The 115,343-nt window shown below is 30.1% G+C and carries 111 protein-coding genes, 1 CRISPR repeat array and 1 other annotated feature (2 of these 113 cut by a window edge); of the genes, 26 read left to right on the forward strand and 85 right to left on the reverse strand.

The genetic code is table 11. The annotated features are described in order from the left end of the window. The 3 genes from ilvN to CJ192_RS06530 form a co-directional block, all read right to left on the reverse strand. Positions 1–380, reverse strand: the 5' portion of a protein-coding gene (gene ilvN / locus CJ192_RS06520; RefSeq protein ID WP_102198212.1) for an acetolactate synthase small subunit. Its footprint begins 100 nt before the window's first position; the window shows 380 of its 480 coding nt (coding positions 1–380); its start codon is at positions 378–380; its stop codon lies beyond the left edge, outside the window. Positions 381–383: 3 nt separating this feature from the next. Next, the gene (gene ilvB / locus CJ192_RS06525; protein WP_102198213.1) at positions 384–2,045 is read right to left on the reverse strand and encodes a biosynthetic-type acetolactate synthase large subunit; all 1,662 of its coding nucleotides are present in this window, start codon (positions 2,043–2,045) and stop codon (positions 384–386) included. Positions 2,046–2,136: 91 nt separating this feature from the next. Next, positions 2,137–2,372: a binding site (T-box leader), on the reverse strand. A gap of 194 nt (positions 2,373–2,566) precedes the next feature. Further along, on the reverse strand, positions 2,567–3,079 hold the full coding sequence (locus tag CJ192_RS06530) for an AI-2E family transporter (protein ID WP_102198214.1): 513 nt from the start codon (positions 3,077–3,079) through the stop codon (positions 2,567–2,569). Between the two features lie 87 nt (positions 3,080–3,166). On the opposite strand from CJ192_RS06530, the gene CJ192_RS06535 reads away from it, so the two are divergent. After that, positions 3,167–4,213 carry an endonuclease/exonuclease/phosphatase family protein gene (locus CJ192_RS06535; RefSeq protein ID WP_102198215.1) on the forward strand — a complete coding sequence of 349 codons (1,047 nt, stop codon included), beginning with the start codon at positions 3,167–3,169 and terminating at the stop codon, positions 4,211–4,213. Positions 4,214–4,261: 48 nt separating this feature from the next. Here CJ192_RS06535 and CJ192_RS06540 read toward each other — a convergent pair whose 3' ends face one another. From CJ192_RS06540 to CJ192_RS06595, 12 genes are all read right to left on the reverse strand, one after another. Further along, positions 4,262–5,041, reverse strand: coding sequence for a Cof-type HAD-IIB family hydrolase (locus CJ192_RS06540; protein WP_102198216.1), 780 nt, complete (start codon positions 5,039–5,041; stop codon positions 4,262–4,264). A 146-nt stretch (positions 5,042–5,187) separates the two neighbouring features. Beyond that, positions 5,188–5,700: a nitroreductase family protein gene (locus CJ192_RS06545; protein WP_102198217.1), complete on the reverse strand. Its 513-nt coding sequence runs from the start codon at positions 5,698–5,700 to the stop codon at positions 5,188–5,190. Between the two features lie 153 nt (positions 5,701–5,853). Next, a CRISPR array of direct repeats spans positions 5,854–6,839; the repeat unit is 32 nt; unit sequence ATTTCAATCCACACTCCCGCGAAGGGAGTGAC. Positions 6,840–6,960: 121 nt separating this feature from the next. Then, complete coding sequence (gene cas2, locus CJ192_RS06550; RefSeq protein ID WP_040398781.1) at positions 6,961–7,254, reverse strand: CRISPR-associated endonuclease Cas2; 294 nt, start codon at positions 7,252–7,254, stop codon at positions 6,961–6,963. Positions 7,255–7,257: 3 nt separating this feature from the next. Beyond that, positions 7,258–8,286, reverse strand: a complete 1,029-nt coding sequence (gene cas1c, locus CJ192_RS06555; protein WP_102198218.1) for a type I-C CRISPR-associated endonuclease Cas1c — start codon at positions 8,284–8,286, stop codon at positions 7,258–7,260. Next, positions 8,283–8,936: a CRISPR-associated protein Cas4 gene (cas4, locus tag CJ192_RS06560; RefSeq protein ID WP_102198219.1), complete on the reverse strand. Its 654-nt coding sequence runs from the start codon at positions 8,934–8,936 to the stop codon at positions 8,283–8,285. The genes cas1c and cas4 overlap by 4 nt, the downstream gene beginning before the upstream one ends. Further along, the gene (gene cas7c, locus CJ192_RS06565) at positions 8,937–9,800 is read right to left on the reverse strand and encodes a type I-C CRISPR-associated protein Cas7/Csd2 (RefSeq protein WP_102198220.1); all 864 of its coding nucleotides are present in this window, start codon (positions 9,798–9,800) and stop codon (positions 8,937–8,939) included. Continuing rightward, entirely contained in the window at positions 9,790–11,682 is a 1,893-nt protein-coding gene (cas8c, locus tag CJ192_RS06570) for a type I-C CRISPR-associated protein Cas8c/Csd1 (RefSeq protein ID WP_102198221.1), read from the reverse strand. The genes cas7c and cas8c overlap by 11 nt, the downstream gene beginning before the upstream one ends. Then, positions 11,679–12,395, reverse strand: a complete 717-nt coding sequence (cas5c, locus tag CJ192_RS06575) for a type I-C CRISPR-associated protein Cas5c (protein ID WP_102198222.1) — start codon at positions 12,393–12,395, stop codon at positions 11,679–11,681. Before cas5c ends, cas8c begins: the two co-directional genes overlap by 4 nt. 161 nt (positions 12,396–12,556) lie before the next feature. Further along, positions 12,557–15,076 carry a CRISPR-associated helicase/endonuclease Cas3 gene (locus CJ192_RS06580; RefSeq protein WP_102198223.1) on the reverse strand — a complete coding sequence of 840 codons (2,520 nt, stop codon included), beginning with the start codon at positions 15,074–15,076 and terminating at the stop codon, positions 12,557–12,559. 123 nt (positions 15,077–15,199) lie between these two features. Continuing rightward, the gene (locus tag CJ192_RS06585; RefSeq protein ID WP_102198224.1) at positions 15,200–16,933 is read right to left on the reverse strand and encodes an NADH-dependent [FeFe] hydrogenase, group A6; all 1,734 of its coding nucleotides are present in this window, start codon (positions 16,931–16,933) and stop codon (positions 15,200–15,202) included. Between the two features lie 9 nt (positions 16,934–16,942). Further along, the gene (locus CJ192_RS06590; protein ID WP_102198225.1) at positions 16,943–18,523 is read right to left on the reverse strand and encodes an NADH-ubiquinone oxidoreductase-F iron-sulfur binding region domain-containing protein; all 1,581 of its coding nucleotides are present in this window, start codon (positions 18,521–18,523) and stop codon (positions 16,943–16,945) included. Next, positions 18,510–19,013 carry an NADH-quinone oxidoreductase subunit NuoE family protein gene (locus tag CJ192_RS06595; protein WP_102198226.1) on the reverse strand — a complete coding sequence of 168 codons (504 nt, stop codon included), beginning with the start codon at positions 19,011–19,013 and terminating at the stop codon, positions 18,510–18,512. Before CJ192_RS06595 ends, CJ192_RS06590 begins: the two co-directional genes overlap by 14 nt. 424 nt (positions 19,014–19,437) lie before the next feature. Here CJ192_RS06595 and panD point away from each other — a divergent pair, with 424 nt between their 5' ends. From panD to CJ192_RS06610, 3 genes are read left to right on the forward strand one after another with little or no spacing between them, the layout of a single operon-like run. After that, positions 19,438–19,821: an aspartate 1-decarboxylase gene (gene panD / locus CJ192_RS06600; protein WP_102198227.1), complete on the forward strand. Its 384-nt coding sequence runs from the start codon at positions 19,438–19,440 to the stop codon at positions 19,819–19,821. Positions 19,822–19,879: 58 nt separating this feature from the next. Continuing rightward, entirely contained in the window at positions 19,880–20,719 is an 840-nt protein-coding gene (panC, locus tag CJ192_RS06605; RefSeq protein WP_102198228.1) for a pantoate--beta-alanine ligase, read from the forward strand. Positions 20,720–20,721: 2 nt separating this feature from the next. Further along, on the forward strand, positions 20,722–21,678 hold the full coding sequence (locus CJ192_RS06610; RefSeq protein ID WP_102198229.1) for a bile acid:sodium symporter family protein: 957 nt from the start codon (positions 20,722–20,724) through the stop codon (positions 21,676–21,678). Positions 21,679–21,761: 83 nt separating this feature from the next. Here the strand turns inward: CJ192_RS06610 and dsdA are convergent, their stop codons facing one another. Beyond that, positions 21,762–23,081: a D-serine ammonia-lyase gene (gene dsdA, locus CJ192_RS06615; RefSeq protein ID WP_102198230.1), complete on the reverse strand. Its 1,320-nt coding sequence runs from the start codon at positions 23,079–23,081 to the stop codon at positions 21,762–21,764. Positions 23,082–23,243: 162 nt separating this feature from the next. Between dsdA and CJ192_RS06620 the strand changes: the two genes are divergently transcribed. Further along, the gene (locus CJ192_RS06620; protein WP_102198231.1) at positions 23,244–23,801 is read left to right on the forward strand and encodes a helix-turn-helix domain-containing protein; all 558 of its coding nucleotides are present in this window, start codon (positions 23,244–23,246) and stop codon (positions 23,799–23,801) included. A 44-nt stretch (positions 23,802–23,845) separates the two neighbouring features. Here CJ192_RS06620 and CJ192_RS06625 read toward each other — a convergent pair whose 3' ends face one another. The 16 genes from CJ192_RS06625 to CJ192_RS06700 all read right to left on the reverse strand — a co-directional run bounded on the left by CJ192_RS06625 (position 23,846) and on the right by CJ192_RS06700 (position 38,568). Next, entirely contained in the window at positions 23,846–25,210 is a 1,365-nt protein-coding gene (locus tag CJ192_RS06625) for a DUF438 domain-containing protein (protein WP_102198232.1), read from the reverse strand. 87 nt (positions 25,211–25,297) lie between these two features. Then, positions 25,298–26,152 carry a fumarylacetoacetate hydrolase family protein gene (locus tag CJ192_RS06630; protein WP_102198233.1) on the reverse strand — a complete coding sequence of 285 codons (855 nt, stop codon included), beginning with the start codon at positions 26,150–26,152 and terminating at the stop codon, positions 25,298–25,300. Continuing rightward, positions 26,152–26,940 (reverse strand): IclR family transcriptional regulator, encoded by a 789-nt coding sequence (locus CJ192_RS06635; RefSeq protein WP_102198234.1) that lies wholly within the window; start codon positions 26,938–26,940, stop codon positions 26,152–26,154. Before CJ192_RS06635 ends, CJ192_RS06630 begins: the two co-directional genes overlap by 1 nt. A 35-nt stretch (positions 26,941–26,975) precedes the next feature. Further along, the gene (locus CJ192_RS06640) at positions 26,976–27,875 is read right to left on the reverse strand and encodes a dihydrodipicolinate synthase family protein (protein WP_102198235.1); all 900 of its coding nucleotides are present in this window, start codon (positions 27,873–27,875) and stop codon (positions 26,976–26,978) included. A gap of 43 nt (positions 27,876–27,918) precedes the next feature. Next, complete coding sequence (locus CJ192_RS06645; RefSeq protein ID WP_102198236.1) at positions 27,919–29,091, reverse strand: UxaA family hydrolase; 1,173 nt, start codon at positions 29,089–29,091, stop codon at positions 27,919–27,921. A 13-nt stretch (positions 29,092–29,104) separates the two neighbouring features. Then, a complete protein-coding gene (locus CJ192_RS06650) occupies positions 29,105–29,398 on the reverse strand; it encodes a UxaA family hydrolase (protein WP_102198237.1) in 294 nt (97 codons plus the stop codon). A gap of 15 nt (positions 29,399–29,413) precedes the next feature. Then, positions 29,414–30,400, reverse strand: a complete 987-nt coding sequence (locus CJ192_RS06655) for a 2-keto-3-deoxygluconate permease (protein ID WP_058989631.1) — start codon at positions 30,398–30,400, stop codon at positions 29,414–29,416. A gap of 476 nt (positions 30,401–30,876) precedes the next feature. Then, on the reverse strand, positions 30,877–31,737 hold the full coding sequence (locus CJ192_RS06660; RefSeq protein ID WP_102198238.1) for a DegV family protein: 861 nt from the start codon (positions 31,735–31,737) through the stop codon (positions 30,877–30,879). A 76-nt stretch (positions 31,738–31,813) separates the two neighbouring features. Beyond that, entirely contained in the window at positions 31,814–32,503 is a 690-nt protein-coding gene (gpmA, locus tag CJ192_RS06665) for a 2,3-diphosphoglycerate-dependent phosphoglycerate mutase (RefSeq protein ID WP_102198239.1), read from the reverse strand. Beyond that, positions 32,503–33,552 (reverse strand): rod shape-determining protein, encoded by a 1,050-nt coding sequence (gene mreB, locus CJ192_RS06670; protein WP_004814873.1) that lies wholly within the window; start codon positions 33,550–33,552, stop codon positions 32,503–32,505. Before mreB ends, gpmA begins: the two co-directional genes overlap by 1 nt. Before the next feature lie 8 nt (positions 33,553–33,560). Then, a complete protein-coding gene (metK, locus tag CJ192_RS06675) occupies positions 33,561–34,730 on the reverse strand; it encodes a methionine adenosyltransferase (RefSeq protein WP_004814875.1) in 1,170 nt (389 codons plus the stop codon). Positions 34,731–34,779: 49 nt separating this feature from the next. Beyond that, positions 34,780–35,256, reverse strand: coding sequence for a 2-C-methyl-D-erythritol 2,4-cyclodiphosphate synthase (gene ispF / locus CJ192_RS06680; protein ID WP_102198240.1), 477 nt, complete (start codon positions 35,254–35,256; stop codon positions 34,780–34,782). Next, on the reverse strand, positions 35,257–35,946 hold the full coding sequence (gene ispD, locus CJ192_RS06685; protein WP_102198241.1) for a 2-C-methyl-D-erythritol 4-phosphate cytidylyltransferase: 690 nt from the start codon (positions 35,944–35,946) through the stop codon (positions 35,257–35,259). 1 nt (position 35,947) lies between these two features. Next, on the reverse strand, positions 35,948–37,048 hold the full coding sequence (locus tag CJ192_RS06690) for a PIN/TRAM domain-containing protein (RefSeq protein WP_102198242.1): 1,101 nt from the start codon (positions 37,046–37,048) through the stop codon (positions 35,948–35,950). A gap of 20 nt (positions 37,049–37,068) precedes the next feature. Continuing rightward, positions 37,069–37,548, reverse strand: coding sequence for a CarD family transcriptional regulator (locus tag CJ192_RS06695; RefSeq protein WP_004814883.1), 480 nt, complete (start codon positions 37,546–37,548; stop codon positions 37,069–37,071). 81 nt (positions 37,549–37,629) lie between these two features. Further along, positions 37,630–38,568: a diacylglycerol/lipid kinase family protein gene (locus CJ192_RS06700; RefSeq protein ID WP_102198243.1), complete on the reverse strand. Its 939-nt coding sequence runs from the start codon at positions 38,566–38,568 to the stop codon at positions 37,630–37,632. Between the two features lie 157 nt (positions 38,569–38,725). Between CJ192_RS06700 and CJ192_RS06705 the strand changes: the two genes are divergently transcribed. After that, positions 38,726–39,274: an energy-coupled thiamine transporter ThiT gene (locus tag CJ192_RS06705; protein WP_102198244.1), complete on the forward strand. Its 549-nt coding sequence runs from the start codon at positions 38,726–38,728 to the stop codon at positions 39,272–39,274. 37 nt (positions 39,275–39,311) lie between these two features. On the opposite strand, the gene CJ192_RS06710 is transcribed toward CJ192_RS06705, so the two are convergent. The 10 genes from CJ192_RS06710 to CJ192_RS06755 all read right to left on the reverse strand — a co-directional run bounded on the left by CJ192_RS06710 (position 39,312) and on the right by CJ192_RS06755 (position 47,556). Beyond that, positions 39,312–40,238, reverse strand: a complete 927-nt coding sequence (locus tag CJ192_RS06710; protein WP_102198245.1) for a type I phosphomannose isomerase catalytic subunit — start codon at positions 40,236–40,238, stop codon at positions 39,312–39,314. 66 nt (positions 40,239–40,304) lie between these two features. Beyond that, positions 40,305–41,117, reverse strand: a complete 813-nt coding sequence (locus tag CJ192_RS06715; RefSeq protein WP_102198246.1) for a hypothetical protein — start codon at positions 41,115–41,117, stop codon at positions 40,305–40,307. Beyond that, positions 41,110–41,799 carry an ABC transporter ATP-binding protein gene (locus CJ192_RS06720; RefSeq protein ID WP_102198247.1) on the reverse strand — a complete coding sequence of 230 codons (690 nt, stop codon included), beginning with the start codon at positions 41,797–41,799 and terminating at the stop codon, positions 41,110–41,112. The genes CJ192_RS06715 and CJ192_RS06720 overlap by 8 nt, the downstream gene beginning before the upstream one ends. Next, a complete protein-coding gene (locus tag CJ192_RS06725) occupies positions 41,799–42,158 on the reverse strand; it encodes a GntR family transcriptional regulator (protein WP_004816143.1) in 360 nt (119 codons plus the stop codon). Before CJ192_RS06725 ends, CJ192_RS06720 begins: the two co-directional genes overlap by 1 nt. Then, positions 42,159–42,413, reverse strand: coding sequence for a glycine zipper domain-containing protein (locus tag CJ192_RS06730; RefSeq protein WP_102198248.1), 255 nt, complete (start codon positions 42,411–42,413; stop codon positions 42,159–42,161). Positions 42,414–43,117: 704 nt separating this feature from the next. After that, a complete protein-coding gene (locus CJ192_RS06735) occupies positions 43,118–44,191 on the reverse strand; it encodes a DUF4097 family beta strand repeat-containing protein (RefSeq protein ID WP_004816102.1) in 1,074 nt (357 codons plus the stop codon). Further along, positions 44,184–44,540 carry a DUF2089 domain-containing protein gene (locus tag CJ192_RS06740; RefSeq protein ID WP_004816192.1) on the reverse strand — a complete coding sequence of 119 codons (357 nt, stop codon included), beginning with the start codon at positions 44,538–44,540 and terminating at the stop codon, positions 44,184–44,186. Before CJ192_RS06740 ends, CJ192_RS06735 begins: the two co-directional genes overlap by 8 nt. 183 nt (positions 44,541–44,723) lie before the next feature. Then, positions 44,724–45,416: a hypothetical protein gene (locus CJ192_RS06745; RefSeq protein ID WP_102198249.1), complete on the reverse strand. Its 693-nt coding sequence runs from the start codon at positions 45,414–45,416 to the stop codon at positions 44,724–44,726. Further along, positions 45,413–46,420, reverse strand: a complete 1,008-nt coding sequence (locus tag CJ192_RS06750) for an LTA glycolipid anchor biosynthesis glycosyltransferase, IagA/BgsA family (RefSeq protein WP_102198250.1) — start codon at positions 46,418–46,420, stop codon at positions 45,413–45,415. Before CJ192_RS06750 ends, CJ192_RS06745 begins: the two co-directional genes overlap by 4 nt. Next, positions 46,417–47,556 carry a glycosyltransferase gene (locus CJ192_RS06755; RefSeq protein ID WP_102198251.1) on the reverse strand — a complete coding sequence of 380 codons (1,140 nt, stop codon included), beginning with the start codon at positions 47,554–47,556 and terminating at the stop codon, positions 46,417–46,419. Before CJ192_RS06755 ends, CJ192_RS06750 begins: the two co-directional genes overlap by 4 nt. 134 nt (positions 47,557–47,690) lie before the next feature. Here CJ192_RS06755 and CJ192_RS06760 point away from each other — a divergent pair, with 134 nt between their 5' ends. Further along, a complete protein-coding gene (locus tag CJ192_RS06760) occupies positions 47,691–48,062 on the forward strand; it encodes a hypothetical protein (RefSeq protein WP_102198252.1) in 372 nt (123 codons plus the stop codon). 34 nt (positions 48,063–48,096) lie between these two features. On the opposite strand, the gene CJ192_RS06765 is transcribed toward CJ192_RS06760, so the two are convergent. From CJ192_RS06765 to CJ192_RS06780, 4 genes are all read right to left on the reverse strand, one after another. Beyond that, positions 48,097–48,546 carry a PTS sugar transporter subunit IIB gene (locus tag CJ192_RS06765; RefSeq protein WP_102198253.1) on the reverse strand — a complete coding sequence of 150 codons (450 nt, stop codon included), beginning with the start codon at positions 48,544–48,546 and terminating at the stop codon, positions 48,097–48,099. A gap of 104 nt (positions 48,547–48,650) precedes the next feature. Then, the gene (gene sdaAA, locus CJ192_RS06770) at positions 48,651–49,532 is read right to left on the reverse strand and encodes an L-serine ammonia-lyase, iron-sulfur-dependent, subunit alpha (RefSeq protein ID WP_102198254.1); all 882 of its coding nucleotides are present in this window, start codon (positions 49,530–49,532) and stop codon (positions 48,651–48,653) included. Positions 49,533–49,535: 3 nt separating this feature from the next. Beyond that, positions 49,536–50,192 (reverse strand): L-serine ammonia-lyase, iron-sulfur-dependent subunit beta, encoded by a 657-nt coding sequence (gene sdaAB, locus CJ192_RS06775; RefSeq protein ID WP_004812704.1) that lies wholly within the window; start codon positions 50,190–50,192, stop codon positions 49,536–49,538. Then, positions 50,192–50,839 carry an HAD family hydrolase gene (locus CJ192_RS06780; RefSeq protein WP_102198255.1) on the reverse strand — a complete coding sequence of 216 codons (648 nt, stop codon included), beginning with the start codon at positions 50,837–50,839 and terminating at the stop codon, positions 50,192–50,194. The genes sdaAB and CJ192_RS06780 overlap by 1 nt, the downstream gene beginning before the upstream one ends. Positions 50,840–50,957: 118 nt before the next feature. Between CJ192_RS06780 and CJ192_RS06785 the strand changes: the two genes are divergently transcribed. Together CJ192_RS06785 and CJ192_RS06790 are read left to right on the forward strand one after the other, a co-directional pair. Beyond that, complete coding sequence (locus tag CJ192_RS06785) at positions 50,958–52,400, forward strand: nicotinate phosphoribosyltransferase (RefSeq protein WP_102198256.1); 1,443 nt, start codon at positions 50,958–50,960, stop codon at positions 52,398–52,400. Further along, positions 52,400–53,143, forward strand: a complete 744-nt coding sequence (locus CJ192_RS06790; RefSeq protein WP_102198257.1) for an SDR family NAD(P)-dependent oxidoreductase — start codon at positions 52,400–52,402, stop codon at positions 53,141–53,143. The genes CJ192_RS06785 and CJ192_RS06790 overlap by 1 nt, the downstream gene beginning before the upstream one ends. Positions 53,144–53,241: 98 nt before the next feature. Here the strand turns inward: CJ192_RS06790 and CJ192_RS06795 are convergent, their stop codons facing one another. From CJ192_RS06795 to CJ192_RS06830, 8 genes are all read right to left on the reverse strand, one after another. Further along, positions 53,242–54,177, reverse strand: a complete 936-nt coding sequence (locus CJ192_RS06795; RefSeq protein WP_102198258.1) for a D-ribose ABC transporter substrate-binding protein — start codon at positions 54,175–54,177, stop codon at positions 53,242–53,244. 9 nt (positions 54,178–54,186) lie between these two features. Continuing rightward, a complete protein-coding gene (locus CJ192_RS06800) occupies positions 54,187–55,131 on the reverse strand; it encodes an ABC transporter permease (protein WP_004816177.1) in 945 nt (314 codons plus the stop codon). After that, a complete protein-coding gene (locus CJ192_RS06805; protein ID WP_102198259.1) occupies positions 55,128–56,609 on the reverse strand; it encodes a sugar ABC transporter ATP-binding protein in 1,482 nt (493 codons plus the stop codon). Before CJ192_RS06805 ends, CJ192_RS06800 begins: the two co-directional genes overlap by 4 nt. 9 nt (positions 56,610–56,618) lie before the next feature. Beyond that, entirely contained in the window at positions 56,619–57,011 is a 393-nt protein-coding gene (gene rbsD / locus CJ192_RS06810) for a D-ribose pyranase (protein ID WP_102198260.1), read from the reverse strand. Continuing rightward, positions 57,008–57,901, reverse strand: coding sequence for a ribokinase (locus CJ192_RS06815; protein WP_102198261.1), 894 nt, complete (start codon positions 57,899–57,901; stop codon positions 57,008–57,010). Before CJ192_RS06815 ends, rbsD begins: the two co-directional genes overlap by 4 nt. Next, positions 57,888–58,889 carry a LacI family DNA-binding transcriptional regulator gene (locus CJ192_RS06820; RefSeq protein ID WP_102198262.1) on the reverse strand — a complete coding sequence of 334 codons (1,002 nt, stop codon included), beginning with the start codon at positions 58,887–58,889 and terminating at the stop codon, positions 57,888–57,890. The genes CJ192_RS06815 and CJ192_RS06820 overlap by 14 nt, the downstream gene beginning before the upstream one ends. 338 nt (positions 58,890–59,227) lie before the next feature. Continuing rightward, on the reverse strand, positions 59,228–60,601 hold the full coding sequence (radA, locus tag CJ192_RS06825) for a DNA repair protein RadA (protein ID WP_004816066.1): 1,374 nt from the start codon (positions 60,599–60,601) through the stop codon (positions 59,228–59,230). Beyond that, positions 60,588–61,904 (reverse strand): glutamate-cysteine ligase family protein, encoded by a 1,317-nt coding sequence (locus tag CJ192_RS06830; protein ID WP_102198263.1) that lies wholly within the window; start codon positions 61,902–61,904, stop codon positions 60,588–60,590. Before CJ192_RS06830 ends, radA begins: the two co-directional genes overlap by 14 nt. Positions 61,905–62,066: 162 nt before the next feature. On the opposite strand from CJ192_RS06830, the gene CJ192_RS06835 reads away from it, so the two are divergent. Next, positions 62,067–62,738: a hypothetical protein gene (locus tag CJ192_RS06835; protein ID WP_244897297.1), complete on the forward strand. Its 672-nt coding sequence runs from the start codon at positions 62,067–62,069 to the stop codon at positions 62,736–62,738. Positions 62,739–62,750: 12 nt separating this feature from the next. Continuing rightward, positions 62,751–63,470 (forward strand): hypothetical protein, encoded by a 720-nt coding sequence (locus CJ192_RS06840; RefSeq protein WP_102198265.1) that lies wholly within the window; start codon positions 62,751–62,753, stop codon positions 63,468–63,470. Between the two features lie 26 nt (positions 63,471–63,496). Here CJ192_RS06840 and CJ192_RS06845 read toward each other — a convergent pair whose 3' ends face one another. The 3 genes from CJ192_RS06845 to CJ192_RS06855 are packed head-to-tail and all read right to left on the reverse strand — an operon-like array spanning position 63,497 to position 65,903. Then, a complete protein-coding gene (locus CJ192_RS06845) occupies positions 63,497–63,943 on the reverse strand; it encodes a hypothetical protein (protein ID WP_004816074.1) in 447 nt (148 codons plus the stop codon). A 2-nt stretch (positions 63,944–63,945) separates the two neighbouring features. Next, the gene (locus CJ192_RS06850) at positions 63,946–64,713 is read right to left on the reverse strand and encodes a DUF3100 domain-containing protein (RefSeq protein WP_102198266.1); all 768 of its coding nucleotides are present in this window, start codon (positions 64,711–64,713) and stop codon (positions 63,946–63,948) included. Further along, a complete protein-coding gene (locus CJ192_RS06855) occupies positions 64,710–65,903 on the reverse strand; it encodes a M20 metallopeptidase family protein (RefSeq protein ID WP_102198267.1) in 1,194 nt (397 codons plus the stop codon). Before CJ192_RS06855 ends, CJ192_RS06850 begins: the two co-directional genes overlap by 4 nt. A gap of 133 nt (positions 65,904–66,036) precedes the next feature. On the opposite strand from CJ192_RS06855, the gene CJ192_RS06860 reads away from it, so the two are divergent. Next, positions 66,037–67,041 (forward strand): hypothetical protein, encoded by a 1,005-nt coding sequence (locus tag CJ192_RS06860; protein ID WP_102198268.1) that lies wholly within the window; start codon positions 66,037–66,039, stop codon positions 67,039–67,041. Beyond that, positions 67,041–67,484, forward strand: a complete 444-nt coding sequence (locus CJ192_RS06865) for a methylated-DNA--[protein]-cysteine S-methyltransferase (RefSeq protein ID WP_102198269.1) — start codon at positions 67,041–67,043, stop codon at positions 67,482–67,484. Before CJ192_RS06860 ends, CJ192_RS06865 begins: the two co-directional genes overlap by 1 nt. Before the next feature lie 186 nt (positions 67,485–67,670). Here CJ192_RS06865 and CJ192_RS06870 read toward each other — a convergent pair whose 3' ends face one another. From CJ192_RS06870 to CJ192_RS06880, 3 genes are read right to left on the reverse strand one after another with little or no spacing between them, the layout of a single operon-like run. Beyond that, on the reverse strand, positions 67,671–68,759 hold the full coding sequence (locus tag CJ192_RS06870) for a CAMP factor family pore-forming toxin (protein ID WP_102198270.1): 1,089 nt from the start codon (positions 68,757–68,759) through the stop codon (positions 67,671–67,673). 10 nt (positions 68,760–68,769) lie between these two features. Then, positions 68,770–70,017 carry a CAMP factor family pore-forming toxin gene (locus CJ192_RS06875; RefSeq protein WP_102198271.1) on the reverse strand — a complete coding sequence of 416 codons (1,248 nt, stop codon included), beginning with the start codon at positions 70,015–70,017 and terminating at the stop codon, positions 68,770–68,772. A 60-nt stretch (positions 70,018–70,077) separates the two neighbouring features. Continuing rightward, positions 70,078–72,864 (reverse strand): lectin like domain-containing protein, encoded by a 2,787-nt coding sequence (locus CJ192_RS06880; protein ID WP_180960895.1) that lies wholly within the window; start codon positions 72,862–72,864, stop codon positions 70,078–70,080. 286 nt (positions 72,865–73,150) lie between these two features. On the opposite strand from CJ192_RS06880, the gene CJ192_RS06885 reads away from it, so the two are divergent. Next, the gene (locus CJ192_RS06885; protein ID WP_102198273.1) at positions 73,151–75,910 is read left to right on the forward strand and encodes a lectin like domain-containing protein; all 2,760 of its coding nucleotides are present in this window, start codon (positions 73,151–73,153) and stop codon (positions 75,908–75,910) included. A gap of 76 nt (positions 75,911–75,986) precedes the next feature. On the opposite strand, the gene CJ192_RS06890 is transcribed toward CJ192_RS06885, so the two are convergent. Continuing rightward, on the reverse strand, positions 75,987–76,985 hold the full coding sequence (locus CJ192_RS06890; protein WP_102198274.1) for a Gfo/Idh/MocA family protein: 999 nt from the start codon (positions 76,983–76,985) through the stop codon (positions 75,987–75,989). Further along, positions 76,978–77,604: a hypothetical protein gene (locus tag CJ192_RS06895; RefSeq protein WP_004816140.1), complete on the reverse strand. Its 627-nt coding sequence runs from the start codon at positions 77,602–77,604 to the stop codon at positions 76,978–76,980. The genes CJ192_RS06890 and CJ192_RS06895 overlap by 8 nt, the downstream gene beginning before the upstream one ends. 57 nt (positions 77,605–77,661) lie before the next feature. On the opposite strand from CJ192_RS06895, the gene CJ192_RS06900 reads away from it, so the two are divergent. The 7 genes from CJ192_RS06900 to CJ192_RS06930 all read left to right on the forward strand — a co-directional run bounded on the left by CJ192_RS06900 (position 77,662) and on the right by CJ192_RS06930 (position 84,122). After that, complete coding sequence (locus CJ192_RS06900) at positions 77,662–78,108, forward strand: hypothetical protein (RefSeq protein WP_004816033.1); 447 nt, start codon at positions 77,662–77,664, stop codon at positions 78,106–78,108. Between the two features lie 572 nt (positions 78,109–78,680). Further along, positions 78,681–79,385, forward strand: a complete 705-nt coding sequence (locus tag CJ192_RS06905) for a ZinT/AdcA family metal-binding protein (RefSeq protein ID WP_004816123.1) — start codon at positions 78,681–78,683, stop codon at positions 79,383–79,385. Between the two features lie 45 nt (positions 79,386–79,430). Beyond that, the gene (locus CJ192_RS06910) at positions 79,431–80,771 is read left to right on the forward strand and encodes a metal ABC transporter solute-binding protein, Zn/Mn family (protein WP_004816174.1); all 1,341 of its coding nucleotides are present in this window, start codon (positions 79,431–79,433) and stop codon (positions 80,769–80,771) included. Beyond that, on the forward strand, positions 80,749–81,420 hold the full coding sequence (locus tag CJ192_RS06915; protein ID WP_102198275.1) for a metal ABC transporter ATP-binding protein: 672 nt from the start codon (positions 80,749–80,751) through the stop codon (positions 81,418–81,420). The genes CJ192_RS06910 and CJ192_RS06915 overlap by 23 nt, the downstream gene beginning before the upstream one ends. Continuing rightward, positions 81,414–82,214, forward strand: a complete 801-nt coding sequence (locus CJ192_RS06920; protein WP_004816083.1) for a metal ABC transporter permease — start codon at positions 81,414–81,416, stop codon at positions 82,212–82,214. The genes CJ192_RS06915 and CJ192_RS06920 overlap by 7 nt, the downstream gene beginning before the upstream one ends. Before the next feature lie 200 nt (positions 82,215–82,414). Continuing rightward, a complete protein-coding gene (locus tag CJ192_RS06925) occupies positions 82,415–83,329 on the forward strand; it encodes a hypothetical protein (protein WP_244897298.1) in 915 nt (304 codons plus the stop codon). A gap of 70 nt (positions 83,330–83,399) precedes the next feature. Further along, positions 83,400–84,122: a hypothetical protein gene (locus tag CJ192_RS06930; protein ID WP_004816135.1), complete on the forward strand. Its 723-nt coding sequence runs from the start codon at positions 83,400–83,402 to the stop codon at positions 84,120–84,122. 75 nt (positions 84,123–84,197) lie between these two features. On the opposite strand, the gene arsA is transcribed toward CJ192_RS06930, so the two are convergent. From arsA to CJ192_RS06980, 10 genes are all read right to left on the reverse strand, one after another. Further along, on the reverse strand, positions 84,198–85,940 hold the full coding sequence (gene arsA, locus CJ192_RS06935; protein ID WP_004816068.1) for an arsenical pump-driving ATPase: 1,743 nt from the start codon (positions 85,938–85,940) through the stop codon (positions 84,198–84,200). Between the two features lie 18 nt (positions 85,941–85,958). Further along, complete coding sequence (gene arsD / locus CJ192_RS06940) at positions 85,959–86,327, reverse strand: arsenite efflux transporter metallochaperone ArsD (protein WP_102198276.1); 369 nt, start codon at positions 86,325–86,327, stop codon at positions 85,959–85,961. 84 nt (positions 86,328–86,411) lie between these two features. After that, positions 86,412–86,726, reverse strand: coding sequence for an ArsR/SmtB family transcription factor (locus CJ192_RS06945; protein WP_004816047.1), 315 nt, complete (start codon positions 86,724–86,726; stop codon positions 86,412–86,414). A 329-nt stretch (positions 86,727–87,055) separates the two neighbouring features. Continuing rightward, the gene (locus CJ192_RS06950; RefSeq protein WP_102198277.1) at positions 87,056–89,467 is read right to left on the reverse strand and encodes an ATP-dependent Clp protease ATP-binding subunit; all 2,412 of its coding nucleotides are present in this window, start codon (positions 89,465–89,467) and stop codon (positions 87,056–87,058) included. Beyond that, entirely contained in the window at positions 89,467–90,435 is a 969-nt protein-coding gene (locus CJ192_RS06955; protein ID WP_102198278.1) for an ATP--guanido phosphotransferase, read from the reverse strand. Before CJ192_RS06955 ends, CJ192_RS06950 begins: the two co-directional genes overlap by 1 nt. Beyond that, the gene (locus CJ192_RS06960; RefSeq protein WP_004815966.1) at positions 90,432–91,007 is read right to left on the reverse strand and encodes a transcriptional regulator; all 576 of its coding nucleotides are present in this window, start codon (positions 91,005–91,007) and stop codon (positions 90,432–90,434) included. The genes CJ192_RS06955 and CJ192_RS06960 overlap by 4 nt, the downstream gene beginning before the upstream one ends. 4 nt (positions 91,008–91,011) lie before the next feature. Further along, a complete protein-coding gene (locus tag CJ192_RS06965) occupies positions 91,012–91,476 on the reverse strand; it encodes a CtsR family transcriptional regulator (protein ID WP_004815965.1) in 465 nt (154 codons plus the stop codon). 342 nt (positions 91,477–91,818) lie between these two features. Further along, complete coding sequence (locus CJ192_RS06970) at positions 91,819–92,505, reverse strand: zinc metallopeptidase (RefSeq protein ID WP_004814374.1); 687 nt, start codon at positions 92,503–92,505, stop codon at positions 91,819–91,821. 794 nt (positions 92,506–93,299) lie between these two features. After that, a complete protein-coding gene (locus tag CJ192_RS06975) occupies positions 93,300–93,965 on the reverse strand; it encodes a potassium channel family protein (RefSeq protein ID WP_102198279.1) in 666 nt (221 codons plus the stop codon). A 9-nt stretch (positions 93,966–93,974) separates the two neighbouring features. Then, positions 93,975–95,342 carry a TrkH family potassium uptake protein gene (locus tag CJ192_RS06980; RefSeq protein ID WP_102198280.1) on the reverse strand — a complete coding sequence of 456 codons (1,368 nt, stop codon included), beginning with the start codon at positions 95,340–95,342 and terminating at the stop codon, positions 93,975–93,977. A 155-nt stretch (positions 95,343–95,497) separates the two neighbouring features. Here CJ192_RS06980 and CJ192_RS06985 point away from each other — a divergent pair, with 155 nt between their 5' ends. The 3 genes from CJ192_RS06985 to CJ192_RS06995 all read left to right on the forward strand — a co-directional run bounded on the left by CJ192_RS06985 (position 95,498) and on the right by CJ192_RS06995 (position 99,360). Next, entirely contained in the window at positions 95,498–96,001 is a 504-nt protein-coding gene (locus CJ192_RS06985) for an LURP-one-related/scramblase family protein (RefSeq protein ID WP_102198281.1), read from the forward strand. A gap of 176 nt (positions 96,002–96,177) precedes the next feature. Beyond that, positions 96,178–98,853 carry a cation-translocating P-type ATPase gene (locus CJ192_RS06990; protein WP_102198282.1) on the forward strand — a complete coding sequence of 892 codons (2,676 nt, stop codon included), beginning with the start codon at positions 96,178–96,180 and terminating at the stop codon, positions 98,851–98,853. Between the two features lie 216 nt (positions 98,854–99,069). Next, entirely contained in the window at positions 99,070–99,360 is a 291-nt protein-coding gene (locus CJ192_RS06995) for a hypothetical protein (RefSeq protein WP_102198283.1), read from the forward strand. A 320-nt stretch (positions 99,361–99,680) separates the two neighbouring features. Here CJ192_RS06995 and CJ192_RS07000 read toward each other — a convergent pair whose 3' ends face one another. Further along, the gene (locus tag CJ192_RS07000; RefSeq protein ID WP_102198284.1) at positions 99,681–100,241 is read right to left on the reverse strand and encodes a chromate transporter; all 561 of its coding nucleotides are present in this window, start codon (positions 100,239–100,241) and stop codon (positions 99,681–99,683) included. After that, a complete protein-coding gene (locus tag CJ192_RS07005; protein ID WP_102198285.1) occupies positions 100,234–100,767 on the reverse strand; it encodes a chromate transporter in 534 nt (177 codons plus the stop codon). The genes CJ192_RS07000 and CJ192_RS07005 overlap by 8 nt, the downstream gene beginning before the upstream one ends. A 114-nt stretch (positions 100,768–100,881) precedes the next feature. Between CJ192_RS07005 and CJ192_RS07010 the strand changes: the two genes are divergently transcribed. Both CJ192_RS07010 and CJ192_RS07015 read left to right on the forward strand, forming a co-directional pair. Next, the gene (locus tag CJ192_RS07010; protein WP_102198286.1) at positions 100,882–101,421 is read left to right on the forward strand and encodes a GNAT family N-acetyltransferase; all 540 of its coding nucleotides are present in this window, start codon (positions 100,882–100,884) and stop codon (positions 101,419–101,421) included. Between the two features lie 16 nt (positions 101,422–101,437). Beyond that, the gene (locus CJ192_RS07015) at positions 101,438–102,091 is read left to right on the forward strand and encodes an HAD family hydrolase (protein ID WP_102198287.1); all 654 of its coding nucleotides are present in this window, start codon (positions 101,438–101,440) and stop codon (positions 102,089–102,091) included. Positions 102,092–102,141: 50 nt separating this feature from the next. Here the strand turns inward: CJ192_RS07015 and CJ192_RS07020 are convergent, their stop codons facing one another. The 11 genes from CJ192_RS07020 to CJ192_RS07070 all read right to left on the reverse strand — a co-directional run. Then, positions 102,142–103,503 carry an MATE family efflux transporter gene (locus CJ192_RS07020; RefSeq protein WP_102198288.1) on the reverse strand — a complete coding sequence of 454 codons (1,362 nt, stop codon included), beginning with the start codon at positions 103,501–103,503 and terminating at the stop codon, positions 102,142–102,144. 509 nt (positions 103,504–104,012) lie between these two features. Next, on the reverse strand, positions 104,013–105,392 hold the full coding sequence (locus CJ192_RS07025; protein WP_102198289.1) for a GntP family permease: 1,380 nt from the start codon (positions 105,390–105,392) through the stop codon (positions 104,013–104,015). A 10-nt stretch (positions 105,393–105,402) separates the two neighbouring features. After that, positions 105,403–106,395: a 4-hydroxythreonine-4-phosphate dehydrogenase PdxA gene (gene pdxA / locus CJ192_RS07030; protein WP_004814388.1), complete on the reverse strand. Its 993-nt coding sequence runs from the start codon at positions 106,393–106,395 to the stop codon at positions 105,403–105,405. 2 nt (positions 106,396–106,397) lie between these two features. Next, positions 106,398–107,678, reverse strand: a complete 1,281-nt coding sequence (locus CJ192_RS07035; RefSeq protein WP_004816136.1) for a four-carbon acid sugar kinase family protein — start codon at positions 107,676–107,678, stop codon at positions 106,398–106,400. Positions 107,679–107,696: 18 nt separating this feature from the next. Then, positions 107,697–108,425, reverse strand: coding sequence for a DeoR/GlpR family DNA-binding transcription regulator (locus tag CJ192_RS07040; RefSeq protein WP_180960896.1), 729 nt, complete (start codon positions 108,423–108,425; stop codon positions 107,697–107,699). Positions 108,426–108,550: 125 nt separating this feature from the next. Further along, complete coding sequence (locus CJ192_RS09490; RefSeq protein ID WP_004818244.1) at positions 108,551–108,697, reverse strand: hypothetical protein; 147 nt, start codon at positions 108,695–108,697, stop codon at positions 108,551–108,553. Between the two features lie 57 nt (positions 108,698–108,754). Next, positions 108,755–111,049: a glycogen/starch/alpha-glucan phosphorylase gene (locus tag CJ192_RS07050; RefSeq protein WP_102198291.1), complete on the reverse strand. Its 2,295-nt coding sequence runs from the start codon at positions 111,047–111,049 to the stop codon at positions 108,755–108,757. A 24-nt stretch (positions 111,050–111,073) separates the two neighbouring features. Then, positions 111,074–112,186 (reverse strand): ABC transporter ATP-binding protein, encoded by a 1,113-nt coding sequence (locus tag CJ192_RS07055; RefSeq protein WP_102198292.1) that lies wholly within the window; start codon positions 112,184–112,186, stop codon positions 111,074–111,076. Positions 112,187–112,244: 58 nt separating this feature from the next. After that, a complete protein-coding gene (malQ, locus tag CJ192_RS07060) occupies positions 112,245–113,705 on the reverse strand; it encodes a 4-alpha-glucanotransferase (RefSeq protein WP_102198293.1) in 1,461 nt (486 codons plus the stop codon). A gap of 1 nt (position 113,706) precedes the next feature. Continuing rightward, entirely contained in the window at positions 113,707–114,738 is a 1,032-nt protein-coding gene (locus tag CJ192_RS07065) for a LacI family DNA-binding transcriptional regulator (RefSeq protein ID WP_102198294.1), read from the reverse strand. 4 nt (positions 114,739–114,742) lie between these two features. Continuing rightward, positions 114,743–115,343 carry the 3' portion of a carbohydrate ABC transporter permease gene (locus tag CJ192_RS07070; protein WP_004814397.1) on the reverse strand. The gene runs 236 nt beyond the window's last position, so the window shows 601 of its 837 coding nt (coding positions 237–837); its start codon lies off the right edge, out of view; it ends in the stop codon at positions 114,743–114,745.

The following is a 115,343-nucleotide window of genomic DNA, read 5'->3' on the forward strand; positions in this document are numbered from 1 at the left end:
GTTAATTCTATAAACAAATCTTCTGATGAATAATCAATAATATTTGCCTTGTAAAGATTGGTTAGGGCATTTATTTCCAAATAATCCTTGCTATGAATTTTAAGTCTTACAATTAACATCTCTCTTGATATGAAAGATTCTTGATCCATAATTTCCAAATTTATAACATCTTCAAGTTTTTCAATTTGATTTATAACCTGCCTTACCAAACTTTCTTCTTCAGAAATTGTGGCAATTATTCTGGTTTGATTTTCATTCCCATTTACTGCAGCATTTATGCTTTCGATATTATAGCCTCTTCTTGAAAAAACCTGGGAAATTCTTGTAAGAATTCCTGCATTATTTTCAACCAAAATATTTAATGTACTTATCCTTTTCATATATCACTCCATTATCACATCTTCCACACTTCCTCCAGCTGGTATCATTGGTAAAACTAATTCATTTGTGTCTATTTGAACTTCAATTATTGATGATTTTTTTAAAGATACAGCTTCTTTGAAGGCTTCTTTAAATTCACTTAAAGTCTTGCAAGAAAAACCACAAGCTCCTAAGGATTTTGAAAGATTTATGTAATCAATATTTTCCTCCATATTAGTTCCCGAAAACCTATCATTATATAAAAGATGTTGCCATTGTCTTACCATGCCCAAGGTTTTGTTGTTCATAACAACGGTGATAACTTTTATATTGTTATTTACTGCTGTAATAATTTCATTGAAATTCATATTAAAAGACCCATCTCCCGTTATCAAAACAACATTTCTGTCAGGGTTTCCAACTTTAGCTCCCATGGCTGCCCCATAACCAAATCCCATTGTTCCAAGTCCACCACTTGTCAAAAAAGACCTAGGTTTTGTTCTTCCACAATATTGGGCTGTCCACATTTGGTGCTGGCCAACATCTGTTACAAAAATCATATCCTCTCCCAAAGTTTTGGAAATATATTTTATAACTTGGTGGGGTTTTATCTTATCCTCGCTATCTTCTGGCCTATAATCTTCTTTTCTAAGCTCATTTATATGATCAAGCCAGTCACGCCTTTCTTTTTTTTCAATTTTTGGTAAAAGAGCATTCAAAACTTCCTTAACATCTCCAACAAGTTTATAGTCTACGTAAATATTTTTATCAATTTCAGACTTATCTATGTCTATATGGATTATTTTTGCATTTTTTGCAAATTTTTTGGTATTTAAGGCAACCCTATCAGAAAACCTAACTCCACAAGCTATCAATAAATCACATTCAGCAATGGCGTTGTTGGTGGAATATTTCCCATGCATTCCAAGCATGCCAAGATTTAATTCATCCTCATATCCCAAAACTCCAATTCCCATAATTGTGTTACAGGCAGGAATATTTGAAAGCTTGATTAATTTTCTTAACTCCTTAAAACTTTCTGATGCAGTAACTCCCCCACCTGAATAAATGATTGGTTTTTTTGAAGAATTTATACATTTTGCAATTTCTAAAATCTCATCTTCATTGACTTGGTCTTTTTTTTCTTCTTTCAAACTTTCCTTTTTTTCATAGTTACAAAGCTCTGCCATTATATCACTTGGGATATCAATCAAAACCGGCCCCTTTCTTCCAGAATTTGCAATCATAAAGGCCCTTCTTATAGTATCTTGGAGAAAATTTACATCCCTTACTATAAAATTATGTTTGGTAATTGGCATTGTTATTCCCATTATGTCAATTTCTTGGAAAGAATCCTTGCCCAAAAGTTTTCTTCCAGCATTTCCAGTTATACAAACCAGGGGAATTGGATCCATAAAGGCTGTTGCAATTCCTGTTACAATATTTGTAGCTCCAGGCCCTGATGTTGCCAAAACTAGGCCAACTTTTCCAGTTGATCTTGCATAGCCATCAGCTGCGTGGGCTGCCCCTTGCTCGTGGCTGGTCCTTACAAGTTTTAACTTATCTTTATAATCATAAAGAGCATCAAAAACTTGGATAACAGAGCCACCAGGATAGCCAAAAATTGTATCAACACCTTCATCAATCAAGGTTTTTACTATTATTTCTGCCCCTCGTATTTTCATAAAAGCTATTCCTTTCTAAAATTTCTAACACATTTGTAAAACTAACTTATCCCTTTTAAAAAACTCAATAAAAAAAGTCCCTTGTCTAATGACAAAGGACGAATTATCGCGGTACCACCTTTTTTCTTATTTTTTTGTATAAAAATAAGCTCTCAAACATCTAACAATGCAGGGTCATGATAACGCCAACCACGGCGGCAAATCTTACTTTAAGTTCAGATTAACATAAGAAAAAGGATTTTCAAGCTCATTTTAAATATAGGTTTCCACCAACCACCTACTCTCTGTGATTCTCCATGACTTTACTCTTTTTTTCTAATAATTTAATAATGTTTTAAAATGTTAATAATATGATAGACTCTTTTTAAAATTTTGTCAAATCTTTTTTGAAATTTTTACGAATATTTTCTATAATTATTGAAAATTAGAATTATAAAATACAAAATAATAGGTAAAATTAAAATCCTCATGAAAAAAAGATAGAAAAAATTTAATTCTAAATTTTCATGAGGATTTATAGATTAAGATTTTTTATCTTCTATTTTTTCATCCTGATTTTTTTCAAATTCAAAAGCCTTCCTAACTTCCAAAAAAGTTCCGATCATCATTGAAACTATTGGTCCCACAAGAGCTCCAAGGCCCGGAGATAGGAAAATCATAAAAGATACGCTTATTAAAATTGTTAAAAATGGATTAAGACCGATTGACCTTCCTAAAATTATTGGTTCTATAACTTGTTTTATTATAAAGGTTAGGGCAAATAAAATCCCAAGAGAAAATCCAAGTTTCATATTTCCCATAAAAATTTCTATAATAGCCCAGGGGATCATAACCATGCCTGCTCCCAAAACTGGAAGTAGGTCCACAAGGGCTATCAAAAGAGCGATTAATATAAAATATTTTATTTTTAAAATCCCAAGTCCAATAGCCAAAACCACAAAATTTATTATAGATGAAATTACAAGAGCCCTTAATAAGTCTTTTAGGCCAAGACCAGCCTCCTTTAAATATTTTTTCAAAAATTCTTTTTTCATATTATATCCTTTCAAATACTCCAAATTGGGTATTTATATTATACTAATAATAAAAATTTGAACAATTTATTCAAAAAAGAGGTGTGTATGAAAAAAATTTTGAAAATTTCCCTAAGCCTAGTAGGAATTTTCTTATTAGGATTTTTGATTCTTTTATCCTATCTTTGGATTAGAGAATATAGGCCAGAAAAAATTGAAGATGTGAAAGTATATGGTAAGGGAGAAAAGATTCCTGAAATCGGCAAAAATTATAGGGTTATGACTTGGAATATAGGCTATGGAGGCCTTGATAAGGATACGGACTTTTTTATGGATGGGGGTCAAATGGTTTTTCCCATAAATAAAAATCACGTAGAAAAATCAATCGACCATATAATTTCTACCAGCAAAAATATAAATGCTGACATAAAATTATTTCAAGAAGTAGACTATGATTCTAAAAGGTCTTTTCACATAAATCAAGTGGAAAAATTTAGGGAAAATCTCTTGGGCTCATCAACTTTTGCCCTAAACTTCAAAACAGATTTTATCCCCTACCCAATTCCACCAATGGGGAAGGTCCAATCGGGCATAATGACTCAAAGTGATTTTGAAATAAAAAAATCGAAAAGATACCAACAAGAAATCCCCCACAAATTTCCAACAAGACTTGTAAACTTAAAAAGAGCCTTTAATCCATCCTACATTGACATCAAAAACTCGGACAAGAAACTTATAATAGTAAATGTCCACCTTGATGCCTACGAATCAGGAAATAAGGGAAGAGTTGCCCAAACAAAAGAAATAATAGATTTTATAAACAAAGAATATAAAAAAGGAAATTATGTTTTAGTTGGAGGAGACTTTAACCAAGAACTTTCAGGAAAATTCAAAAAACTCCCAGAAGGAATTTGGAACCCAAGTCCCTTCCCAAAAGAAATGTTAACAAAAAATATAAAACTATACTATGACAAAAATGGAAAAACATCTGTAGTAAATGACAAACCCTACACAGGAAAAGACGCCTACCTTTCAACTATAGATGGATTTTTGGCAACAGATAATATCAAAATAAAAACCATAAAAACCCAAACAAAAGAAAATTTCCAATACTCCGACCACAACCCAGTTGTGATGGAATTTGTTTTGAAATAAAAGATAATATAAAAGCCTTGATAATCTCTATCAAGGTTTTTTAAAATTCTAAATTATCCCCTTATCTTTCAAATAATAATATATCCCATCATCATCAACGCTTTTGCAAACATCATAGGAAACTTTTTTCAAATCCCTTGACCCATTTTCCATGCAAATTCCATATCCAACAGCCTCAAACATCTCCAAATCATTATTACCATCACCAAAAGCAAGGCACTCATCCTTTTTAATATTATAATAAGATAAAATCTCCTCAACGCCCTTGCCCTTTCCACCATTTTTTGGAATCAAATCAACAGCCCTATCCCACCAAGCTGTAATTTTTGTAGAAGAAATATTTTTCATTGCCCTCTCATATTCATTTGCCATAATAGGCAAAACTGCTTGAAAAACATCATCATTTTCAATAATATCTTCAAAATCATCATAAACTTCAGGCTGACTTCCACCAAAAGAAAAATACTCCTCTAAATCAAAATTTGTCCCATTGCAGGCATAAAGATCCCTAGTAGCAATCGCCATAGGCTTATCCATAGCCTTGGCATTTTCCATCAAGGTGAAAATATCATCTTTAGAAAGAGGATTTTTAAAAATATCTTCCTTATCATTAAAAATCAAAGACCCGTTAAAACTCAAATAGGCATCAAAAGAAATTCCAGAAAAATCAGGAAGTTGGATAGGAGACCTGCCCGTAGCCACACAAATTTTTATCCCATTTTCCTTAAGTTTTCTCAAAGAAAGGGCAGTTTTTTCAGAAATCCCCTCCTTATCCAAAGAAATCATAGTCCCATCAATATCAAAAAATACCATCTTTATTTTTTTCATTATTTCTCCTAACTTTTTTAAAATAAAAATACACCCAAAATATTTATTATATTAAAATTTCAAAAATCAAAATATGGTCTAAACACCTATATAATAACATATAAAAAAAGACATAGGTTACAAATCCTACATCTTCAAATAAAAAATTAAATAAACTTAACAGTTTCATCAAGATCTTTTCTCTTAAAATGTTTTTCCAAAGGCCCTACTCCATCATTTGCATATCCCAAATCAATCATAGCAAGGACTTTTTCATTTTCAGGCAAAGAAAATTTCTCACTTGCCTTATCAGGATCAAAAAAATTAACCCAACAAGAATCCACCCCAAGACTTGCTGCAGCCAAAATCATATGACTTGCAACAATAGAAGCATCCTCAGCCCCAGAATTATATTTTCTACCAGGATAAACAAAAGCCTCACTCTCATCATAGGCAACAAGAAGAACAAGAGGAGCCTTGTACCTACATGGAGTTAAATCATCGACCTTTAAAAGTGCCTCATCAGATTTACAAACATAAATTCTTTGAATTTGATTATTCTTAGCAGTAGGAGCCAACCTCCCAGCCTGAAGAATAAGATCAAGCTTCTCATCTTCCACCTTTTTATCAGAAAAATTTTTACAAGAAAAACGATTCTTAACAAGTTCAATAAATTCCATAATACCCCTTTCTTATAATTACATTAATATCAAAAATTTAAGATTCAAACTAATCTTATATTTTTATATTTTCTAATACTAAAACAACTTAAACAACTAATCTAATGAAATGAGTAAGCTAATCAAAAATTTCACCTAAAGACAAAGATTTCGATTTCAATCTACACTCCCGCAAAGAGAGTGGCATAATTTTTGATGGGCTTATTTCTCCTCTAAATACCATTTCAATCCACACTCCCGCGAAGGGAGTGACAGGCGCCGGGGGCGAAGCGGGCGGCTATTAACAAACATTTCAATCCACACTCCCGCGAAGGGAGTGACATATAAGCCTTATCAAGTCGGAAAAAATTATGAAATTTCAATCCACACTCCCGCGAAGGGAGTGACAAGAAACGGAAGATGACAATACCTTTGATAGATTAAATTTCAATCCACACTCCCGCGAAGGGAGTGACATATACAAATCTAAGATAAATACAAATACTTTTAGCCCAATTTCAATCCACACTCCCGCGAAGGGAGTGACCAGCCAGCGATTTATTACCGGCATAAACAATCCTTTATTTCAATCCACACTCCCGCGAAGGGAGTGACTAAATACGAGTGGTCAAAATATGTTGGAGATGATGATTTCAATCCACACTCCCGCGAAGGGAGTGACAGGTTGGGAAGTGGGCCACTCATTGGCAAACTGGAATTTCAATCCACACTCCCGCGAAGGGAGTGACACGAAGGTGGATATAAAGTTTTTTTGAAGAAAGATAATTTCAATCCACACTCCCGCGAAGGGAGTGACACGAAGGTGGATATAAAGTTTTTTTGAAGAAAGATAATTTCAATCCACACTCCCGCGAAGGGAGTGACACAAATATGAAGGACAAGAAGTTACAGAAGAAGAATTTATTTCAATCCACACTCCCGCGAAGGGAGTGACAAACAGCGGCGTCTTGGCCTGATTCACAATCGGGTTATTTCAATCCACACTCCCGCGAAGGGAGTGACTATTGATCAATTAGTTTTGTTACGACAGACTAAGACAATTTCAATCCACACTCCCGCGAAGGGAGTGACACGAATTAAAACAATTTGCTTTTATATTTACAACAAATTTCAATCCACACTCCCGCGAAGGGAGTGACTGCAAATTTTGAGTCTTTGCAAGACTTTTTTAAAAATTATACTTATATTTTTACGAATTTTTATCTAATTTTTATCAAATATATGAGATAGGTAAACTTATTGTATGTTCAAACAGGTATCTCAAATAATTAATAAATCTTTTTCAGGGTTGTATGTTTCATCTTTACCTAATGATTCTACCCTTCTCTCCCAATTTTTCCCTAAATTATATATTCTTATGCTATCCTCTTCTAAATCTATAACTTTTTTTAATTGAGATTTTATTTTAACTAAATCCGAAGGATATATATTCAATTCAAAAACCGAATTTTGTACTCTTTGTCCATAATTCGTGCATATTTTTGCTACTTGCCTCAATCTTTTATTTCCTGTTTTACTTGATGTCTTTACATCATAGGTGATTAATACTTGCATTTATCACTTCCTTAGATATGGTGGGTAGGATTCTATATCTTCTCTTAAATAACTATTTAAAAGCTGTGCTTGGATATGTGGTAAAAGTCCTATTGGTATTTTTTCTTCAATAAAGGGATGATATATTTCTTCGTGGCACTTATCGTTCCAGTAATTTAAAACTATATTTCTACCTTTATCATTTAATAGGGTGGCATTATTTTCTTTTACTTCAAATTTGTTTTTATCTAGTCTATTTAAATTTATAAGACTGAGGACAAATTTATCTACTATTGGAGCTCTCATTTCCTCAATAATGTCTAATGCCATACTAACTCTTCCCGGTCTATCGGTATGAAAAAATCCTGCATACGAATCTATCCCCACCCCTTCTAATGCTTGAGCTATATTATTTGCTAAAATGCTATACATAAACGACAATAAGGCATTAACCCTGTCAAGTGGAGGTCTTTTGTTTCTTCCGTTAAAATAAAAATCTTCTCTTTGTTTTACAATAAGTTCATCGAATACAGAAAAATATTCTGATGCTATTTTTCCCTCTATTCCTCTAAGTTCATCTTTAGATTTTGATTTTGGAATTTCTAGCATTAAGTTTTTTATTCTATATATTGCTTTTTCCATTTTCTCTAAGTTTATTTTATCTTTATGATCTAGTTTTCCTCTTATTAATAATTTTCTAGAATTATATGCCTTTGCGTAAATTATATTTTTTGAAAAATCCAAAGATTTATCACTTTCACTGATTTTGTATTGTTTTTTTCTAGTATAGATATTTCCATAACTTTTTCCAATAACTCTTCCACAAAAATTTCCATGTGGATCATAAAAACTAATACTTACATTTGATTTCATGCAAAGCTTCATTAGAGAAGGACTAACACCCATATAATTAAAACAAATAATTTGACTTAGTATATGAATAGGATATCTTTTTACACATCTTCCATCTATAAATATAAGTATATTCTCTCCCTCTCTTTTTAAATAAGCATCTGGGTTTGTTATATACAAAGTATTTAATAGTTTTTTCATAAATCTTCTCCATATAAATAATTGTGAATGCTTTTAGGTTTTTTTGTAAGTCTTGGATTACATACTTCATACAGTGAGCATAATTTGCATTTTCTATAAAATTCGGCTTTTGGTATGATTTTTTTATCATAATATTGGTGCATAAGTTTCGCAGTATCTATAGTTAACTCTCTTAATTTATTATCAAAAATTATTTTTTCTCTAGTATCAGTTTTTCCATAATAAATGTATCCATATTCTAGATTTACGCCAAATTCTTCTTCTAAACAAATAGCCTCTGCCATAAGTTGACAATCGTCATAGGAGTATTTTTTCTTTTTTCCTCTTTTATACTCAATTATAGTTGCCTTCCACTTGCCATTTTTCCCTTTTATACTTATACCATCTTCTGATTTTTCAAATTCTATAACATCTAAAATACCACTTAAACCTAAAGTTTTTGAACTTATTGGCATAGCTCTTGATATTATTTTATTTTTTCTTTTTTCTTTTATGAATGGTTTGTCAGCCTTTGAATGAAGAATTTCCCCTTCACTTGTGTATATATTTTCTTCCCATAAATTTTCAATATGAATCAAAGCCCATTGTCTTTTACAAAATAAGAAGTGTTGTATACCACTTAACATTAAATAATCATCTATATCATACATTTATAATCCTGAAAAATGTTCTACTTCTATTCCTAATTTTTCATACTCTTTAAGCTTATCTTCATCTAGTCTAATATGATATTCCTTATAACTTCTTTTCAATTTTATTTCATCACTTATATCATAAATCAATAAATCTTTTAATTTACCACTTGATACATTTCCTATTTTAGAATTATGTTTTATCCAGTAAATATCTTTAACTTCCATTGATCCATCTGGTCTTGCTGATGAAATATCATTTATAAATAAGGTTCTTATAGCTTCTTTCAAAACTTCTAAGTCTTTTTCATCAAATCCAGTTTTCTCAGCAAAATATGCATTTACACTTCCATTGACTACATATATTCCATAGTCTACATAACTTTTTGATCCTATAGTATCTGAGCTTCTTTTTCCACTTTTTTCTTCTTTTCCATTTACACTTTTAGTTATTTGCATAGTTGTTATGTCAACTGTATCTATAGACTTTGCGATTGAAATTGATACTGGACCCCTGATTCCTATAGCTCTATTTTCCATATAGGTTATAACTTGTCCAAATGATCTTACATCAAGCCAATATTGACATGCTTTTTCTTCTATTTCTCTATTTGTAGATTTTTTATCTTTTTTATCAAATTTAGATAAAAACCTAGATTCTAATGAATTGAAACCATCATCACTTCTATAATCAGATTTCACAAATATTTCATGACCCATATCTTGCATTCTATTTCTGATTTTTCTTTTTATACATACGTCGCTTATTTCTCCAAAACCATTTGTATCGATTCTAGGCATATTTCCTGCTAATGGATCCCCATTAGGATTTGCACCTTTCACTTTTATTGTAAATATGAAATCTATTTTGTTATTTATCATTTATTTGCTCCTTATTTTCTTTTTTTGTAAAAATTTCTTGAATTTGTCCCTCATATCCGAATATAAACCCTGAACTTAATGCTTTTCTATTTTCTTCTTTTCTATAATCATAATTATCAGCAATAAGGTTGGTTACTTCATTAATCTCATTTTTTATTTTAAAGTATATTCTTTTTTTATTTTCATTTGCAGCTAATTTTCTTTCATATGGCTTTATAGCATCTCTTAATCTTAAATTAATTGTAACTGGATTATTTATAAAGCTTGTCCAATATTTTTCTGCATTTGTTATTCTAGTAACCTGATTATCTTTATCTTTAGTTTCAAAACATAATTTTTCAACTCTTTCGTATAAAGCTAACAATCTACCATAAAGGTAAGACCTATCCAAATTTTCTTTATCTAACATATTATCTTTAATCCCCCATTTATATCTTAAAATTGACAAAGAAGTATTTTTTACTGTATTCCAAGTATCTTTATACTTAATTCTTGATTTTATATTTTTTTCTAAAGATTTTACAATATTATCACCTATATCTTTACCTTCAATGATACAAGATATGATATTTTGCATTTGACTTCTCAAAATTTTTTTATTATCAATCGATATCTTTCCACTTCTTTCAACTCCGTATGACACAAGTGTAATAGTATAAGGACTTGGAGTATATATTATTTCATCATTTATTTTTTTATTAAATCCATACCAAAAATATTTATTTTGCCATTTTTGAAGATTTTCTTTTAAAATTGAAACATCTAACTCTTTAAAATATTTTGCTGCTGTTCTTCCATTGCTAATTTTATCGAAAATTCCAACATAATACTTTGAATCATCCGAAAATAAAATCTTTCCTTTTAAAAATGATTCTCCAACTTCTTTATTTTTCTCTCCACCTATTGTGTTTGAAATATTATTTCTAATCTTATAAATTCTCGAATTCAAATTTATACAAGTCTCATTTTTTATATCATCTGAAAACCAATTTACTAAATATGTATTATCTCCTAGCCACACGCTAGTATTTTCTGATGATAAAAGATATTTTGCCATAAGATGAATTTCTTGACTAGTATTTGCACCTATTTTAATAGTTTCATCTGGACTTTTAAATCTACCGTAAAAATTTTCATTATTTGCCGTGATTTGTGATATTAACCTAGCTGTAGCCATTAAAGGTCTATGCTTTGTACACAAATAATCTTCTTTTCCACTTATATTACAAATTATTTTTTCTCTTTGAGAATCTTTTTTATTTAAATGATTAATGTATTGTAAATATATTTCGTGTAATTTATGATTTTCATTTAAAGACATGTCTTTAAGTCCATCATAATCTTCTATAGTAAAAGTGAAAAAAATTTTAGAAAAATCTATATCCTTTTTTTTGTTATTTTTACTATTTGGATTATCTATACTTATTGTTAAATTTCCTTTAATTTCATAATCTACATATAACTTATCTATAATTTCTAAAAATGATTTTGAATTAGATAAGAATTTATAAACTATGTTTAAAAAATCATCACCACTATAATCTAGCCAATCTTTCAACTGATTCATATATGCAACATTTTTCTTTGAACCTATATCAAATAAATATGATCCATTATCTACTAAAGGATGTGGACTAGCTCCACTTGACCTAGCAACAGAATCCTCAGTTACTGAAAATATTATATTATCATCCTTGTTCAAAAAATATGCATCAACAAGGTTAGAATCTTTATTAATTTTCAAAGAAACTATGTTTTTACCATTAGATTTTTTATTATCGTGGTATAAAGGAAGAATTATGTCATTAGAATCATACTTATCGATCATATTATTATTTTTTGCATATTCATATGAATTATAAAGTGCTTGAAGTAGGCTCATATTTTTCTCCCATATTCACTTAATTCCTCATCTACACTTTTTATTTTGTTTGAGATTTTAAAGTTGTACCCATTCAACTCATTAATAATTTTACATTCTTCCGCTTTTATAAAACTAATTCTCCCCTTTTTCATCTCTATATGAGTAAATGTAGATTTTAGTTTTTCTTCATTTTTATTGGGATATATAAAACCATTAAACATAAGACCGAAAGATAAGTTAGTTTCATCATAGTATCCGATATCGTTTTCATATTCGTTTTTATCTAATTTTTCTATATACCCCATACATTCACTTACTCCCAAGAAGATAGGCCTTCTCCCACCTCTTTTTAAGGATCTTTCAGTTATTTCTTCATGCTTTCTCATATTTCTATCATTTTTTAAATCTTCTCTATTATAATTCCATTCAAAATGAAATTTTACATAATAACAAACATCTGTTAAATAGGTATAATTACTTAGATCTGAAGAATTTCCGTTTATTAATAGCCTTGTTCCAACTGAGTAAGTTTCGATTTTTTTCATAATCCTAATCTCATCAATTTCATTTTTTATTGTTGGTTTAAAATAATTTGCATCTATTATTCCTCTTAAAGCTTCTCTAGTAGGAACTTGATAGGTAAGTTTCTCTCCTCCTCCTTTTGATTCTGGACTCGTCCACAAGGCTCTGGGTCCATAAACTTTGGCATAAAAATATTTTGATTTTTCCATTCCTCCTCCTTTCATATTTCATTTTATTATTAGTGTAATATATTTTAAATTCTAATTCAAGTTTTTTATTTATTATGTTCTGGTATAATTTATATATCAGAGTAAACTCTGTGGATTGAAATATTTTTTTATTTGTGTAAGGAGCAAAATATGTGCTCCTTTTAAATTAAAAACAAATCTGAATTTTCAAATTCTACGCCTGTTTTTTTATTGTAAAATTCTTCTTCTAAAATATAAACTCTTCCATCCATTATTTTTTCACATGATTTTAGATTTGAGTTATTAATATTAACACTATATGGATTTAATTTTCTAACTATTATTTTTATATCCTTTAAAATATTTATATTATAACTTTGATAAAATTCACTTTCTAAATTCCTTAATCTACTTATATATTCTTTTGTATCTTCACATTCTACAATTGCTATGTTTTGATTTTCATCTATCAAATTAAAATTATCATAGACTTCTTTAAAACTCTGATACATATCAACATTTATATTATTAAGATACTTTAGATATTTTTCTTCAATTTTATTTATATTATTTATCATTTCTATATTTGTCGAAAACAATTCAATTAAATTACTATTTTTTATTTTAAAACTCAACCTATGGTAAGGTAAATTTTCATAAAGTTTATTAAAATATAATTCTACTATATCATTTAATTCTTGATTATTTGCCAGTCGATCTAATGCGTATTTTCCAGCAGATTTTCTTTCTTTTAAGCTAATGATATGATCTAAATTTTCAATTTGTCTTGATAAATTTATTAGATATACTATCCCAATTTTTCTTTTACCTTCTCTGTTGCACCTACCCATTGATTGAATTATCGAGTCAATGCCTGTAAAAGATCTTATGACTGTCTCAAAATCTACATCAACTCCTGCCTCTATTAGCTGGGTACTTATTACTACTATATTTTCATCGTTTTTTAATTTGTCCCTTATTTCTTCTATAATTCTAAGCCTGTCTACTGAATGCAAATTTGTTGTCAAATAATATAATTTATCTTCGTCTACAACATTTTTTAATGATTCATAAGTGTTTTTTACAGCTTTTTTTGTGTTTAGTATAGTTAAAACTGATTTGTTAGAGTTTTCTATAATTAGTTTGTTTAAATCTTCAAAATCAGATTCCTTTCCATTATTATAAATTTTAACTTTAGTTCTCTTAAATACCTCTTCTTGATCCTTACTCAAGTTTACTAAATCTACATTTTTCTCTTCAAAATCTCCATAGTTCAATTTGTAAACCAGGTTATTGTAATCAAAAGTAGGTTGGGTTGCTGTCGATAAAATTATATTCGCTTTCATCACTACCTTCATAAAATTAAGGGTTAAATTTGTTGGATATAAGACATCTACTGGAAGCGACTGTAATTCATCTAGTATAATTACAGAGTTTATCATCGATTTAAACCTTCTTATATTTGAAGACTTACCTTTAAAAAGGGTATTGTAAAATTGAACCATAGTCGTCAAAACAATTGGTTTTGTCCAATCATCTAGTAAATATTGTCTTTTCATTTGATAAAAACTATCACCATTTTCATCATTGTTTTCTGAAGAATCGCCTTCATTTTCATCATTAATTACATTAGAATGATGCTCCAAAATATAAGCATCATTTCCTAAAATATCTTTCATGACCTTAGCATTTTGCTCAAGAACTGAAAGATAAGAAGTTATATAAAAAAATCTTTTTTTATCCTTAAATTTTAATTGATTTACTCCATACCTCAAGGACAAGAGTGTTTTTCCAGACCCCGTTGGCAAATCCATCTTATATATGCCGCTACCGTCTTCAATAGATCTTTTTAAAATTTGATTTGATATATCATTTCTAGCTAAATTTATAGGTGATTTTTTCTTAGAAAAAGATTTATATTTTTTGTCTATATTCTCAACAAAAGAATGTATCACTTTTTTATTCTCATCATATTTCTCATCTTCTATTATTTTTTCGTAAGAATTGATAGTATCTTTCACGTCAGCAGATTTTAAAATAGACAAAATTAGTCTAGTAAGCATAGAATTATAAAATTGGATTGCCCTATATGAATTTTCTTGGTCTTTAATGTTAGCTGAAAATTCGTTTAATTTTTTAATTATGCAATCATATTCAAAAAAAGCTTTTTTAAATATTTCACAAATATCTATTTTTTCTTCTAATAAATATTTATTTACCTTTTCATATAAATCTTGGTATAAACCATAACTTTCTTCTAAGTTTACCATTCTATCAATGGATGTGAATACGTAATTATTTTCTTTATTTTTTCTAACCATATTATATTGGCCGTGGTGAGATAAAATTGAATAAATAATAATATTACAAAAATCATTAAATTGATAATTCATATCCTCATCTTTTAATAGACTAGAAAATCCTATCTCTTTTTTTAGTTTTTTTACTAACATATGTATAAAAATTCCACCTAAGCTTGAATGGTCCACATGCTTATTTGAATTATTTTTTATCTTTTCTTGAAATTCCTTCCTTATTTTTCCCATATCATGAAATAATCCAACTATAAAAGATATATTTTCTATTCCTATTTCTTTGCCCATATTCTTAGAATCAAAAGCTGTGTTAATCAAATGGTCAAAAAGTTCCTGTTTCCTATTACTATTATTTTGATCTATGTGAGCGTATGTATTTTCAAACATTTATTATCCTTTAATTAATATTTTATATATAATTTACCCAATTAAATAGCCTCTAATATAATTAAATACAAAAAAGCTGTTGCAAAATTATGAACAATCATACTTATGCAACAGCCGATTTTCTTACAACTTAGGCCTAGCCTTATAGCTTGTGTGTAGTAATTCTTTTGCTTTTTCGCTTCCTACTTCTCCCAAGTATTCTTGATAAAGTTTTTTGATGTATGGGTTTTGGTAGGATTTTCTTAGTTCTTTGTTTTTATCTATTTGGTAAAGGCCCTTTGATCTTTCTTTTAATATGGATATTTTTCCATTGTGGTAAGGTTGGCCTCCTCCTCCTATACAGCCTCCTGGGCATGCCATTACTTCTATAGCGTCTAGGTCTATTTCTTTATTTCTTAATTTTTCTAATAATTTTCTTGTGTTTCCAAGTCCGTTTGCTACTGCTATTTTTATTTCTCGACCATTTATATCAACTTTTGCTTGCTTTATTCCCTTTAGTCCTCTTAAATCTTCAAATTCTACTTTTTCTAATTCTTCTCCTGTTATGGTGTCGTAGGCTGTTCTTATGGTTGCTTCTATTACTCCACCACTTGTCCCAAATATATCTCCAGCTCCTGTTGATTCTCCCATTGGATTATCAAAGTCAGATTTTTCTAGCTTGTTAAAGTCTATTCCTGCTTCTTTTATCATAGCTCCAAGCTCTCTGGTTGTAAGTACTATGTCTACGTCTGAATATCCTTCGTTTTCAAGCTCGTCTCTTTTTGCTTCATATTTTTTGGATATACAAGGCATAATTGATACTACTTTTATGTCCTCTGGTTTTTTGCCAATTTTTTCTGCATAGTAAGTTTTGGCTATTGCCCCAAACATTTCGTGTGGACTTTTGCATGATGATGGTATGTCTATTAGGTCTGAGAATTGTTGTTCCATAAAGTTTACCCAGCCCGGACAGCAGGATGTAAGAATTGGTAGTTTTCCTTTTCCGTTTAGTCTTTGAACAAATTCATTTGCTTCTTCCATTATGGTTAAGTCTGCTGCAAAGTTTGTATCAAATACTTTGTCAAATCCTAAATTTCTTAAGGCTGTTACCATCTCTCCTTCTACAGATTCACCTGGTTTTCTTCCAAACATTTCTCCAAGGGCAACCCTTACTGCAGGAGCTACTTGGACTATTAGGTGCTTATCGGATTCTAATAGTTTCCAAACTTCTTTTATATTTGATTTTTCTGTCAAAGCTCCTGTTGGACAAACTGACAAACATTGGCCACAAAATGTGCAGGTTGTTTCAAACATGGACCTATTAAAAGTTGATCCGACATGGGTGTTAAATCCTCTTCCAACTTCTGCCAAGGCCCCTACTGTTTGGACAGTATTACACATGGTTTCACATCTTCTACAAAGTATACATTTGTTTGGATCTCTTACTAGAGAATAGGAGTTATCATCTATTGGGAGATTTCTCATTTCTCCTGTATATTTTATTTCCCTAATATTTAAATCATGGGCTAATTTTTGCAGTTGGCAATTTAAATTTTTTGCACATTTTAAACAATCGTTTGGGTGGTCTGATAAGAGTAGTTCTACTATGGTTCTTCTTGCCTTTATTACTTCTTGGCTATCTGTTCTTATATTCATTCCTTCTTTTACAAAGGTTGCACATGAGGGAATAAATTTTCCCTTATCCAAATCTTCTACTAAACAAACCCTACAAGATGCCAATTTGTTTACGAATTTTATATCGTGAAGGTCCATATGGCAAAGGGTTGGTATATTTATATTTAAACTTCTTGCTGCATCAAGGACAGTTGTAGCTTCAGAAACTTCTACATTTTTTCCATTTATTGTTAAATTAATCATGAAAACCTCCTAAACTAAGGCTATTGCCTCAATTGGGCAATTTTCCATACATTGACCACATTTTATACACTTGTCATGGTCAATTTCATGCCTGTTTCTTTTTTCACCACTTATGGCTCCCACTGGACAAAGCATTTTACATTTACCACATCCTATACATTTTTCTCCAATTAAATATGATAAAAGTGACCTACATCTTTTTGCTGGGCAAGTTTTATTTTCTCCAACGTGGGCTTGGTATTCATCTTTAAAATAGTACATGGTAGAAATTATTGGGTTTGGGCTTGATTGGCCTAATCCGCAAAGGGATGTTTCTGAAACTATTTTTGATAATTCTTCTAATTTTTCCAAAGTTTCTTCATTCGCCTTTCCCTTGGTCAAATCGTCAAGCATTTCAAATAATCTTTTGTTTCCAATCCTGCATGGGGTACATTTTCCACAAGATTCGTCTACTGAAAATTCTAGGAAAAATCTTGCAACGTCGACCATGCAATCATCTTCATCCATTACAACCATTCCACCTGATCCCATTATGGATCCAATTTCTTTTAAGGATTCAAAGTCGCAGGCTGTATCAAATAATTTTGTTGGGATACATCCACCGGAAGGTCCTCCTGTTTGAACTGCCTTTGCCTTTTTGTCGTTTTGAATTCCAAGACCTATGTCATAGACGATTTTCTTTATGCTTGTTCCCATTTCAACTTCAACAAGTCCTGATTCTTTTACTTTTCCAACTAGGGCAAATACTTTTGTTCCAGGAGATTTTTCTGTTCCAAATGACCTAAACCAAGAAGAACCCTTGTTGATAATTTGAGCAACATTTGCAAAGGTTTCTACGTTATTTATTACTGTAGGTTTTCCCCAAAGTCCCTTGACTGTTGTCCTAAATTCTTTATTTCTAGGCATTCCTCTTTTGCCTTCTATTGATTCCATTAAGGCTGTTCCTTCTCCACAAACAAAGGCCCCTGCCCCAAGTCTTAAATCTATGTCAAAAGAAAAATCTGATCCCATTATATTTTCTCCCAAAAGATTATATGCTCTTGCTTGTTTAATTGCATTTTGCAAAGATTTTACAGCTTTTGGGTATTCTGCCCTTACATAAATATATCCTTGTTTTGATCCAATAGCCCTGGCACAAATTGCCATAGCTTCCAAAACTGAATGAGGGTCAAATTCCAAAACAGACCTATCCATAAAAGCACCTGGATCTCCCTCGTCTGCATTACAAATTATGTATTTTGTGTCTGTATCTTGCTTAAAAGCAGCCTCCCATTTTCTTCCTGTTGGAAATCCTGCTCCCCCTCTTCCTCTTAGGCCAGAATCTTTTATTATGTCAATTATTTCTTTTCTATCAAGATCGAAAATCGCCTTGTTTAGGGCAAAATATCCATCTTGGCTTATGTATTCGTCTATATTGTTTGGGTCAATTATTCCACAATTTTTCAAAACCAATCTCGTTTGATTTTGGTAAAATTTTCCTTTTAATTTTAAATTTCCCTCACTGTCTTCATATACTTTTTCATAGTCTAGGCGATTTTTTAATTCTTCTAGAGATTTTTCCTTAATAGCTAATAATTTATCCTTGTTCATGGTCCATCTCCTTAGCTTTTAAAATAATTTTGTGAACATCGGCACTTGATAAATTTCCAATATCAAGATTTCCATCGATGCTTACTACAGGTGCAATTCCACATTGACCAATACATCTTGCTTCTGCTAGGGAAATTTTTCCATCTTCTGTTGTATCTCCAACTTCAATTCCAAGTTCATCTGACAATGATTTTAAGATCTTATCGCTTCCTTTTACATAACAAGCTGTACCTAGGCAAACACAAATTTCATGCTCTCCTTTTGGTTTTAGGGAAAATTGCGAATAAAAAGTTGCAACCCCATAAATCTCACTAGATGAAACCCCAAGCTTCAAAGCCATCAAGTCTACTATAGGTTCTGGAATATAGGAAAATAAATTTTGACACTTTTGTAAAACGGGCATTACTGCACCTTTTTTGCCAATATTTTCATCCAAAAATTCACAAAATTCATCAAACTTGTCCTTGTCCAAATTGTAACAAAAACTCATAGTCCCTCCTTTATATTTTTATTTTAAGATAAGATTTTGTTTTGTGAAAACGTAATCATAACTTATAAAAAAATTTTTCTTTTTTAATAAATTTATTTCTCTTATCTAATATCTTTATTAAATTATAACAAATTTTTAGCAATTCTTAAATTAAAATAATTTATTAACTAAGTAGGCTTTTTTTGCAAAACGTTTTATTTAGCTTATATGATTTTTTAAAAATTGTTAATTTTATAATTATACCTTATAATACTTGTAGAGATAGTATTTAAGTTTTTAAAACTATACTCTTTTACACCATTATAATTTTTTTAAAAAATGAGCTTATATATCTAATGAGACTCAAAATAATTTGTTACTTACGCAAGGATTTTGGTTTTTTTATATAAACTTTTTTCCTTGCTTATTTTTTTTAGGAGATTTTATGAATATAGAAATGTTAGAAGGAAAAATTCATAGGGCAACTGTAACTCAAGCTGAACTTAACTATGTAGGATCAATCACAGTCGATGAGGCTTTGCTTGAAGCTTCTGGAATTAGAGAGTATCAGAAAGTACAAGTTGTAAATATTAATAACGGTCAAAGACTTGAAACTTATACTATAGCCGGAGAAAAAGATAGCGGGATTATTTGTTTAAATGGAGCTGCTGCTAGACTTTGTTCTAAGGGTGATATGGTAATTATTATGGCTTATGCCTCATATAATGAGAAAGATTTGGAAAATTATAGGCCAAAGGTTGTTTTTGTAGACGATAAAAATAAGATTAGTAAAATTTCATCTTACGAAAAACACGGGAAGTTATCATAAATAATTTTTTTAGTGGTGTAATAGGCTATCTCTAAATATTTTTTTAGAGGAGAAGAAAATGAAAGTTATCAAAAAAATTGATGAATTGAGAGAAATTTTAAAAGATTTCAAAAAAGAGGGCAAATCCATAGGCCTTGTTCCAACCATGGGATTTTTGCATAAGGGCCATGCAAGCCTAATTAAAAAAGCAGTTTCAGAAAATGACATAGTTGTTGTTTCTGATTTTGTAAATCCAATCCAATTTGGACCAAACGAAGATTTGGAGGCTTATCCTAGAGATATAAATGCTGACAGTAAATTGTGCGAAGATTTGGAAGCAGATTTTATTTTTAATCCTGAGCCAAGCGAGATGTATCATGACAAAAAAGCCTTTGTTGATATTGAAGGGCTTTCTGATAATTTGTGTGGTGCAAGAAGAGAGGGACATTTCAGGGGAGTTTGTACGGTTTGTACAAAATTATTTAATATTGTAGGCCCAAACAGGGCATATTTCGGACAAAAAGACGCCCAACAACTTGCGATAATCAAAAAATTGGTTTTTGATTTAAATATCCCAGTTGAAATTGTTGCTTGCCCTATCGTAAGAGAAGAAGACGGCCTTGCTATGTCTTCTAGAAATACTTATCTTTCAACTGACGAAAGAAAAGCAGCACTTTGTCTTTCAAAAGCAATTTTTGAGGGAGAAAAAATGGCAAATAATGGAGCAAGCGTAAAAGAAGTTTTGGAAAAAATGGAAGAAATAATTTCATCAGAAAAAATTGCAAAAATCGACTACATCAGTGCCGTAGACCTTGAAACAATAGAAGATGTAGAAAATTTTGACAAAGACACCTTGGTAGCCATAGCAGTTTACATTGGAAAAACAAGGTTAATCGATAATTTTATCTATGAGGTATAAACATGGAAAAATTTTCAAAAATTTCAGATAAAATAACTCAAAATATCGGTTTAATTATTGTAATATTTTCTGTCGTAGCCTATTTTGTCCCAGATTATTTTTCTTGGATGACAAATTACACTACTATTTTTCTTGCCCTTGCCATGTTTGGAATGGGAACATCAATCGAGGCCGATGCCTTTAAGAAAATTTTGAAAAATCCTAGGGATATTTTTATAGGATCCTTGGCACAATTTACAATTATGCCACTAATAGCTTGGATTTTGGCTCTTGGTTTTAATGTAAATAGAGATATTGCTTTAGGAGTTATCCTTGTTGGGTCACGCCCTGGAGGAACTGCATCAAATGTAATAACCCACATAGCTGGAGGAAATGTTTCATTGTCAGTTTCAATGACAATTTTATCTACCCTCCTCGCCCCACTTGTAACACCATTTTTGGTATATCTTTTGGCAGGAAGATGGGTTGAAGTATCAATACTCGCCATGTTTAAATCAGTTGTTACAGTAGTTTTAATACCAGTTTTGATGGGAATTTTCGCAAAAAAATTAAGCCCCGAAAAAATGGAAAAATCAAAATCAATTTTCCCACTAATATCATCCCTTGCAATTATTTTAATAATTTCAGGAATAATCGGAGCAAACTCAGAAAAAATTGCCAAATCAGGATTAATCGTATTATTGATAGTAATGATCCACAATGCTTTGGGACTTTTGTTGGGACTTGGAGTTTCCAAATTATTTAAAATGGATTACGACAAACAAACTGCCCTATCAATCGAAGTCGGCATGCAAAACTCAGGCCTTGCCATCCAACTTGCAACAGCAAATTTCGCCCTAAACCCACTAGCAACACTTCCTGGAGCAATTTTTTCAATCTGGCACAACATATCAGGCTCAATATTTGCATCAATTAGAAGAAAAGATGTAAAAGAGATTGCCCTTGCTAGGGAAAAATAAAAAAAATAGATGAGGAAATTTCTCCTCATCTTTTATTTTTTTTAAAATTAAAAATAAAAAATCTAATAACTATAGCAACCGAATTATAGGTGAACTTTTAAATATTCTTCCATTATTTCATCTGGCACAAGTCTTCCTCCTGTCGCCCATGAAAAATGATTTATATTTTCTTTAATTTCTAATAAATTATTTTCTTCTAAATATTTTCTACTGGCTTCATATTCAAATAATTTTGCTGGTCCTTCAAAAGCAGAGCAAGCTGAAGGTTCAATTCTTATGCCTTCGCTGTCATTTAAATCTCTCATATAATCAAACAATTTGTTGTCATTCATTGTGAAAATTCCAGAAATTATTGGTTCCATAACTTTTCCAACAAAATCTGATGGTCTTCCAACAGCAAGTCCATCCGCTTCTGTTTTCCCATCAATTCCAAAATCTTGAACAGATATATCTCCGTTAAGTCCTGTAGCCATTCCAATTAACATACATGGAGCATGAGTTGGTTCAATATAGAAGATATGGCAAGAATCTCCAAAAACTTTCTTTAAGCCGAAAGAAACTCCACCTGGTGATCCACCTACTCCACATGGAAGATAGAAAAATGCTGGATGGTCTTTGTCAACTTTTATTCCTTGATCTTCTATTTGTTTTTTAATTCTATTTGCAGCAACTGCATAGCCCAAAAATAATATAGAAGAATTTTCGTCATCAACAAAATAAGAATTTGGATTTTCGTCAGATTTTTTTCTACCAAGCTCAACTGCCTTTGTAAAATCTCCATCATATTCTACAACCTCAGCGCCCTTTGATCTTAATAAATCTTTTTTCCATTGTTTGGCATCATTTGACATGTGAACAATAACTTTAAAACCTAAAGTTGCTGAACTAATTCCAATAGATAGGCCAAGATTTCCTGTAGATCCAACTTGGATTGTATGTTTTGAGAAAAATCCCCTAAACTTATCACTTGCCAAAATTCTATAATCATCATCTTCTTTTAGCATTCCAGCTTCCATTGCTAGCTTTTCAGCATGGTATAAAACTTCATAAATTCCACCTCTGGCTTTAATTGATCCAGCAACAGCCAAGTGAGAATCCATTTTTAAATATAAATTTCCCTCAAGAGAAGTTTTTTCCTTTAAAACTTTTTCCATATTAGGAATTTTTTTAAGAGGTGATTCAATAATTCCATTTGTTTGTTTAGTATCATCAAAATATTCCATTAATAAAGGAGCAAACCTTTTTAATCTGTCCTCGGCATCTTTGATATTATTTTCATCAAAAGGAAAGTTTTCCCAAACAGCTTGGCCTGTTTTTTTCTTCTTATTAATCCAAACTGTCTCCTTTTGATCCGCAACATTTTTTAAAACTGGTTCTTTTTCAATAAATTTACTAATATCCATTTTATTCTCCACTTATTAAATTATATTAAATAGTATTTACTTACATTAAGTTTATCATTTGTAAAAACCTTGTCAATAATTTAGCGAAAAATCATGTTTTATTATATATCTATGGTATAATAATATTTAATAAAAGAAAGTAAAGCAGAAAAGGTGGTCAAAATGAATAAGCTAGGCAAAAATATCAAAAATTTTAGAATTTCAAAAAATTTATCCCTCAAAAATTTAGCAGAAAAAATAGATGTCTCTCCTTCAATGTTAAGCCAAATTGAAAGTGGAAAGGCAAACCCCTCCCTTAATACTTTAAAATTAATTTCAAAATATTTGGAAGTTCCTATGTTTACTTTGTTTATAGAAGAAGATATAGACCGTCCCATGCTTGTTAAAAAAGATGATAGAATCTGTATAACAAGTGGAGGCAAAGGTTCCAAATACCAGTTGAGTTATGATTTATTAAGTCCTGATATGAAAGGTGAAATTCAACTTTGTGAAATGAAGCTTTCCGCTTTCCAATACAATTCTGATGATTTTAATTTTCATAATGGTGAAGAAGTTGCAGTCTGTACTTTGGGAAAAATCGACCTTGTTTTAGAGAATAAATCTATAAAACTTAATAAAGGAGATTCGGTTAGAATCCCAAAAAAAGTCAAGCATAAGTGGAAAAACCCAACAAAAAGCGACTGTGCAATCATATTTGCAATTAGCCCACCTATTTTTTAAAAAAAAACCTTTAATCTATTTAAAAGATTAAAGGTCTTTTTTTTCTATTTCTTCTTAGCCTTATCCCAAATTTCTAGATAAGATTTGTAGAAAGAAAGATCTTGGACAGTTTCCAAAACTCCTAAATAATTTTCGTTTTTATCCCTAACTGCATAATAGGTCACTGCGTGGTCGTGGCCCTTTATATTTTTTATAATTTGAAATTTATCCTTACTTCCTTCTTTAAATTCACCAATAAGCCTTCTTACGATTGGTTCAACTTGGGGTGGATGGCATGAATAAACTTCCCTTCCCAAGGATGTCTTCGCCCTTTTGAAAATTTTTTCACCCTTTATGTCATTATAGTAAGCATTTATATCATTTTTATCTACGAAAGTTATCTCAATTTCTAAAGTATCAAGAAGGGCCTCAAGCTCATTAACTTTCACCTTTCCTTTAGAAAAATTAATATATCCATCCTCAGAATTTGTTTCATCTTTAAAATTTTCTCCCTCATCCCAAATCTCTTTTTCAATAATATCATCAGGATAGGCTTTCAAATCCTCATAAAGTCCCAAAAAATCTTCATTAGAAATCACATCTTCCATCAAGGGATATAAGATATTTTCTTCCTTATAAGTCATCTCCCTTGCTCTTTCAAATACCTTTTTGACCTCATCAAAATCAGATTTTTTGAAAGCTTTTTTGAAATTTTTAGAAATTTCAATATCAACTCCCCACATAATTTCAGATGGACCTGGCTTATTATAATTTTCCTTTAGCAAAGGATAAATCAAGTCTCCCTTTTTCCTATAATGGGAAGTAATTTTATTGGAAATATCCTTAATTTCTTCCAAATCTTTCCTATCTTCTCCTAAATCTATTAGCTTTTTAATTTCTTCATTTTCCAAAAAGAAAAACCTAAGAGGATGGCCAGAAATATTTATTAATTTCAAATCCTTTCCTCCTTCACTTTCAGTTTTTCCATGAAAAAGTGAAGAATGAACATCGCAAAGCCTTTGAACATCAGACCTATCAACTCCTCCTTCAAGAAGAGCCTCTTCAGCATCCATAATTTCAGAAGATGAAACATTTTCGAAATTTTTTACAAAATCCTTTCTAACACTTTCAAGATCTTCCCCTTCTGACAATCTTTTTACATAAGATTTAATGAGTTCTCTTCTATTTTTAACCTCTAAATCATCATAAGAGTTAACAATTTCATAACCCAAATCTTCTAATTTTTTCTCAACATTATCAATTCCAACCATCTTTGCCCCGCGTCTAATAGACATTTTTTTGCCCATAGTTTTGAGCATAAGAGGGTTGGAAAGATTTTTAAAACCAAGACCTATAAGATCTTTTTTTAATTTATCATCATGATTAACTAAATCATAAATAGCCTTATTAATATCAATTTTTTTAGTCATAATACCCTCCACTATTATTATACTCGGCAATTGATAATGTCTATTATTTACATAAAAAAAGCAAGAAATATCTTGCTTTTTAATCTCTTATCCTACTATATTTTTTAAAACACCAATTTTTTCAATTTCCATTTCAATTTCATCATAATTTTTCAAAAATCTAGGAGGATCAAAGGCCATTCCAACACCAGATGGAGTACCTGTTGCTATGATAGTGCCTTTTTTTAAGGTCATAGCTTCCGACAAATTTTCAATCATTCTATCAACTGATAAAATCATATTTTTTGTAGAATTTTCTTGCCTTGTTTCCCCATTTATTTTTGTTCTAAGCCTTAAATTATTATAATCAAAACTTCCATCATTTAACAAAATACAAGGTCCCATTACAGATGAACCATCAAAACTTTTTCCATAATACCATTGTTTGTATTTTGTTTGAAGGTCTCTTGCTGAAAGATCATTAAAAATAGTAAAACCAAATATATAATTTTTAGCCTCATCTGCTTTTACATTTTTACAATCTTTTCCAATAATTATCCCTAACTCAATTTCATAATCAAGGCGTGAAGTAATTTTTTTATTTAAGACAATTATATCATCATTTCCTAAAACCTTATTAGCCCTTTTTGAAAAATAAATTGTATCAACGTCTTTGGTAAAATCTTTTTTGGAAACAAGCTCTACCTCATATTTGTGGTCTGTATAATTCATACCTATACAAATTATATCTTGTTTTGGATATTCTATTGGACTTAAAATTTTATAATTTTTTTTGACCTCTTTTGCATTTGATAAATCAAGTTTTAATAAATCAATACCGGATGCTATAAGATCATTTATGTCTTTAAAATTATATCCCAAACTTTCTAACAAATATACTTTTTCTTTTTCTTCAATTAAAATTTTTTTATGATTTTCTATTTCTACATAAAAAACTTTCACTATAGTCCCCTATCTGCAAAATCCAAATTCAAATTTTGAATTTTTATTATATCTTCTAAAATCTCTTTTTGTTCCAAAAGAACTTCTGCTATTTCTTTTTCTGTATTTTCTGTCTTTCTAAATATAGGATAAGTAGCTGACATTGCTGCCTTTATTTTTCCACTTTCTCTAATTGGAACGGCTACGCAAGATGTATTCATTGTAAATTCTTGATTTTCAACTGCATATCCAAGCTCTCTCACCTTATGTATGTCTTCTATTAACTCATCTACACTGCCTATAGAATTTTCCGTATATTTTACAAAATCATAATTTTTGTATTTTTCAATTATTTCTTGATCGCTAAAACCTGACAACAAAGCTTTGCCCAAACCAGTATTTATAGCAGGTATTTTTTTTCCAACTGAACTTACAATTTCTATATTATCACTCGCATTGACTTTTCCTAAATAAAAAACCATGTATTCATCCAAAACACCAAATTGTACAATTTCTCCTATCCTATCTACAACTATTTCCATTTGTTTTATAATTGTAGATAAACAATCAAGTTGTCCAGAATATGATAAGCCCAACTGAAAAAGTTTAAAGGATGCTACATAGCATCCTTTATCATTTTTTTCTAGAAAATCAGTTTTTTCCAAGGTTTTTAAAATTGGACTTAATGTGCTTTTTGGTATAGCCAGTTTTTTTGATATATCTATTAATGAAATCCCATTCTCATAATTATTTACTAACTCAAGAATTCTTACAACCCTTAATGTTGGATTGTGTAATTTTTCAACCATGATGACCTCACCTCTCATGGTCTATTATAACACAACTATTTTATTTGTTCGTATTCTTGAACTACATCTTCCAAAATTTTTCTACCCTTTTCATAAATATCTTCTGATAATTGATTATAAGGGAAAATTGATTTTGATGAAATATCAACTCCTCTTACTCCCATCAATCTTTTGAATAAGTGTGAAAAATTACTATCAAGGTCATATAAAGGCATCAATTTGTGAATTAGAGTTGATAATTTATAAACTTTATCAAAATTTTTCTCTTTTGTAGCTTTAATTAAATCAGCCCATAAATCAGGAACTAAATTAGCTAATGCTCCAATACAACCAGCTCCACCTGTAGTTAAATTGTACAAAAATTGATCATCAAAGCCTGAATAAACTTTTGTGTTTTTACCTTCTGTACTTCTTAAAAGCCTATTAGTATGGAGAGGATCCATAACAGAATCTTTCAAGCCAACAATATTATTATTTTCATTTACTAATTTAGCATAAGTATCTCCAGAAATTGAATATCCACTTCTTGCTGGGAAATTATAAATATAAATATCTCCATCAACTTTTTTAGCCAATTCATTATAATAAATGAACATTTTCTCATCATCAGTTCCAAAATAATATGGTCCAATAACCATAACTCCTTTGTAACCGATTTTTATAGCCTCATTACTAAGCTTAACTGTATCCTCAAATGATGGACAATTACTACCAAAATACAAATCCACTCTACCATTTGTATAATCATAATAATCTTTTGCAAATTGCAACTTATCTTCATAATCAAGTACGGTAAATTCCCCAGTACTACCAAGTACAAGAATACCATCAACCCCACCATCAACAAGAAAATCAATAACTTTCTTATTCTCCTCAAAATCTGGCTTTTCATTCTCATCAAAAACCGTAACAACTGGCACTATTATTTCACACATAAATTCCTCCTAAAATATATTCTAATCTCCTAAAATTTTTATTTTAAACGAAATTAGCTCCTCTTTGAATAGCAAGTTCAGTATATCCCAAAGTTTCTGCCTTAGTCAATTTACCATTACAGAAATCAATCATTTCGTCAAAATATTCATCCGCCAATTCTTCCATTGTTTTTTCTCCGTATATAGTTGGACTTGCATCCCAATCCAAGTTATCTGACATAGTCTTTGCAGTTTCTCTATTTCCAGTTATTTTTACAACTGGAGCTATAGGATTTCCTGTAGGTGTTCCTCTACCTGTAGAAAATACAACTATTTGACATCCACCTGCAATCATTCCAGCAACAGATGATGGATCATTTCCTGGAGTATCCATTATTACTAGACCTTCTTTTGTTTCTAATTGTTTTGAATAATCATAAACACCATTAACGGTTGTAGTTCCACCTTTATGAATACATCCTAGTGATTTTTCTTCTAAAGTTGTCAATCCACCCTCTTTATTTCCAGGAGATGGGTTTCCTTCTCTTACTTCTTCTCCTGTATTTTTTATTATGTGATCTTCAAATCTATGAACTATATCATAAATTCTTTTTTTAACTTCATCATTTTTAGCTCTTCTTGCCAAAATATGCTCAGCTCCTATAAATTCTGTTGTTTCACTTAAAACAGTTGTACCGCCATTTTCAACCATTTTGTCTGATAAATTTCCAATTAAAACATTTGATGCCAAACCACTTGTAGGATCTGATCCTCCACATTCTGTTCCCATAATAAGTTCAGAAATTGGAACTTCTTCTCTTCTTAGCATAGAAGCTTGTGCCGCAAATTCTTTTGCATATCTTGTAGCTTTTTCTATAGCTTTTAATGTTCCACCTTCTTCTTGGATTATTACAGATTCCATTGGCTTATTTGTTCTTTTTTCAATTTCCTTTTTAACCAAATTTAATTGAGCATTCTCACAACCCAAAGAAACTAAAACAGTAGCATAAATATTAGGATTTGCAGCAAATCCTGCCAATGTATCAAGGGTATACTCAAAATCTTTGCCCAATTGAGAACAGCCCAACTGCATATTAAAAGTAACAGCTTCTCTAACTTGACTTGCAATTATTCTAGTTGTATCAGATGCACATACTGAACATGGTAAAACTAAAATATGATTTCTAATTCCAACTCTTCCATCGCTTCTTTTATATCCCCAAAAAGTTTTTGTCATTTTATTTCTCCTTTTATTCTATAGCCTCAAGATCTTCACGACGACCTTCAGTATTATGATCATGAACGTGTTCGCCTATTTTTATTTCTTTTATAGCAAATCCTATATGCTCTCCATATTTTATTACAGGGTGTTCAATTTTTATATTTTTAATTGCTATTTTATGATAAATTTTAATATCATCCAAAGCCTTTAAACTTTTTATTTCTCCGTCCAAATCTTTATACTCAACGACATCATCTTTTTTTATAGGTTCAATTGCTACGATTACATTATCTTTATCATTTATAATTACAGAATTTATCATATCATTCTCCTAGTCTTATTTTGCTTTCCAATCTTTTTTGCTAAAGTCTTGTCCTTGTAGTGGATATTTAGGGCATCCGTATTTTTTTGCCCACCAAGCTGTTATTATAGGTATTAATATAGCTGTCATAACTGTAGATGCCGCAACTTGAGTTGTCGCTGCTGTAACATATGGTGCCCAACTTGCATCAATTGATGCTACTACTGCAGGTACAGCAATAGCATTTCCTGCAGTTGATGAAACAGCCCAACCTGCATAGCCAGGTCTTTTATTGAAAATCCTATCACACAAAACCACAAATGGCCCACTAATACAAACTGTGATTATACCCAACAGTATTCCAGGAGCTCCTCCAGCAACTATTCCTTTTACATCTATTCCAGCACCTAAAGTAATACCAACAAATGGTAAAAGTAATCCTATACCTGGTTCTAAAAATTCACTCATTTTCTTATCTATATTTCCAATTATCATTCCAAAAATTATAGGAACTATTACCGCTATTAAAGATGTTATAGGAATTTGTGCTAAGCCACTAGCTCCTAAGGTAACCAATGTTAAAAATGGACCATCATTAATTGCTAATAAACTCATTGCTGTTTGATCAACTTCATCACCATATTCTACATTTAATGCCAAATACATTGAACCATTAGAATTTGTTATTGCACTTATTATTGCAAGAGTTGTAAGCCCAAATATACCTACCATACCAAAAGCTTTTCCTACAATTATTCCTATTATAGCTCCAATAACATATTTAGATAAAAGTAACACGCCACCTCTTCTTACTACTTCAGCTAATTCTTTAACCCTCAATTGAGCTCCCATACAAACTAATTGAACACCTAGAACAGCTGCCGTTCCTGCGCTAGTAAAAACAGCTGTTGTAAATGACCCTATTTGTAACATATCTGGGAAAAATGTATTTATAAGAGCAGATAGAAACATTGGCACTATCATCATTCCCGCAGGGACTTTTTTTAAAAATTTTAAAATCATAATTATCTCCTATTATTATATTGATTTTACATAAAGACAAACATTTTGTTACTTAGTAAAATTTTTCAAATCTTCTGTACAGTAAATATTGCTCCTTGTTTACTTATATGGAATTATTTTTACATTCCTTATTAATTTAAATATTTTTTTCATATATAAGTATAACTACTTTTCTAACTTTCTAATATTATAAATTTTTGGTAAGTCATAATATTTTATGCAAGTATGCTCAGTATCTCCCTCCATCTCAAATTTAAATTGGCCTTTTTAAATCTGTTCGTATTTGCGTTTTTATATGTATATACGTCTTATATTTATAATATAACTCACTTTGAAATCGATGTCAAGGATTTTAATTCATTTTTTCTGCCTTATTTTGTCTTATTATTTTTTTATATTTAAATTTCAAATTTAAATTTATCAAATTTTGTTTATTCAACTAAAAAAACAAGCGATATTTTCGCTTGTTTTACTTTTTAATATTCACAATCAACAACACTTACAAGTAAAGATTTGGGTCCTAGGTGGACTCCAAATACTGGTGGGACTGGCATTTCTTTGAATAGTTTTGCATTTTTTATTTCATCTTTTAATAATTCTTTCATTATTTTTATTTCTTCAAAGCTTGATCCGCCGCCTATTGCTAGCACGTACTCTTTTCTATCTTTAATTTTTTTCTTTACAAGTTTTGCCATTTCTTTGAAAGATTTTTTCTTGCCTATTACTTTTTTGGCAATTTTAATTTCCCCGTCTTTCATTGTAAAAATCGGGGTAAAATTTATTAGGTTTGCTACTTTCCCAATTGATTTTGGTAGTCTACCTCCTTTTACAAGGTAGTCAAGACTATCTGCCCTTACAAATATATTTGCTTTTTCTACATCTGCTAGGGCCTGTTTATAGATTTGATCATAATTTTTTCCATCTATTGCACCTTGGGCTGCTTTTGTTGCTATAAAATAAAGGGGAAGGGAGGCTATTTTCGTATCTATTACATCTATTGTCACATCTTTTTCTATATGGTCTTTGGCCAAATTCATCATGTTATTCATGCCAGAAAGTGATGATCCTATTGAAAAACAAAGAATTTTATTATATCCTTCGTCTATATATTTTTCCAACATTTCTGTAAATTCTCCAACTCCTGGAATTGAAGTGGTCACTTTTTCTTCACTTTTTCCAAGTTTATCAAAAAATTCTTCATTTTCTATATCAACTTGGTCTGTGTATGTTTTATCCCCAAAATGAATTTTGAAGGAAATTACTCCAATATTATATTTTTTTGCTTCTTCAAGACTAATAGAGTTTCCCGAATCAACTATTATTTTTATTTTTTCCATTTTATTCCTCAATGATAATATTTAAAAAAAGAGCCTCAAAACAAAAAGTTTCAAGGCCCTTGTCTTTTTTTATTTTTTATAAATAATATTTTTCTACTACATTTAGCTCATCATCTAATTCGTAAACTAGTGGTTTTCCTGTTGGAATTTCTAAGTCCATTATATCGTCATCAGATATTTTTTCTAAGTGTTTTGCCATAGCTCTTAGGGAATTTCCGTGAGCTGCAACTAAAACTGTTTTTCCATCTAATAAGTCTTTTGCAATATTGTCTGTATAAAATGGAAGACATCTTTCAAGTGTTACTTTTAAGTTTTCAGCTACTGGGATTATTTCTTTTGGAAATTCTTTAAACCTATCTTGGCTTGCTTGTGCCTTTGCATCTTCGTCTGATAATGCTGGTGGAAGTGTATCATATGATCTTCTCCAAATATGAACTTGTTCATCTCCATATTTTTCTGCTGTTTCTTTTTTGTTTAAGCCTTGAAGTGCTCCATAGTGACGTTCATTTAATCTCCATGATTTTACTTGTGGAACAAATAATTGATCAGAATATTCTAAGGCAAAGTTACAAGTTTTGATAGCTCTTTTTAAAATTGATGTATAAGCAACATCAAATTTAATTCCAGCTTCTTTTATTTTTCTTCCAGCTTCTTTTGCTTCTTCTACTCCTTTTTCTGATAAATCAACATCTACCCAACCAGTAAATTTGTTGGCAAGGTTCCATTCGCTTTGTCCGTGTCTTACGAAAACTAATTTTTTTGTCATTATCTTCTCCTCATTTTTTCCTTTTTTTCAAGTTGTTTTTGCTTGGCTTTCATTGACTCATTCTTTTCTTCATCAATGTTATCAATCCATGTGAGGGCATTCGCAGTTCCCTTTATTACACATTCCCTAGGTTCTTCTGCAATTTTTACACCAATTTGCAATCTTTCCTTTATTCTTTTTGAAAGACCTAGTGTAAGCGCTCCGCCACCTGTTAAGAATATACCTCTTTCGTACAAATCTGCAGCAAGCTCTGGTGGTGTTTGTTCCAAAACATTTTTAATTCCATTTATAATTTTATCAATTGAAGGAAGAAGGCAAGCATAAATTTCTCCTACTGGGATGTAAATTCTTGATGGAAGTCCATCTTCTATAAGTCTTCCTACAACTTCAATAGAGTCTGTAAAGTCTACTTCTTGGGCCTTAATTTTTATCATTTCAGCACTAGATTCACCAATTAGCATCCTGTATCTTTTTCTAATATGATCTTTTATATCATTATCAAAAGTATCACCAGAAATTTCTATTGAATCACTTGTTACGATTTGTCCCATAGAAACTACAGCAATATCAGAAGTCCCCCCTCCAATATCTATAACCATATTTCCCTTTTCATCTGTAATATCTATATCCGCACCAATTGCTGCTGCAAGGGGTTCGTCTATCAAATAAACTCTGTGGGCCCCAGCGTTTTCTGCTGCTTGAAGGACAGCTCTTTTTTCAATTTGAGTCGCCTTACTTGGCACACAAATCAAAAGATCTGGTTTGAAAAAGGACTTATCCATAGATTTTTTTAAAAAATATTTTAACATCTCTTCTGTTGCTTTAAAGTCAGCGATAACTCCATCTTTTAATGGCTTTAAAGCTACTACATTCCCAGGAGTTCTGCCCAATATTTTTTTGGCATCCTTTCCAACTGAAAGTATTTTTCCAGTAAGAGTGTCTTTTGCTATAACTGAAGGTTCTTCTAAACAAATTCCCTTATCTTCGACGAAAACTAGGACTGAGGCTGTTCCTAAATCTATTGCAACACTTTTTCTAAACCTTGACATGGCCTCTCCTATTTATTTTTTAATTTATCAACTTGGTCTAATTTTTCCCAAGTAAAGTCTTGGTCATTTCTTCCAAAATGTCCATAAGCTGCTGTTTTTTTGAAAATTGGTCTTTGTAAATCTAACTTGTCAATTATTGCTTGAGGTCTAAAATCAAAAACTTCTTTTACGATTTCTGATAATTTTTCATCTTCATATTTACCAGTTCCAAAACTATCTACATAAATTGAAAGTGGTCTTGCAACTCCAATTGCGTAAGCTACCCCTATTTCACATTTTTTGCAAAGACCTGCTGCTACCATATTTTTTGCTGCATATCTTGCCATGTAAGCTGCTGATCTGTCAACTTTTGTAGCGTCTTTTCCAGAAAATGCTCCACCACCAGATTTTGAATATCCACCGTAGGAATCTACAATTATTTTTCTTCCTGTAAGTCCAGAATCTCCCTTTGGTCCACCAACTACAAATTTTCCTGTTGGATTTATATAATATTTTGTATCATCGTCGATGTATTTTGGATCTATTACTTCTTTGATTACTTTTTCAATTACATCTTTTTTAATTTGTTCAAGACTTACATCTTCTGAGTGTTGGGTTGAAATAACTATAGAGTCTACCCTTTTTAAAACTCCATCTTCGTATTCAACTGTAACTTGGCTTTTACCATCTGGTCTTAAGTAATCAAGAATTTTTTCTTTCCTAACATAGGTTAACCTTTGGGCAAGTTTTTGAGCATAAACAACTGATAGTGGAAGGTATTCTTCTGTTTCATCATCTGCATAACCAAAAACCATTCCTTGGTCACCTGCTCCAATTTTGTCATACTTATCATTTGTTGACTTATAATCCATAGAATCGTCAACACCTTGGGCGATGTCAGGTGATTGTTCTATAAGAGATGTTAATACTGCAACATTTTGATAGTCAAATCCTAATTTTGGATCATCATAACCTATTTCTCTTATTGTCTCTCTTGCTATATTTTCTATTGGGGCATAGGCCTTTGTTGAAATTTCTCCAACAACCATTACAAGCCCTGTTGTTGTTACACATTCACAAGCTACCCTTGAGTTTTTATCTTGTTTTAAACATTCATCCAAGATGGCATCAGATATTTGATCGCATACCTTATCTGGATGTCCTTCTGTTACTGATTCTGATGTAAATAATTTTTTCATCTTAACTCCCTTCTTTTAAGGATAATTATACCTTAAACTGTTTCTTTTTTTATTTTATTTTTTCTAATAAAACCACAGCTCTTGCCTCAATTCCTTCTCCACGTCCTGTGAAAGATAATTTTTCTGAGGTTGATGCTTTTATTGATACATTTTCTATATCTGTTTTTAAATGTTTTGCTAATTTTTTTTGAATCTCTTCTCTTTTTGGTGAAATTTTTGGCATCTCACAAATTATAACTGTATCCAAATTTCCAATTTTATAGGATTTTTCCTCCATTAATTTTACCACCCTATCGAGAAGTTTTATGGAATATATATCCTTATATTCATCATCTGTATCTGGAAATAAATTTCCTATATCAGGAAGGTTTAAGGCTCCAAGTATTGCATCCATTATGGCATGAACCAAAACATCTGCATCGGAATGACCCAAAAGTCCCTTTTCATACTGAAATTCTACTCCCCCAAGAATTAATTTTCTATTTTCTACTAATTTGTGAACATCATATCCTAATCCAATTCTCATCTAATCCTCCAAAAATCCTCTAGCAAATATCAAATCTTCCGGTGTTGTAATTTTTATATTAGAATATTCCCCTTCAACTACCTTGATTTTTTCCTTGCTAAAAATTTCAAAAAGCTGGCTATCGTCAGTTATAGTAAGATCACTTTTTATATATTTTTCGTAATAAGATAGGATCATCTCCTTATCAAAAGCCTGGGGTGTTTGAACATTGTAGACTTCTTTTCTAAGTGGTGTATTTTTTACCAACAAATCTTCTCCTACAATTTTCACCGTATCTTTTGATTTTACTGCACTTATTACAGCCTTATATTCTCTTAACTCATCCATTATATTTTTAAATAATTTTTTGCTCGCAAAAGGCCTTACCCCATCGTGGGTTAAGACCAATTTTGAATCTTTATCTACAGCTTTTAGGCCCTCATAGGTCGAAAGTTCTCTTGTTTCTTTGCCAAATACATAGGATATTTTTTTCTTGTATTTTTTTATAATATCTTTTAGGTAGTCTTCATCATCTTTTCTAATTACCACAATTATCTGGTCAATTTCTTCTAAAGATACTACTGTATCCAAACATATTTCTAGGATTTTTCTTCCCTTTAATTCTATGTAAGGCTTGGCCTTGTCTGATTTCATCCTAAGTCCATTGCCTGCTGCTGTAATTACTGCTGATATTTTTTTATCGTCTATCATATTATTCCTTTGCCTTTACAAAAATCATCTTTCCTGCTGATGTTTGCAAAACACTTGTTACTGTCGAATTTATTTTCTTTCCTATTAAATCTTTTCCATCTTCAACTACAACCATGGTTCCATCTTCAAGATAACCAACTCCTTGGTTTCTAGATTTTCCTTCTTTGATAACCTCAATTTCCATCAGCTCTCCTGGTAAAACTTTAGTTTTCATGGCATTTGCCAAGTCATTTATATTTAAAACTGTAATTCCTTGTACATCTGCGACCTTATTTAAATTGTAGTCGTTGGTAAATATTTTTGCTCCCGTATCTTGGGCATATTTTAATAATTTTGAATCAACTTCTTTTATTTCAGGATAATCTTTTGAGCTTATTTCAAGATTTATATCCTTATTTTTTTTGATCTCTTTTACAACATCAAGCCCACGTCTGCCCCTTTCTCTTTTTAAGTCATCGGGACTATCGGCTATGTGTTGGAGCTCTTCTAAGACAAATTCTGGTATTATAAGCTTTCCTTCTATGAAGTTTATTCTTATAATATCTAAAATTCTTCCATCAATTAATACCGATGTATCGATTAATTTTAAGGAAGTATCCTTTGAAATTTCCTTTTTATTTTCTTTTCTGTTTGGCTTTTTAACTTCTTTTACTTTTTGAAATATCTGTGGGTACTTGTCTGGATATTTTGAAGCGATTCTCCATCCCAAAAGTCCAAAGCCCAAATAAATAATAATAGATAATAGCACAAAAATTGAATTACCAACTACTGGTAATGATAAAGAGCTTAGGGGTTTGGTTGCAAGAAAGGCTAAAATCAATCCTACAATAACTCCACTTATTCCAACTGCCACACTAAGTGGTGGTAGATCTTCTAAGTATTTTTCTAAATTCATAAAAATATTTTCCATCATCTTGTAAATAAAGCCTGATAGAAAATAAAATATGCCTGCAAATATTAAAGCTATTAGCACATTAGCTGTTATAAAAAAAACAGAACTATCTATTGTAAAATCCACAACAGATAGTACCAATTTTACTACAGATATGCCTAGAATAGCTCCAATTACAGAAAACATAATTCGAAATATTCTATTAAACATATTTTTCTCCCAATATTAAATTATAAGCCTATTGATTCATCAATCATCTTTTCGGCTTGGTCTTTTTCTAGAGAACCCGACATAACTAATTCGCTTGCCATAATTCTTCTAGCCCTGTTTAAAAGTTTCTTTTCAGTTGTTGAAAGTCCCTTGTCATCGTCCAAGGCAACAAGATCTCTTACCATATTTGCAATTTTGAAAATATCTCCAGTTTTTAAAATTTCTTGGTTTTCCCTATATCTTAGGTTCCAATTACCATTTAAATCTTCTGGTTTTTCATCTAAGATTGCAAGTATTTTTTCTCCTTCTTCTTTTGATATTACATCCCTAATATTCATTTTATTAATATTTGATTTAGGAATTGAAATATCCATATTACCTATAGGCATCTTTAGAATAAAATATTCTTTCTCCTCGCCTAAAAATTCTTTGGTTTCTACAGAATCTATTATCCCAGCACCATGCATAGGATAAACTATTTTATCACCGATTTTAAACATTTTGACCTCCTAGGTTCTCTATATATATTATAACCTTTTTTGGTCAAATAGTAAACGAAATAATTTTACAGTATACTCCCCCTATAATCTTTTGTCAATCATTTTTTTATTTGATAAAAGTTCTTTAGAATTTTTCGCAAAACCACACCTCATTTTTACAGCCCTGTTTAAAACTTTTATCTCACTTTTTTTATAAGATCCCCCAAAATCTCCATCCAAGGTCCAATCAATTTTTTCATCACTTTCTACCTTAAATACAGATCCTGACCTAAAGATTACATTGTCGTTTTCTTTTTTACTCCTAAGCCCATCTATAATTTGGTTTAATTCTATAAGGCCTTTTGGTTTTTTTATTAAAGCTGCCTCAAAAACTCCATCATCAAGACCAATATTTTTATTATAAAAATTATTAAAGCCCCCAACTGATACAGAATTTGTAGCCATAAAATGGATAAATTCTCCTTCAAAAACTTCATCATCTATTGTTATTTTTGCTTTGTAAGCTTTTAAATTTGAAACAGTTTTCACTCCTTCTAGTATATAGGCAAATCTTCCAAAAATATTTTTCATTGATTGGTCTGTTTCGTAAGAAACTTGAGCAATTGAACCAAAAGCTGCAACATAGGTGAAAAATTTTGAATTAAATTGTCCAACATCTATATCCATAACCTCGCCTTTTACGGCAAGTTTGGTTGCTTTTTTTATATCTGTAGGAATTTTTAATGACCTTGAAAAATCATTGGTAGATCCTGTTGGAATATATCCTATTATAGATTTTTCTTGTGATTTTAATAGGCCAGATACAACCTCATCCAAGGTTCCATCTCCCCCACTTACCAAAATCTCTTGGTAATCTTTGGCAAATTCTTTTACCTTTTCTCTGGCATCATTTGCCTTTTGAGTAGCGTAAACTGTTGGAAAATAAGAATTTTTGCTAAAATATTCAACTATTTCGCTAAGGTGGTTTCCTATAGTTTTTTGCCCACTCATTGGATTGTATATATACAATAATTTTTTCATTTTATCCCTCAAATTCATTAATAAATATATTTATATTTTACTTATATTCCAATATTTTTAAAGTATTTTCTTATCAAAATATTTTTATTTTACTTATTTAAGTGATATACTTAAAATTGATAACATATAAAATATAACATACAAAAAGGAGATAAATATGGAGAAAAATAATACAAGGTTTATAGTTGAAGGAGGAGTGTCAATTGCTCTTTCATTTATACTTTCCTTTGTCGTTTTATTTAGGATGCCTCTTGGCGGATCTGTTACCCTTGCTTCTAGACTTCCCCTAGTAATTTTTGCAGTAAGATGGGGTTTTAAAAAAGGCTTGTGGGCAGCTCTAATTTTTGGAATTTTGAATATGGTTTTTGGAGGATATGTAATTCATCCAGCCCAAGCTATCTTGGATTATATACTTTCTTTTTCAGCAATTGCCCTTTCTGGAATTTCCTTTGGAAAAAGCAAAACAAAATTTTCTTATATTCCATCAATTATTATTTCTTATTTAGTAAGTGGTTTATTTAATGTAATTAGCGCCTTCGTATTCTTTAACGATATGGCAACAGCAAAAGCTGCAGGATTTAATAATTTTACCCTCTATGCCTTTGCTTATAATTATTCCTTCTTGGCAGTAGACGCCTTGATTTTAATTGTTGTCTTCTTGTTAATATATGATAGGCTAAAAATATTTTTAAATAAGCAAAAATAAAAATAATAATTTGAAAAGACCATCCTTGGATGGTCTTTTATTTTGATACGGATTCTACTATTTCTAAGTCTCCTTGGAAAGTATAATTTTTTACATAATTTGTCAAAATGAAAAAATCTCCTTTTTTTATTGGATATTTTTCATCATCTACTATAAGTTGGCCCTCTCCATTTATTATACTTTCTAATAAATAAGGATCTTTTCTATCAAAAGAATCTTTTCCTTTTACATTTATTTTTTTTACTGTAAAATACTCATTTTCATACAAAAGTTCTGATTTTTCTTCTAAATTTTCATGAGTTTTTTCTGTATCAAGACACTTCATTGCCTCTTTTGATTTTTCCAAATGTAAATCTCTTTTGTTACCATTTTTATCCACCCTATCATAATCGTAAAGTCTGTAGGTCAAATCTGATGCTTGTTGGATCTCCAAAATCAAACTTCCCTTTTTTATGGCGTGAACCATACCTGCAGGAACCTTAAAAAAATCTCCCTTGATAGACTTTTCTACATTTAACAAGTCTTCCCACTTTTTATTATCAATCATTTTTAAAGCCTTATTTTTATCATCAGTTTTTAAACCATAAATAATTGAGGCCTCATCTTCATTTAAAATATACCAACACTCACTTTTACCATATGAATTTTCTTTTTTTGCCATGTCATCATCAGGATGAACTTGGATTGATAAGTCATCGTTCGCATCTATTAGTTTTATTAAAAGAGGAAATTTCTTCTTATTTCCATTTCCAAAAAGCTCTTTGTGATTTTTATATAAAAATCCTAAATTTTCTCCCCTATATTTTCCATTTAAAATTTTTGAAGGAAAATCTTCCATGGCAGAAATAGCCCAATATTCCCCAATATTTTCTGATTCAAATTGGTAGGGAAAGTCATTTTTGAGTCTTTCTCCTCCCCAAATTTTTTCTACAAATTCTCCTTTTAAAAATAATACTTTTTCCATAATCCACCTCCCTTTTACTATACTAAGAAAAAAACAAAGCCCAAGGATAAAGCTTGGGCTTATTTTTTATGCTACTGTTAATTTATTTTTGTGGAAGAAGTTTGTAAGATAAATTTGTACTGCTGACACTACCATGTTTAATATAGTACCTAGTCCCATTATTCTCGTCAATTCTTCTACACTTTCTACATTACTTAAATAAAAACCATTTTGTATTTGATCTGAGCTTTTTGCTACATTTACTGAGAATGTTTCTAAAAATTTCACACCAAATGTTAGGCCTAAAATCGAAATTACTATTGTTATCAAAATAAAGACTAAAACCGGTCCAAATTTTCCCAAATCTTTAAAAGTTTTGCTTGAGCCTATGCTAATTGAGGCTAAAATTCTTGTAAAAGTTGCAAGTAAGGAAATTAAAACTGTAATTATAAAGATAATTATGGTTTTTGTTGGAAATTGGCCTAAGACGGTTTTTATTTGCCTAAATATCAGACTTATTTCTTCTCCCCTTGCTCCTGTTGTAATAAGAAAGGATCCAAAAAATTCTAGCAAAAATATAAAGCCTGCAAGTATAGCGATAATCATTATATTTAAAATCCTTGATGTGGTTACATCTTTTGATTTTACTGGAAGAACATCATAAAAGGCAGCTTGATCTCCATAAAATTTTTTGTAGTCATTTAATATTACAATTATCATAGATACTGCAAAGGATGAATACATTAGAAGCATTGATAGAACTGTTATAAAATCCAAAAATGCTGAGTCCAGATATGAATTTATAAAGTTTAATACAATAGATAAAATTATAGGAACTATAATCCAAGGTAGGATGTCCCTAATATTTTCTTTTAATTGGCGTTTTAATAACTTAGACATTGAAAACCTCCTCAAAATATTCTTCAACTCCCATCTTGTGCTTTTGTCTTAAATCATCAATATTTTCTTCCAAAATAATTTTTCCATCTGATATGAATACAACCTCATCTAACAATCTTTCGATTTGGCTAATCAAATGAGTTGAAATAATCATAAGACCTTCTGAATCAAAATTATCAATTATTACATCCATAATCTTTTTCCTGCTTGCAGGATCAATTCCACTCATAGGCTCATCCAAAAGATATAAGTCAGATTTTCTTGAAAGGGTAAGGGCAATTTGGACCTTGTCCTTCATTCCTTTTGACATATTTTTTATTTTCATATTCATATCAAGTTTGAAATCTCTGATAATTTTTTCGAATTTTTCCTTGGAAAAATCTTCAAAAAATTCCCCATATAAATTTGAAATTTTTAACAAATTATATGATTTGTCCAAAGGAAGGTGGTCAGGTTGGTAGGATACAAAAGATTTTGTAAGATGATTTGGATTTTCTCCTCCAATTTTAACCTCCCCAGCATAATTTTTTTCAAGACCTGCAAGAATCCTAAGTAAGGTTGTTTTTCCCGATCCATTCGGTCCCAAAAGTCCAATGACTTTTCCCTTTTCAAAAGATAAATTTAATTTATCCAAAACAAGTTTGTTTTTATATGACATAGTCAAATTTTTAATCTCTAACATTAGTCCACCTCCCAAAATTTATCAAGACCATCAAGAGCATCTTCTTTTGAAATTTTTAAATTTTTTGCATTTGCTATAAAATCTTCGCAAATTACTTCAAAAGCATTTTTTGATAAAGATTTTATCAAGTCTTTATCATCAGTTACAAACCTTCCCGCCGTCCTTTGGCTTTTACAAAGTCCATCTCGCTCAAGCTCAGCCAAAGCCCTTTGAACAGTATTTGGATTGACCTCATAAAATTTTGCCAAATTTCTTACAGAGGCAATTTTTTCACCAGGACTCCAAATACCACTTGAAATTTTCGACTTAAAATCTTCCAAAATTTGAAGATAAATAGGCCTATCATTATCAAATTCCATTTATTCCTCCTTTTTTATAGCCTGACCAATAATTAAACCAAAAAGCATTCCAATAGGAATCCAATATCCCATATTATTGAAAAGACTTCCAAAAGCTGCTCCAAAAATAAGACCAATCCCAATTCCTTCAGCCAAATAATTTCCATCATTTTCTAAATTTTTTTCTTTTTTATAATTTTTATCCAATTTTTTTATTAAAAATATTAAAGAAATCCCCAATAAAAATATTGGAAAAATTATTTTTAAAATTCCCATCTCTCTCCTTTGTACCTTTGTATTATTGTATCACTTTCTTAATACAATTATATAGCATTTTTTATTTTTGTAAAGTCTTTTTTAAAATATTACTTAATCTTTACAAATTTTTTTAAATTTCAAAACAAAGCTATCTTATTATTTATGTGAAAAGAAAAGGATAAGATAAATAATTTAAGCCACAAGCTTATCTCTTCCTTAATAAATATTTTATTTTTTTCTTTGAAAATATTTGTTAAAATCCCTCAAAACAAATAGAAAAAATTTAGCCTTATCTTATTACAAAATAGTAATTTTCCGGAAGATTAGGCTAAATTGAAGTTTTTAGTTTCTCTTAATACAAAGATTTCTTGAAAAATATTTATATCCGCAATTTTTCAAGAAGTTCTTTTTTATTTCAATAAAAAAATAGCCTTAGGAGCAACCCTAAGACCGGACCGTTAACAAAGTATACAAATCCTCACGCTAAGAATATCATACGTAAAAAATTGATTTGATTTCAAATTTAAAAATTCGTCAAAAATCGCACTGTTTGAGCGCGAGCGAGTTTGCGATTTTAGAATTTTAAAATTTAGAAATCAACAATTTTTGAAGTCAGATATTCGTGCTTGAGGGGTTGTTTACGCTATGAGATATGTATTTGCTATATCTTTTTTTCCACAAAAAATAGCCTTAGGAAAAATCCTAAGGCTATAATTTTTTTCTTATCTAATGCTTACCCTACCAAAACCTGATTTTATATCAATGTTTAGGTCGTTTTCTTCTGGATTTGTAGAAACTTGGTAGCCATTTTCTTTTTGTAATTTATTTTTAAATTTGTCAGCTATTGAATAAGAAGAAGCTTTGATTAGGGCTTTGATATTTTTTCCAAATTCGTTTGTATCAACAACAACTGAGCCAAATTTTGTATCAATATTTATTTCCTTGCTATCGATAATTTTATAAATTCTAATTGAACCTGATTTTGATGAAAGATTTATATCTTCTATATTTAAACCATCAACCCTGATAGATCCATTAACTAAATTTATATCAGCCTTTGATCCGCTTACATTTGTAAGGTAAACTGACCCATTTACATTAGAAACTTCGATATCTCCATTTGTATTTCTGATTTCAATTCTTCCGTTTGTGTTTTTAAGGTCAATATTTCCTGCAGAATTAATTACAGTAAGTCTTGCATTGATTGATTCCATATTATTTTCTTTAAAATCAACATCGCATAGTTCAACTTGACCATTTACAATATTTACATCAATCTTATCGTAAAGATTTTTTCCCAAATATAATTTTACATTCGCACTAGCATCCAAAAACTTATATTCTTCTTTTGTATTGATAATAAGTTTATCATCAACAACTTCGATGTTTAGATATTCCTTGTCCATATCTTCCTTGTTTTTATAATAAACTTTTTGTTCAACCAAGATATGATTTTCTTGAGCTCTTCCAATTTCAAAAGAAGCATTTGTCACATCAATTTCAATTTCATTGATATCATCATCGATTTTTGTTTGATTTTCAGATTTTTGAGAATTGATATGGTAAATATTTGGAATACTTACACTATCAAGATCAAAATCAAAGTCGAAATTCGAAATAGTTTCGCTAGTTTTTTTCATAATTTTTTCAAAAGAAGTAGATAATTTATTAACAAAACTTTCATCATTGTTTTTTGATTTATCTTTGCCTACAGCTTCCAAAAGATCGCTTGCTTGTTCAACTGTAATTTTTCCTTCTTTTAACATATCTAAAATCATTTTCTTTTCTTCATTCATCTTTTAACTCCTTTAAAAGTTCGCTTGCTTGGTCTGGAGTGATCTCTCCCCTGTCGACCATATTCAAAATATCAATTCTAGATTCTTTTTTATCTATCTTTCCACCAAGTTTTTTTACAATCTTGTCAATTCTATTTCTAACAGTTGGATAAGAAATTCCTAAACTCTCACCAACATCTTTTATACTTCCACGCTTTTGTAAAAAAAGCTCAACAAATTCCAAATCCTCAAGGTCGAGTCTTTGAAACTTGTCCATTTCAAACTCACCACTAACTTCTGTCAAACATGACTTACATTTATAAGATGTGATAATTAAATCATCACCACAATTAGGACATTTATTAATCAAAGCCAGCCTCCTTTTATATTTTTAGTATACCACCCTTTTAATATTTGTAAAGTTTAATTTTAATATTTTTAATAATTTAATTCATTTTATTAATTAAATTAATATCTCATTTTAATAACCTTGTTTTTGAAATTGATTTATCTTAAATTTATAAATAAAAAAAGACAAAAGAAAATCTTTTGTCTAAATTATTTTTCTTGCCCAATAACTTTTTAAGCTTCTTATTATCCATATTACTGTATTTACCATAAGTCCAAAGTTTAAGGTAAAGTTTAGTAAAAGAGCCATAGTATATAGGTTCGGATTTCTTATAAATTTGTATGGATTTAGGTAGGATATTAAGGAAAATATCAAAAATATTATTATCCATTTTATGGATGTTCTCATGTTTTCTGCATAATCTAAGAAAATAAAGTGCCTATTTTTATATCTTTTTATAAAATTATCCCTTTTTTTCTTATAAATCTCCCTATCATCTCTTTCATTTTTTATCAAACTTGCATAATAAAATATCCAATCATCATAAGTTGAAGAGTATTTTCTAAGCTTAGAAAGCTCTTCTTTTGAATAGGAAAGGTCTATAATTTTTTTACTAATATTAGCCTTGGACTTGTAGGATATTCTTTTTTCTCTTAAATCTTTTAATTTTTCTATATTATCTTCATGTTCTATTAATTTTAAGGTCTCATTTTCATACTTAACTATATTTTTTCTTGTTAGAAAATATGAGCCCATCAATATAATAAAAATAAGAATTTGACCCAAAAGTACCAAGTAAATATTGTCAAAGCCCATACTTGTAACAAACATCATTATAAAACTTGGTATAAAGATAATTATTAGGGCATAGACCATAAATTTTAATAAACTTCTCATTTTTCATCTCTTTCTAAAAGTTCTTCATAAATTTTTTTAAGTTTCTTACCAACATTTTCTAGGGATTTATCTTTAGCTAAATCATAGGCCTTCTCTTTTACCGATGGAAGTTTTCCCTCCAAGATTAATTTTATTTTTTCATAAAATTCATCAAAGTCTTTGGCCTTATAGATATTTTCCCCTTCTTTTAAATTTTTATAAATTTCAATATCCCTAATTATAATATCAGCCTTTGTAGCAAGGGCCTCAAGAAGGACAATCCCTTCAGTTTCTTCAAAGGTTGGAAAAATATAAAGATCTGATCCAGAGTAAGCCTCCCTTAATAAATTTTGGTCGACATAACCTGGAAAATGTAAATTTTTTAAATTACTTTGGACAGCCCTTCTTACTTTTTCTGGAACAAGTTTTAAATTCAATTCTCCAAACCAAACAAATTCATATTGGGGAAGTTTTTCGGCAAGGTCAACGAAGTCCAATATGCCCTTTCTTTCTATAAAAAGACCAACAGAAATTATTGATTTTTTATTTTTATCAAGACCATATCTTTGGTAAAAATTTTCCCTGTCATTTTTATCTTCCTTCCAAAAGTCCAAATCTATTCCATTTGATACAACCTCAATTTCCCTATCCATCTTGTAGGATTCTAGAATTTTTTTGGAATAAGTAGTTGGGGTTAGGATTAAATCTCCCTTTTTATAGCAATAAATCAACCATTTTTTAAAAAAAGGAGCAAGTTGATTTGAAAAAATAAAGGAATTTCTAAAATCTTCTTCTGTAGAATGGCCATGATAGACTACTTTTTTCCCAGCTCTTTTCGCTTTTTTTGCAAATGATGCAGATTTTGGAAAAACTGTATTAATGTGGCAAATATCATAATCATCCTTAGAATTTAAGGTATAAGAAACACCTGCAAGCTCTAGGGCCTTTTTTTGGTGGTCAATGGCCTTGCCAACCCCAGATTCTTTTACAGTTTGATAATCTTCGTTATAAATAAGAATTTTCATCTAACATCTCTTTCCAGGGCTTTTTTATAAAGTTTTTCACATTTTTTCCCAAAAGAATCAATAGAAAAATTCTCAAGAGCATAAGACCTAGCATTTTTAGATAATTCTTCTCTTTTTTTATCATCCAAAAAAATAATTTGCAAAAATTTTTCAAAGTCGAAAAAATCTTTATATTGGTAGCCATTAAAACCATCAATTATTACATGATCAAGGCACAAGTCTTTCCTGCAAATTGCCAAGGTCCCATTGCTCATTGCCTCATAATAGGTAAGGCCTTGAGTTTCAGACTTGCTTGCAGAAACAAAGGCGTCTGCCATCCTATAATAATTATTTACCTCTTCTGGCCTAACCATGCCCGCAAAATAAATTCTCTTATCAATTTTTTCGCTATATTTTTTCAAATGCCCAAGGTAGGGACCCCCTCCTACAAGGATAAATTTTAACTTGTCCATATTGATTTTTCCGTAATAATCGATAAGCTCTTCAATATTTTTCTCCTCAGCAAGTCTTCCCAAATATAAAATTATCTTATCGTTTTTATCGAAACCATAATAATCCCTAAGTTTATATTTATCATCCAATCTTTCAGGCATTTCTATACCTGTTGGAATTATTTGTATTTTTTCATCCTCAATATCATATGATTTTAAAATCTCCAAAGTCTTTTTGCTTGGAGCAATAATATAATCTGTCCTATCAGATATAGCCTTAGAAAATACAGAAACAACCTTCTTACCTACCTTTTTTGATGGGGAAAAATAATGGGTGTAATCTTCATAAATAGTGTGGTAAGTGTGAATTATTGGGCAAGATGCTTTTTTTGCAATTTTTGTTGCCATCATAAAAGTTGAAAATTCACACTGAGAATGGACAATATCAGGTTTCCAATCCTTAATTTCTTTGATAAATTTATTTCTCAATGTTGCAGAAATTCTTGCCTCAGGATAAATTTTGCCAGCACTTAGACTTCCTATGTAATAAACCTTATCTTTTTTATAACTTTCAGTAGAATTTGACAGGGTCAAAACCCTTACATCAAAACCACGGCATTCAAGATATGATTTTAAATTCAAAATTGATCTTACAACACCATTTACAACTGGATAATACCAGTCAGATGTAATTAAAATTTTCATAAAATAACCTCTTAACTTTAATTTTAAAACTAAAAACTCTATTAATATTGTATGCAAAAACCTATATTTTTTCAATTTTCATAATTTGGGGTATATTTTAACTAAATCTATTAATTAAAAGAAAGGGTGATTAGTTGGGAAATTTAATAGTTGGTGATGTTCTCTTATTATTCTTTTCAATATATGTAGGAATATTTTTCAAAAAATTTCACACATCCTATCCAAAAATGAAGGTAGGCTTTCATATTTGGGAAGTTTGCTACAACAAAGAATGTTGGGAATACGGCAATAATTTTGTGGGAAATCTTTCAATGATTCTTGGAATAATCTTATTTGGCATAATCTATCCCATAATTTTATATTTTAAAGTAAGAAGAAATATATGCGTAATCCTTCTAATTCTTTTTACCATCCTATATTTTATCCTTTTATTATCAATATTAAGATATCATATGAGAAAAAAATTTAATTTAAAAGATGAAAAAGATGAGGAAGATAAAAAATAAAAAAGCTATTTTACTTTTTTGGTAAAATAGCTTTTTAAATAAAATAATTTATGTTCTTTTTTGTAGAATAAGGGTTATCTTGCATGAAAACATCTACACCCTTGCCCATAATTTCTTTAAAAAATTTCAAATCTTTTGGGCAGACATAACAATTTTCACTTAAAAGTTTGAAACCTTCCTTAAAGGCCATAAAACCAAGTTCAATCGAACTTATCTTATCATCTTCTAAACTTTTTAAATCTTCTGGTTTTTTTACAAAAATTAAGCTTTCCTTATTGTCTTCATTTTCTAGCTTATCTTTTAATTTTTCAACTTGGATAAAGTCAACTCTTATATGGTCAAGACTCATCCTTATAATTTCTTTTTCTAAATCCATTTTTTCAATTTCATCATTGGCTATAATAATTTTTTTGGCTTTCAAAAATTTCGCCCAAGACTTAATCATTTGAGCATCTTCTAATCTTTCATCAATTCTAACTTTCATAAATTTCCTTTCTAACAAAGTTAGTATACCAAGTTTTTTTTATTTTACAAGCAAAAAAATAAGGAAAAGTATTGAAATTACAATACTTTTCCTAGGAAATCATTTTATACTTCTTCTTTGTCAATATATTTTTTCTTAAGTCTTATAGCTGATGGACAAGCTGCAACTCCCCCATCTCCTGTTTCTCTTAAGCTTGCAGGAAGAGCATCTCCTACTTCTTTTAAGGCATCTACTGTTTCATCAAATGTTACCAAAACTTTTACTCCTGCAATCGCCATATCGGCTGCAGAAAGAGCGTTGATAACTCCTGACGCATTTCTAATATTGCAAGGAAATTCTACCATTCCTCCAATAGGATCACAAACAAGGCCCATGATTGATAAAAGTGCAATCGAAGCTGCATCTTCCATCACATTTATATCAGCACCTCTTAAATAACAAATCGCAGCTGCACACATAGCTGCAGCAGATCCACATTCAGCTTGGCATCCGCCCTCAGCTCCTGCAAAAGTTGCATTGTCAGCAATAATTTGTCCAAATTCTGTTGCAACAAGCATGGCTTTTATCAACTCTTCATCAGAATAACCATATTTTTCACGCATAGCCATTAAACTTGCTGGAACAATTCCTGCAGAGCCTGCTGTTGGACTTGCTACAATTTTTCCCATTGAAGCATTAACTTCTGATGTAGAAAAAGCCATAGCCATAGCCTTTGTTGGCAAATCTCCCATTATTGTATCTTCTGATAGAAAATAATTATTCATTGATTTTGCATTTCCACCAGTCATTTTTGTCATTGACATTAACTTTTCATCAAGAGCCCTCTTTGAAGATTCTTTCATAACATCAAGTGATTTTTGCAATAAGGCAAAAACCTCTTCTTTGGATTTTCCTGTTAGGTCCATCTCATCTTCAAGAGCAATTTCCCAAACTTCCTTATTTTCTTCTTTTATCCTATTTTTAATATATTCCATTGTTGTTTTCATAACTTACCCCAAATATTTTATAAATTCAAAATTCTTACCAGCTTCAATTTCCTTGTAGACATCCTCTTCCAAGTCTTGGTCTAATTCTACAATTAGCATAATTATTCCACCCTTGTGCATGGTTTTCATATTTTTAATATTATAATTGTGGTCAAACAAAACATTTGAAATAAAGGCAATCATTCCCTTTTGTTCAGGATAGGTGCAAATAATTGTAGGATTTTTTCCATTATATTCTACATCATTATCCATAATTTGATTTATCATAATATTTCCACCACCAATTGATGAGCCCCTTAATTTAAATTCGTGGCCATCAGGATAATGAAGAATTATTTTTACTGTATTAGGATGAACATCTCCCATATCTTGTGGAATAAAATTATAAGTTATTCCTGCCTTATCTGCTATTTCAAATGAATCTCTTAACCTTTCATCTTCAGGTCCAAAACCTAGAACTCCTCCAACCAAAGCCCTATCTGTTCCGTGACCTTGGTAAGTTTTTGCAAATGATCCGTGAAGGTAAAAATCTACTTTTGTAAATCCTTCCCCTCCCAAATCTCTTGCAATTTTTGCAATCCTATTTGCCCCAGCAGTATGGGATGATGATGGACCAATCATTACAGGTCCTATAATATCAAATACTGATAAATTTGCCATTATACTCTCCTTATTTTTGAAATTTCACTTGGCTTATCTATTATAGAATCAGGTTTTAAATCTTCCAAAATTTTTCTATCTCTAAAACCCCAAGAACATCCTACAGTAAATACTCCAGCATTTTTTCCACATTTCATGTCGACTTCGCTATCTCCAAAATAAATTATGTCTGAAAAATCAACCCCAAATCTTTCTTTTATTATATACATGCCTTCAGGGGAAGGTTTTCTTTCTATATCTTTCCTATAGCCTAAAATAAAATCAAAATATCCTTCTCCAAAAACATCTCCTATGACTTTTTTGCAAGTAGAATCTGGTTTGTTAGAAAAAGCTACCAATAGCTCTCCCCTTTTTTTGATTTTTTCAAGCTCTTCTACTATCCCGTCATAAGGTTTTGTAAGATAGGATGGGTTATCATCATATCTTTTATTGTATGAATTTAAAATTTCCTCTCTTTTTTCAGATTTTTCAAATCCAATATAATCAAGAGTTTTTTCAATCAAAACTTTGGGTCCATTTCCAACAAATTCTCTTATTTTATCTGTCGGTGTCTCCTTTAGTCCATAAGCTTTTAAAGTTTGATTGATATTATATGCAATGGAATCAATTGTATAAAGCAAGGTTCCATCTATATCAAAAATATACATTTTTATATACTCCTTTTGTTTATAAAATAAGCAAACTATTATTACTATACCACTTATTAGTGGTATAATAAAAACAAGATTTCAAAATGGAAGATTAAAAATTATAAGGAAGGAAAGTATGAAAGAAAGAAGAAATTTATCCATGCTAAGTGATTTTTATGAATTTACTATGGCTTATGGATATTTTGAAAGTGGAATGAAAGATACTATTGCAGTTTTTGATGCATTTTTTAGAAAAAATCCTGATGAGGGAGGATTTTCAATTTTTTCAGGCTTAGATGATATTATTGATTATGTTGAAAATATACATTTTGATGATGAAGATATAGAATATTTTAGAAAAAATACTGATTTTTCAGAAGAATTTTTAAGCTATTTGAAAAATTTCAAATTCACAGGTGATATTTGGGCTTTTCCTGAAGGATCAGCAATATTTCCATCAGAACCAGTTGTTACAGTAAGGGCCCCAATAATAGAGGCACAAATTTTAGAAACTTATTTATTACTATCTCTTAATTATGGATCTTTGGTAGCAACAAAAACAAATAGGATAGTAAGAGCTGCAAAAGGAAGAACTGTAATGGAATTTGGGGCAAGACGTGCCCAAGGACCAGATGCATCTATTAAGGGAGCAAGGGCGGCCTATATTGCAGGAGCTCCTATTACATCAAATACTCTTTCAAGCCAAATGTATGATTATCCAGCAGGTGGAACCATGGCCCACTCTTGGGTCCAATCTTTTGATAGTGAATACGAAGCATTTTTGGCCTATGCAAAATTGTATCCAGATAATTGTATTTTACTAATTGATACCTACGATGTTTTAAAACAAGGTTTGCCAAATGCCATGAAAGTTTTCAAAGAAGTTTTGGATCCTTTGGGAATTTCTGGTGGAGTTAGGATAGATTCAGGAGATATTGCCTACCTATCAAAAGAATGTAGAAAAATTTTAGATGAAAATGGCTACAAGGATGCAAAAATTGTTGCAAGCAACTCCCTTGACGAATATAAGATAGAATCCCTTCTCCAACAAGGGGCAGAAATAGATTCATTTGGAATTGGTGAGAGATTAATCACTGCAAAATCAGATCCAGTATTTGGTGGAGTATATAAGCTTGTCGAAATAGAAGATGAAAAAGGCAAAACTGCAAAAATAAAAGTATCAGAAAACGTTGAAAAAATTACAACTCCTGGCCTTAAAGAAGTTTATAGACTATATGACAAGAAAACCGGAAAAGCTGAGGCTGACTATATAACTTTAAAAGATGAAAAAGTTGATGATAGTAAACCTCTTGTAATTTTTGATCCACACTTTACTTGGAAGATGAAAAGAATGGAAAATTACGAAATTAGAAAAATGCAAGTTCCAATTTTTAAAAACGGAAAAAAAGTTTATGAATCACCAAAAATTGACCAAATAAACGAATATTGCAAGGCTGAAGTAAAATCCTTGTGGGATGAGGTAAAAAGATTTGACCAACCTCATAATTACTATGTCGACCTTTCCCATGACTTGTGGAATTTGAAACAAAACCTAATAATGAAGGCAATGAGTAAATAATGATTGCCTTAATTACTGGAGCAAGCTCTGGAATAGGCTATGAATTTGCAAGACAAATTGATAAAAAAAATTATGAGGAAATTTGGCTAATTGCAAGAAGAGAAGATAAGCTTAAAAACTTATCTAATAAACTAAAAACAAGGGCAAGGATATTTGCCCTTGATTTGTGTGAAGAAAAATCTTTTGAAATTATAAGAAAAGAATTAAAGATTTCAAACAAAAAAATTGGACTTTTGATAAATTCTGCTGGTATGGGAGAAAATGATTATTTCAAGAACACAAAACTTGAAAAAGATATGAAGACTTTGGATTTAAACATTAAAGCCCTCACAGCTATGACAAAAATTTCCTTAGAATTTTTCCAAAAAGATGGGATAATTTTAAATATAGCCTCATCTGCAGCCTTTATTCCCCAAGCAAAATTTGCCCTTTATGCTGCCAGTAAATCCTATGTTTTATCATTTTCAAGGGCCATAAGACGAGAATTTAAAGATATAAAAGTTTCAGTCTTATGTCCAAACAGGGTAAAAACAGAATTTTTAAAAAAATCAAACAATAATTCTTCTGGAATTAAAAATTTAGGAAATGAAAACTTAGAAAAAATGGTAGAAAAAACAATTAAAAAAATGGGCAAAAAAGACCTAATTACAAGTCACCCAACAGCAAAAATTTTATTAACAATTTCAAAAATCCTACCCCATTCTTTTATCTTGTGGGTTGAGGGATTTTTGGGTCTATATTAATTTTTATAAATTTTATAGTTTAAAAAAATGAGCTAAGAAAATAATCTTAGCTCATTTTTTAGTATTTTTTAATTTTAGGATCTTATTGCTTTATTTTTTTATTTTACTAATTCTAGTGGTGAGTCTACTTTTTCTTCTACTTTTTCACCTTTTAGATATTTTACTGCAGTTTCTAGGGCGATTTTTCCCATTTCTTTTGGTTTTTGTGCAACTGTTGCTGTCATTGATCCTTCTTTTACTGCATTTATTGCATCTTCGTTTCCATCAAATCCAACTAAAACTATATCTTTTCCGCTTGCTTTTATAGCCTCGCTTGCTCCTAGTGCCATTTCATCGTTTTGGCAAAATACTGCTTTTACATCTGGTTGAGCTTGAAGTAAGTTTTCCATTACTGTCATTCCTTCAGCCCTATCAAAGTTTGCTGTTTGGCTTGCTACTAGGTCAATTTTTCCATCTGTTGCTTTTTTAAATCCTTCTCCTCTTTCACGAGTTGAACTTGCTCCAGGAATTCCTTCTAGTTGAATTACTTTTGCATCTTTTCCTGCCTTTTCTAAAATAAATTCTCCTGCAAGTTTTCCACCTTCTACATTGTTACTTGCTATAAAGCTTACAATTTCTCCTTCATCTGATCCCCTGTCTACGCAAATTACAGGAATATTTGCCTCGTTTGCTTTTTTTACTGATGATGAGATTGCTGTTGAATCTACTGGATTTATTATAATTAAATCTACTTTTTGGGTAATTAAATCTTCAACTTGGTTATTTTGTGTTGATGAATCGTTTTGGGCATCTGTTATAACTGTTTCAACATCCTTGTCTTTTGCAGCTTCTTCTACCCCTTCTCTTATTGATACGAAAAATGGGTTGTTTAATGTTGATAGGGAAACTCCTACTTTTAATTTTCCATCTTTTGCTTTTTCTTCTTTTTTTGTGTTTGATGAATTATCTTTTGTATCTTGTCCTTCTAGGCTACAAGCTGTAAATGTAAAGATAGCTATGGCTAAAACAGCCAATAATTTTCTAAATTTTTTCATGTTTATCTCCTATTTATTTCTCTTTCTGTCTATTAGAACGGCAATCAAGATTACTATTCCTTTTACTATTTGTTGATAAAAACTTGAAACTCCCAATAAGTTTAGTCCGTTATTTAAGACTCCTAAAATTAAAATTCCTATTAATGTTCCTGTTAAAGATCCACTTCCACCTGTCATACTTGTTCCACCTAATACAACGGCTGCTATGGCATCCATTTCGTAGGCAGAACCTGCTGTTGGTTGGGCTGAGTTTAGTCTTGATGTAAGTACAAGTCCTGATAAAACTGCCATCAAGGCACTTATTATATATACAAAAGTTTTTGATTTTGCTATGTTAATTCCTGATATGAAACTTGCCTTTTCATTTCCTCCTACAGCAAATATTTTTCTACCGTAAGAAGTTTTATTCAAAAGCATCCACAAGATTAAATAAACTATTATAAATAAAATTACTTGGAAGGGAATTCCAAAAATTTGTCCCTTTCCTAAAAATTGAAATACAAAGTCATCTCTTTGTCCAGCTATTGGTCTTCCATCCATTAAAACTAAAGTTAGACCCCTAAAAATTGTCATTGTTGCAAGGGTTACTATAAATGGTGCAAGCTTTCCTTTGGTTATTAGTAAACCATTTATTAAGCCCAATAAAACTCCCAATAATATTGCAACTATTATTGCAAATATTGTGCTTATTCCACTTTGCATAAGCCAGGCAAATATTGCTGAGCTTAAGGCAAGGGTTGATCCGACTGAAAGGTCAATTCCTCCTGTTAAAATTACAAAGGTCATTCCTAGGGCAACAAATCCATTTATTATAAGTTGACGCATTAAGTTTAATAAGTTACTTACTTGCAAAAAAGCTGGGTTAAGTAAGCTTACAAAACAAATTAAAATTATTAAGGCAAGTATTGTCCCAAGATTTTGATTTTCTTTAAATCGATTTTTTATATTGGTCATATTTTTCCTCCTGTGGCAAGGGTCATTATTTTTTCTTGATTTGCATTTTCACTTGAAATTTCTCCTTGCATTTTTCCTTCATATATTACGTAAATTCTATTTGATAGGCTAAGTAACTCTGGCAAATCGCTTGAAATAAGGATTATTGATACTCCTTTTTTTGTTAAATCTTTTATCAAATCATATATTTCTCTTTTTGCCCCTACGTCTACTCCCTTGGTTGGCTCATCTAAAATTAAAATTTCTGGATTTATGGCATACCATTTTGCAAATACAACTTTCTGTTGGTTTCCTCCAGATAAGTCCGAAACTTTAGCTTCTGATGATTGGGTTTTAACTTTAAAACTTTCAACCAGGCTATCAGATAGGTTCTTTTCTTTTTTCTTATCTATAAATGAATTTTTTGAAAATTTATCAAAGTTTAAGAGGGAAATATTTTCTCTTATAGATTCATCAAGGACAAGGCCCTCTTCTTGTCTATTTTCTGTTACAAAGGCAATTTTGTTTTTTATGGCATCGATTGGTTTATTAATCTCTACTTTTTTTCCATCAATAAAAACTTCTCCCTTATCTTTTGGGTCAAGGCCAAAAACAGATCTCATTATTTCCGTTCTTCCTGCTCCCATAAGACCAGAAATCCCCAAAACTTCGCCTTTTTTTGCTTTTATATTTATATTTTCAAAATATCCTTTTCTAGTAAAATCTTTTATTTCAATTTTTACATCAGATATTTCTGCATCCATTTGAGGGTAAAAATCTCCAATATCTCGACCTACCATGGCTGAAACCACTTCTTTTTCGCAAGTTTTATTTGTATCCATCAACGATACAGATTTTCCATCTCTCATTACTGTAATTTTGTTGGTCAAGGAAAAAATTTCCTCCATCCTGTGAGATATATATATCATGGAAACTTTTTGATCTCTTAGCCTTTTTATTAATTTAAATAATTTGTCAATTTCATTATTGGTTAGGGCAGATGTTGGTTCGTCAAGGATTAGTACATTTACCTTATTTAAATTTGCCTTGGCAATTTCCATCATTTGCCTTTGGCCTACTGACAATTTTGAAACCTTTGTATCAGGATCAATGTCTAGGTCAAATCTTTTTAGAAGTTCTATGGATTTTTTCCTCATAGCATCTTTATCAAGAAAAATCCCCTTCCTAAGTTCATTGTTCATAAAAATATTGTCCATGACAGTAAGCTCTGGCCAATCTGATAATTCTTGGTGGATAAAACTTATGCCGTATTTTTTGGCATCGTTGGTATTATTAATTTCAACTTTTTTTCCATCAATTAATATTTCTCCCTTATCTTTTGGCAAAACTCCGGATAAAATGTTCATTAGGGTAGATTTTCCTGCCCCATTTTCTCCAACCAAGGCGTGAATTTCTCCTTCATTTAAGGTAAAATCTACACCCTTTAGGACGTCATTTTTTCCAAAAGATTTGTAAATATCTTTCATTTCAATTTTCATAAAATCCTCCTAAAAGATATTTTTTGATCTTAAAATTATATTTGAATAAGGTGTGTCTTCCCCAGTCCTTATTACAAATTTCACATCTTTTAATTTTTTCTTAAAATCTTCGTGAGATATATAAGAAGAGTCACAATCTGGTAAAAGATTTTTTATATCCCTCTCTTGCTTAGGGTTATTTTCTTTAATCTCTTTTGCCAAGTAATAGTATTCACAGCCAAAATCTTCAAGTAAAACTTCTAAGACATGGATAAATTTAGGCTCGCCAAGTTTTAGAGCCAAGTCTATTTTTTTGTCAGGATCAATTGGCAAACCACAATCTCCAATTGCTATTAGGTCAGTGTGACCCAAGTCAGAAAGTCTTTTTGAAATTTCGCTATTTAATATTCCTTTTTCTTTCATACATCGCTCCTTTCAAAATTTTTCACATCATCAAGGCTTGGAATTGAAATACTCGCACCTTTTTTTGTAACTGATAAGGCTGATGCCTTACTTGCAAGCTCCATTGCCTCTTTTACATCTTTTCCTTGGTAAAAATAAGATACAAAATATCCAGTAAAGGTATCTCCAGCTCCTGTAGTATCAAGGGCCTTGACCTTGAAAGAGTCTTGTTTTATTTTTTCATCCTTAGCTATAAAAATTGACCCCTTACTTCCCAAAGTCATAACTACTTTTAAGTTTGGGTAGGTATTTTTAAAATAAGCAATTTTCTCATCGTTTGTTTTTTTCCCACTAATGCTTGCTGCCTCGTGCTCATTAACCAAGATAAGGTCGATTTTTTCATAATCAAATTCCTTTATCCTATCTGTTATAGGAGAAGGATTCAAAACTATTTTCATATTTTTCTCATAGGCCCTATCTATTAAATATTTCATTGAATTTATCTCATTTTGTAAGACCAAAACATCGTTTTCACCAAAATCATCCAAAACTTTGTCGATAAATTTCTCATCATTATCAAAATTAGCCCCCTTATAAAGGACTATGGAATTTTCTCCCTTATCATCTACCTGAATTATTGCATTTCCTGTCAATTTTTCAGATTTTTTTATATATTTGGTATCTACATTTTCTTTTTTTAAATAATCAATCAAATATAGGCCATCCCCGCCCACGCTTCCAGCATGATAAACTTTATCAAAACTTTTAGCTAGAGCAACAGATTGGTTTAATCCCTTGCCACCTGGTCTTTTTTCAATACTTTTTGCACTAATAGTTTCCCCAGGTTTTACAATCTCTTCAACCCTGAAAAATATATCAATATTTAAAGAACCAAAATTAAGTATCTTCATTTTTATCCCCTACACTTTCTCCAAAATTTATAAAAGGTTCAACCATAACCTTCCTATCAACTTTTTTATTTTTTATCAAATCATCTGCCATTTTAATAGAGTATTTTGCAATCATTTCAAGATTTTGATCAATAGATGTAAGCCTTGGACTAACAATATTATTTAAAAATAAATTATCATAGCTTATCAAAGAAATATCATCTGGTACCTTAACTTTATTTTCAGAAAAAAATTTCAAAAGTCCGTATGATGACATATCAGAAAAAGAAAAAATTGCATCGATATTTTTTTCCAAAAAATATTTGCCTGCCTTATATCCACCCTCAAAAGTATAATCTCCATGAATTATATTTGAAGAATCAATATAAATATCCTTGTTCATAGCAGCCTTAATGGCTCCTGAAAGTCTTCTAGATGAATTAGCAGTAGACCTCGGACCAATTAGGATTCCAATATTCTTAAATCCCCTGTCAATCAAGTATTCCATGCCCAAAAGCCCGCCTTTTTCATTATTTCCAGTTACCATGTGGTAAGAATTATTATTAAAATCTACCTCATCCAAAAAAATAATATTATTTTTCTCAATCAAATCCTGGTCAAGATTTTTAACATTCCTGTCAACAATCAAAGAGGCTGCTACAAAATTGCTATTTAAAATCTCCAAAAATTTCCCCTTATCCAAGTCCTTGTTGTTCGTGTTGTGGATGTATAAAAAATACTTATATTTTTCTGCATAATAGGTAAGATTTTTAACCAGCAAGGAAAAAAATGGATTGGAAATGTCGGGAATGATAGCCATAATCACATTACTCTTCTTACTGGCAAGGGCTCTTGCAAAATTATTTGCCTTATAATTCAAGCTTTCAGCTGCATCAATAACTTTTTTTCTAGTTTGGTCAGATATTTTATTGTTAGTCTTGTTCAAAACCATAGAAACTGTAGTTATAGAAACTCCAGCAAGTTTTGCTACATCTTTTATAGTTGCCATAAAAAAACTCCATTAAAACGTTTTAATCATTTACAATATAACCTTTTATATTTCTTTTGTCAACATTTTTCTAAAATGTTTTTAAAATTTTGACTTTTCGTAAAAAAAGACTCTTGTAAATTTACAAGAGTCAGAGCGTAGACAAAGTATAGTTTTAGCTAATGTTTTATTATAAAATAAAAATTGAGCTACGTACCATCTCGACTAAGTGAGTGAAACGAACGCATGGAGAGATCTCATGAGATTTCTCGACTCACTACGTTCGCTCGAAATGGAAAAATTTTTAGTTTGTCAACAGACTGACTCTTATAAATTTACAAGAGTTCTATTAAAATATTTTATTTTCCAAACACATCCAAAATAACTTCTTTTATATTTTTCATCTCTTTTATTTGAAGATTTTTGAATTCTTTTTTATCGATTTGAGATTTTCCTATATAGGCTTTTTTGTAGCCTAATCTTTCTAGCTCTTTTAATCTAGATTTTATTTGTGGAACTTTTTTAAGCTCTCCAGTAAGGCCAACTTCTGCTATAAAAACTGTCTTGTTATCGATTGGTTTTTTTAGATATGATGAGGCAATTGAAATCATTATAGCAAGATTTACAGATTGTTCTCTCATTTTTAGGCCACCAGTTGCTTTTATTATTACATTTTCATCAAATAAATTAATCCCAGCTCTTTCTTGTAAAATTGAAATTAAAGTATTTAAATCATCTTTTCTTAAACTATCTCCAATCCTTTGGGGATAGGGCATAAATGATTTTGAAACCAAGGATTCTATTTCAATTTCTAAAAGTCTTGTTCCTTCTTTCATTACAGAAATTGCAGATCCTTCTACTTCTGTATCTCTTTCTGTAATAAAATATTCTGAAGGATTTGTAATTTCAATCAAACCTTCTTCTTGCATGGAAAATAATCCAACTTCCCCTGTCGGACCAAACCTATTTTTTGTACTTGTTAAAAGTCTAAGGTCATCTTCATTTTCTCCATCCAAAAGTAAAACTGTATCAACCAAGTGTTCTAAGGTTCTAAGCCCTGCCATTTCCCCTGTTTTATTCATATGGCCTACCATGATAAAGGCCCTTTTTTTCTCAGGATTTTTGGCAAGATCTACACATTTATTTGCACATTCTATAGTTTGGGTAGGAGATCCTTGCTTGTTATCAAATTCATTTAGGGCAAAAGTTTGAATTGAATCCAAAATTATTATATCTGCATCTTTTTTCTTAATTTCAATTTCTGCAAGATCCATAGAATTTGTTGATAAAATCCAAATATTTGGAGAAATTTCTCCAATAATCCTATCGGCCCTAGATTTTATTTGCGATTCGCTTTCTTCTCCCGAAACATACATAACCTTAAAGCCGTCTTTGGCATAAGAAGATGATAATTGCAAAAGAAGAGTAGATTTTCCAGCTCCAGGTCTTGCAGTTAAAATCGAAACAGAATCTTTTACAAGTCCTCCTCCTATGGCCCTATCAAATTCTTCAAATCTTGATTTTATCCTTTCTGATTGGTCAAGCTTTATCTCTTTTAATAATCTTGCCTCATTATCAAAATCAAGGGAAATAGGATTTTTTGATGAAGATTCTTTTTTTACAGTTTTTTCAACCAAAGTCCCCCATTTTCCACACTCTGGACACTTTCCTGCCCAAACTCCTTGTGTATGGCCACAATTTTTACATTCAAAAGCTTTTTTAAGCTTGGCCATTAAATTCACCTACTGTATAATTTACAGAAAATTTCTGACAAGCTTTTTTAGGATCTTCTTTGTAGATTTTTTCAAATTTATCTCTCAAAGTTTCTTTTTCATCCATCAATTTTTCTATACAAGTTAAGTATGAATTTTCTTCGTCGCTTAGGGCATTTTTTGAAAGGGAAATAAAATATTTTATCCAAGAACAAACAGATTTTCCTTGATATTTGGCATCAAGACCATGTTTTTTTGTATCATCTTTTAATTTTTGTAAGGCCTCATAGGTCATATCCTTAAAATCTTCCCTTAACTTATTTAAGTTTTCTTCATTGTAAAATAAACCTTTCAAAAGGGCAGGAAAGGAAATATTGTATGGGTAAGGGACAGCATCAGGCATTCTAATTTCTAAGTATTTTTTTGCCCTGACATCTGGAAAAACAATTGATAGGGCATGAAAAATCATCTCATCTGAAGAGTCTTCATCCATTATTTTTTCAAATTTTGTATCTGCCTTATAGACATCTTTTCCATTTTCATGAACAAAAATTATATCTGTATTTAGGATTTTCTCTGCATATTTTTCATATCCCATATCCTCATCAAAGGCAAAATCATAAACTCCAGTCCTATTTTTATCACAATGCTCCCAAATTTCTTGGCGTAAATTTCTATCCTTATAAACTTCTCCCTCAAAAATATAGGCATTATCATAAAGACTATACATGAAGGCTGAAAGGGCATTTGCTACAAAAAATTTCTTTTTAAAATCATCCTCATCACAATAATCTATGGCTGTTTGAACACTTGCAGTTCCCCTCATCATATTTAGGGCATATTTTCCACCAAAGTCTGTAAAATATTTTTGCATATACTTATACCTATCTTTTGGAATAATATCCAAGTCCATAATTTTAGATTTTGGATGATAGCCCAAAGTTTCTAAGTATTGGTTTTTTTCTTCAAAAATCGGAATAATTTCTGTCATTATTTTTTTATAAGATTCATCCAAATCTTTTATATTTTTCTTTGCATCAATTGCAAGTTCAAATTGACCTGCCGGCTCAAGATTTACAGCAATATCATCTTGGCGAAGGCCAAGTATATATCCTTCCTCCTCATTTGTAATCTCAAATCCCATATGATTTAATTCTTTTAAACTTTCTCCTACTCCTTTTTTACCAAAATAATCATAGGAAAAAAGTTCTTTCTTATCTATAACAAAATGTTCCATTTCAAGGCCCATTTTAAAATTTTCCTTTTGACTTTCACCTGATTTTATATAGGCTACTATCTTGTCTTTTTTTTCTTGATAATTCACGCTTATCCTCCATCTTCTAGACTTTCACTAATTAATAATATACCCTATTTGCCCTTATTATAAATTTCTATCTTTTTTAATAAATCATTTTTGGTTTTTTAATACTTTCCCTTTATTTTGAAAATGGTATATGATTTATATAAGAAATTAAAAGGAGATAATATGATTAAAAAAATTTTTATTGGTCTTTCCCTGTTAATTTTTTTGACAGGATGTGGGAAAAGTTCGAAAAGATCAGATGATAGTGTGGAAATTTATAACAAGGCTTCTTTAGAAAATAAGGATAACAACTTAAATTCTAACGAAAAATCAAATACAAAAGAAGCCGCAAAAAAAGTAAAGGATCCATATCAAGAAATTTACAAACAAATCCAAGGTGTAAAATTTTATAATTCTGGCGGATCTGCAATTGAATCTATTTATTTTTATAAGGATGGATATTTTGATGGGGCCTTAAAAACTGGAAACGGTTATGAAATAGGTCAATCTTTTTATAATGGAAAATTTGATATAGTAGAAAAAATTGATGATACAAGCTACAAAATAAAACTTGTAAGACTTGATTATGATGTGAAAATTGGAGATAAAACCAATAAAAACATTGACGGAAATAATTTCCAAATAACAAATATTAAAACCCTTGTTTTTAGTGAACAAAATGAAAATTATATCCTCCACCTGCCTGATACAAAAACAGCAAGCCTTAATGAGAATATAATTACTGGGATGAAAATGGCTGGTAACAATTATGGGCAAGATAAGATTAGTATTTTTCTTCTAACAAAAGAAGTTGCAGAAGGAGAATCTTTTGTAATGTCCCAATATAAAAAATAAGGGGGAATTTTTATGAAATTTACAAAAAAACTAGGATTAATTTTAGGATTTATAATATTTATCCCATCCCTAACACATGCAAGTAAGCTTGTTGATATTAAAGAAATTAGGGGAGATAAAAATCATTACATGGATTTTCTTTTTAACAATACAGAAATGGTTTGTGATAAAAATGATCTTCAAGGAAAATCTCAAGAAAATAGTCAAGAAAAAAGTGAAGACAATAAGAGATGGGAAGGCGATATTTTAAAAGAGCTTTCTGGTAAAAGTTTTTCATTTTATTCAGGATCTGGTGCTTGGATGACAAATTTAACCTTTACAGATGGGAAGGGAAATTTTGAGGCAAGTTTTTCAGATTCTGATATAGACCAAGTTCAAGGGGCAGAATGCGTGGGAAAATTTGACCTTGTGGAAAGAATTGATGATACTTCTTATAAATTAAAACTTTCAAATGTAAAAACCACTTCACAAATTGGCGAATCTTATGTAAATGGAAAATTAAATATAGGAAAAAAAGTTCCCTATGGTTTTGAAACTTTGGAAAATCCGGATGAGTATTCCAATTCCTTCACCCTCTACTTACCAAAAAGATTAAAATCTCAAATAGATGAAAATGTATATGCTTGGGCCTACAATGTAACCGACCACGCCTATATAGACGATTACCAATCAAGAATTTTTATTCTAGCAAACGACTCCACCAAGGCTGGTTTTGCTGAAAATATAAATTAAAAAACTGCCCTAAGGGCAGTTTTTTCTTATATTCTTCCTAGCATTTTTAAAATAATTTGAGCTATAATTGCAGATCCAAGATAGGTTCCAAGGATTACAAATATTGCCAAAATAATAATTTTTGGTCCAGTTTTTTTCAAATTATCTAGATTTTCCCCAGTATAAATTCCTGCATAGGCAAGAATTGGTGTACAAAGTGTAGTAAAATCTACATTTCCTGTGTGGTAGGAAATAAATTCAGAAAATGGAAAGGCTGGAATTGTAACTATAGTTGCAAGAGTTACAATATAGGCTACTGCTGGAATTTTTCCAGGCATTATTTCAGAAATCCCTATTCCTGCAATTGAAATTAAGGCTAAAATTAAAACTCCAGGTATTCCTTTTAGTGGGCTTATGCCAGGTCCTATCCAGTTTGCTATTACAGAAATCGCAGCTGTTATTGCTAGTACATAAATTTTTTCTTTAAATTTCATAGCTAACTCCTTTTTTTCATCATCTTGCTATAAATTTTTTCTGCAAGGGGTATTGCTAAAAATACTGACATGTAAACCCCATCAAGTCCTGACAAAAGGTTACTTGCAGCTCCAAAAGCTGTTATTTCATTTGCCATATTTGGATATAATTCTACCAAAGATCCAACTGAGGCTGTCATCATTGATGCTGATCCAACTCCTGATGCCATAGCAAGAGAAAGTGGATGAAGTGGAGTTGATGTTGCAAGAAGAGATGCAATTATTCCCATAAAAATTGTTCCAAAAACTGTTCCAACTATATAAACTCCCAAAACTCCTTCGCCTTCTGGGCTATCAAGTCCATATTTTTCTGCAATCAAGGCTACGTTTGGCTCTCTAGAAATTGAGTGAGCACCACCAATAACTTCTCTTTTAAGTCCTAAGAAAATTCCCAAAGGAATTCCAATAAAAACTGTTCCTAAATTTCCAAATTCTTGTAAAATTAAGGCTGGTGATGATTTTATAACTGTATCAATTGTTGGTCCAATAGTTGTCCCGTATTTTGCCATCAAAAGCATTAAAGTTACAGAAATTAACCTACCTGCTTCCTTCATTTCTTTTTCACCTGAAATTTTTAAAAATTTTGGTGTTGTAAAAATTCCAATTATTAAGGCAAATAACATCGGAAGCAAAACTATAGTTCCTATCCCAATATCAAAAGTATGTTTTCCAATAAGCTCTGAAACTAAAACTACTCCCAAAGCTATAATATGAAGTTTATATTTTTTCATTTTGAACCTTCTTTCAAATATCTATAAGCTACTTCTGCCATAAGGCCTGATCCAATATAAAATGCACTCTCATCTACGTCAAATTTTGAATTGTGGTGGGGATAAACTTTTCCATCCTTATTAGCCTTTAAATTATTCAAAGATAAGAATGTGCCCCTTGCTTCTTTTTCAAAAAAGGCAAAATCTTCTCCACCCATGGTAGGTTTTGAAATTTCTATTACCTTATCATCTCCCAAAATTTCTTGGGCTATATTTTTTACATAGGCTGTAAATTCTTTGTCGTTAATAACTGCTGGATAATATCTTTTATAATCAAGCTCAGCTTCACACCTAAAGGCCTTGGCAATACTTTCAGAAATTTCCTTCATTCTTTTTTCAACAAAATCTCTCACATCTTCATCAAGAGTCCTAACAGTTCCTTCTTCCCAAACCTCATCTGGAATAATATTTTGACAAGTTCCTCCATGAATTTGGCAAATAGAAATTAAGGCAGATTTTGTTGGATCAAGTTCTCTAGAAATTATTTTTTGTAAGGCAAGGTTAATTTCACTTATTGTAATAATTGGGTCAATAAAATTTTCAGGTCTTGCCCCATGTCCTCCGTGACCCTTAACTTTTAAGATAAAAGCATCCATAGAAGCCATCATGGCATCTTCTTTGTAACCAACAGTGCCTGTTGGAAGATGACCAAAAATTCCACCTTCGTGAAGGCCAATAACCCTATCAACTTTTGGATTTTCCATACAGCCCTCATCAATCATAGGTTTTGCCCCACCTGGAATTTCTTCTCCTGGTTGGAAAAATATTTTTACTAAACCATCAAGATTTTTTTCATTTTCTTTTAAAATTCTACAAGCTCCAAGAGCCATTGCCGTATGACCATCGTGGCCGCAAGCATGCATCTTTCCTTCATGAGTTGAACAAAAAGAAAGAGAAGTTTCTTCCTTAATAGGAAGGGCGTCCATGTCAGCTCTTATAGCTATACATTTTCCCTTGTAATCACCAATTTCTGCAACTATGGCATTTCCATTAACAAGTTTTTTGTAGGAAATATCTAATTTTTTTAATTCATTTTCTACATAAGCTACTGTTTTTGGAAGAGATAATTGTAATTCTGGAATTTTATGTAATTGTCTTCTGTCATTAATAATTACATCTTCAATTTCTTTAGCTCTTTTTAAACAATTCATTTTATCACCACCTTAAAGTATTATATTAATATTTTATAATATTATAAGTTTAAAAGCAAAAATATTATTTTCCTTGTTTTTTATTTATAATATAGATAAAATAAGGATAAGAATATGAAAAAAAGGAGAGCTTATGAAAAAGAAATTAACACTTATTTTTGCCATGAGTCTACTGCTTTCATCTTGTGGTGGATCAATGGTAAAGGTTAACCAAGGTGAGATTGCCAAAAATAAAGCTGAATTAGAAGCAAAAAATCAAAAAAGAGAAATAGAAGGCTTAGAAGAAGATAAGCCTGATGAAAAAAAATCCAAAAAAGATAAAAATAAGAAAAAAATAAAATTAGAAGAAGACAATAAAAAAGATAAAAAAACCAAAAAAGATAAAAAAGAGAAGGATTCTGACAAAAAACTTGTAAAAAACAATAATAAAAATAAAAAAGACTCTGAACCTACTAGAAACAATAATACAAATACCAAAAGAAACAATGATACCAACAATAACAAGGGAGTAAATAATAATAGCCCTAGAGAAAATAAAGAAGAAGAAAATAATAGCCAAAACCAAAATACTCAAAATAAATCCTATGTATCATTTAAAAATCCTGACACATCAAATAATTCCGGAAATTATCCTGAAGTGTTAAGGGATTTGAACGGAAAAAAATTCGTCTTCTCATCAGGAGCTGGTGGCTGGCAAACAGTTTTGAATTTTTCACAAGATGGTAATTTTACAGCCAAATTTGAAGATTATGACTTGGATTCTGTAGCTATTTGTGAATTTAATGGAAAATTATCTATAGATTCAAAGGTAAATGAAACCGCCTATATTTTAAGGCTTGATAGGGCTGAAATAACTACTCCTATAAATACCCAAGAGGTTAAAAATATTGGAGGAAAAGATATGACAGTAAGGTATGTCGACCTTCCTTATGGATTTGCAGTAAATAATGACACTGACCACTCCTTCCAAGGAATGTTCTCCCTCTATCTTCCACTAAGAAAAAGATCCGATATGAGCGCTGAAGTAAATCACTGGCTTGATATAACAGGAGAAAAAAACGTAGAAAAAGACATAAGCAGGATTTATTTGCTTGTAAATAACAAAACTATAGATACTTTTAGAGAAAAAGTTGAATAATGAAGGCTTATTACAAAAAAGAAAATTTAATCTTTGAAATAGGCTATGATAGAAAAATAAAGTCCATAAAAATTGTAGAAAAAGAAAAAATAGGGGCAAAATCTCCCCTATCCGACCTAGCCTTTAAAGAAATCTCCAAATTTCTTGATGGAAAATTAGAAAAATTTTCCTTTGAAATTGAGCCTCAAGGCACAAATTTTCAGAAAAAAGTATGGAAGGAAATAGAAAAAATCCCCTACGGGAAAACTTTAACCTACAAGGAAATTGGTGAGAAATTAAATTCAAAAGCCTACCAAGCTATAGGCACAGCTTGTGGCAAAAATCCAATTTTATTCAGGATCCCCTGCCACAGGGTCCTCGGGAAAAATAATCTGGGAGGATTTTTCTATGGACTTGATTTGAAGAAAAATTTATTAAAAATGGAAAAATCTTGCAAAAGTTAATTTTTGCAAGATTTTTATTTTTTGAGCAAGAAAGTAATTCTTGCTCTTTTTAATTGAATTTTAAAATATATATCAAATTTATTAAGATTTATATTCTATCAATAAATAAAAAAATGTATCAACCCATACTTTGATAATTATTGGGTTGATACACAAAATTATTTACAGACCCTTATTTATAGATTTTTAAAAATCTAGTAATGATTTATATTTTTCTATTAAACCTTCTAGTTTTGGTTGAGATGGTCTTGTTTTTAATAACTCATCGTTTGTTTCTTCTATTGCTTTTGCAACTTCTCTTCTCTTATCTCCATCTCTTACTGCTTTTTTGGCTTTTGCTCTCCATTCTTTTGCCTCTTTTATTATATAATTTGGAGCTTTGAATTCTTTAGAGTTTATTGCCTTTGCAACAGCTTGATCAAGTTCATCGCTTGCTTGATATATTTCTTTTACAGTTGTTTGTGGTTTTAATCTTATATTTGTAATTCTTGCAATTTCTCTATCTAATTCTTTGATTACATCTGTTGATTTGTTTTTCAAATCATTAAATTTCATGAATCTTGCTTTGTTTAGTTTTACATCAAGATCTGATCTTACATAAAGATTTGCTGTATCTTCTAAAGTTATATCTGGATATGATAATAATTTTTGTTTTAGTGCTTCAAATTCTTCCATATAAACTTTCATATCTTCTCTTGTGTGGAAAGGACTTGATGCTATTACTAAACCTCTAAATACATACTCAGCTATTTCAGTATGAGCTGCATCAACTTTGTATCTTAATTCAGTTGTTGCAAATCTAATGGCAACTCCTAGTCTTCCCAAAAGCATAATTCTGTCTGGTATAGAATCAAGATCATAAATATTTGCAAATCCAATTGCTCCTACTGACATTTTGTCTATATTTTCTTCAATTTCTAAAGATTTCTCATTGTAGTCAGCTTTCATTTCTTCTTGTATTTCTTTGTTTGTTTGAATATTTAAAACATCATCTCTCATTCCTGAAAGTTGCTTTTTAAATTCTTGAGCATCAGAAATTTCAAGTTTTGGAGCTTCTGATTTTTGATTTTCTTCTGTATTTTCTTCGCCTTGATTAGTATTTTCTACTTCTTCATTAGAATTTTCATTTGAATTTACTTCTAAATTTTGATCTACTTTTTCTTCATTTTGATAATTTTCAGATACTTCTAGACCTTCCTTAGCATAAGCTATTGAAGGAGCAACTGTAGTAAAAATCATTACTGATGCTATTGCCGCAGTTAAAATTTTTTTCATTTTTTTCTCCTTATTTATAAAACTCACTCAAATCTATATTATTATCGCCACTTGAATCTAATTGTGGTAAGTTTTCTAAAACTTCACCCGGTCCTACGATTTGTAGATTAAAAGCTTTTTTGACTCCGCTATCTTTTGAAACAGCTATAATATTTACATTTCCTGTTTTTAATGGAATTATTTCATCTCCACTTACTCTTGCTATATATGAATTTGATGAATATAGGATATAATCTTTATTCTTAACTTCTTCAGGTCTAATTACTGGTCTGATTTTTGTTTTTTTATCAATTTGGATATATCCCTTGTCGCCTTCCATAAATTCTATATTTGAAGCCCTAACTTTTGGTCCTGTAATTTTTTCTACTGCTTTATTCAATTTTTCAACTTGCTCATCAAGTTCACCACAAGTTACAGTTATTCTCCAAAGCATAGCTGAAGTTTGTCTTATTGGTTCTTCCAAATATTTTATTGAAAAACCTTTAAATCTTCTATTTTCATTCATTACTCTTCTAGCATCTGCAAGTTGTCTTGAAACTGAAGCTTTTTTATAAATTGTAGCTATATCTTGAGGTTGTAAGTCTGGATATTGTAACAATTCTTGTTCTAAAGCATCCCATTGGTTGATATAGTCCATAATTTGAGATGAGCTTGCGAATGGATTTAAAGTATATAAAATTCCTGTTGTAACATATTCTGCAAGTTTAGTATGGGCAGCTACAACCTTATTTGATAGCTCTGTTGTTCCAAATCTTATTGCTCTTCCAATTCTTATTAAAAGTTGAATTCTTGTAGGAATTGTTTGAACATCTAGAATTTGACTACCTCCGACTGCACCTTCTGGTCTTGATTGATTTTGTTCGATTTTATCAATTTGATCATTTAACTCTACAACAGCTTGGTTATATTTATCCAACATCTCCTTTTCATCATCATTGTAAGGTGTGATATCTTGTACAGCTTTTTGAGCCCTTGTAAGATCTTCTCTTAGACCAGAAATTTCTAGCTTGCTTACCTCGCCTGACTTATCTTCAATTTTATTTTCATCATTGATTTCAAGTTCATCAGTTGACTTATCTGAATTTTCATCTGATGATATTTCTAGATCAGAAGAATTTCTATCTTCTTCATTAGATTCTGAAAATTCTAGTTCATTTGAATCACTTTCTTGATCATTTATTATATCAGCTTTTGATGTAAAAGAATTAAATGAAATCATCATAAGTGATAAAGACAAGATAAGAATCTTTTTTTTCATAAATACCTCCTTAATTTTTTTATTTTAACAACTTCATTTATATAAAATTAAATTGTTAACCTATTCAAAAGAGAATTCAGTTTCAAAACTGTCATCTCCAAATTTGATTTGACAATTGTAGTCATTTCTCCAAACTCCAAAATCAAATCCTGTAAAAGTTTCTTTACTATTACCTTCTTTAAACTCTATATCTTTTTCTAAGGTTCTATCTCCTGAGCTTATAACTAATTTAGCAGGACCTGTATAAGGGCCAGATTCATCTTCAGCTTGCATATTTATATTAAATACCCCAGCTTTTCTTTCAGAAGTTTCAAAATTTGTTAGTTCAACTTTTGAAACTGATCTTTCTTTATCTGTTTGAACATCTTCTTCAATCTTTGAAAAATCAAATTCACAAGTTGAAACTTGATCTTTCACCTTAAGCTCTGCATTGTATTTGTTTCTCCAAACTCCAAAATCAAATCCTGTGTATTTTGATTCTGCCTTTCCATTATTAAAATATATTTTTCTTTCTATAACACGATCGTCACTTACAAGTTTTAAGGTTGCTCCACCGTTATAAGGCTTAGAATTATATTCTGCTTTCATTTGTATAGAAAATATACCAGCTTTTCTATCTGTATTTTTCATCTCAATAATGTTAAGACCTGTCGGATCAGTTTTTTCTAATACTTCTACACTTACACTTGTTTTTAAATTATTGTGAGTTACTATAGTAATTTTTGTAGAACCTTTTGATAAAGCACATAAATTTCCATTTTCATCTACATCGGCAATTGATGGATTATCAGAAATATAAGTTAATTTTTTTTCTGCTTCTTTTGGATAGAGAGAAACTTCTTCTTCCAAATTAAGTACATCTTCTTCATGTAAGGTTATTTTATCCAAACTCACATTTATATCTCTTGGAATTTTTGGATCAGTCTTTATTGTATCTTCTCCAGGTCTATTTCCATCAGATGGTTTTTCTTCATTTTTGTCCGTATCCTTTTTATCTGTGTCATTTTTTTCATTTTCTGGAGGAATATAATCATTTTCACCAATTACAGTAACCTCCGCTCTTCCTTGGACTCTTAATCCAACTGGAACTACTTGAAGATTAAATACTTTTGAAACTTTTCCGGATTCACTTTTTGCTACTATATTTACATTTCCATATTCTCTTGGATATAAAATTCCTTTTTCCTTATCAACTACACATATATTTGGTTTTGATGATTTAAAGCTTACTTTTTCACTTGAGTTTTCAGGTTTTATTAAAGTTGTAAGCTGACCTTTTTTAGATACATCAATATAGCCTAAATTTCCTTCTGCAAATGATATTTCTTTAATTTTTATAGATGAATTATCATTTGGTTTTTGATCATCTTTTTTATCTTTATCATCTGTTGGGTTTGTATTATTGCCACCAGAAAAATTAAAATCTTTTTTATCTATTGTTGTAGTTATAGCTTTTATGCAAGCATTAGCATTTGGCAAGGCCTTATTTAAATCAGACCAAGATTTTCCATCTGATGAAACAAAAGATTGATTATTTTCACTTGATGCCTTTGAAGAAAAATCTTTTATTCTTGCTTCAACAGGCATTGGATACCTGTAACCTTGATCTGAAGAATCCATATAAGCCACCAATGCAAAATTTTTACCTTTTTTGAGATTTATACGATTAACATCTACTGTATAATAACCAGGTTCATTTAAAACTCCAGAAGCTATTTCTTTTTTATCAGTATCAAGTTGTGAAGTTTTATTTATGTCTTCTACCAAATAAATTTTATACTTAGTCTCTGCACTTACATTATAAAGGCCAACTTCCTTTAAAGTCTCATCCCTTTTAGCAGTAAAAATATTTGCCATATAACCCTTGCCAGCATAACCAACACTTCTTGTAGCTCCTAGTGGATCATATTGGTAAATAAAAGCAGAATTATCTTTCTTTTTTGGTATAAATACAGCATTTCCAGTTCCAGCATAATTATCATAGTAAGATACATAATAATATCCATTATCCATATATCCGCTGCCCCAAGAATTTTTACAAATCCAAGCTCCATTTCCTGGAGCAGTTTTTGTGAAAGCATTTTTTGAAAAATCATCATCCCAACCAACAATAGTTACAGCGTGATCTGCTTTTCCACTTCCGGGATTGTAATAGGATTTATATTTTGTAGATTCATAATATTTAGAAGAATTTATAACTGTATAAACTCCTCCATATTCCATAATAGCTTTTTTTATATCCCTTGTATCAGTTCCGTTCATTTTATCTCTGATATATAAAACTTTTTCAATATCAAGGCTTCTTTCAAGTCCATCAGGAGAGTTAAAATTATTATCTTCATAAGGGTCATCTTCCTCATTTATAGGACCATCTCCCCTAGCAAAATATGCAGTAGCTATATCCCTATTTCCACCATCTTCATTTCCCCAGTCAAATCCATGCTTATTTCTTAAATGTTTTTCAGAAAAATCATAATTTCCATAAGGTTTTAAAAAAGATTCCATAGAACCATAAGCCGCAAAGGCCCAACAAGAACCATTACTTCCTTGACGTCTTACAGGAGAAACCCTGTTTAACTTACGTAAGTCAAATTTTCTAGGAATTGCAGCTCTTTCAGAAGTCCTATCCTCACTTTCATTTATTTGAAGAGGCGATGCCTTTTGTCCAGACTTATAATCTTTATTTATCGGAGAAAGATCTAAACTGTTTTTTTCTTTTAAAGCATCATTAATTAATTTTCCGCTTATACCTATCTCATTATTATCAGCTTTATTATTATCAGCAAAACTTGTACTTGGAAGAAGTAAAATCATTGATAAAATTAAGCTTAACGTTTTCTTCATCATAAGATTTCCTTTCATTTTATTTTATATTAAATATTTCTATAAAAAAAATAAGTTTTCTTATTTAAAGAATACCATAAATTTCTCTGTAAGAAAATAAGAAAATATACAATATATTTGTTTTTTTATCTCAATATATATAAAAATATGTAAAATTTTATCAATATTAATTTAACTTTGTAAATGAATAATAAAATATTAACATCTGTGTTAAAATAAAAATATAAAATTTATGATTTAAAATATGAAAATTGTTTTCTTAATTTTAAATTAATGAAAGGATAAGGATATGAAGAAAAAAATATCGGTTTTAACCTTAATTTTATTTATCTTAACTTCTCCAATCTCAAATGCTCAAACTGATCTTAAAGAGAATGTAAGTTTTGATAAAGATGTTAATGTCAATTCAAAAGAAGCTAATAAAGAAGAAAAGCAAATTGAATTTCAAGAGATAAATCCCGATTTTTATGATTTTGAAAAAAGTGTAAATAAACAGAAATCAGGGAAAAATAGTGAAAAATCTTACAATGGATTTAGACCAGAACCTTATAAAATTTTTTATGGAAATGAAAAAGAAAATAAAAAAAATAGACAAATGGCACAAAATTTTCCTTCAAGTTATGATTTAAGAGATTATAGAAAACTTACCCCGATTAGAAATCAAGGTCCAAATGGTTCTTGTTGGGCTTTTGCTTCCTATGGTTCTCTAGAGTCAACTTTAATGCCAAAATATCATGATTTTTCTGAAAAACACATGAGAAATACTCACGGGTATGATTGGGACCCAACTCAAGGTGGAAATAGAGCTGTATCAACTGCTTATCTTGCAAGATGGTCTGGGCCTATTAATGAAAGTGATGATCCTTATGCTCCTTTTGAATTTTATTCAAATCCTAATCTTATAAGATCAATGGATTTAAAAGCCGTGTGGTATCTTCCTGATAAAACATCATTTGATTCTAATATGAATCTTATAAAGGAAACTTTAATGAAATATGGAGCAGTTCAAACTGGAATGAATGCAAATGATTATTTTGTAAACAAAAGAACTTGGGCTCATTATTCTAATGTTCCTAGATATGATAATCACGCTGTAACTATAGTTGGATGGGATGATAATTATTCTAGATATAATTTCAATCAAACGCCTCCTACAGATGGTGCTTGGCTTATCAAAAACTCTTGGGGTGAGTATCTAGGAATAAATGGATATTATTGGATATCATATCACGATTATAATGTAGCTAGCTCAAACGCTATATATTTTGCTAAAAATAAGGGTAGAAATACCAATATTTATCAATATGACTGGTTAGGAATGACTTCATCGTTTGGTTATGGTGGAAGTGGATTTATGGCTAATGTTTTTGGTCCTGCAAATTATGATCAATATGTAAATTCAGTTGGATTTTTTACACCAGCCGGTGAAACTAACTATGATATATATTTAGTTGATAATTTCATAAATACTGGGTCATTTTCCAATATGAAAAAATTAAAATCTGGAAAAGTTAATTTTGCTGGCTACCATACTATCGATTTTAGTTCACAAAAAATAAATGCAAACAATAAATTTTCTCTTGTAGTTGAACTATCATCTCCTTATACATCTACTCCTCTTGGTGTTGAAGAACCTATATGGGGATATTCATCAAGGGCAAAAGCGGGATATGGACAATCTTATGTATCAAGTAACGGTTACAACTGGTCTGATTTAAATTCAATTAGATTTGGGACAAACGCTTGTGTTAAAGCTTTTACATCTAGGAAAGCTTCATCAATATTAATAAATGACAATAGTCCAATAGATGATAAAAAAGATGAAGAAAAATATTCTTACAAAATAAAAGAAGATAAAAAAGACCTACTTCAAGGTCAAACTCTAGAGTTGAAATTTGATGGTCCTGAAAATGTAAAATGGAAATCATCAGATGAAAAAATAGCCTATGTTGATAAAAATGGAAAAGTATATGCAAGAAAACAAGGAAATGTTGAGATAAGGGCAGAGGTAGATTCTAAGTCAGATACTGCCAACATAAATATCTCAGAAAATAAAAAAGCAAGATTTGAAATTAATACAGATAAATTTGATAACAAATTAAATGATTTAGTTGTATTTAAGATAAGAGCTTTCGACTATAATAATAGATTATTGACGGGACAAAATCTAGGAATAAAAGTTAAAACTCCTAACGGAAAGGAGTTTAAATTAAATAAACAGACGGATTCAAATGGGTATGTTCCAGTTTATATTTATACAGACCAAATAGGAGAAGAAGGTATATATACAATTGATTTAATGGGATATATATCTTCTTATATGGTTAAAAATGGATCTTACTTTAAAGTAAGCGAAAATCCTTCTTATGATAAAGAAAATGAAGATCCAGAAAAACCAAATCCTAAACCTGAACCTGAACCACTCCCTGCGCCTGAACCCGAGCCAATCCCTGAGCCTGATCCTGAGCCCAAACCTAAACCTGAACCAAGCCCTAAGCCAGAGCCTAAACCTGAACCAAATCCGGATAAAGAAGATGAGAAAGATAAAATTTTCAACATAAAAGTTGGAGATAGAATAAAAGTTTTAAGAAACAATAATTCAAATTCTATATTCAAAGTAGAAGATGAAAATTTAGCAAAAGTTATTGGCCAAAATATAATAGCATTAAAACCTGGAAAAACAAAAATTTTAACAATAAATGATGAAGAAGAAAAAGCTTCAATACTAAATATAGAAGAAAAGAAAGAAAATGAAAACAGGATAATAAAACTTGATGAAGAAATTTCGGATAAAGAAAACGAAGTAATATTTTCCTATAATCTTATAAATTATAGGGGTAGAATTTGTAAAAACAACACAGTATCTTGTAACATTCAAAATCTAGATAATAAAACCATCTACAATAAAGTTTTGAAAACTGACAACGATGGCCTTATAAAACTACCAGTAGATTTAAATTCCCTAGAAGATAATTTATATCAAATAGAATTAGTAAGTTATATTGATGGATATCTAGTAAAATATTATGATATCCTTGAAATAGAATAAAACTTATAAAAAAATATTAATTTAAAAGACTCTTGCAAAAATTTAAAATTTGCAAGAGTCTTTTGACTACTATGTTTTACATATTAGGCTCAATATAATTATATGAATCCCTAATATTTCCAGATATTTTTAGTTTTTCAAACATTTCTAGGACATTTCTAGAATCAATCAATTTTTTCTTTGAAGACTCAAAATCTTTATTTTCAAAAATTTCCCTAAAATAAGCAAATTCATAAAAATACAAATCTCTTTCTTTTTTTATATCAATAAATTCACTCTTGCCATCTTTATAAAGTTCTATTTTTTCTGCTTCTTGGATATTGCCATAAACTTTTATATAGCCTTCTTCACCTTGAACTATAATATAATTTTCACTTTTACTATCCTTGGCGTTAGTAAATGATACAGAAAAATCTCCATAAGAAATAATTCCAGATCCAGAAATATCAACACCATAATCATTTATATTTCCAAAATATGAAAATTCTTCTCCCATTCCAAAAAGCTCATAAATCAAATGTAGATTATAAATTCCAAGATCTGCCAAGGCTCCTGCTGAAAATTCGCTTTTAAAAATATTTTCAACAATTCCCTCCTTGTACTTATCAAATCTTGATGAATATTGAGAATAATTAATCATACAAGTGGAAATTTTCCCAATTTGGCCCAAAAGATTTTTCAATATTTCAAGGCTTGGCAAATATTTTATGGAAATCGCCTCAAACAAAAATAATTTTTTATCATCAGAAATTTTTATTAAATCATCAAGCTCTTTTGTATTTGTAAAAAATGGTTTTTCACAAACCACATTTTTATTTGCCAAAAGACACATTTTTGCCTGCTTATAATGCAAAGAATTTGGACTTGCTATATAAACAAGGTCAATTTTTGGATCTTCAAGCATTTTACAAAGATTATCAAATGATTTTCCCGCCCCAAATTTTTCTTTCAAATGATCTGCCTTTTCAATAGACCTAGAATAGACCCCATAATAATTGTATCCATCCATTTTTACTACAGTTTTTAAAATATTTTCAACTATAAAATTTGATCCTATTGTTGCAAAATTAATCATATAACCCCCTATTTTTTACCCTAATATAAAAAATAATTATAGAAATAAAATAACAAAAAATAAATAAATATATCAAAGAAAGTCTTTCAAAGACTAAAGTTATTAATAAATCAATAAAAAAAGATGGAAGAAATGATTTAATATAGCCTTTGCCTATATATTTATCTCCAATCATTGACTTTGGATGTTCTGTAAATATAGGCTTATTATAAAATAACAAAATTATATTCTCACTTGCCAATGTAGCAAGAATTAAAATCAAAATATCAAAAAAATCTTTAATATTTACAATTTTATATTTTAATAAAAAGCTAAGTAAAAAAACTAGAATAACTAGCATACTCACAAGAAAAATTGCAAATAAATTTTTACTTAAAATATATGATAGAATATTGTTTTTATTAAGCTTTTTCTTGTCTTCAAAATAAATTTCATCCGTAAGACAAGCCTCTCTAAAAATAAGAGAAGTCAAAAGTGAAATTGAAAAATAAAATAAAAATATTAATCCCTCTACCTCTATCAGTAATTTCACTAATAGATATGCCATGTAAGAAATTGTAAGAATAATAAATATTAATTTTTCATCAAAAAATCTTTTGAATGTGTCTTTAAAAAACATATATCCTCCCAATAAATTTCTACCCAAGTATTGGGTAAATAAATATTAGGAGGAATTATGAAATATTTTTTATTAATATGTTTAGTAGTATGGATTATCTTTATCAAATCCATACAAAAAAGGATAAGTATTAAGACCATGTTTTTACCAATATATTATTTTATTTGCCTTGGACTTTTTTTGATTTTATTTTTGATAATTTACAAATACTCCTTTACTTTTCTAGATTTTTCCATAATTTTCTTGATGAGCTTCGGATTTTTCTTATCCTTAAAAAGTCAAGGAGTTACAAAAAATTCTATTATTATTTTTGAAAAAATTCCTAATCTTCCAAAGTTTATAAAGTTTAAAGACATAAAAAATATAAAAACTATAGAAAATTCAAAATATCCAAAGTGTAGAATTTGGGCTTATGGAAATTTTTATGACATTTACTTCAAAAATTATGAATCTCTAGATACTTTCAAAAAAATTATATTTGAAAATGACAATAAATCCTGCTAATACACTAACTTTTCAATATTTTCCAAACAAAACTCTAAAATCTAATATTTAAAACTACAATTAGCCTTGTTTTAAAATTCAGCTTAAATTTTAAAATAAATTCAACTATGCAAAATATTTTTCACCTTTCAAGACAAAAACTTTTTTAAAAAAATCAATGTTTTAAGAAGTTTTTGTCTTTATTTTCAAAATCCCATTAAATTTTAAAATATTCTATTAAATAAGATATTTTTTAAAAATTTCTACAAACTCTAAATTTTTATATCTTAAATCTTATTAAATACCATATTTTTTCAAATTTTTCTAAGGAAAAGTTTATAATTTATCTTTAAAACTTTGCATCCTTATCTTATGAAACAAATATTTTACCACCTATTTTAATTTACTTATTTTTAACCTATGTTTTAAAATATATTTTTTTAAGTATCTTCTTGAAGGATAACATTTTCAAAAACTTTAGACGATAATGCAAATCATTCTTGACATTTGTTATTTTTATTGTTAATATTTAGTTGTCGATAGTTAATTAACTAAAAATACAAATTTATAAATTAAATGATAAGGAGAATAAAATGAAAAATAAAAAATCACTTAGTTTAGTTGCCCTTTTATCTTTGGGCCTTGTTATGACAGCTTGTGGGAAAGATCAAAATAATAATGAACCTTCTAGTACAAATGTTTCTCAAGAAATGAAAAAAGACGATGCTTCTAATAAGAGCAATGCTTCTTCAGATGATAAAAGCAATGCTACTTCAGATGATAATAAAGAAAAATCTAGTGAAGTAAGCCTTGCTGATTGGGAAGGTGAATGGAATGATATGGGCGGATATCTTGAAAAAGATGAAGTTCAAAATGCTTTTAAAACTTTAGCTGAAAAAGAAAAAGTTGATGAAAAAGAAGCTAAGGAAAATTATTTAAAGAAAAGAAAATGTGATTTTGGTGGTCTTGAAATAAAAGATAACAAAATCAAATTCTTAAAAGATTTCCCAGATAAAAAAGGTGAAGTTATAAGCGAAAGCGAATATAAATATGTTGAAAAACAAGAAGTAGAACACGGCGGCCATAAATTAGAATGGGATATTTTTGAAGCTGTAAATGATGATGCACCTTATAAATATATTCTTATGATGCCAATTCACGGAGAAGAAAGTCTAACACATTTCCACATGAGATATGGCGATGACAAGGATAAATTATTAAAAGAAGAAGGATGGTTCCCTACTTTTGTAAAACCAAACACAACTGATGCACAAATAATTGATGAAATTACTGAATAGATTATATGGGTTGAAATTTTTCAACCCTCTTTCTAAGGAGGAAGAATGAAAAAAAGATATATAAGTTTTTTTGTTTTCTTACTTTTTCTATTTAGCTCTTGTGCAAATAAGAATGAGCACTCTTCTGATAAACCTTTGGTTTATACTTCTTTTTATCCTGTTAACGAAATGACAAAAATGATTGGTGATGACACAATAGATGTTGAATCTTTTATGCCCCTTGATAAACAACCTCACCTTTGGGAGCCAAGTCCTAAAGATATGAAAAAATTAGCAAAGTGCGATCTTTTGGTTGTAAATGGTGCCAATATGGAACCTTGGCTTGATAAGGTTAAGGAAAATTTACCAAATCTTGATATTTTAAAATTATCTGACTCTGTTGACCTTATTACTTATAAGGGAGCAGCAGCTATCGGTGATTTTCAATACATGTCCAAGGTAAATTTAAAAAAGGGAAAAAATAAATTTGATTTTGGCCACACTCATGAAGATATGATGAGGGTTGCCTTTATAAAAGATGATGGTAGTCGTGGAGAAAATTTGGTGAAAAAATGTAAAGATATAATGAGCCAAAAAGGAGAGTTGATTCATCAAAAAGAAACTTTCGACCTTGAAGAAGGAAAGGTTTATGGACTTGAAATGGGACATGAGTCTGGAGAGGTTTTCTTTAATGTTCCAAAAGATGGAGACTATATTTTTATAAGCGACAGGATAAGTGAAGATCTTCTTCCATATAATTTGGTTGGAAGCGATGGTAAATTTTTAAAAGATGAAAAAAAGGAAGAGCCTTTGATGGAGGGTTCATCTTCTGGATTTGATAAAATAACTTATGATCCCCACTCATGGTTATCCATTACCAATGCAAAAAAATATTTAAATGCTATCAATGAAAAATTAACCGAGAAATATCCGAAAAATGAAAGAGTTTATAGGAAAAATAAATTAAAGTATGTTGATAAACTTACTGATATTGATGCAAAATATAAGGAAAAATTTTCAAAAATCGATAAAAATAATAGAAATTTCTTAGTAATTCATTATGCCTATGCTTATATTGCAAGAGATTTTGATTTGTTTCAATATCCATTACAAGGATTGACCAGTTTAGAAAATCCTAGCCTTAAAACTATAAAAAAAGCCATAGACTTTTCTGAAAGTAAAAATATTTCCACAGTTTTCTATGAATATGGACAAAATCCAAAGCAAGCTAAAGCCTTAGCCGAAGAAATCGGTGGAAAAGTATCCCCTCTTGCATCTATGGAATATGTGAATAAAGAGCAGGAAAAAAACAAACTTAATTATATTGATCTTATGGAAATGAATCTTGAAAATCTATACAAATCTATGAGCAAGGAGGAAAATAATGAAAGCAGTATCAATAAATAATTTGAATTTTTCTTATTCACAAACTCCAGTTTTAAAAGATTGTAATTTAAATGTTGATGTTGGTGAGTTTACAGTTATTCTTGGCGGAAATGGGTCAGGTAAGTCGACTTTAATAAAGCTTATGCTAGGAGAGTTAAAAAAGAATAGTGGAGAAATTAAAATTCTTGGAAAAAATATTGAAGATTATGTTTCTTTCAAAGACATTGGTTATGTTCCACAAATAAATATAGTAAATAAAATTGCCTTTCCTATAACTTGCCTTGAGCTAGTTTCATTAAATCTTTACGAAGAATTTGGTTTTATTAAAATTCCCAAGAAAAATCATTACCAAAAAGCAAAAGATATATTAAAAAAAATGGGCATGGGATCTTATATCAACACTCCTGTAAATGAATTGTCGGGAGGTCTTGCTCAAAGAGCAATGATTTCAAAAGCTATGATAAATGATCCAAAAATTTTGATTCTTGATGAACCAACAGCGGGAGTTGACAAGTATTCTAAGGACCATTTTTTTGAAACAATAGATTTTCTTTCAAAGAAATTTAATGTAACTATAATTATGGTTACTCATGAATTAAAAGAAATGGAATCTTTGAGTATTGAGTTTACAAAATATGAAATGATAGAAGGGAGTTTGAAAAAATGCTAGAATTTGCTTTTATGAGAAAGGCACTTATTTTGGGATTTTTACTTTCTATTATGATACCTATAATAGGAATTGTAATGGTAAATAGAAAAACTTCCATGATAGGTGATGCCCTATCTCATACAGCTCTTGCTGGAGTTGGGATGGGCCTAATATTAGGTTTTGATCCACTTTTGGGATCTTCAATCGTTTGTGTTGTCGCTGCTTTTTTGATAGAACTTATAAGAAAAAAACTTCCCCAATATGGTGATATGGCAACAGCTGTTATTATGAGTACAGGTCTTGGAATTGCAGCTATTCTTTCAGATTTTGCTCCCGGGGGAAATTCTTTTGAATCTTACCTTTTCGGATCAATTTCATCAGTTACAGATAGAGATATAGTAAACACAAGTATTGCCTTTATTTTGGTTTTAATATTATCAATTTCAAGATACTCATCTCTTTTAGCTATAGCAATAGATCCAAATACAGCTAGGCTTGCTGGAGTAAAAGTAAAAAGCTTAGACGCATCCTTTACTCTCCTTGCAGCCATAACTATAGCCTTGTCTGTAAAAATAATTGGAGCCTTAATGGTTACAAGCTTAATAGTTTTACCAGTAGCAACAGCCTTAATTATTGCTAAGAGTTATAAACAAACATTTTTTATAACAATTACACTCGGCGTAGTCTATATGATGCTTGGTATTATTCTAAGCTATCAATTCGATATAAAGCCGGGTGGAGCAATTGTTGTAAATGCAATAATAGGAATGTTATTCTTTGTTTTATATAAAAAGTTAAGAAAAAATAAAGTATAAAAGTTGGGCTTTACAAAATATAATATTTTGTAAGGCCCATTTTAAATTTAAAAAATTCACACAGCTTAGTTTTGCTTTCATAAATTTGATAAATTAATATCTTTAATTATAGATTAAAATATATAGTATTGATTAATAAGTAGTGTTTTGATAAAATTATAATAAATTATGAAGAAAATTTGTTTATGAAAGGAAATAATATGAAAAAAACACTTACAAAAATTTTATTTGCTGTTTTGGGACTGTGCATTCTTGGAGCAATCGCTTTTTTTGCTTTTGGTCAAAAGGGTGGAAAAAGTATTTTAAAAAAGTCTGATGGAAAAATTGATACTTCAAAAGCTGATATTAAGGTTGAAATTAGTGGTTTTGATGGTTATGGTAAGGCAAAACTTTCTAAAGAAGAAGTTGAAAATTTGGATGTAGAATCTTTTAATGATGATTATTCAACAGAAAATATCCTAGATAGTATTGATATAGACCTTAAGGCCAACAAATTAGAAAATCTTTCTAATGGTGATGAGATTGAAATTACTATTAATTTCAAAAATACTTCTGATCTTGATATTGATATTACAAATAAAAAAGTTGTCAAAAAAATTAAGGTTAAGGGACTTGAAAAAATTATAAATTCTTTGGATGATTTGGACGATGATACCCTTGACAGGATGAATAAGGATGCTAAAGAGAAACTTGGAAAAGACTTTTATGATCAAAACAAGGGCTCTGATGATGAAAAGTATTATACAGGCGATAAGATGAATTATGAATTTAACCAACTTGCTACCCTAGAAAAACCTCTAACTGAAAAAGAAATTATTGAAAAAAGCAAATTTGATAATCAAAAATCTTTTGCTATAGCCATGGTTTATGAAATTAAATTCCAAGAAGTTAAAGATTATGATTGGGATGATGATACTGACAAAAAAGTAATTACCAAAAAAGAAGATAAGGCAAAATACGCTGTATTTACTTTTGAAAATATCCAAAAAAATAATGGTGGAATTATTTATTCTACAAACAGACCTTACCTAGTTGATAGCGAGGAAAAGGCTCTAAACCAAATAAAATACGATGGTTATGAATTAATCGATAATGATAAAAATAAAAAAAACTGACCTAAGTAATCAGTCAAACAATGAAAAAGAAGAAAATAATAAGAAAGACGATAATAAGTAAGGAAAAATTATGGTTAAAAAATTTCTTATCCTAGCACTTTTTTTGCCAATTCTTGTATCTTGCAAGGACAATAAAAGAATTATAGAAAGTAATTCTAGTGAAATACTTTCAAAAGAGAATAAAAAATCTGACAATAATATTTCAAAAGAAGATTCAGACAAGGAAGAATCAAACCTTCCTGAGAAAAATTCTCAAGAAAAAAAGGAAGAAATTGATCCTATCTTTGATATTTTAAATGGAAAAAGATTTGTATATAAACATGTTCACGACAGATTTTATCAAAGTTTACAATTTGGGAAAAATGGATTTTTCAATTCAAAATACACCTTTACTCAAACTGATACAAGTGGTGAATTTACAGATTACCAAAGCATTTGCCAAATGCAAGGAAGTTTTATTGTTGAAAATAAAATGGATGATAAAACATATACTTTAAGACTTATAAATCCAAGCATTACTTCTGAGACAGGAAAAAGTGAAATTGTTTCTGATGGTTCTTATAAGCACAATATAGAATATAAGGACCTAAAAGGAGGCCTTGCTATTGATGATAGTCAAGATATTTTCCAAGACCTCTACACTCTCTACCTTCCAGGAAAAAATGTGGATGAAATTAAAGATGAGGTAAAACAAAACTTAGCATTGATTTATATAAATTTTGAAGGAGAAAATACTTATTATTTGCTAGTAAATAATAAGACTAATGCTGTATTTATTGAAGGAATTGAATAATTTAAAAAAAAGTGTCTTAAAATAATTTTTCATTTTAAGACACTTTTACTATAAGTTTTATATTAAATTTATAAACTAATCAATAATATCTTCAAGAATTTTTCCGCTTAATTTTTTGGGATTCCAAGCAATTAAAGCAAGATTTTTATTGGTGTGTTCGTCTAAATAATTAATCCACTTAACTTCTTCATTTGCTTTTGATTTTAAGATTTTGTTACTTGTATTTGAAGCATACAATGAGGAATTTATAAGCCACCATTTATTAAATATCCCTGCTCTTTTTAAATCTTCTTCGAGTCTTAAAGCTTCATAAACTGGAGTTGGTTCTGCAAGAGTCACAATAATAACTTCTGTTTCCTTTTCATTTTTAAGTCTTGGCAAAAGTTTTTTCGTTGCTTCTGGAATATCACCATTAGAACGCATTATTTCTTTATTATAACTTTGGGTTGATTCTAATAATAAAAGAGTATGTCCAGTTGGAGCTGTATCAATTACAACTATCTCCTCCTCACTTTTTTCTACAACCTCTGCAAAAGCTCTAAAAACTGCTATTTCTTGTGTACATGGTGATCTTAAATCTTCTTCTATATAAGATAGGTCATCATCTGACATAGTTTCTTTTGCCTTTTGTAAAACTTCTTTCCTATATTTTTCAAGTTCTAATTTTTCATCAATATGACTTATTGATAAATTTTCATTTTCCTTTATTGTATATTTTAAATGATCTGCTGGGTCAGTTGTTGTGAGGTGAACTTTTTTTCCTTTTTTAGAAAGTCCGAGGGCAATGGCAGCAGCCACAGTTGTCTTTCCTACTCCACCCTTTCCCATTGTGAATATAACTTTCTTATCGTTTTTATACAAATCATCTATAATATCTTTTAGTTTTTTATCAATTTTAATGTCATCTTCCAAATTATTTTCTGTATAAAAATCTTGATCAAACAAGGCCCTAAGATTTGAAATTCCTGTTATATTATATCCTCTTAAAGCTATAAGATATTTTTGTAATTTTTTTAAATTTTCTGGCATTTTTTCTAGGGATTCTTTTTGTTTTTCATAATATGCCTTGGATATTTTATCATCATGTATAGTTAATAGGCCATTTAATAATAATATTTGATTTTTAATGCCAATATCTTTTAATTCCTTTGAAGCCCTACCTGCTTCTTTTAAGGGACCATCTTCTGGTCTTGTTACAAGGATTAAACTTGTCTTATCATTATCAGATAAAGTTTCTACAGCCTTTTTATACATTCCTTTTTGACTTTCAAGGCCTGACAATTGACCTAGGCAAGATGTTCCTTGAGTATTTTCTTCAATAAAATTATCCCAAGCTTGTGGAAGTTGTAACATTCTTAAAGTGTGACCTGTTGGAGCTGTATCAAAAACAATATAATCGTATTGTTCTTTTGTTTCTTTATCAGTAATGTATTTTGCAAATTCATTAAAAGCTGCAATTTCTACAGTACATGATCCAGATAATTCTTCTTCCATTTTATTTATTACACTATCTGGGAGTTTTCCAATATAAGGAGATACTACGCTTTTCTTATATTCATCTGCTGCCTTAATTGGATCTAAATTTGCAACAAATAAGCCTTCTACTTCTTCAATTTTTGTAATCTTGTTATTTAATTTTTCTACAAAAATATCTTGAAGATTTGATGCTGGGTCTGTACTTACTAATAAAACCTTAGATCCCTTATCACATAAATTGACAGCTGTAGCACAAGCAGTTGATGTTTTTCCAACTCCTCCCTTGCCAGTAAAAAATATATATTTTCCTAATTTTATTTTGTCGGGACTAAATTTTTCCATAAAACACCTTTCTAAAAGTTAGCAACAACATCCACTATCAGAAGAACATCCACAAGAACTTTCTTCTTCATTTTTTTCATCAAGTTTTATAGATAAAATTTCTTCAAATTCTTCGTTTGAAGGATAGCCTTCACTTTTTATAATTTCATCATCAACCATTGTAAGAGGAAGTACATCTTCTCCCTTTTGATTTAAAATTTCATTTACTTTTTTATTTTCAACAAATTCTTGAGGGGCACTATTAAGATTAAATCTTTTTATATCTACTCCTTTTTTTTCTAATTTTTCTACTAAACTTGACATCCTTAAAAGCTCAGGGTCTACGCTTACCCCACAAACTCCTGTTGAACAACACATTGCTGGTTCATATATTCTAATTTTTTTCATAATCTTCTCCTTTTAATTTTTTTGAGGAAATCTTAAAATAAATATAGATATATTTAAATTTATCTATGTATTTGACCAAAAAAATTATTCCTTACAAATACAATCTGGACTAGATTCAAATATTTGTCCCAATAATTTTTCAAGCTCTTTTAGACTTTCATTATTTACAATATAAAATACATTTTTACCTTCCTTGCGACTTTTTATTATGTTCGCATCTTCAAGTTTTTTCATATCACTTGATAAGGTAGGTTGACTTATATCAAATTTTTCTAGTATTTCACAAGCACAAAGCTCTTCACATGATAACATATCTACTATTTCAAGCCTTTTAGGATCACTAAGAACTTTTAATTTTTTTGAAATGTTAACATACTTATCGCCCATTTTTTTATCCATATTTTCCTCCACAAATTTATTTTACCATACATATAGAAGTTTTTCTATATGTTTTTGAAATTATTAAAAAAACTGCTATAAAATTATTACAGCAGCCAAGCTTTTAACAAAGTATACAAATCCTCATGCTAAGAATATCATACGAAAAAAATTGATTTGATTTCAAATTTAAAAATTCATTAAAAAATCGCACTGTTTGAGCGTCAGCGAGTTTGCGATTTTAGAATTTTGAAATTTAGAAATCAACAATTTTTGTAGTCAGATATTCGTGCTTGAGGGTTTGTCTACACTCTTACTACGTAAAATCTTACAGTAGTTTTTTATATTTTTTAAGAAACAGGTATTCCTTCTTTTATTTTTTCTTTTTTATTGGCAAAATTTATTTTTCCTTCTTTCACTGTAAGGTTTATTACCATATCTTTTGATAATTTTCCTTCCAAGATTTCTTCTGCCAATTGGTTGTCAATTTTATTTGTAATGTGACGTTCGAGTGGTCTTGCTCCATATTCTTTTGAAAATCCACCTTCTGCTAGTAAGTCAACAACTCTCTTGTTGTAATTTATTTCTATTCCAAGATCTTCAAGTCTTTTCTTTGTTTGATCTAAGATTATTTTAGTAATTTCTTTGATATCATCCTTAGCAAGGGAATTAAACATTATTATATCGTCAAGCCTGTTTAAAAATTCTGGAGCAAAGGCGCTTTTTATTGCCTTATTTATTATTTCTTTATTTGAATCGTCAATTTCTTTATCAACATCTCCGGTTCCAAAACCTATTTTTGGATTTTGATTTAGAGATGAAACTCCAACATTACTGGTCATAATTATTATTGTATTTTTAAAATCTACAGTTCTTCCTTGACCATCTGTCAAACGTCCATCATCTAAAATTTGTAGTAGTAAATTGAAAATATCTGGGTGGGCTTTTTCAATCTCGTCAAATAAAATTACAGAATAAGGATGTTTTCTTACAGCTTCTGTAAGCTGACCACCTTCTTCGTAACCAACATATCCTGGAGGAGATCCAACAAGTCTTGACACAGCAAATTTTTCCATATATTCACTCATGTCCATCCTTATTAGATTATCCATATCTCCAAATAAATTTTCTGCCAAAGATTTGGCAAGATAAGTTTTTCCAACTCCTGTTGGTCCTACAAAAATAAATGATCCTATTGGTTTATTTGGATCTTTTAGTCCAACTCTTGATCTTTTTATGGCGTGAGAAATAGCATCTATAGCCTTATCTTGACCTATAACTTCTTTTTTAAGGTCAATATCAAGGTCCATGTATCTTTGTTTTTCATCTTCAGTTAATTTTGTTATTGGAACTTTTGACCAATCTGAAACTATTTTTGCTATTTGGTCAAAACCGATTTTTAAGTCGATTTTATTTTTCTTATTTTCTTTTTCAATCTCTTCTCGAGCTTCCTTTATTTGATCTCTAAGACTTGCAGCTTTTTCAAAATTCTGTTCATTTATAGCTTGAGTCTTTTCTTCTATAAGTTTATCTAAAATTCCTTTTTTAGAAGTTTGATCTTTGTTTTCCCTGTAATTTTTTATTCTTTCTTTTGAACAAGCCTCATCAATTACATCAATCGCCTTATCTGGCAAAAACCTATCTTGAATATATCTTTGTGATAAATCTACTGCTGCCTTAATGGCTTCATCTGTAATTTCTACCTTATGATGGTCTTCATACTTATCTTTTAATCCTTCAATTATTTTTATCGTATCATCTTTATTTGGTTCTTCTACATGGACTGGTTGCATTCTTCTTGTCAAAGCTTGGTCTTTTTCTACATGTTTTCTATATTCATCAATTGTTGTTGCCCCAATTATTTGAATATCACCTTTGGCAAGAATTGGTTTTAAAATATTTGCCGCATCCATAGAACCTTCGCTTGCACCAGCTCCCAAGACCATGTGAAATTCATCAATAAATAAAATTACATCTTCTCTTTGTTCAAGTTCTTCAAATAATTTTTTAAGTCTTTCTTCAAAATCTCCACGGTATTTTGTTCCTGCAATCATGCTTGCAAGATCTAGGGAAACTATAGTTTTATCCTTTATAATAAGGGGAACTTTTTCTTCAACAATTCTTTGAGCAAGCCCTTCAATTATAGCAGTTTTTCCAACCCCAGGATCTCCTATCAAAATAGGATTATTTTTTGTTCTTCTTAAAAGAATTTGGATAACTCTTTCGATTTCTCCATTTCTTCCTATAACTGGGTCGATTTTTCCAGATTCTGCCAATTCATTTAAATTTTTAGCAAATTTCTTAAGATTTTCCCCCAAACTTTTGGATGAATTTGTAGATTTTTCTTCATTTTGCAAACGAATTAAATTATCCCTGATGATTTTTTTATCAAGACCTGATAGCATAAACATAAGATTTGTAAAAGAATCATCATCATTTAAAATTGCAAGAAGAACATCTTCCTCACTTGCAGAAACTTTTCTTCTTTTTTGGGCAAAAAGCCTTGCCCTATCTAAAATTTGCATAACCTTATTTGAATATTCTTTTGCAGGTCTTACTGCAGACCCCTTGCCAATATTATTTATTACAATTGATCTTAAAAGTTCGTAATTTGCCCCTGCCTCTTCCAAAGCCTTTGTTGCAAGAGAACCAGTTTTCATAAGGGCCAAAAGCAAATGTTCTACACCTATATAATCATGGCTAAGAGAATAAGATTCCCTTCGGGCCTGACCCGTTAGCCTATTTAATTTATTATTTTCCATTATCTAGCCTCCATATATGAATTAAAAAATTCATATCTTTCTTCATCTCGGTTTCCCTTATACTTATTCTTTGTAATATTGAAAATCAAATAATCAATTTCTTGGTTGGATAATTTTGTAGAAAATCCTAAAACATTGTATTTTTTCAAATCATAAAGACAATTTACCATGCTAGTTAAGCTTTTTAAATTTTTACTATAAAGATTATATTCCAAAATTTTTATAGTATCCTTTATGTCTTCATCATTTATCCCATTTAGACTTTGATAATCTCTCCTAAATCTTCTTTCATTTCTGACTATTGTATCTAGGATATTTTCAAAATTTTCCAAATACTCTCCCATATCCTTCCTATAATTTCCGAAATTTTTTAAAATATAAATATCATCGTCATAGGACTTAAAATATTCTGGAATAAATCTTGTAAGGTAAATTCCCTCATGGGCAAGACTTGATTTTAGTGATAAATAAGCTTGGCTATTATCCAAAAGTCCAAACAAAAACATCTTTAGTCTAATTTCTATCCCATCTCCAGAATTTCTTCCTAAACTTGTAAGGTAACCATATTGGGGAGAAAAAGAAAAATCCGATTTTTTATCCAAATCTCCTTCAATCTCCATGGCCCTATCATAGGCAAGCTTAATCTCTTCTCCAAAATTTGTAATATTAATAGAAACATGGTCGCCATCATTTATTACAAGTATGTGATCATCAGAAAAAACAAGGCCTATAACCGCTTCCTTATTCATAGAATCGGGAGAAATTATTCCCGCATTTATTAACTTATTTAAAGTAATCTCATCTAATTCATCGATTAATATCAAATCATCCCCATAAATTTCCCTAAAACTTTCTATAATTTCTAGAGAATCTTTCTCATTCATGGTGTTGGGGAAGTTATAATTTTCAATATTTCTTTTCAAAGATAAGTTGTTTTCAAGTATTATGTCCTTATAATAATCTATCAATTTCTCACCTTCATATTTAATTCATCTATTTTTTCCTTAAGATCTTGAGCCTTCTCAAAATCCTCAATCTCAACTGACTTTTGCAATTCTTCTTGCAAATTCTTAATCTTTATTGCTACTTCCCTAAAATCTCTATGTTTTCTTGGGAATTTTCCATCATATTTTTTCAAATTATTTACAGCTTTTAAAACCTCTCTGGAAATTTTTTTATCAAGCTCATAACAATGTGGGCAGCCAAAAATCCCAGCCCTTATATTTGCCACAGAATTTCCACACTCTGGGCAATGCTCCTCTTTTAATGATGAAAAATAATCATAAGAGAAATTATTTTTGGAAATTTTATAATCATAATAAGAATCTATAATTTGGTCAAGACTTGGTACAAATTTTTCAACCAAACTTCTCCAATCAAAATTATCTATATCAACTTCTTTATAATCTTCAAAACCTGTAACTTCACCCTTGGATAATTTTTGTACGCAATCATTACATAGGTGAAAGTTGTGCTCTGTTCCATTTATAAGTGCCTTTACAGTAACACTTGCTTCATTATCGCATCTGTCGCATTTCATATAATCAACTCCTTATTAGAAAGCTAAGTAAAATATTTTTTACTATATCATGCCTTACTAAATTTCTCTTATTTTTTTCTACATTCATAAGCGACTTATCAAGAGTTGCATAAACTGCAATTCCCAATTCTTTTTCGTCCATATATCCCTTGTTAAAAAGTTCTGTAAAAAAACTTTTCGCTCTTTCTTCAGTTAGTTCTTTATCTAAATTTTTAATAATATATTTTATATAATCATCTTCATCTTCGACTATAGTAATAATTCTTATGAAGCCATTGCCGCCTCTTTTGCTTTCAATTAAATATCCATTGTATGGAGTAAATCTTGTAGAAAGCACATAATTAATTTGACTTGGAGAACACTCAAACCTTGTTGCTAAATCATTTCTGCCAATTTCTACAAAACCTTCTTGAGCATTTTCCAAAAGGGCTTTCAAGAATTTTTCTATATCAGACGTTAATCCTGCCATAGATCTACCTCGATTTCTTTGACTTTCTCTGACCTTTTATTTTATTGTACACTAAAATAGTATAGATTCAAGAATAATGACTTTCTAAAAAAATATAAAAAAATAAGGCTAAAAAATTTAGCCTTATTTTCTTTACGAAATATACAAATCCTCACGCTAAGAATATCATACGAAAAAAATTGATTTGATTTCAAATTTAAAAATTCGTTAAAAATCGCACTGTATGAGCATTAGCGAGTTTGCGATTTTAGAATTTTAAAATTTAGAAATCAACAATTTTTGGAGTCAGATATTCGTGCTTGAGGATTTGTTTATAGTCTTAGTATAAAAATTTATCCTTATTTAATCATCTCTCCTGTTTCCAAACAAAATCCAAAGTCTTAAAAATTGAAGGGCAGTTGAAATTGTCGCTGCTACATAAGTTAGGGCAGCAGATTTTAACATATCTTTTGCATAATCATTTTCAACTCCAACAAGCATACCAGATTCTTTTAAAACTTTTAAGGCCCTTCTTGAAGCGTCAAATTCTACCGGAAGGGTAATTATTTGAAAAATTAATACAAAAGAAAATAAAAATATTCCAATAGTAATTAATTTTCCCATAGAAAGAAAAATTCCCAACAAAATCATAGGAAATGATAACTTTGATCCAAGATTTACAGCTGGAACTATGTAGGATTTTATCTTTAATGGAATATAGCCTTCTTTGTATTGGATAACGTGTCCACATTCGTGAGCTGCAACTGCAAGAGATGCAATTGATGTATCAGTCATAGAAGTTTCCGATAAGGCTACTTCCTTACTTACTGGATTAAAATAATCAGACAAGGACCCTCTAACTTTTTTAATAGAAATATCATTGTAAGAATTTGTAGACAAAATATATCTTGCCGCATCAAAACCTGTTATAGATTTTTGAGTTTTTATTTTTTTATACTTATCAAATTTTCTTTGAATATTAGTTTGAGCCAGACTACTAATAAGAAGTCCAATCAAAACTAGAACATAAGTTCTGTCAAAATAAAACATAATTTTCTCCTTTTATTTTTTTCAATATACTATTGGGATTTTTTATTTCAATAATTAAAAATAAAATACAGGGAAATAGAAAATTAAAATATAAAAGTAATAAAGAGATCTCTCGACTAATAAAAACAGTTTTCTTCGAAAACTTCAGAGCGTAGACAAAGTATAGTTTTAGCTAATATTTTATTATAAAATAAAAATTAAGCTACGTACCATCTCGACTAAGTGAGTGAAACGAACGCATGGAGAGATCTCATGAGATTTCTCGACTCACTACGTTCGCTCGAAATGGAAAAATTTTTAGTTTGTCAACAGACTGCAGTTTTCTTCGAAAACTTTTCCGTGCTCTCGCACTAATTTTTAGGGATAATTATGCCAAATCAAGGCATAATTATCTGCTCGAGATGGGGAATTATTGGATTTATATTTGTGCTAAAGGATAAATTAAAATAATTATCTGAGAAATTTTAAAACTATTATTATATATAAATTCAAACGAAGAAGTTCCCATCCCGACCGAAGTGGAGGGATCTCATTAATTAAATTTGCAAAAATAAAAATTTTGAAGAATTTTAGGCAAAATAAAAAGACCCTAAAGGCCTTTTTATAATATAGAAAAGAATAAGTTAGTCCTAGTTTTCTATAGGGAAAACTATAAGGAATTAATAATGAAAAACCTAGCTATTTACTAGCTAATATTATTATAGCATGATTTTTTAAAAATGCAAACTTTTTTTTAATGTTTTTCTTTCCTTTAAATTTCAAGGCTTATCCTTATAGTTTTCGTTTTCCTAATTTTATTTGTACTTATCAACTTCTTTTTGAAGTTTTTCAGAATTTTCACTATCACCTAACAAAACAAGGGTATCATTTTTTTGAATTTTCCAATTAGCATCAGGATTTATAACCAATTCCCCATCTCTTTTATAGGCTATAACCATCATCCTATATTTTTTTCTAAAATCTATTTCTGCCAAAGTTTTTCCAACAATATCATCAAAGGCCTTTAGTTCCAGCATAGAATAATCATCAGAAAAATGGAAAAATTGAAGAAGGTTTGATCCTGCTATACTTCTTGCAAGTTTTTCTCCCATATCAATTTCCGGGAAAATTATTTGGTCTGCTCCAATTTTTTTCAAAATTCTAGCATGATTTCTAGAAGTTGCCTTGGCAATAATTTTTCCTACATTATGGTCTTTTGCATAAAGCGTTGCTGCCATTGAAGCTTCAAGACTCTCTCCTGTTGCAATTACTGCAACATCAAAATTTCCCATCCCCAATTCTTCAAGGGCATTGTCATTTGCAATATCACATTGGACTGCACTTGTTACCTTATCAGCAATATTTTGTACCAAATCATAATCCTTATCGACTGCCATAACTTCTAAACCATCTTCAAAAAGTTTTGTGGCAACTCTTTCTCCAAATCTTCCTAGTCCTAAAACTATTACATTTTTATCCATTTTTATCTCCTAACCTATACTAATATTTGCTTCTGGGTATCTAATATATTTTGTCTTTGATTTAAGTCCAATTGAATAAGCCATAGTCATTGGACCAATCCTTCCCAAATACATACTTAAAGTTATCAAAATTTTTCCAAGGTTTGAAAAATCACCCGTAATTCCCCTACTTGCTCCAACTGTTCCGAATGCTGATGCTACCTCGTAGGAAATATCTAAAACCTTAAAATTCTCGCTCATAGATAAGATAAAAATTACAAAAAATATCAATCCTAAATAAACCATTATAATGGCAAGGGCCTTTCTAATAGTTTTTGAATCTATGTGCTTTTTAAAAATTGTAACCTCATCTTCTTCTTTAAAAATTGAAATTGTTGATAAGACCAAAACACCAAAGGTTGTAGTTTTTAATCCTCCGGCAGTTGATCCTGGTGATCCTCCTATAACCATCAAAACTATCAAAAGCAAAACACTAGTGTCATGCATTTGATTTAATTTTACTGAATAAAATCCTGCAGTTCTTGCAGAAATTGACTGAAAGGCTGCTTGCATTATAGAATTTTTAAACCCTTCTTTATATAAAACTCCCCCAACTTGTCTTTCAATCAAACAAAAGGCAAGTGTTCCTATTACAATTAAAAAAGCACTTATTATAAAAACCAATTTAGCATGGACTGATAATTTTTTGAAGGATCTTTTTCTAAAAAATTCAGCTGTAACCATAAAACCAAGCCCACCAATTACAATTAGGCTCATTAAGGTTACATTTATCAAATTATCATTTCTGTAGGGATAAATTGAATCTCCCAAAAGATCAAAACCTGCATTACAAAAGGCAGAAATCGAATGGAATATTGAATACCACCAGCCTTTTGCCATTCCAAAAATCGGTACGAAACGAAGGGATAATATAAAGGCTCCCAAAAATTCTACTAAAAATGTAAAAACCAAAACATACCTAAATAATTTCATAATTCCTTGAAGGGTGTCTATATTTAATTGCTCTTTTAAAATTTGTCTTGATTTTAGGCCAATTTTTTTTCTCAAAAGTAGGGGAAAAAGTGTGGCCAAAGTCATTACACCAAGACCTCCAATTTGAATTAAAAATAAAATCAAAAGGTGGCCGTAAGAGTTCCAATGCTCGGCTGTATTTACCGTTGTAAGTCCTGTTACACAAGATGCAGATGCTGCTACAAAAATTGAGTCTATTAAATTTGTAGGCTCGCCACTTCTTGTAAAAATCGGAAGAGATAAAATAAATCCACCTATAAGAATTAAGATTGCAAAACCCAAGGTCAAATACAAGGGTGGATTCGATGTAATCTTATCCGATAATTTCTCCAAAAAATTTTCTTTATTTTTTCTAATATTTGTCATTTTCTTTCCTTATATAAATTAATAAATCAAAGCCTATTTTAGGCCTATCTTATCTAATTTTATACCCTATATTATAAATGTCAACACATTAGAGTTTCCATATTTTTTATTTTACTATTTTGGGGTATAAAATTATCAAAGAAATGGAGTTTTTTATGAAAAAATATTATTTTAAGGAAAAGTTTTTTAAAATTACAGATAAATATCCAATTTTGGATGAAAATGGAAATGAAGTTTATTTTTTTGATCAAGATTTTAAATTTGTTGGCTATAAGGCTAAACTAAAAGATATGGAAGGAAATATTTTGTTTGATATTTCCAAAAAAATTTTATCCTTTCTTCAAACTTACTATGTAGATTTTTATGATGGAAGTCATATGGAAATAAATCAGAAATTATCTTTTTTAAAAAGAAAGGTCGAAATTAACTACCAAGGGGAAAGATTTTCTCTAAAGGGTTCTATTATGGACCATGATTTTGAGGTTTATTACAAAAACGATATGATTGCAGAAATGAACAAGAAATTTTTCGCCCTTACCGACCAATACGAGCTTACAGTTTATGATGAAAATTATAGCCTACTTTTAATCGCCCTTTGCCTTTGCATTAATGAAATGAAAGATAGGGATGATGCAGCTGCAGCTGCATCTAGCAATTAAGATTGATTTTTATAATATTTGATATATAATTATATCAACAAGAGGGAGTAGCTTAATTATTCAATCGTCATTACGGTTTAACCCGGTTGAATAAACCATCTGGTAGCAAGACTTTTGGCATATGCCAGAAGTCTTTTCTTTTTGTAATGAAAAATAAAAAATTTAAGGAGGTAGAAATGGACTATTTAGGTCAAAAAAATGATCTTGTAAAAAAACTTGACTCTGATAGTGCGAGAGGATTATCAAAAGATCTTGCAGCTAAACGTCTTGAAGAAAACGGCCCAAATAAAATTGAATCCAAGAAGAAAAAATCTCTTGGCAAAAAAATCGCCGAACAAATTATTGACCCTATGGTAATTTTGTTGATAGTTGCATCAATCGTATCAGCCTTTACTGGAGATACTGTTGAGTGTTTTATAATTATTGCAATTGTAATTATTAATGCAATCATGTCAATTATTCAAGAAGGAAGAGCTGAAGATTCTGTTGAGGCCTTACAAAAAATGTCATCACCCGAGGCAAGTGTAATTCGTGATGGAAAAAAAATAAAAGTTAAGGCAGAGGACTTGGTTGTTGGAGATATTGTTGTAATTGAAACTGGAGATATTGTTCCAGCTGATATGCGTTTATTGGAATCATCAAATTTACAAATCGATGAATCTTCTCTTACTGGTGAATCTGTAGCTGCAGAAAAAAATTCTGAAGTTATTTATGACAGCGAGGTAGGAATTGGTGATAGGGAAAATTTTGCTTTCTCATCAACAATAGTAACTTATGGTCACGGAAAGGGAATTGTAACTCAAACTGGATCTGATTCAGAAATGGGAAAAATTGCATCAAGCCTTCACCAAGTTGAAGATAAGGACACACCTTTACAAAGACAATTAAATAAATTATCAAAACTTTTGGCAATACTTGTAGTTGTCGTTTGTATAATTGTATTTGTTGTTGGATATTTTAGAACTGGAGATTCCTTATTAGAAAACTTAATGGTTGCAGTTTCTCTTGCAGTTGCGGCAATTCCTGAAGGACTTACTGCAGTTGTAACAATTGTTTTATCAATAGGAATGAACAGGATGGCAGAAAGAAAAGCCATTGTAAAATCTCTAGTTTCTGTAGAAACACTAGGAGCGACAACAGCAATTTGTTCAGATAAAACTGGAACTTTGACTCAAAACGAGATGACCATTACAAAAGTTTGGACAAATGAAAAAGAATATGAAGTTGAAGGAAGTGGATACGAGCCAAAAGGTCAAATAAAACTTGACGATGAAAAAATAGAAGATGAAGAAAATATAAAACTTCTAATGAAAATTTCAACTTTGTGTAATGATGCTGACCTAACTCGTGAGGGCGACCAATATAAAATCATTGGAGACCCAACAGAAGGAGCCATGCTTACATTTTCTGAAAAATGGGGAATTGTTCAAGAAGATATGGAAGATAAACATCCAAGACTTGAAGAAATTCCTTTTGATTCTGACAGGAAAATGATGACAACCTTCCACAACATTGAAGAAAATTATAAGTCAATGACAAAGGGAGCTCCAGATATAATTATTTCAAATTCTTCAAAAATTTTATTAAATGGAGAAATTGTAGATTTCACTGAAGATTTAAAGAAAAAGGCAATGGATGAAAATAAAAATCTTGCCAAACAAGCTCTTCGTGTAATGGCTTACGCCTTTAGGGAATTTGATTCAATAAAAAATGAAGAATTGACAAGCGAAAATATAGAAAGAGAAATGGTATTTGTAGGTCTTACTGGAATGATAGATCCACCAAGACCAGAGGCTAAAAAAGCAGTAGCAGAATGCCACTCATCAGGAATTGATGTTCTAATGATTACTGGAGATTATTTAGAAACAGCCTTCGCCATAGCAAGAGATTTGGGAATTGCAGATTCCAAAGACCAAGCTATCGAGGGAAAAGAATTAAATAATATGAGTGATGATGAAATCAGAGAAATTGCCAAAGAAAAAAGAGTTTTTGCAAGAGTATCTCCACAAAATAAGGTTCAACTTGTAAATGCCCTCCAAGAAAACGGAGAAATAGTTGCCATGACAGGAGACGGAGTAAACGATGCTCCAGCAATTAAAAACGCTGATATTGGAATTTCTATGGGAATTACAGGAACTGACGTTGCCAAAGATACAGCAAATATGATTTTGGTTGACGATAACTTTGCAACAATTGTAAATGCAGTCGAAGAAGGAAGAATAATTTTCTCAAATATCAGAAAATTCGTTTCATTCCTACTTTCATGTAACATTGCAGAAGTTTTGATTGTATTTTTGTCAATTCTATTTGGCCTACCTTCTCCACTTACACCTATCCAACTACTCTGGTTAAATCTAGTAACAGATGCTTTCCCAGCACTTGCCCTTGGAGTTGAACCAGGAGAAAAAGATATAATGGAAAGAAAACCAAGAGATCCGAAAGAATCAATAATTTCTGGAGATTTGAAAAATTCACTAATTGTTCAATCACTAGCAATTACATTTTCAGTTTTAGCATCTTATTTGATAGGACTTAAATGGATTTTCCCAGGAAATATAGAAGGAGCCCACACAATGGTTTTTGCAACCTTAATTACAAGTGAGCTTTTAAGAGCATTTTCTGTAAGAAGTACAAAATATACCCTAAAAGAATTGGGAATTGGATCAAACAAGCAATTAATAAAAGCAAATCTTTTATCATTTGCCCTACTTTTAATTGTAATGTATGTAGGACCACTTAGATATTTATTTGAATTAGAATTTATCACCTGGCAATGGATAATAATTCTAGCCCTCGCCTTTATCCCATTAATTTTAGGAGAAGTTCGCAAAATTAGTGCTAGAAAAAAATAAAATATTTTTTAAAAAGCAAGAGTTTTAATTCTTGCTTTTTTTGGTTAATTAGTATAATGTAAGTGACAAAAAGTTATGACAAGATATTGATAATCACAAAAAAGCAGGAGGGCCAACTCCTGCTTTTTTATTTGGTAAGTTTCGCAATTGTCATTGGCATCTAAACATTTACAAATAAAATGAACTATTGTATCATAATAAATTAGAGGTAGATTTATGAGAAAAAAAGAAAAACAAAAATATTTTATGGAAAAACTTCACCAAATTTACAATGATAAAAATTTAAATTTAACTGAAACTTTTAGGAAAAAAATTTTAGACCAATATAAAGAATTGTCAAATAATAAGACAAATATAAACTATGCCTCATATAAGCTCTATCCGTATTTAAGAGATGCCCTTTATGACAATAAGGACTCCGAACTTTTAGGTGATTTTATGAAAATTATTCTAAAATACAGGTGGAAGGCATATTTTGCAATGATTTTACCTGTAAGCTTTAAGTAGTTAATTTAAAATAATATATAAGTCAATAAAAAAAGTAGGAAGATATATCCTACCAGTCTGTTGACAAACTAAAAATTCTTCCATTTCGAGCGAACGTAGTAAATCGAGAAATCTCATGAGATTTCTCCGTGCGTTCGTTTCACTCACACTAAAACATATTTGCTTTGCAAATGTCTCCGTGCTTTCGCACTTAATTTTAGGGATAAATGTGCAAAATCAATGCACATTTATCTAGTCGAGATGGTGCGTAGCTTAATTTTTATTTTAAAATAAATTATTATCTACATTTATACTTTGTCTACGCTCTGATCCTACTTTTTTTACAATTTAAAAACAATTCCAAATAATGCCCCCATCCCTATTATTAATAGAGGGTGGATTTTTTTGTATTTTCTTAATAAAAATAAAAATCCTAGGAACAAAATAAGCTGAATTAATTGGAATAAATCTAGGAAATTTCCTGTTTTTTGGTATAATTTTACGTTAAATAAGGAAATTACCATAACATTTAGCATGGCTCCCAAAATTAGTCCTGCCGTTGATGGCCTTATAAATTCAAAGGCATTTTTTACTCTGAGAGATCTTTTAAATTTATCCATAGATTTTGCTATTATTAAAATTATTATTATTGCAGGACTTATTAAAGAAAAAGTTGCAAGAATTGCCCCAACAATTCCATAGGCCTTATAGCCTGCAAAACTTGCCACATTTATTCCAATAGCTCCTGGAGTTGATTCTGAAACTGCAATCATATCTAATAATTCTTCACTTGTAAACCAATCATAATTTTCTGCCATTTTTTGTAGGAAGGGAAAAGTTGCCATTCCTCCTCCTATTGCAAAAAGTCCTGTTTTGAAAAATTCCCACATCAAGCTAAGCATATTTTCCTCCAAAAAGAATTCCAAAAATCCCACAAGCTATAACGATAATTATGGGTGATATAGAAAAAATTCCAATTGCTATAAAAGTTAATAAAAATATTAAAACTTTTATTTTTGTATTAGCTGTTTTTTTGACCATATTTATTACTGTATTTAAAACTAAGGCTGAAACTGCAATCCTAATTCCAGCAAAGGCGTGTTGGATGATTAGTAAATGGGAAAATTCTTTTAAAAAATTAGCAATAAGAGTAATTATTATTATTGATGGGGTGATAAAGCCCAAAGATGCAATTATTCCTCCCAAATTTCCCTTTCTTTTTATCCCACAAAATGTTGATGTATTTACAGCAATTATTCCTGGTGTTGTTTGGCCTATTGCATAATAATCTAGCATTTCTTCTTCTGTAATCCACTTTCTTTTATCAACCAATTCCCTTTGTAAAAGAGGAAGCATGGCATAACCTCCTCCAAAGGTAAAGGCCCCTATTTTAAAAAAAGTTATGTAAAGATCTAATAATATTTTCATTTTAATTCTCCTTTTAATTTATTATAGCACAAGGGGAGACTTTGGCTAAATCGCTTGAATAGAGCCTTTTTATTGGTATAATAATTTTTATAGCGATTAAATGAAAGGAATTTTATGAATTTAACTTTATCAGACTCCTACTTAAAGTATTTAAATGAAATTAATGATTTATATATAGAAGCTTTTCCAAAGGCTGAAAGAAAACCAATGGATCAAATTATTAAAGTTTGCCAAAATGGTTACGGAAGAATTATTCCAATTTTGATGGATGATGAATTTGTTGGGATGTTTATAACCCTTGATTCTGATGGTGATAATACACTTTTAATTGATTATTTTGCAATAAAAAGCGAATACAGGGGTCTAAGTCTTGGTTCAAAAGCTATTGAGCTTTTAAATGAAATGGAAAATAAAACTATAATTATTGAGATTGAACCTTGTGTAAACGAGGCTAGCAATCTTTTGCAAAGGCAAAAAAGAAAGAAATTTTATGAAAATCTCGGTTTTAGGCAAACTGACATAAATATTTCTTGGTTCGGGGTTGATTTGGAATTAATGAGCCTTAACAAGACTATTAATTTTAACCACTACATGGACTTATTGACTTCAATTTTCCCAAGGGCTTATATTGAAGAAAACATTAAACTTACTTAAATTTTAAGGAGATTTTATGAAATTATTATTTGATTGTGACGGAACTATTCTAGATTCTATGCATATATGGCTAAAACCTATTGGGAAATTGTTGGATGATTATAATTTTAAACTTACAACTGAACAAAAAGGACAAATTGAAGCCTTGACTTTTATTGATACAGTAAAGTGGTTAAATAAAAATGTCTGTCCTGAAAGAAGCGAAGAAGATATAATAAATTATTTTTCTGATACAATAACAGACGCCTACAAAAATTCTCTCATGCCAAAAGTTGGAGCTGAGAAAACTTTAAGAAAATTAAAAGATGAGGGCTATGATATGTGTATTTGCTCTTCAACTGACAGGGTTCATTTGGAAAATGCCCTAAAAAGATTAGGCCTTTTCGATTTATTTGATTTTATCCAAACTCCTGATACAATTGGCTATAAAAAAAATCAAAAAGAATATTGGCAAGATGCCCTCGATAAATACCAAATAAAAGCAGAGGAAGCTGTTTTATTTGATGATGCCCTTTATGCTATAAAAACAGCAAAAAAACTTGGCATAAAAATCGTAGGAATTAAAGATTTCCCTCACAATAAAAATGAGTGGGAAGAAATAAAAAAAGAATCTGATATAATTCTTGATAATATAAAAGATCTTGATATGGAAAAAATTAAAAATTTATAAAAATAAAACCACCAAATGGTGGTTATTTTTTTGTTATTTTTGAAAAAATCTTATCTAAAATCCACAAATTTTAAATTCTTTTTAATTTTCTTTCTCAAAAGATAAAGTGAAAGTAGGCCCTTTATTATTGATGTTATAGTCATTGATAACCAAATTCCCAAAACTCCAAAATATGGGATTAATAAAAGTGAAATTGGGATTCTTGCTCCATTAAAAATCACAGAAATTATTGATGGAGTCCTTGTATCAGATAGGCCTTGGAAAATTCCTGTAGATCCAATTTCTAAAGACATCATTAATTGGCTTGCTGAAAGAATTGCCAAATATTTTGCCCCCAAATTTATTGTTTCTAAATCTCCCGGCACAAAAACTTTAAATAAGGAATTTCTAAATCCAAAAAGAATAATACTTGCAATAAGTCCAATTGCCCCTACAAGTTTCAAACTTTCTTTTACGCCCTTTTTTACCCTATCAACAAGTCCTGCCCCATAATTTTGGGCAATCAAGGATTGGATTACAGCTTGGCAACCCTCGGTTGTTTTCCAAGAAATTGATTCAAGTTGACTTCCTATAGAATAAACTGCAACTGGTTTTGGCCCAAAACCTGCCATAAGTTTATTTAAAATTATAGTTATAAGGGCATGAATACCACTTATAAAAGAAACTGGAAGGCCAAGTTTAAAAATTCTTTTTTGCCATTTTGTAGAAAGAGTAAAATTTTCCAAAGAATTTTTTATAACTCCGTCTTTTCTTTTCATCACAAATAAAAAAATTATAAAAACAGTAGCCTGACCAGTAACTGTTGCAAAAGCGGCCCCTCTTATCCCCATAGCTGGAATTGGGCCAAGACCAAAAATAAAAATAGGATCCAAAATAATATTTAAAACAAGGCCAATTGTATTTATTTTAAAAGGAGTTACACTCTCACCAATAGAATAAAAGGCTTGGGAGAAAATAGGATTTAAAAAAACAAAAACATATCCCAAAGCAGTTATTGAAAGGTATTGGTTGGCAAATTTAGAAACCTCATCTCCAAGCTTATAAAAATCAATAATATAAGTTTTAAGGGTTAAAATTAAAATTATGTAAATAATTGAAGTGATAAAGCCTTGTAAGTATCCATTTTGAAGGATCAAGGAGGTAAGTTTTTTATCTTTTCTTCCATAGGCTTGAGAGGCATAAACTCCCCCACCAATTTTTGCAATCAAAGAAAGGGCTTCAGCAATCCAAGCCAAAAAATATGAAACTCCAACGGCAGCTACAGCATTTGATCCAATTCTTCCAATCCAAACCATATCAACCAAGGTGTAGGCTATTTGCACAAAGGCTGTAAGAGTTAGGGGAATCGATAAAAGTATCAAAGATTTTCCAATATTTTCTTTTGTTAAGTCAATATCTTTTCTTTTTTCCATAAGACCTCCTTTTATTTTGAATTTAAATTATTTTATCAAATTTAAAAATTTTTTTCCATAATTTATATGATATTCAATATCCTAGATTTTACAAAATATAAATTATTTTGTCAATAATTATCAATTTGTTTTTTAATTAATAATTTATACATTTACATTTGACAAATTAGATAAATAAAATTTTCATAATTACTTAGTTTAAAATATAATAGAAGACACATAGAATAAAAATAAAGTGGATTTTGAAATGGAAAATTTTATAATTGAAAGCGAAAAAAATTTCTATTTATTTAAAATGGAATCAGAATTTTATATTTTGTATTGCTAACAAAATATAAAACAAAAAATATAAAGGAGTTTAATAATATATCTAAAAATATATTATTAAACTCCTTTTTCTAAATGCACATTGTTAGCTATAATAAATATTAAATTCTAATTAGAAATTCATGACTACTAAAAACTTCACAATAAATAGATAAAAAACTTTTAAAATATTTTAATAAATTTTATCCAAATAATAGATTTAAAATAACTATTGAAACAAATCCAACAGCCCAAGCAATTGTTGATATTATTGAATATCCCTTTATTTGCTCTTTGGCCTTTGTTAAACCTAGCGACCTATTTACAACCCAGAAAAATGAATCGTTAAAGTATGAGAAAAATATTGATCCTACACATGCTGATAGGGTTGCAAACACTGGATCTACTCCCAACTCTAAAACTATTGGAGCTGAAATTGATGCTGATGTTAACATAGCAACCGTTCCTGATCCTTGTATAAATCTAATAAGTGTTGAAATTATAAATGGTAACAATAATGGATTTATTTTCATTTTTGAAATTGAAGTTGCTATATCAGAACCAACTCCTGATTCTGTTAGAACTTTTCCTAAGGCTCCTCCACCACCTGTGACAAGAATTATTATTCCTGCAGACTGGATGCCTATTTCTAGCTCTTTTATTACCTTATCTCTTGACATGTTTTTTGTTAGGGTAATAATCGCTATTACTAAGCCTATTCCAACAGCAACTATAGGTGTTCCCAAAAATACAAAAGCGCTTAAAATTCCTTTTATTTCAAATCCTTTTACTTTTGAAAGAGCTCCTATTATTGTATTTATTAAGATAAGTATTATAGGAACTATTATTGGTAAAAATGCTATTGTTGCTGATGGCATTTTTTCATTTTCATCTAACTTATAATCAACTATTTTACTTTCTTCTTGAATTTCTGGTCTTATCCAATCTCCATTTTCATCTGGCAATTGGTAAACCTTTTTTCCATAGTATCTAGCATATAATAAGGTTGCTACAACCATAGGTATTGCTATTACTATCCCCCACAATATAACAGCCCCTACATTTGCACCAAAAATTCCAGCTGCTCCTACAGGTCCTGGAGTTGGCGGAACCAAGGTATGGGTTATTACAAGTCCTGATGCTAGGGCAAGACCTAATGTAATAACTGATTTTCTTGTATTTTTTGATAGGGCCTTTGCCACTGGAAATAAAATTATAAAGCCTGAGTCACAATAAATTGGAATTGAAACTAAAAATCCTGTAATGGCCATGGCCAAATCTTCCCTACCCTTACCAAATATTTTTATAAAGGTTAGGGCCATTCTCTTTGCAGCATTTGAAATTTCAAAAAGCTGTCCCATCATTACTCCAAAGCCTATTATTATTCCTATGCTTCCAAGTGTACCTCCGAATCCATCCGTTACACTTTTTATTACTTCCTCATAAGGCATTCCGCCAGCTACTCCTATAAAAAGAGCTGAAATAATAAGAGCTAAAAATGTATGTATTTTTGTTTTTACAATAAGCCCTATTAGTAGGACAAGTCCTACTATTAAGGCTATTAATATTCTATTATCTGACATATTTTACCTACTATCTTCTAAATTGTGGGCCATATTTTGCAGCAAGTTTCACAGCCTCTACCATACTTACTTCTGATGCAATATTTTTTCCTGCAACATCAAAGGCTGTTCCATGATCTACAGAAGTTCTTAAAAATGGCATTGAATTTGTAAGTGAAATTGTCTTCATAAAATTATATGTTTTTGTAGCAATGTGTCCTTGATCGTGATAAAGTGACAAAACTGCTCCATATTTTCCTTGAAGTCCTTGAGCAAAGACTGAGTCAGCCCCAACAGGTCCTGTAACATCAAATCCTTTTTTCTTAGCATCTTCAATTGCTGGACTAATCTCTTCTACTTCTTCGTATCCAAACAAACCATGCTCGCCTGAGTGTGGATTTAATCCTGCAACTGCAAGAGTTCCTTCAACTCCCAATCTCTTCATAGCTTCTGTACATCTTTCAATGTATTCATAAACCTTATCATATTTAACTTGATCTATTGCATCTTTTAGTGAAAGGTGCCTTGATAAGAAAAATACTCTCAATCCTTCCACTTCAAACATTGTAAGTGGATCTTTTACTCCAGAAATTTTTTCAAACATTTCTGTATGTCCTATAAATGGTATATCAGCTGCTCTTAGTGATTCTTTATTGATTGGTGATGTAGCAACAGATTCTACTTCTCCATTCATAGCAAGTTCACCAGCTTTAAAAATATATTCATAAGCTGCCTTACCACAAGCTGCACTTACCTCTCCAAATTCGTAATCTTCTGGCATATTTTTTAAATCTATTAAATCTATTGTTCCAAATTCATATTTTCCTTCGTTTACATGTTCAATTATATTTATTTTTAAGTCAAGACCTGTAACTTTTAATGCTTTTTCTAAAACATTCTTATCTCCTACCAAAACTATATCAGCTTGGTCATACAATTCTTTTACATTAAATGTTTTTGCTACTATTTCTGGTCCTATTCCTGCTGGATCTCCTAATGTTACTGCTATTCTACTTCTTTTCATTTTTACTCTCCTTTGCTTAATAATCTATCGATACATTTTACCATTATTTGGTCTGTTCCAACCATGCCACCCTTACTTACAATTTTTAAACCATCTACACATCCACCTATAAGTCTTCCATAGGCAACTAGAGGTTCTATTTCTTCTCTTATTTCGATTCCTTGGCTTCCAAGCTCTTCTGTTACTGCTATTGTTACATCTCCTCCAGAAGTAAATGCCCCAGATATTGCCTTGTCCTTAACTATTATTTTTTTTGCAATTTTGGCAAGTCCTCTAGAAATCATAAGAGATAGGTCATCAATACTCATCTTTTTTTCTTCAGAGATTGATTTTAAATCAAGTCTTTTTTCAATATCATCTGGTGTTGTAGTTATTACAACTAATTTCCTTTCCTTTAACTCTTTTTCTGCAAGATTTGTTGCTCTTTCGATTTCTTCCAAAGCTAGGTCTATGTCTATTAGTTTTATAGGATCTACTTCAAGTTTAAAAGAATTGAAATTTTTGTATAATTGTTTCATTTGATTAATTGTTACGTTTGTAACAGAGCCGATTACTGCCAAAGCCTTTGTACTAATGTGACTTTGCTTATAAAGAATTTTTGTTACTTCTTTTGTAAATGGACCTGGATCTACGCTAATAAAGTTTACTTTGCTTTCTATACTTGCTTTAGCAATCTTTCTTATTTGCTCATTTGTTATAGCATCAAAGATAAGAAGGTCATAGTCTTTATTTTCAATTATTAATTTTTTTATATTTTCAATGCCTTTTTCAATTTCATTTATAGATATATGTTTGATTTTTCCTTCATAATCTTTTTTAAAATTCTCGCTAACCAAGTTAGATACGGCTGATATTTTTGAATCCTTGCCTGCATCTGTATTCATCAAGGGAATTCCATCTACATACATAAAATCGTTTACTACAATTCTTTTAGAATCTGGAAAGGATGGAACACAAATAGCCAATCTTTTATCTCCTAAAGCATCTTGGTAAGCCTTAAGTTCCGATCCTAGGTTTCCTCTTAGGGTAGAATCTATCCTTTTAGAATATAAAATCACTTCATCTTTTTTAAATTTATTAACTTTTTCAAAAACTCTTTTATAAGCTTGATCTGAACTCATAGCCCTAGAGTCCGTTGTAAAAGCAAATACATCAATTTCTCCACGAAGATCACTAATATCGTTTCCAGTGATACTTGCAGTTGTTAAGCCTATCCCCTTCATCAAGGCACAATTTGCATTAGCACCCGTCAGATCATCGGCTATTATCATAACCTCTTTCATAATCCCTCCTTTGAATTTTTAAATGTTAGATTTAAAATCTTCAGTTATAAAATAATCAAATTCATCACACTTGTTGAAAGAATAGAAACCTGTTTTCCCAAATTTACTCGTATCCGTCATCATTATGGATAAATTAGAATTTTCAATCATTTTTCTTTTTATTCTTCCCTTTTTTTCAGAAGTTGAATAAACAAACTTTTCATCATAGGCATCTGTACCCATAAAACAAATGTCTGCATGCAGTCTTGATAAGTTCTCAAGCCCATCAATAGAAGATAAAGTTCTTGTTTTTATATCTACATATCCACCTAATAAATATGTTTTTATATTTTCAAAATCCGATAAGCTGTAGGCTATTCCTAAATCATATGTAATAACTTCTATGTTTTTATATTTTTTAATATAATCAACAAGCATATAAGTTGTAGTTCCAGAATCTAAGAATATAACTATATCATCTTCTAAAAACTTACTTGCCTTTAAGGCTATAGATTTTTTTAAATCTATATTTATGGTTTTCTTGTTATCAACAGCAAGTTCTTTTATATTTTTTTGAATCTTAATAGCCCCACCGTGGGTTCTTTTGGCAATATTTTTTTCTTCAAGCTCTTTCAAATCTTTTCTTATAGTCACTTCAGAAACTTTAAGATCATCTGCCAAATCGGAAACATTAACCCTGTAATCTTTATTAAGTTTGCTTTCGATAAATTTCAATCTTTCTTCTAAAAACATTTTATTTAATTTCATTTCCTTTCGTTTACTTTTATATAATACCATGCTTAAAATTTTTTTGCAAACATTTTTATAAAAAAATAAATTTACATATTGGCTTGCTATAGAAATTATTTAGAATTAAAGTATACATTATTAATCTAATTGGAAAATGATTTGTTAGTATAAGTCATATTTCTACAAAAATCGCTTAATATTTTTTCTTTAATTACTTTAGGTTTATCCGTCCATTTTCCTTCTCTGTAAAAATTTACGCATTCTTTTTTAAATTCATAACTATATTTCATAAAAATACCCTCCTTACTGGTTTGTCCAGTAAAGAGGGTATTTTATTACAATTTTTATTATAGGTTCCAGATTTTTCTGTTATAATCTCTAATACTTCTATCAGATGAGAAAAATCCTGCCTTTGCTATATTGTTGATGGCCATTTTTGCAAATGATCTTTTGTCTGTATATGCTTCTATTAATTTATTTTTAACTTTAATATATTCCTCAAGATCTATTAGGGCCATAAAGTAATCTTTATTTATTAGGTCATTGTGAAGACATTCTAACATCTCCTTATCACCAATTTCTAAGATTTCTTTTGAAACTATAAAGTCAACAGCTCTTTTTATATCTTCATTTTTTTCATAGATTTCTTTAGCCTTATAAGAGTCTTTTTCATAAAGGTCTATTATTTGATCAGCTTTTTTACCAAAAATATAAATATTTTCATCTCCAACCAAATCCCTTATCTCTACATTTGCACCATCCAAGGTTCCCAAAGTTACTGCTCCATTAAGCATCATTTTCATATTTCCTGTTCCAGATGCTTCTTTTGATGCTAGGGAAATTTGCTCAGAAATTTCTGTTGCTGGAATTATTTTTTCTGCGTATGAAACATTATAATTTGTCAACATTACAACTTTCAAATATTTATTTACATCCTCATCCTTATCAATTAACTCTTGTAAGCATAAGATAAGGTGGATGATATTTTTTGCCATGTAATAAGAAGGTGCTGCCTTCGCCCCAAAAATTACTGTTATAGGATTTTTTGGAAGGATGCCTTTTTTTATTTTTAGGTAGGTGTCAATTACATAAAGGGCGTTCATTTGTTGTCTTTTGTATTCGTGAAGACGCTTGATTTGAACATCAAATATAGAATTTATATCTAAATCTACTCCCTCTTTTTCTTTTACATATTTAGAGAGATTTTCTTTGGCTATTTCTTTTACCCTCAAAAATTTATCCAAAACTTCTGGGTCATCTTGGAATTTTAATAATTCTTCTAGCTTAGTAGGATCATCTTTAAATTCAGGACCTATCAAGGATTCTATTAATTTTGTTAAGTCTTCATTACAATTGTGGAAAAATCTTTTGAAAGATATCCCATTTGTCACATTTTCAAACTTGTCTGGATATATTTCATAAAAATCTTTTAGGGTTTCATTTACTAATATATCGCTATGAAGTTGGGCAACCCCATTTACCTTTGATGAAAAATGTATGGCTATATTTGCCATGTGGACAATTCTTGTAAGTTTTTCTGGATTCTTTTCATCCTCTTTTTTATTTTCTATAATATAAACTTTTTCGTTGTCATATTTTTCTCTTACAATTTCATCCAATTTTTCAATTATTGGCATTAGACCTGGAACCACATCTTCTAGCATTTGGTAATTCCATTTTTCCAAGGCCTCTTGTAAAATTGTGTGGTTGGTGTAGGCACATGCTTTTGTAATTTCTTCAACAGCCTTTTCAAAACTTAGACCCTTACTTGTAAGTAGCCTAATCATTTCAGGAATTATCATAGTTGGGTGGGTGTCATTTATTTGAATTCTAATCTTATCTCCAAACTCTTCAAGTTTATTTCCACTTTTTATATACTCATCTAAAATATATCTTCCACCACATGAAACCATAAAATATTGTTGGTAAATTCTAAGTTTTTGTCCATCTTCATCGCTATCGTCAGGATATAAAAATAGGCTTAGATTTTTTTCTATATCTTTTTTGTCAAAAGAAATTCCTTCTTTTACTATTGACTCATCTACACTATCTATATCAAAAAAATGTATTGTTGATCTTGAATCCTTCCTTGCAGAAATTGGCAAGTCATACATTGTAGCTTCAACCTTTTGGTTTTTAAAATTTACATGGAATTTTGTATCGGTTTTTATTAGGGCGTTTGAATCATCAAGCCAAGGATCTTTAACTTCTTTTTGCTTATAATCTTCAAATTTTTGCCTAAAAAGTCCAAAGTGATAACAAATTCCAATTCCTTCTGCATTTAAACCTAAATTTGCAAAAGAATCCATAAAACAAGCAGCAAGCCTTCCAAGTCCACCATTTCCCAAAGATGGTTCAGCTTCAAACTCTTCTACTTTTTCTATATCTTTTCCATTTTTGGATAAAATTTCTTTTACCTCATCCCTTATTCCCAAATTTGATAAGTTATTTTTCAAAAGTTTACCTAAAAGAAATTCTGCTGAAAAATAATAAAGCTTCCTATCACTTTTCTTTGGTCTTTCAATTTTATTTAACAAATTATTTGAAAATTCTGATAAAAGAAGGTAAAGCTCCTTATCATTTAAATCAAGAATTTCCTTGCCAAAAAGTTTTTGGGCTAAATCTTTCAATTTTTCTTCCATAACTTCCCTATTCTTTCTATATTTTTATTCTATAATTAATTTTGTCTCAGGATCAAACAAGTATGATTTTTCCATATCAAAGGCAAATTTTGTATTTTCTCCAACCCTTGCTTTTGTTGATGGTTTTACCCTGGCAGTAATTTGATCATCACCAAGGTCAAAATATAAATAAACTTCTGCTCCCATAAGCTCATAAACTCTAACTTTTGCTTCAATAATTGAACCTTGGTCTGTTTTTTCTAAATAATCGTCATCATCATATAAGGATTCTGGTCTTATTCCAAAAACAACTTTTTTCCCTATATAATTTTTATCTTCAAGGACACGACCCTTTTGTTCAGGAAGTTTTAATTTTATATGATCATTTTTTACATAAATTCCATCATCTTCTTTTAAAACTTCTACATCAATCAAGTTAATTTGAGGAGAACCTATAAATCCTGCCACAAATAAATTCCTTGGATGGTCGTAAAGATTTTGTGGAGTATCGATTTGTTGGACAATTCCATCTTTCATTACGACAATTCTTGTACCAAGAGTCATAGCCTCTGTTTGGTCGTGGGTTACATAAATCATTGTAGTTCCCAATTTTTGGTGGAGTTTTGAAATTTCTATTCTCATTTGAACCCTAAGTTTAGCATCAAGGTTACTTAAAGGCTCATCCATCAAAAATACTTTTGGATTTCTAACAATAGCTCGCCCCATGGCAACTCTTTGCCTTTGACCACCGGATAATTGTTTTGGTTTTCTCTTTAATAAATTTTCTATCCCCAGAATTTGGGCAGCTTCTTTTACTTTTTTATCAATTTCATCCTTTGGCATTTTTTTAATTTTTAGAGAAAATGCCATATTATCATAAACTGTCATATGAGGATAGAGGGCATAATTTTGAAAAACCATGGCAATGTCTCTATCTTTTGGAAGGACATCATTCATTCTTTTTCCATCAATTTCAAGATCTCCAGAACTTATATCTTCAAGGCCTGCTATCATTCTTAAAGTTGTAGACTTACCACAACCTGAAGGGCCAACAAAAATTATAAATTCCTTATCCTCAATTTCCATATTAAAATCTTTTACAGCATGAAAGCCGTTATCATAAATTTTATTTATATTTTTTAAACTTAAATTTGCCATTTTTTCTCCTTTAATATCAAAATTCACAAAATAAGGGTGTAATTTTGATATTTCGAATTTATTTCCTATTTTTTTCTATGATTTCTTTCAAAAATTCTTCTTTTTCCTTTAAACTTTCCATGGATGTGAATTTGAAAGACCAATTTTTATCACTTAAAGTTGCAGGCTCATTGATTCTTGCCTCATCTCCCAAGCCCAAAATATCTTGGAGGGGAATTATTACATACTCACTATCCCTTTTCATGGCAAATTCAAAGAAATCATCATAAATAGTATCATTTTTTATGCCAAGTTTTTCAAAAAGTTTTTTTACATCTTTCTTTTTATCCTTATCCAATTCGTCAAACCAGGCCATAAGAGTTTTGTTATCGTGAGTTCCTGTATAGGCTACAGAATTTTCTGGGGCATCTATATATTTTTCCTCTTTTGGTTTTAAAAATTCTTGGATAATAACCATGCCCTTTAAGTCAAAATAATCCCTAAGCTCAAAAACTTCTGGCCTTATTTCTCCCAAATCTTCTGCAATAAATTCCACATCATTTAATTCTTTTTTCACTTTTTTAAATAAGTCATAACCTGGGGCAAGATGCCACTTTCCTTTAATAGCTGTTTTTTCTTTTGCATCAATTACCCAATAGGTATCAAAGGCCCTAAAGTGATCAAGCCTTACAATATCATAGAGTTTTCCGTTATAGGCAAGCCTATTTATCCAAAATGAAAAATCATCTTCTTTTATTTTTTCCCAATTATAAATCGGATTTCCCCACCTTTGTCCTGTAGCTGAGAAATTATCTGGTGGTACTCCTGCAATTGATTTTTCTCTACCATCTTTAGTTATTTGGAAATATTTTTGATTTTCCCAAACATCAAGGCTATCAAGACCTACATAAAAAGGAATATCTCCAACAATTTTTATCTTATTTTCATTGGCATATTCTTTTAACTTCATCCATTGTTTATAGAAAATATATTGGATAAAAATTTCATAATTTATCTTATCCTCATAAGGACTTAAGTCTAGCTTTTTATCCCTTATCCAATTTTTCATCTCATCTGGCCATTCATTCCATGACCTTAGACCATTTTCTTTTTTAAATGTTATAAAAACCCCGTAATTGTAGACAAAATCAAATTTCAAAAAATCTTTGTAAGACTCATCTTCAAATCCCTTATTTTTTTTGAAATTTTCATAGGCTAATTTTAAATATTTTTCCTTAAATTTTCTTACAAATTCATAGTCAATTCTTGATTTTTGGTCTAATTTTTTTGGTTTTTGATCAAGAAGTCCATCCTTATATAATAGTTCTAAGGATATATAAATTTCATCTCCTGCGAAGGATGAGTAAGGTTGGTAAGGAGAATTTCCATAGCCTAGTGGATTTAGGGGCAAAATTTGCCACATATCAAATCCAGATTTTTTTATTATATCTATAAATTCATATGATTTTTCTCCAAAATCTCCAATCCCGTAATCTCCGTTTATACTTTGTAGGGGTAATAAAATACCTGCTTTTTTCATCTTAACTCCTAACTTTTTTTGTGGTTTTTCCTATATATAATTTCGCATCAAACTTACTTATCTTTTCGTATTCTTTTTTATCAATTATTTTAAATAAGACTTTTACAGACTTATAGGCTATTTCTGATGCAGGTTGGACTATGGTTGTTATCGGTTTTAGTAAGTATTTATTTATCTCTAGTCCATCAAAACCTGCAAGAGAATAATCTTCTGGAACTTTTTTTCCAAAATCATAAATAGCCTTCATAGCCCCCATGGCAATGGTATCTGAAATTGCAAAAATTGCCGTGCAAGAAATATTTTCTTTGACAATTTTTTTGCCAACCTCATAACCATGTTCTAGGGAGTAAGGGTTTAAGCCTTTATTTGAATAAAAAACTAATTTTTCATCAAATTCTATCCCATTTTCTTCTAGGGCCTTTTTGTAACCTAGAAGTCTAAGCTTTCCTATACTTTCATCATCATATCTTGGTCCAATCAAGGCAATTTTTTTGTGGCCAAGACTTATCAAATATTCTACTAATTTTTTGCTTTGAAGAAAATCATCTATTCCCAAGCAAGCTGACCTTGGAATTTGTAGGGTTTGATTTATTATTGTCGTCATTGTAAATGGAACTGCTAAAGACTTCAATTTTTTCTTATCATTTACAAAATATCCTCCCAAAAATATTATTCCTTCTGGTTTTAAAGTTTTCACAATTTTTTGGGCAAGATCTAGCTCGCTTGAATTTTCTTCAACTTTTTGTAGGGCAAAAGTGTAACCAGACTTTGTAATTTCTTCTTCTAAGACTTTTAGCATGGGTGTGAAGAAAGGATTTGTAATTCCCTTTATCAAAACTGCAATAGTTTTTGTTTTTGTTATTTTTAAATTTCTTGCATTTTGGTTTGGTGTATAGCCAACTTCTTTTATAGTATCAAGGATTTTTTTTCTTGTTTTTTCGCTTATTTCATCATTATTATTTATAGCTCTTGAAACTGTACTTACACTTACTCCACACAAGGATGCTATTTCTTTTATGGTTACTCTTTTCATTTACCTATCCCTTAATTGCTCCAGCGGCAACTCCTTTCACAATATGTTTTTGCATTGTCAAGTAAAATACTATCACAGGTAACATAGATAATACAAGCATAGCCATCATAGCTCCTAAGTCTTTGTTTCCATTACTTCCAACAAGCATTTGGATTACAACTGGAATAGTTTTATATGGGGTACTTACTCCTATTACAAGATAAGGTAGGAGGTAATCATTCCAAATCCACATGGTATTTAAAATTGCTACTGTTATTGCTGTTGGTTTTAAAATTGGAAGAATAATGTAGAAGAAATGTTTTATTGGCGAACATCCATCTATCATTGAGGCTTCTTCAATTTCTATTGGGATTGATTTTATAAATCCTGCAAACATAAATACTGAAAGCCCACTTCCAAAGCCTAAATACAAAACAACCATACCTATTGGATTGTTCAAATGAAGCATGTCTGCAACTTTTATTGTTGGAAACATAACCATTTGGAATGGAACTATCATTGAAAATACAAATAAATAATAAATTACTTGTGTAAATTTATTTTTTACCCTGGTTAAATAATAGGCTGTCATTGCTGAAAAAAGTACAACAACTGCAACAGAAATT

The sequence above is a fragment of the Anaerococcus hydrogenalis genome, from assembly GCF_002871895.1.
Taxonomy (GTDB): domain Bacteria; phylum Bacillota; class Clostridia; order Tissierellales; family Peptoniphilaceae; genus Anaerococcus; species Anaerococcus hydrogenalis.

Bases quoted from the DNA above. Each gene is read 5' to 3' on its own strand.
- CJ192_RS06660 (WP_102198238.1), bottom strand. From the start codon at position 31,737: ATGGAAAAAATAAAAATAATAGTTGATTCGGGAAACTCTATTAGTCTT.
- CJ192_RS06785 (WP_102198256.1), top strand. From the start codon at position 50,958: ATGAAAGAAAGAAGAAATTTATCCATGCTAAGTGATTTTTATGAATTT.
- CJ192_RS06620 (WP_102198231.1), top strand. From the start codon at position 23,244: ATGAATAAGCTAGGCAAAAATATCAAAAATTTTAGAATTTCAAAAAAT.
- CJ192_RS06905 (WP_004816123.1), top strand. From the start codon at position 78,681: ATGAAAAATAAAAAATCACTTAGTTTAGTTGCCCTTTTATCTTTGGGC.
- CJ192_RS06735 (WP_004816102.1), bottom strand. From the start codon at position 44,191: ATGAATGAAGAAAAGAAAATGATTTTAGATATGTTAAAAGAAGGAAAA.
- gpmA (WP_102198239.1), bottom strand. From the start codon at position 32,503: ATGACAAAAAAATTAGTTTTCGTAAGACACGGACAAAGCGAATGGAAC.
- CJ192_RS06795 (WP_102198258.1), bottom strand. From the start codon at position 54,177: ATGAAAAAATTTAGAAAATTATTGGCTGTTTTAGCCATAGCTATCTTT.
- arsD (WP_102198276.1), bottom strand. From the start codon at position 86,327: ATGAAAAAAATTAGAATATATGAACCAGCAATGTGTTGTTCAACAGGA.
- CJ192_RS06915 (WP_102198275.1), top strand. From the start codon at position 80,749: ATGAAAGCAGTATCAATAAATAATTTGAATTTTTCTTATTCACAAACT.
- CJ192_RS06920 (WP_004816083.1), top strand. From the start codon at position 81,414: ATGCTAGAATTTGCTTTTATGAGAAAGGCACTTATTTTGGGATTTTTA.
- cas7c (WP_102198220.1), bottom strand. From the start codon at position 9,800: ATGATAAATAACAAAATAGATTTCATATTTACAATAAAAGTGAAAGGT.
- CJ192_RS06880 (WP_180960895.1), bottom strand. From the start codon at position 72,864: ATGATGAAGAAAACGTTAAGCTTAATTTTATCAATGATTTTACTTCTT.
- CJ192_RS06715 (WP_102198246.1), bottom strand. From the start codon at position 41,117: ATGTCTAAGTTATTAAAACGCCAATTAAAAGAAAATATTAGGGACATC.
- CJ192_RS06695 (WP_004814883.1), bottom strand. From the start codon at position 37,548: ATGTTTAAAATCGGTGATAAAATAGTTTATCCTATGCATGGTGCTGGG.
- CJ192_RS06540 (WP_102198216.1), bottom strand. From the start codon at position 5,041: ATGAAAAAAATAAAGATGGTATTTTTTGATATTGATGGGACTATGATT.
- CJ192_RS06980 (WP_102198280.1), bottom strand. From the start codon at position 95,342: ATGACAAATATTAGAAAAAATAAAGAAAATTTTTTGGAGAAATTATCG.
- CJ192_RS06925 (WP_244897298.1), top strand. From the start codon at position 82,415: ATGAAAAAAACACTTACAAAAATTTTATTTGCTGTTTTGGGACTGTGC.
- CJ192_RS06535 (WP_102198215.1), top strand. From the start codon at position 3,167: ATGAAAAAAATTTTGAAAATTTCCCTAAGCCTAGTAGGAATTTTCTTA.
- CJ192_RS06960 (WP_004815966.1), bottom strand. From the start codon at position 91,007: ATGAAATGCGACAGATGCGATAATGAAGCAAGTGTTACTGTAAAGGCA.
- CJ192_RS06990 (WP_102198282.1), top strand. From the start codon at position 96,178: ATGGACTATTTAGGTCAAAAAAATGATCTTGTAAAAAAACTTGACTCT.
- CJ192_RS07040 (WP_180960896.1), bottom strand. From the start codon at position 108,425: ATGAAATTAAATAAAATGTTTTTAGAAGAAAGATTGAAATTTATCGAA.
- pdxA (WP_004814388.1), bottom strand. From the start codon at position 106,395: ATGAAAAGAAGTAGAATAGCAGTAACATTAGGAGATCCAGCAGGAATA.
- CJ192_RS06730 (WP_102198248.1), bottom strand. From the start codon at position 42,413: ATGGGAATTTTAAAAATAATTTTTCCAATATTTTTATTGGGGATTTCT.
- CJ192_RS06860 (WP_102198268.1), top strand. From the start codon at position 66,037: ATGAAAAAGAAATTAACACTTATTTTTGCCATGAGTCTACTGCTTTCA.
- CJ192_RS06780 (WP_102198255.1), bottom strand. From the start codon at position 50,839: ATGTATATTTTTGATATAGATGGAACCTTGCTTTATACAATTGATTCC.
- dsdA (WP_102198230.1), bottom strand. From the start codon at position 23,081: ATGGATATTAGTAAATTTATTGAAAAAGAACCAGTTTTAAAAAATGTT.
- CJ192_RS06755 (WP_102198251.1), bottom strand. From the start codon at position 47,556: ATGAAAATTTTAATTACATCTGACTGGTATTATCCAGTTGTAAATGGT.
- panD (WP_102198227.1), top strand. From the start codon at position 19,438: ATGAATATAGAAATGTTAGAAGGAAAAATTCATAGGGCAACTGTAACT.
- cas5c (WP_102198222.1), bottom strand. From the start codon at position 12,395: ATGGAAAAATCAAAATATTTTTATGCCAAAGTTTATGGACCCAGAGCC.
- CJ192_RS07035 (WP_004816136.1), bottom strand. From the start codon at position 107,678: ATGAAAGAGGTTATGATAATAGCCGATGATCTGACGGGTGCTAATGCA.
- CJ192_RS06725 (WP_004816143.1), bottom strand. From the start codon at position 42,158: ATGGAATTTGATAATGATAGGCCTATTTATCTTCAAATTTTGGAAGAT.
- cas2 (WP_040398781.1), bottom strand. From the start codon at position 7,254: ATGCAAGTATTAATCACCTATGATGTAAAGACATCAAGTAAAACAGGA.
- CJ192_RS07050 (WP_102198291.1), bottom strand. From the start codon at position 111,049: ATGGAAGAAAAATTGAAAGATTTAGCCCAAAAACTTTTTGGCAAGGAA.
- CJ192_RS06985 (WP_102198281.1), top strand. From the start codon at position 95,498: ATGAAAAAATATTATTTTAAGGAAAAGTTTTTTAAAATTACAGATAAA.
- CJ192_RS06545 (WP_102198217.1), bottom strand. From the start codon at position 5,700: ATGGAATTTATTGAACTTGTTAAGAATCGTTTTTCTTGTAAAAATTTT.
- CJ192_RS06635 (WP_102198234.1), bottom strand. From the start codon at position 26,940: ATGGTTGAAAAATTACACAATCCAACATTAAGGGTTGTAAGAATTCTT.
- CJ192_RS06765 (WP_102198253.1), bottom strand. From the start codon at position 48,546: ATGAAAGTTAGAATTGATGAAAGATTAGAAGATGCTCAAATGATTAAG.
- CJ192_RS09490 (WP_004818244.1), bottom strand. From the start codon at position 108,697: ATGAAATATAGTTATGAATTTAAAAAAGAATGCGTAAATTTTTACAGA.
- sdaAA (WP_102198254.1), bottom strand. From the start codon at position 49,532: ATGAAAACAACAATGGAATATATTAAAAATAGGATAAAAGAAGAAAAT.
- CJ192_RS07015 (WP_102198287.1), top strand. From the start codon at position 101,438: ATGAAATTATTATTTGATTGTGACGGAACTATTCTAGATTCTATGCAT.
- malQ (WP_102198293.1), bottom strand. From the start codon at position 113,705: ATGAAAAAAGCAGGTATTTTATTACCCCTACAAAGTATAAACGGAGAT.
- CJ192_RS06890 (WP_102198274.1), bottom strand. From the start codon at position 76,985: ATGATTAATTTTGCAACAATAGGATCAAATTTTATAGTTGAAAATATT.
- CJ192_RS07065 (WP_102198294.1), bottom strand. From the start codon at position 114,738: ATGAAAAGAGTAACCATAAAAGAAATAGCATCCTTGTGTGGAGTAAGT.
- CJ192_RS06945 (WP_004816047.1), bottom strand. From the start codon at position 86,726: ATGGATAAAAAAATGGGCGATAAGTATGTTAACATTTCAAAAAAATTA.
- cas4 (WP_102198219.1), bottom strand. From the start codon at position 8,936: ATGTATGATATAGATGATTATTTAATGTTAAGTGGTATACAACACTTC.
- CJ192_RS06895 (WP_004816140.1), bottom strand. From the start codon at position 77,604: ATGTTTTTTAAAGACACATTCAAAAGATTTTTTGATGAAAAATTAATA.
- CJ192_RS06690 (WP_102198242.1), bottom strand. From the start codon at position 37,048: ATGTTTAATAGAATATTTCGAATTATGTTTTCTGTAATTGGAGCTATT.
- CJ192_RS06595 (WP_102198226.1), bottom strand. From the start codon at position 19,013: ATGAGTTTTTGTTACAATTTGGACAAGGACAAGTTTGATGAATTTTGT.
- CJ192_RS07010 (WP_102198286.1), top strand. From the start codon at position 100,882: ATGAATTTAACTTTATCAGACTCCTACTTAAAGTATTTAAATGAAATT.
- CJ192_RS06970 (WP_004814374.1), bottom strand. From the start codon at position 92,505: ATGTTTTATTTTGACAGAACTTATGTTCTAGTTTTGATTGGACTTCTT.
- CJ192_RS06855 (WP_102198267.1), bottom strand. From the start codon at position 65,903: ATGAATTGTTTAAAAAGAGCTAAAGAAATTGAAGATGTAATTATTAAT.
- CJ192_RS06640 (WP_102198235.1), bottom strand. From the start codon at position 27,875: ATGTGTGAAATAATAGTGCCAGTTGTTACGGTTTTTGATGAGAATGAA.
- CJ192_RS06790 (WP_102198257.1), top strand. From the start codon at position 52,400: ATGATTGCCTTAATTACTGGAGCAAGCTCTGGAATAGGCTATGAATTT.
- CJ192_RS06840 (WP_102198265.1), top strand. From the start codon at position 62,751: ATGAAATTTACAAAAAAACTAGGATTAATTTTAGGATTTATAATATTT.
- CJ192_RS07020 (WP_102198288.1), bottom strand. From the start codon at position 103,503: ATGGAAAAAAGAAAAGATATTGACTTAACAAAAGAAAATATTGGAAAA.
- CJ192_RS06805 (WP_102198259.1), bottom strand. From the start codon at position 56,609: ATGAAAATTGAAATGAAAGATATTTACAAATCTTTTGGAAAAAATGAC.
- CJ192_RS07025 (WP_102198289.1), bottom strand. From the start codon at position 105,392: ATGTCAGATAATAGAATATTAATAGCCTTAATAGTAGGACTTGTCCTA.
- CJ192_RS06645 (WP_102198236.1), bottom strand. From the start codon at position 29,091: ATGACAAAAACTTTTTGGGGATATAAAAGAAGCGATGGAAGAGTTGGA.
- CJ192_RS06845 (WP_004816074.1), bottom strand. From the start codon at position 63,943: ATGAAATTTAAAGAAAAAATTTATGTACTAGCAATAACAGCTGCGATT.
- CJ192_RS06705 (WP_102198244.1), top strand. From the start codon at position 38,726: ATGGAGAAAAATAATACAAGGTTTATAGTTGAAGGAGGAGTGTCAATT.
- CJ192_RS06610 (WP_102198229.1), top strand. From the start codon at position 20,722: ATGGAAAAATTTTCAAAAATTTCAGATAAAATAACTCAAAATATCGGT.
- CJ192_RS06820 (WP_102198262.1), bottom strand. From the start codon at position 58,889: ATGGCAACTATAAAAGATGTAGCAAAACTTGCTGGAGTTTCTATAACT.
- arsA (WP_004816068.1), bottom strand. From the start codon at position 85,940: ATGGAAAAATTTAGTCCCGACAAAATAAAATTAGGAAAATATATATTT.
- CJ192_RS06815 (WP_102198261.1), bottom strand. From the start codon at position 57,901: ATGAAGATACTTAATTTTGGTTCTTTAAATATTGATATATTTTTCAGG.
- CJ192_RS06885 (WP_102198273.1), top strand. From the start codon at position 73,151: ATGAAGAAAAAAATATCGGTTTTAACCTTAATTTTATTTATCTTAACT.
- CJ192_RS07000 (WP_102198284.1), bottom strand. From the start codon at position 100,241: ATGCTTAGCTTGATGTGGGAATTTTTCAAAACAGGACTTTTTGCAATA.
- CJ192_RS06530 (WP_102198214.1), bottom strand. From the start codon at position 3,079: ATGAAAAAAGAATTTTTGAAAAAATATTTAAAGGAGGCTGGTCTTGGC.
- radA (WP_004816066.1), bottom strand. From the start codon at position 60,601: ATGGCCAAGCTTAAAAAAGCTTTTGAATGTAAAAATTGTGGCCATACA.
- CJ192_RS06995 (WP_102198283.1), top strand. From the start codon at position 99,070: ATGAGAAAAAAAGAAAAACAAAAATATTTTATGGAAAAACTTCACCAA.
- ispD (WP_102198241.1), bottom strand. From the start codon at position 35,946: ATGATAGACGATAAAAAAATATCAGCAGTAATTACAGCAGCAGGCAAT.
- CJ192_RS06975 (WP_102198279.1), bottom strand. From the start codon at position 93,965: ATGGATAAAAATGTAATAGTTTTAGGACTAGGAAGATTTGGAGAAAGA.
- panC (WP_102198228.1), top strand. From the start codon at position 19,880: ATGAAAGTTATCAAAAAAATTGATGAATTGAGAGAAATTTTAAAAGAT.
- CJ192_RS06865 (WP_102198269.1), top strand. From the start codon at position 67,041: ATGAAGGCTTATTACAAAAAAGAAAATTTAATCTTTGAAATAGGCTAT.
- CJ192_RS06655 (WP_058989631.1), bottom strand. From the start codon at position 30,400: ATGATTTTAAAATTTTTAAAAAAAGTCCCTGCGGGAATGATGATAGTG.
- ispF (WP_102198240.1), bottom strand. From the start codon at position 35,256: ATGAGAATTGGATTAGGATATGATGTTCACAAATTAGTAGAAAATAGA.
- CJ192_RS06720 (WP_102198247.1), bottom strand. From the start codon at position 41,799: ATGTTAGAGATTAAAAATTTGACTATGTCATATAAAAACAAACTTGTT.
- CJ192_RS06965 (WP_004815965.1), bottom strand. From the start codon at position 91,476: ATGGCAGGATTAACGTCTGATATAGAAAAATTCTTGAAAGCCCTTTTG.
- sdaAB (WP_004812704.1), bottom strand. From the start codon at position 50,192: ATGGCAAATTTATCAGTATTTGATATTATAGGACCTGTAATGATTGGT.
- cas1c (WP_102198218.1), bottom strand. From the start codon at position 8,286: ATGAAAAAACTATTAAATACTTTGTATATAACAAACCCAGATGCTTAT.
- CJ192_RS07055 (WP_102198292.1), bottom strand. From the start codon at position 112,186: ATGGCAAATTTAAGTTTAAAAAATATAAATAAAATTTATGATAACGGC.
- CJ192_RS06900 (WP_004816033.1), top strand. From the start codon at position 77,662: ATGAAATATTTTTTATTAATATGTTTAGTAGTATGGATTATCTTTATC.
- CJ192_RS06870 (WP_102198270.1), bottom strand. From the start codon at position 68,759: ATGAAAAAAATTTTAACTGCGGCAATAGCATCAGTAATGATTTTTACT.
- mreB (WP_004814873.1), bottom strand. From the start codon at position 33,552: ATGTCAAGGTTTAGAAAAAGTGTTGCAATAGATTTAGGAACAGCCTCA.
- CJ192_RS06625 (WP_102198232.1), bottom strand. From the start codon at position 25,210: ATGACTAAAAAAATTGATATTAATAAGGCTATTTATGATTTAGTTAAT.
- CJ192_RS06580 (WP_102198223.1), bottom strand. From the start codon at position 15,076: ATGTTTGAAAATACATACGCTCACATAGATCAAAATAATAGTAATAGG.
- CJ192_RS06875 (WP_102198271.1), bottom strand. From the start codon at position 70,017: ATGAAAAAAAAGATTCTTATCTTGTCTTTATCACTTATGATGATTTCA.
- CJ192_RS06710 (WP_102198245.1), bottom strand. From the start codon at position 40,238: ATGGAAAAAGTATTATTTTTAAAAGGAGAATTTGTAGAAAAAATTTGG.
- cas8c (WP_102198221.1), bottom strand. From the start codon at position 11,682: ATGAGCCTACTTCAAGCACTTTATAATTCATATGAATATGCAAAAAAT.
- metK (WP_004814875.1), bottom strand. From the start codon at position 34,730: ATGAAAAAATTATTTACATCAGAATCAGTAACAGAAGGACATCCAGAT.
- ilvB (WP_102198213.1), bottom strand. From the start codon at position 2,045: ATGAAAATACGAGGGGCAGAAATAATAGTAAAAACCTTGATTGATGAA.
- CJ192_RS06835 (WP_244897297.1), top strand. From the start codon at position 62,067: ATGATTAAAAAAATTTTTATTGGTCTTTCCCTGTTAATTTTTTTGACA.
- CJ192_RS06910 (WP_004816174.1), top strand. From the start codon at position 79,431: ATGAAAAAAAGATATATAAGTTTTTTTGTTTTCTTACTTTTTCTATTT.
- CJ192_RS06700 (WP_102198243.1), bottom strand. From the start codon at position 38,568: ATGAAAAAATTATTGTATATATACAATCCAATGAGTGGGCAAAAAACT.
- CJ192_RS06585 (WP_102198224.1), bottom strand. From the start codon at position 16,933: ATGATTAATTTAACAATAAATGGAAAAAATGTAGAAGTTTCTGAAGCT.
- rbsD (WP_102198260.1), bottom strand. From the start codon at position 57,011: ATGAAAGAAAAAGGAATATTAAATAGCGAAATTTCAAAAAGACTTTCT.
- CJ192_RS07005 (WP_102198285.1), bottom strand. From the start codon at position 100,767: ATGAAAATATTATTAGATCTTTACATAACTTTTTTTAAAATAGGGGCC.
- CJ192_RS06650 (WP_102198237.1), bottom strand. From the start codon at position 29,398: ATGATAAATTCTGTAATTATAAATGATAAAGATAATGTAATCGTAGCA.
- CJ192_RS06800 (WP_004816177.1), bottom strand. From the start codon at position 55,131: ATGACCAATATAAAAAATCGATTTAAAGAAAATCAAAATCTTGGGACA.
- CJ192_RS06930 (WP_004816135.1), top strand. From the start codon at position 83,400: ATGGTTAAAAAATTTCTTATCCTAGCACTTTTTTTGCCAATTCTTGTA.
- CJ192_RS06850 (WP_102198266.1), bottom strand. From the start codon at position 64,713: ATGAAAAAATATAAACTTCATATTATAGCTTTGGGAGTAGTTTTAGTT.
- CJ192_RS06745 (WP_102198249.1), bottom strand. From the start codon at position 45,416: ATGAGAAGTTTATTAAAATTTATGGTCTATGCCCTAATAATTATCTTT.
- CJ192_RS06590 (WP_102198225.1), bottom strand. From the start codon at position 18,523: ATGAACAAGGATAAATTATTAGCTATTAAGGAAAAATCTCTAGAAGAA.
- CJ192_RS06750 (WP_102198250.1), bottom strand. From the start codon at position 46,420: ATGAAAATTCTTATTTATAACGAAGATTATCAAACTGTAAAAGAATCT.
- CJ192_RS06950 (WP_102198277.1), bottom strand. From the start codon at position 89,467: ATGGAAAATAATAAATTAAATAGGCTAACGGGTCAGGCCCGAAGGGAA.